Origin of the sequence: Streptomyces sp. A1136 (assembly GCF_004795055.1) — a bacterium.
GTDB lineage: Bacteria > Actinomycetota > Actinomycetes > Streptomycetales > Streptomycetaceae > Streptomyces.
In genome coordinates this window covers 112,558-226,509 of record NZ_SSBJ01000007.1, presented here as the reverse complement: position 1 = coordinate 226,509, position 113,952 = coordinate 112,558, and the positions used below count along the sequence as shown (strand labels likewise).

Sequence of the window (113,952 nt, the reverse complement as noted above, 5' to 3'; positions counted from 1 at the left end):
GTACTTTCAGCCCTGGAGTCGGTACTCCTCGAGCAGGCGTCGCCCGATGATCATTTTCTGGATCTCGGCGGTACCTTCACCGATCAGCAGCATCGGGGCTTCCCGGTACAGGCGCTCGATCTCGTACTCCTTCGAGAACCCGTAGCCGCCGTGGATGCGGAAGGCGTCTTCCACCACCTCCTTGCAGTACTCGGAGGCGAGGTACTTCGCCATCCCTGCTTCGAGGTCGTTTCGTTCCCCGGAGTCCTTTTTGCGTGCTGCGTTGACCATCATCGCATGGGCGGCTTCGACCTTGGTAGCCATCTCGGCCAGCTTGAACTGGATGGCCTGGTGCTCGGCGATCGCCTTGCCGAAAGTGTGACGTTGCTGGGCATAGGAGACACCGAGCTCGAACGCACGCTGAGCGACGCCGCAGCCACGGGCGGCCACGTTGACGCGACCGACCTCGACGCCGTCCATCATTTGGTAAAACCCTCGGCCGGTCTGGCCGCCGAGGACGCGATTGGCCGGAATGCGCAGTCCGTCCATGATGAGCTCGGTCGTGTCGACGCCCTTGTAGCCCATCTTGTCGATCTTGCCCGGGATGGTCAGGCCCGGACGGACCTCCCCGAAGCCGGGCTCCTTCTCGACCAGGAAGGTCGTCATCGACTTGTGGGGCGCGGTGCCCTCCGGGTGTCCTTCGTCACTCCGGACGAGGACGGCCACCAGCGTGGAGGTGCCTCCGTTGGTCAGCCACATCTTCTGGCCGTTCAGGACGTACTCGTCGCCGTCCTTCACCGCCTTCGAGGTGATGGCCGACACGTCCGACCCCAGGCCCGGCTCGGACATCGAGAACGCGCCGCGCACCTCGCCCAGCGCCATGCGCGGGAGGAAGTGGTCCTTCTGCTCCTGCGTGCCGTGCTGCTTGAGCATGTACGCCACGATGAAGTGGGTGTTGATGATGCCCGAGACGGACATCCAGCCGCGCGCTATCTCCTCGACGCACAGCGCGTAGGTGAGCAGCGACTCACCCAGACCGCCGTACTCCTCCGGGATCATCAGCCCGAACAGGCCGAGCTCCTTGAGACCGTCGACGATCTGCTGCGGGTACTCGTCGCGGTGCTCCAGCTCGGTCGCGACCGGGATGATCTCCTTGTCGACGAACTCGCGGACCGTCTTGAGGATCTCGCGCTGGACCTCGTTGAGGCCGGCGGTCTGGGCAAGTCGGGTCATGGCTCTTACTTCCCCTGTTCCTTGAGCTGCGGGCGCCCGGGCTGCTCGCCGCCGCGCTCCTTGATGTACGTCTCGGTCGGGACCATCACCTTGCGGCGGAAGACGCAGACGAGGGTGCCGTCCTGCTTGTAGCCCTTGGTCTCCACGTAGACGATCCCGCGGTCGTTCTTCGACTTCGAGGGGGTCTTGTCGAGGACCGTGGTCTCGCCGTAGATGGTGTCGCCGTGGAAGGTCGGCGCCACGTGCCGCAGGGACTCGATCTCCAGGTTGGCGATGGCCTTCCCCGAGACGTCGGGGACCGACATGCCGAGCAGCAGCGAGTAGATGTAGTTGCCGACGACCACGTTCTTGCCGAAGTCGGTGGTGTTCTCGGCGTAATTGGCGTCCATGTGGAGCGGGTGGTGGTTCATGGTCAGCAGGCAGAAGAGGTGGTCGTCGTACTCCGTGACCGTCTTCCCGGGCCAGTGCTTGTAGACCGCCCCGACCTCGAACTCCTCGTACGTACGTCCGAACTGCATGGTCCTACGCCTCCGGGATCTCGAACTTGCTGGTGCGCTGCATGCCCGCCGCGCGGCCCTTGCCCGCGATGACCAGGGCCATCTTGCGGCTGGCCTCGTCGATCATCTCGTCGCCGAGCATGGCCGAGCCCTTCTTGCCGCCGGCCTCGGAGGTGCACCAGTCGTACGCGTCGAGGATCAGCTCGGCGTGGTCGTAGTCCTCCTGCGAGGGCGAGAAGACCTCGTTCGCCGCGTCGACCTGTCCGGGGTGCAGCACCCACTTGCCGTCGAAGCCGAGGGCCGCGGCCCGCCCGGCGACCTCGCGGTACGCGTCCACGTCGCGGATCTGCAGGAAGGGGCCGTCGATGGCCTGGAGGTTGTGCGTACGGGCCGCCATCAGGATGCGCATCAGGATGTAGTGGTAGGCGTCCGCCGGGTAGCCGGGCGGCTGCATGCCCACGACCAGGGACTTCATGTTGATGGAGGCCATGAAGTCGGCCGGCCCGAAGATGATGGTCTCCAGCCGGGGCGAGGCGGCGGCGATCGCGTCGACGTTCACCAGGCCCTTGGCGTTCTCGATCTGCGCCTCGATGCCGATCTTGCCGACCTCGAAGCCCATGGTCTTCTCGATCTGCGTCAGCAGCAGGTCGAGCGCCACGACCTGCTGGGCGTCCTGCACCTTCGGCAGCATGATGCAGTCGAGGTTCTGGCCGGCGCCCTCGACGACCGTGATGACGTCGCGGTAGGTCCAGTGGGTGGTCCAGTCGTTGACGCGCACCACACGGGTCTTGCCGGTCCAGTCGCCGTTGTTCAGCGCGTCCACGATCGTGTGGCGCGCTCCCTCCTTGGCGAGCGGGGCGCAGGCGTCCTCCAGGTCGAGGAAGACCTGGTCGGCCGGCAGGCCCTGGGCCTTCTCCAGGAAACGCGGGTTCGAACCCGGCACCGCGAGGCAGGAGCGGCGCGGTCGCAGCCGGTTCACCGGGGAAGCGGGCGTGGTCATGCGGGAACCTCCATGGGGTCGAGCTTGTTCGCTTTGCGGATCTCGTCGACGATACGGCCGATGATCTCCGTGATGCCGAAGTCCTTGGGTGTGAACACGGCGGCGACTCCGGCCGCCTTCAGTGTCACCGCGTCGGCGTTCGGGATGATGCCGCCCACGATGACGGGTATGTCGCCCGCCCCCGCGAGGCGCAGGCGCTCCAGCACGTCGGGGACGAGCGCGCAGTGCGAGCCGGACAGGATGGACAGTCCCACGCAGTGCACGTCCTCGGCCAGCGCGGCGGAGGAGATCTCCTCGGGCGTCAGCCGGATGCCCTGGTAGACCACCTCGAAGCCCGCGTCACGGGCCCGAACCGCGATCTGCTCGGCGCCGTTGGAGTGCCCGTCCAGACCCGGCTTGCCCACCAGCAGGCGCAGCCGGCCGGAGCCGAGCTCCTCGGCCGTCCGGGCGACCTTCTCGCGGACGAGGGCCATCGGGGTGCCCTCCTCGGCGGTGACGGCCACCGGTGCCGAGGAGACCCCGGTCGGGGCGCGGAACTCGCCGAAGACCTCCCGGAGCGCGTTCGCCCACTCCCCGGTGGTGACACCGGCGCGGGCGCACTCCAAGGTGGCCTCCATCAGGTTCTCGGTACCGGCCGCAGCCTCCTTGAGGCGCTCCAGCGCCTGCCGGGTGGTGGGGAAGACGAACGGGTCGCCCTCGCCCTGGCGGATCGAGGACTCCTCGCGCTCGGCGCGCCAGCGGCCGATGCGCTCGACGATCTGCGCCTCCACCGCCCCGTCCACCGTCATGATGGCGCCGTCCAGGTCGGCGGTGAGCGGGTTCTCCTCGGTCTGCTGGAAGCAGTTGACCCCGACGATCTTGTCTTCGCCGGCCTCGATCCGGGCCCGTCGCTCGGCGTGCGAGGAGACGAGCCGGGACTTGAGGTAGCCGGACTCGACGGCGGCCATCGCGCCGCCCATCTCCTCGATCCGGTCGATCTCCTCCAGGCACTCCGCCACCAGGGACTCGACCTTGGCCTCGATGACGTGGGAGCCGGCGAAGATGTCCTCGTACTCCAGCAGGTCGCTCTCGTGCGCGAGGACCTGCTGGATGCGCAGCGACCACTGCTGGTCCCAGGGCCGGGGCAGGCCCAGCGCCTCGTTCCAGGCCGGCAACTGCACCGCGCGGGCGCGGGCGTCCTTGGAGAGGGTGACCGCGAGCATCTCCAGCACGATGCGCTGGACGTTGTTCTCCGGTTGCGCCTCGGTCAGTCCGAGGGAGTTGACCTGGACGCCGTACCGGAAGCGCCGCTGCTTGGCGTCCTCGATGCCGTAGCGCTCGCGGGTGACCTTGTCCCAGATCCGGCCGAAGGCGCGCATCTTGCACATCTCCTCGATGAAGCGGACGCCCGCGTTCACGAAGAAGGAGATACGGGCGACGACCTCACCGAAACGTTCCTCCGGGACCTGCCCGGAATCGCGCACCGAGTCCAGGACGGCGATCGCGGTCGACATCGCGTACGAGATCTCCTGGACCGGGGTCGCCCCCGCCTCCTGGAGGTGGTACGAGCAGATGTTGATCGGGTTCCACTTCGGTATGTGGTTGACCGTGTACGCGATCATGTCCGTCGTCAGGCGGAGCGAGGGTCCCGGCGGGAAGACGTGCGTCCCGCGCGAGAGGTACTCCTTGACGATGTCGTTCTGGGTGGTCCCCTGGAGCTTGGAGACGTCCGCGCCCTGCTCCTCGGCGGCCACCTGATAGAGCGCCAGCAGCCACATGGCCGTGGCGTTGATCGTCATCGAGGTGTTCATCTGCTCCAGGGGGATGTCCTGGAACAGTCGTCGCATGTCGCCCAGATGGGAGACCGGGACCCCGACCCGGCCCACCTCGCCGCGGGCGAGGATGTGGTCGGGGTCGTAACCGGTCTGCGTCGGAAGGTCGAACGCGACCGACAGGCCGGTCTGGCCCTTGGCGAGGTTGCGGCGGTACAGCTCGTTGGACGCCTCGGCCGTGGAGTGGCCGGCGTACGTCCGCATGAGCCACGGACGGTCTTTCTGGCGCTCTGTCATCTCAGGCTGTCCCTCTGGGCCCTCGGACGTCTCAGACGTTGCGGAAGCGGTTGATGGCGTCGAGGTGCTGGGCGCGCATCTCGTGGTCGCGGACGCCGAGGCCCTCCTCGGGGGCGAGGGCGAGGACGCCGACCTTGCCCTGGTGGAGGTTGCGGTGGACGTCGTAGGCGGCCTGGCCGGTCTCCTCCAGGGAGTAGACCTTCGACAGGGTGGGGTGGATCTTGCCCTTGGCGATCAGGCGGTTGGCCTCCCAGGCCTCGCGGTAGTTGGCGAAGTGGGAGCCGATGATGCGCTTCAGCGACATCCACAGGTACCGGTTGTCGTACTCGTGCATGTAGCCGGAGGTGGAGGCGCAGGTGGTGATGGTGCCGCCCTTGCGGGTGACGTACACGGAGGCGCCGAAGGTCTCGCGGCCCGGGTGCTCGAAGACGATGTCGATGTCCTCGCCGCCGGTCAGCTCGCGGATGCGCTTGCCGAAGCGCTTCCATTCCTTGGGGTCCTGGGTGTGCTCGTCCTTCCAGAATTTGTAGCCCTCGGCGTTGCGGTCGATGACGGCCTCGGCGCCCATGGAGCGGCAGATGTCGGCCTTCTCCGGGGAGGAGACCACGCAGATGGGGTTGGCGCCGCCGGCGAGGGCGAACTGGGTGGCGTAGGAGCCGAGGCCGCCGCTGGCGCCCCAGATAAGGACGTTGTCGCCCTGCTTCATCCCGGCGCCGTTGCGGGAGACCAGCTGGCGGTAGGCGGTGGAGTTGACCAGGCCGGGGGAGGCGGCCTCCTCCCAGCTGAGGTGCTCGGGCTTGGGCATCAGCTGGTTCGACTTGACCAGGGCGATCTCGGCGAGGCCGCCGAAGTTGGTCTCGAAGCCCCAGATCCGCTGCTCGGGGTCGAGCATCGTGTCGTTGTGGCCGTCGGAGGACTCCAGCTCCACCGACAGGCAGTGCGCGACGACCTCGTCGCCCGGCTTCCAGGCGTTGACGCCGGGGCCGGTGCGCAGCACGACGCCCGCGAGGTCGGAGCCGATGACGTGGTAGGGCAGGTCGTGGCGCTTGGTCAGCTCCGACAGGCGCCCGTAACGCTCCAGGAAGCTGAAGGTGGACACCGGCTCGAAGATCGAGGTCCACACGGAGTTGTAGTTGACCGAGGAGGCCATCACGGCCACCAGGGCCTCGCCCGGGCCGAGTTCGGGGACCGGGACCTGGTCGAGGTGCAGGGACTTGCGCGGGTCCTTCTCGCGGGTGGTGAGCCCGGCGAACATCTCCGCCTCGTCCTTGTGCACGGTGATCGCGCGGTACGAGTCGGGGAGCGGCAGGGCCGCGTAGTCGGCGGCAGTCGCGGCCTGCGACTGGATCGCGTCGAGGATGTCCTTCACGGTGTTGCCTCCGGCTAAGCGCTGATGAGGGTGCGCTGAGGGGATACGCGGCTGCGCGGTACGGGTGTGGTGTGGTGCCGTCGGTCCGGCGAAAGCGGTGGTGCGGGCGACGCCTGTGGTGGGGCGTACGGGGCCTGGTGACGCAGGCATCCGGGGCGCGATCCGTGCCGGGTGGACGTGGACCGCGGGGACATCCGGACCACTTCAACGTATGGCACCCCGTGTCACTCAGCAAGGCACCGCGTGCCAAAACTTTCTCTCATTTGCCATTTGACCTGCGCAGATGAGCGATGATCGATCAGAGTTACCGGTGAGTAGGGGCAAGTCGGACAAACGGAAGGGCCGCCCCCCGAATGGGAGGCGGCCCGTGTGACGAGAGTCGCTACTTGTTCTTCAGTGCCTCTTCGATGGTCCGCATGACCTCGTCGAGCGGGGCGTCCGTCCGGGCCACCGCCACCAGTACCTCGCCCTCCGTGCGCACCGCCGCCGGCGCGGCCGGCGGGCCCGTCAGGGTGCGGCCCGCGCCGATCCCCGAACCGAAGGTCTTGCGCACGATCGAGAAGGCGTGGTCCAACTGCGCCTCCACGTCCCCCTGGCCGCCCGCGCGCAGCCAGCGCCGCAGCACGTGGTTGTGGGCCGTGACCACCGCCGAGGCGGCGACCTCCGCCAGCAGCGGGTCGTCGTTGCCGTCGGCGTGGTCCTGCTCGTCGAAGTGGGCGAGCAGGTAGCGGGTGAAGAGCCGCTCGTACCGGGCCACGGAGGCGATCTCCCGCTCCCGCAGCGCCGGCACCTCACGGGTGAGCCGGTAGCGCTCCACCGACACCGCGGGCGAGGCGGCGTACATCTTCATGACTTCCTTGATCCCCCGGCACACCGTGTCGAGCGGGTGCTCGTGCGCCGGGGCCACGTCCAGGACGGCCTCGGCCCGGGTCAGGGTGTCGTCGTGGTCCGGGAAGATCGCCTCTTCCTTGGACCGGAAGTGCCGGAAGAAGGTCCGGCGGGCCACCCCGGCGGTCGCGGCGATCTCGTCGACCGTCGTGGCCTCGTACCCCTTCGTCGCGAACAGCTCCATGGCGGCCGCCGCCAGCTCGCGGCGCATCTTGAGCCGCTGAGCGGCCGCCTTGGTGCCGGCCGCGCTCTCCGGGGCGTCGGACGCCGTGGCGGCGCGGGGCGAGGTCTTGGCGGGCTGGGACATAGAGCGAAAGTACTTCATTCGCGCGGGGGAGCGCGCCTGAGGGTGGTGGGACGTGGGTGGATGCGGGGGAGGGCCGGCACTGGGCACACAGTGCTCGTCGGGAGGGTTCGTCCGCCGTGAGGGTCCGGCGGACCCGAGGAGCCCTCCCCACGCATCCGGCTCGCGGGCCCGGGCGTCGCCGCGACGCCCGGGCGGCGGATCACCGGCGGGCGTACTCACGGAATCCGCGGCCGGTCTTCCGGCCCAGGCAGCCCGCCGCGACCAGGTGCTCCAGCAGTGCCGAGGGCGCCAGGCCCGGGTCACGGAACTCCTGGTGGAGGACCTTCTCGATGGCCAGGGACACGTCCAGGCCGACCACGTCGAGGAGCTCGAACGGCCCCATCGGGTAGCCGCCGCCCAGCTTCATCGCGGCGTCGATGTCGTCGATGCCGGCGTAGTGCTGCTCGACCATCTTGATCGCGTTGTTCAGGTACGGGAACAGCAGCGCGTTCACGATGAAACCGGCCCGGTCCCCGCAGTCGACCGCGTGCTTGCGGACCTTCCCGCAGACCTCGCGGACCGTGGCGTGCACGTCGTCCGAGGTCAGGACGGTACGGACCACCTCGACCAGCTTCATCGCCGGCGCCGGGTTGAAGAAGTGCATGCCGATCACGTCCTGCGGACGCGAGGTCGCGCGTGCCACGGCGATCACCGGGAGCGAGGAGGTGGTCGTGGCCAGCACCGCGCCCGGCTTGCAGACCTTGTCCAGGCCCGCGAACAGCTCCTGCTTGACCGCGAGGTCCTCGGCGACCGCCTCCACGGCCAGGTCCACCTCGGCGAAGGCGTCCAGCGAGCCCGCCGGGGTGATCAGCGCCAGGGTCTTCGCCGCGCCGTCCTCGGTCAGTCGGCCCTTGGACACCGCACGGCCCAAGGACTTGCCGATCGCGGCCTTCGCGGCCTCCGCCTTCTCCTGGCTGCGGGCGGCCAGCACCACCGGGTAACCGGCCTGCGCGAAGACCTGCGCGATACCGCTCGCCATGGTGCCGGAGCCGGCCACGCCGACCGACGCGACCGCACGGCCCCCGCCGAGCAGCGACCCGTCCAGCGGGGTCTGCAGGTCCCGCACGATCACCGGGCTGCCCGGCGCCTCGTACGTGTAGAAACCACGGCCCGCCTTCTGTCCCGTCAGGCCCGCCTCGGCGAGGTGCCCGAGGATCGGGGCCGGGGCGTGCAGCCGGTCGCCGGAGGAGGCGTACATGGCCTCCAGGACGGTACGGGCGGTGTCCACGCCGATCAGGTCGAGAAGTGCGAGCGGGCCCATCGGCAGGCCGCAGCCGAGCCGCATCGCCGCGTCGATGTCCTCGCGGGAGGCGTACTTCGACTCGTACATGGCCGCGGCCTGGTTCAGGTAGCCGAAGAGCAGGCCGTCCGCGACGAATCCGGGACGGTCGCCGACCGCGACGGGCTCCTTGCCGAGCTCGCGGGCCAGCTCGGTGACCGCCTGGACGGCCGGCGGGGCCGTCAGCACGCAGGAGACCACCTCGACCAGCTTCATCGCCGGCGCCGGGTTGAAGAAGTGCAGGCCCAGGACCCGCTCGGGGCGCTGGGACTCGGCGGCCATCCGGGTCACCGACAGGGCGTTGGTGCCGGTGGCCAAGATGGTGTCCGGGCGGACGACCGCGTCGAGTTCGCGGAAGAGCCGCTGCTTGATCGCGTAGTCCTCGGGGACGACCTCGATGACCAGGTCCGCCTCGGCGGCGGCGCTCAGCTCGGTGAAGGTGCGGAACCGGGCGAGCACGCTGTCGCGCTCGGGCTCGGTGAGCCGCTCCCGGGCGACGGAACGGGCCGTCGAGGCGGCGAGCGCGGCGGTGGCCCGGCGGGCGGCGCCTTCGCTGACGTCGATGCCGATGACCTCCCGGCCGGCCCGGGCGAGGACCTCGGCGATGCCGGTGCCCATGGTGCCGAGACCGACGACGGCGATGGTCTGGAGGGTGGATTGACTGGACGTGGACGGACGGTCCATCGCGGGACTCCAGTGGAAGAGGGTGACGACTGAGGGCGCGGCGCGCGGCGCACAGCACGCGGCCGGGGATTCCGCACAGAGATGCCCGAGGGGCGGGAGAACGGCGGACCCTGTCCCGGGGCCACGCCGCGCGTGAAACTCGTAAGGCGCCGTACCCGAACCGCGGTACGGGGCACTCGGTACCTGGGGTACCGGACCGACTCGTACGGGACGGCTGCGTCACCAGGCCGGTCCCGTACGTATTGAGGGGAGCGTAACTCCTCGGTAACCCGTTGGCCAGAGCACGGGAACGGGTAACGGATGTGACGTACACCGCTGCGGACCTAGGGTGGCAGGGTGAACGACGTACTGGAGCGCCTGCGGGGCGAAGCGGGGGAGTCGGCGGAGTACGAGGCGTTGCTCGCGGCCGGCCCCGACGGGCTCGCGGCCGCGCTGACTTCGCCCGGGCTGCCGCTGTGGGCGCGTGAACTGGCCGCGTACCGACTGGGGATGGCGGGGGACCGGCGGGCCTTCGAGGCGTTGGTGCTGCTGCTCAACCACCGGGACCCGCCCCGGTGCGAGGCCGCCGCCCAGGCGCTGGCCGTCCTCGACGACCCCCGCACGGCCCGCGCGGCGGCCGCCCTGGCGACGAACGAACTTCGCACCGCCTACGCCCTGCACCCGGTCCGGCTGCTCACCGCCCTGCGGGCCCCGGAGTCGGCGCCCGCGCTGATCCGCACCCTCTCGCTACGCCTCGCGCCGCACGACCCGTACTGGCGCGTCGCCCTCGCGTGCGTGGAGGGCCTGGGCGCCCTCCGCGACCCCCGCGCGCGCGGGGTCCTGACCCGCGCCCAATCCCATCCCCGCCTCGCGCAGGCGGCGACGGCGTCCCTGCGGCTGCTGCCCGCCCCGGACGGGTCGGCCGGCTGACCCCGGGACGGGGTCAGCGGTCCGCCGGGACGATCGCGAAGGCCTCGACCTCCAGCAGGAGTTCCGGGTGGACGAGGGCGGCGACCTGGAACGCCGAGGAGGCGGGGAGCCGGTCCGCCGGGATCACGGCGGCGCGGGCTTCGCGCAGGGCCGGCAGGTGGGCCAGGTCGGTGACGAAGTAGGTCAGCTTCACCACGTCCTCGAAGCCGGCCCCGGCCGCCTCCAGACACCGGCGCAGGTTCTCGAACACCTGCCGGGCCTGGGCGGCGGCGTCGCCCACCCCCACCACCTCGCCCTTCTCGTCGAACGCGCACTGCCCGGAGACGGCGACGAACGTCCCCGTCCCCCGGACGACGTGGCTGTACTGGGGGCTCGGGGCGACGCCCTCGGGAGCGGCGATCCGGGTGAGGTGGCTGTCGCTCGATGTGGTCACGGCACGATCCTGCCCGGTGACGCTCAGCCGCGGAAGCCCAGCAGCCCGTGCAGGGCCGCGCCGCCCGCCGAGTGCGGGAGCGCGCGGGTGGCCGAGGCGGGCGTCGGGGCCGGACCGGCCGGGCAGGTGGCGTCCGCCGCCTTGCCCGTCCGCAGGTAGGACGCCAGCTTGTCGTCCAGGCACTTGTTGCCGCTCAGCGCGATCCCGTGGTTGCCGCCGCCCTCCTCGACCACCAGGGCCGCGCCCTTGAGCTTGTCCCGCATGCTCAGCGCGCCGCCGAACGGCGTCGCCGCGTCCTCCGTCGCCTGGAAGAGCAGCGCGGACGAGAGGTCGGTGTTCGTCACGTCCGGGGCGGCCAGGGGCTCCGTCTTCCAGAACGCGCACGGCGCGTTGTACCAGGCGTTGTTCCAGGTCATGAAGGGCGCCTCGGCGTGCGTGCGCCACATGTCGGCCCGCCAGGTGTCCCAGTCCTTCGGCCAGGCCGAGTCCCGGCACTGCACGGCCGTGTACACGCTGTACCCGTTGCCCGCCCCGGGCTCGACCGCACCGAACCGTTGGTAGGCCGCCACCAGCGGCTTCTCGTCCTTGCCCACGGAGTACGCGGAGAACGCCTCGGCCAGGTTGGGCCAGTAGCCGTCGTAGTAGCCGCCCGGCATGAAGGTGTCCTCCAGCTCGGACGCGCCGACCTTGCCGCCCGCCGGCGCCTCCCGCAGCGCCTCGCGCATCTCGTACCAGCGCCGTTCGACCTCCGCCGGATCGCCGCCCAGCCGGTACTTCTCGTCGTACCGGGCCACCCACGCCAGGAACGCCTTGTGGCGGGCGTCGAAGGCCCGGTCCTGGGCAAGGTTGTCCTCGTACCAGACCCCGCCCGGGTCGACGACGGAGTCGAGGACCAGGCGGTGCACCCGGTCCGGGTGCAGCTTGGCGTACACCGCGCCGAGGTAGGTCCCGTACGAGTAGCCGAAGTAGCTGAGCTTCGCCGCCCCCAGGGCCGTGCGCAGCGACTCCATGTCGCGGGCCGCCGAGACGGTGTCGATGTACGGGAGCACGTCCGCGTGCTTGGTCTGGCAGGACTCGGCGAAGGACCTGACGCGGTCGAGGTTGGCCTGCTCGGAGCGCCCGTCGGTGGGGACGGAATCAGGCCGTACCGGGGCGAAGTAACCGGCCGCGCAGTCCAGGGTCGGCTCGCTCTTGCCGACGCCCCGGGGGTCGAACCCGATCACGTCGTACGCGGCGGCCACGTCCTTCGGCAGCGCGGAGGCGATGAATCCGGCCAGCGCCCGGCCGCTGCCGCCCGGCCCGCCCGGGTTGACCAGCAGCGGACCCTGCGACTTCGCCGCGGTGTGCGGGACGCGGGTCAGGGCCAGGGCGATCTGCCGCCCCCGGGGGTTGTCGTGGTCGAGCGGGACCTTGAGGGAGGCGCACTGCAGCGAGGGGTAGCGGGTGGTCGCGCAGCCGGTCCAGCGCAGCGTCGCCGCCGCCGGGCCGGTCGAGCCCGCCGGGGCCACCGGGGCGGCGGTGACCGGCGTGGCGACGGCGACGACGGTCGCGATCGAGAGCAGGACGGCGGCGCGGTTCTTGACCTTCACGGAGCCGCGCGTCTTCAAGGGGTCGAGCATGGGGCCTCCCAGCCGAGGGTTCTGGGCGGAATCGTCCCGGAAATCACGCCCCGAAGCCCGGATTGCGCCGTCCATTGGCCCGATGTGATGAGCGTTCAGGGGCCGTACGGGGCGCACGGAGGCGGTCGGGGCCGATTTGGGCGCCCGCCCCCGAGGTGGTTGGCTTGCCGCGGACGAGCGGACACAACTGCTGGAGGAACAGCTATGGCGCAGGTCGAGGCCACCACGGAGCGGATCATCGCGGCCGACGCGGAGACCGTGTTCGACGCGCTGGCGGACTACACCGGGACCCGGGGCAAGCTGCTGCCCGAGCACTTCAGCGAGTACGAGGTGCGCGAGGGCGGCGACGGCGAGGGCACCCTCGTCCACTGGAAGCTCCAGGCCACCAGCAAGCGGGTACGGGACTGCCTGCTGGAGGTCGGCGAGCCGACCGACGGGCAGCTCGTGGAGAAGGACCGCAACTCCTCCATGGTCACCACCTGGACCGTGACCCCTGCCGGCGAGGGCAAGTCCAAGGTCGTCGTCTCCACCGTGTGGAACGGCGCCGGAGGCATCGGCGGCTTCTTCGAGCGCACCTTCGCACCCAAGGGCCTCGGTCGCATCTACGACACCGTGCTCGCCAACCTGGCAGCCGAAGTAGAGGGCTGAGCAAGGCAGTTGCCGGTGCGGGCCGTCGGGCGGCTCACCGGTTCGGGTGGACTTCCCGGCCCCGGTGGGCGCGCCCGGCGACCACCCCCCGGGCCCGGGCGTGGCCCCGGGCCCGGGGCGCCCCAGGCCGCTAGGGTGGATCGTCCGCGACCCGACCCACCGGGGGCCCGATGAAGATCCTCGTCTCCGCCGACATGGAAGGCGCCACCGGCGTCACCTGGCCCGCCGACGTGTTGCCCGGAACCCCGCAATGGGAACGCTGCCGGTCCTTGTTCACCTCCGACGTGAACGCGGCCGTCCTCGGCTTCTTCGACGGCGGCGCCGACGAGGTCCTCGTCAACGAGGCGCACTGGACCATGCGCAACCTGCTGCTGGAGCGGCTCGACGAGCGCACCGAGATGCTCACCGGCCGGCACAAGTCCCTCTCGATGGTCGAGGGCGTCCAGCACGGCGACGTCGACGGCATCGCGTTCGTCGGCTACCACACCGGCGCCGGCGCCGAGGGAGTCCTCGCCCACACCTACCTCGCCAACACCATCACGGGCGTCTGGCTCAACGGGGTCCGCGCGAGCGAGGGCCGGCTGAACGCCCATGTCGTCGCGGAGTACGGCGTCCCCGTCGTCCTCGTCACCGGAGACGACCTGACCTGCGCCGACGCCGCCGGTTACGCGCCCGGCGCGGAGAGCGTCGCCGTCAAGGACCACGTCTCGCGCTACGCGGCGGTCTGCCGCACCCCCGCCCGCACCGCCGCCGACATCCGCGCCGCCGCCCGGCGGGCGACCCGCCTGGCCGTCCGCCACGAGCCCCACGCGCGCGGGCCCTTCACCATCGAGGTGGAGTTCGACGCGGAGCACCTGCCGGCGGCCGCCACGGTGATCCCCGGTGTCGCCCGTTCGGGCGAGCGCAAGATCGCGTACACCAGCGAGACCATGTTCGAGGGCATCCGTACCTTCAAGGCGGTCACAACGGTCGTCTCGGCGGCCGTGGAGGAGCAGTATGGCTGACATGCGGCCCATGCATTCGACCGACGGCCCCGCGGACGAGACCGTGGACCGGACGGCGCTCGACGAAGCGGTCCGATTCACCTCCGACCTCATCCGCATCGACACCACCAACCGCGGCGGCGGCGACTGCCGGGAACGACCCGCCGCCGAATACGTCGCCGAACGGCTCGCCGCCGCAGGGCTGGAGCCGGTCCTGTCGGAGCGGACCCCGGGCCGGACCAACGTGGTCGCCCGCGTCGAGGGCGGCGACCCGTCCGCCGAGGCCCTCCTCGTCCACGGCCATCTCGACGTGGTCCCGGCCGAGGCCGCCGACTGGAGCGTCCACCCCTTCTCCGGCGAGATCCGCGACGGCGTGGTCTGGGGCCGCGGGGCGGTCGACATGAAGAACACAGACGCGATGGTGCTGGCCGTCGTTCGCGCCTGGGCGCGGGCCGGTGTCAAGCCCCGCCGGGACATCGTGCTCGCCTTCACGGCAGACGAGGAGGACAGTGCGATCGACGGCTCGGGTTTCCTCGCCGACCACCACCCGCACCTGTTCGACGGCTGCACGGAGGGGATCGGCGAATCCGGCGCCTTCACCCTGCACGCCGGCCGGGGCCGGCCCCTCTACCCGATCGCCGCCGGGGAACGCGGCACCGCCTGGCTGAAGCTGACGGCGCACGGCACCGCCGGCCACGGCTCCAAACCCAACCGGGCCAACGCCGTCACCCGCCTCGCCGCGGCCGTCGCCCGGATCGGCGCCCACGAATGGCCCGTGCGGCTCACCGACACCGTCACCGCCTGCCTCACCGAACTCGCCTCCCTCCAGGGCCTGTCCGTGAACCCGCGCGCCCGCGACACCGACCTCGACGCCCTCCTCGACAAGCTCGGTCCGGCCGCCGGACTGGTCGAGGCCACGCTCCGCAACAGCGCCAACCCCACCATGTTCGAGGCCGGTTACAAGCTGAACGTCATCCCGGGACACGCCACCGCGTACGTCGACGGACGGGTGCTGCCGGGCGGGGAGGCGGAGTTCATCGCCACCCTCGACGAACTCACCGGCCCCGACGTGCGCTGGGAGTTCCACCACCGGGAGGTGGCACTCGAAGCCCCCGTCACCGGACGGACCTACGGCATCCTGCGCGAGAGCGTCGAGCACTTCGACCCCGAGGGGCGCGCGGTTCCCTTCTGCATGGCCGGCGGGACCGACGCCAAGCAGTTCTCCCGGCTCGGCATCACCGGCTACGGCTTCTCCCCGCTCAAGCTGCCGCCCGGCTACGACTACTGGTCCCTCTTCCACGGCGTGGACGAGCGGGTCCCCGTGGACGCGCTGCACTTCGGGGTCCGGGTACTCGACCGCGCGCTGCGCACCCTGTGACGGGGGCAGCGCGATGACGACACCCTCCGCCGGGCCCTACGGGAGCTGGCCCTCGCCCATCGACGCCGCGCTGGCCGCGTCCCTCGACGGGCGGCCCGAGTACGTGGGCACCGTCGGCGCCGAGGTGTGGTGGACCGAGCCCCGGCCCGCCGAGGGCGGGCGTCGCACCCTGGTCCGCAGGCCCGCCGACGGGGGCCCAGAGCGGTCGGTGCTGGACGCGCCGTGGAACGTCCGCAGCCGGCACACCGAGTACGGGGGCCGCCCTTGGACCGGTACCGCACGCGCCACCGGCGGGCCGCTCGTGGTGTTCGTCCACCACGGCGACCAGCGGCTGTACGCGTACGAACCGGACGCGCCCGGCGCCCCGCCGCCCCGGCCGCTCACCCCCCTGTCCCCACTCCGCGTCGGTGGCGGGCTGCGCTGGGCCGACCCGGTGTTGCGCGGCGGCGAGGTGTGGTGCGTGCTGGAGGAGTTCACGGGGCCCGGGCCCACCGACGTACGCCGCGTGGTGGCGGCCGTACCGCTGGACGGCTCGGCCGCCGACGACCGGTCCGCGGTGCGGGAGCTGACCGACGACCGGCACCGGTTCACGACCGGCCCGCGGATCTCCCCGGACGGCCGGTTCGCGGCGCGGCTGGTGTGGGACCACCCCCGGATGCCGTGGGACGGCACCGAACTGCTGCTCGCCGAGGTCGTCGGGTCCGGCGGCGCCGGGTCCGACGTCCTCGCCGAGCCCCGTAGCGTGCTCGGCGGACCCGAGGAGGCCGTGGCCCAGGTGGAGTGGGCCGCGGACGGGGCCCTGTTGGCGGTCAGCGACCGCGGCGGCTGGTGGAACCCGTACCGCGTCGACCCGGACACCGGCGAGGCCGTCAACCTGTGCCCGCGCGAGGAGGAGTTCGGCGGCCCGCTGTGGAAGCCCGGCCTCGCCTGGATCGCCCCGCTGCCGGACCGGCTCCTCGCCGTCCTGCACGGCCAGGGCTCCTCGGTGCTCGGCGTGCTCGACCCCGACACCGGCGACCTGGTCGACGCGGCCGGCCCGTGGACGGCATGGCAGCCCACCCTCGCCGTCCACGGAACGCGGGTGTACGGGGTCGCCGCCAGCCCGCGCAGCGGCTACGAGGTGGTCGAACTGGACACGGCGTCCGGCCACGCCCGGGTCGTCGGCGCCCGTGCCGCCGCCCCCGTGGACCCCGCCTACTACCCCGAACCCCAGAGCCGGACCTTCCTCGGCCCGGGCGGCCGGGAGATCCACGCCCACGTCTACCCGCCCCACCACCCCGACCGGGCGGCGCCCGCCGACGAACTGCCCCCGTACGTGGTGTGGGCGCACGGCGGGCCGACCGACCACGTACCGCCGGTACTGGACCTGCACATCGCCTACTTCACCTCCCGGGGCATCGGCGTGGTCGAGGTGAACTACGGCGGCTCCTCCGGGTACGGCCGGCCCTACCGCGAGCGGCTGCGCGAGCAGTGGGGCGTGGTGGACGTGGAGGACTGCGCGGCCGTCGCCCGGGCCCTGGCCGCCGAGGGCACCGCCGACCCGGACCGGCTCGCGATCCGCGGGGCCAGCGCGGGCGGCTGGACGGCGGCCGCCTCCCTCGCCGCGACCGACCTCTACGCCTGCGCGGCGATCATCTACCCCGTGCTCGACCTGAGGGGCTTCGCTGAGGAGACCCACGACCTGGAGTCCCACTACGTCGACGGTCTGGCCGGCCCGCCGCGGACCCTGGCGGTGCGCTGCCGCGAACGCTCCCCGGTGGCCCGCGCCGACCGGATCACCGCCCCGTTCGTCCTGCTGCAGGGCCTCGACGACCCCGTCTGCCCGCCCGCGCAGGCGGAGCGCTTCCTGGCCGCGCTGCGCGGGCGCTCGGTGCCGCACGCGTACATCACCTTCGCGGGCGAGGGTCACGGATTTCGACGCGCGCAGACCATGGTCCGGGCCTTGGAAGCCGAACTCGGCCTCTACGTACAGGTGTTCGGTCTCGATCGGACTGACGTGCCGCGGCCGGCGCTCGAACCCTGACTCGGCCCCGGACGGCGGCGTGCCGGCGCCCGGTCCCGTGCATATGCTGAGGGCATGGCCGAACTCCACTACCTCCGCGAAGGGCCCCGGGTCGGCATCCGCGGCTACCGCGCCGCCGACGGGCCGGAGTTCACCGCCCGGGCGCGCGAGAGCCGGGACCTGCACCGGCCCTGGCTGTTCCCGCCCGACACCCTGGAGGCCTACGAGCCCTACGCGGCCCGACTCGACGGGGACGAGCGCGCCGGGTACCTGGTCTGCGAACGCGCCACCGGCGCACTGGCCGGGTTCGTCAACATCAACAACATCGTGCGCGGCGCGTTCCAGAGCGGCGCCCTCGGCTACGGGGCCTTCGCCCACGCCGCGGGGCGCGGACTGCTCGGTGAGGCGTTCGGCCTGGTCCTGGACCAGGCGTTCGCCCCGACCTCCGCGGGCGGCCTGGGCCTGCACCGGCTGGAGGCCAACATCCAGCCCGACAACGCCGCCTCCATCGCGCTCGTCCGCCGGCACGGCTTCCGGCTGGAGGGTCTCTCCCCCGACTTCCTGTACGTCGACGGCGCCTGGCGGGACCACGAGCGTTGGGCGCTCACCGCGGCGTAGGCCACCGCTTTGCGTAATCCTGACCGGTGGTGATCCGCGGAACCCCTGTGCACCGGTCGGTGCGGCGTGTTCCATTCCCTCATGGCCACCACCGTCCGACGTGCTCTGCTGAACCTCCCCGCCGCTCCGCTCGGCCCCGAGAACCCGCTGCCCGCCCTGCGCGCGCCCGCCGAGGTGCACGTACTGGACGAGCGGGCGCGGCAGGGGCTGCCGCGCGACATGGGCCGCCAGATCGGCTACGAACCGCTGCGTTCCCTGCTGCCCGTACGCCTGCGCGACGGGTACGAACGCACCCGTAACAAACGCGACTTCGAAGCGATCGTCATCGAGAACGCCCACCTGCGCGTCACGGTCCTGCCCGGGCTCGGCGGCCGGATCCACTCGCTCCTCCACCTGCCGACCGGCCGGGAACTCCTCTACCGCAACCCGGTGTTCCAGCCCGCGAACTTCGCCCTCAACGGCGCCTGGTTCTCGGGCGGTGTGGAATGGAACATCGGCGCCACCGGGCACACCACCTTGTCCTGCGCCCCACTGCACGCCGCGCTCGTCCCCGCGCCGGACGGCGGCGAGATGGTCCGGCTCTGGGAGTGGGAGCGGCTGCGCGACCTGCCGTTCCAGGTGGACCTGTGGCTGCCGGGGGACTCGGAGTTCCTCTACGCGGGCGTGCGCGTGCGCAACCCGCACGAGCGGCCCGCGCCCGTCTACTGGTGGTCCAACATCGCCGTCCCCGAGGACCCCGGGACCCGGGTGCTGGCCCCGGCGGACGAGGCCTGGCACTTCGGTTACGAACGCTCGCTGCGGCGCGTCCCCGTCCCGGAGTGGGAGGGCACGGACCGCACGTACCCACCGCGGTGCGAGCACCCCGCCGACTTCTTCTACGAGGTCCCGGAAGACACCCGGCCGTGGATCGCCTCCCTCGACGCCGAGGGTCGCGGACTGGTGCAGACCTCCACCGGACCGCTGCGCGGGCGCAAGCTGTTCACGTGGGGCTCGGGCGCCGGCGGCCGGCGGTGGCAGGAATGGCTGACCGAGCCGGGCACGGGGGGCTACGCGGAGATCCAGGCCGGACTGGCCCGGACCCAGCTGGAGCACGTACGACTGGAGGCGGGGGCGGAGTTCGCCTGGCTGGAGGCGTACGGGCCGCTCTCCGCCGAGCCCGCCGCCGTGCACGGCCCCGACTGGGCGGCGGCGCGGGGCGCGGCCTCGGCGGCGCTGGACGCGGCGCTGCCCGCCGAGCGGCTGGAGGCGGCGTACGCGGCGTGGCGCGGAGCGGCCGACGAGCAGCCCGGGGAGCGGCTGGCGACGGGCTCCGGCTGGGGCGCGCTGGAGGTGCTCTGCGGAGGCTTCAAGCTGCCCGGCACCCCCTTCCCCGAGTCGACGCTGGGTGAGGCCCAGGAGCCCTGGCTGGAACTGTGGCGAACCGGCGTCTTCCCCGCGCCGCGCCGGGTGGCCCCGCCGGGGGAGACCCTGGTGGCCCCGCACTGGCGGGACATGCTGGAGACGGCCCCCGCCGACCCGCTGACCGAGTACCACCTGGGCGTCGCACAGTGGCACGCAGGCGACGTGGCCCAAGCGGTGCGCAGCTGGGAGCGTGGCCTGGCGCTCGCGCCCTCGCGGTGGCCGCTGCTCAGGTGTCTGGCGGTGGCCGACGCGCTGGTCGGCGACGCCGAGCGGGCCGCCGACCGGTACACGGAGGCCTTCGAGGACCTGGCGCAGGAGAGCCGGGGCGGCCCGCCGTGGCTCGCGGCGGAATCCGCCCTGGGGCGCGAGGCGCTGACGGCCCTCCTGGCGGCCGGCCGGCTCGCGGCGGCGCGCTCGGTCTGGGACCGGCTGCGGCCCACCCTGCGCGAACACGGCCGCTTCCGGCTCCTCGCGGCGCGACTGCTGTCGGCGGAGGGCCACCTGGGCGCGGCCCGCAGGGTCTTCGAGGACGGTTTCGAGGTGCCGGACCTCCGCGAGGGCGAGGAGACCCTGGAGCACATCTGGTCCACCCTCACGGACCGGCCCCTCCCACCGGCCTACGACTTCCGCATGCGCCCCAAGACGCCCTGACCCTCACGCCCTGACCCCCGACGCCCGCACCCTCACGGCGTCCCGGCCCGCTTCACGCCCGGGCCAGGATCTCCCCGTTCAAGACCGAGAACCAGGCGTCCGGGGCGGCGCCCCAGGCGCGCCAGGCCTCGGCGATCGCGGTCAGCGCCTCCGGCGTGGCGTGGTGGCCGGAGGTCGCGATCGACGCGTACGCCGAGGCCGTCGTGCGGTCCGCCCACAGGGAGGACCACCAGGCGACCTCCTCCGGCGTGGCGAAGCACCAGGCCGTCGCGGAGGACGCCACCTCGGTGAACCCGGCCGCGCGGGCCCACGACAGCAGCCGTCGCCCCGCGTCCGGCTCGCCGCCGTTGGCCCGGGCCACCCGCCGGTACAGGCTCTGCCAGTCCTCCAGCCCGGGCGTAGGCGGGAACCAGGTCATCGCCGCGTAGTCGGCGTCGCGCGCCGCCACGATCCCGCCCGGCCGGCACACCCGGCGCATCTCGCGCAGCGCCCGCACCGGGTCCCCGACGTGCTGGAGCACCTGGTGGGCGTGGACCACGTCGAAGGAGTCGTCCGGGAAGTCCAGCGCGTGCACGTCCGCGGTGGCGAACTCGACGGGTGCGCCGGGCGCGCGCCGCGCCACGTAGGCCCGGGCCTGTTCCAGGACGTCGGCCGCCGCGTCGACCGCCGTGACCCGGCCGCCGGGGGCCACCAGTTCCGCCAGGTCCGCGGTGATGGTGCCGGGTCCGCAGCCCACGTCCAGCACCGACATGCCGGGTCGTAGTTCGCCGATCAGGTAGGCGGCCGAGTTCTCGGCGGTGCGCCAGCGGTGGGAACGCAGGACCGACTCGTGGTGGCCGTGCGTGTAGACGGCGGTCTCCTTCATGGCGGTGACTCCTCTTCGTCGAAGCGTGTGATCACGATAAAGGCTTGGCTCGATATTTGAGATGGGCGTATTGAAATATGGACACGACTCCTGTCGGGCACGGGAAGAGGACCGGCGGGTGGCGATGTCGGTCGCGGGCGGGGAGAGTGGGCCCAAGGGACGGACCGCGCCGGAGGGCGGTGCGGCCCCGTGCCCGGCACCCTGCTGCCCCAGCACGCCGAGGCACCGCGGCCGTTCGGCGGGCGACCACGACGGGCGCGGGCGGCGATAGCGGGTAAATAACCGTATAAAGGGCATGACCCGGCGGAGAGGGCGACCCGGGGACGGAACGAGGGAAGGCGGCGGCGCGATGTCGGGGAAGGCGGGGCCGGGGCGCACCACGGCGGAGGAGCGCGGCTACGTCCGCAACGGACCGCCCGCCCCCCAACCCGGCCTCCCGGTCCTGCCCGAACTCACCGCCGTCCTCGCCCGGGCCGCGGGACGCGCCGCCCCCGAGCCGCCCGGCGGCGGGGAGGCGGTACGCACGGCCGCCTGTGGGTACTGGGCCCGGCGCGGGCTGCCCACCCGGCCGGAGAACGTCGCCGCCGGCCCCGGCGCTCCAGGCCTGCTGCTCGCGCTGCTCGGCGCGTACGGGGGCGACGTGATGCTGCCCCGGCCCTGTCCCGCCTGGTGGACACCCCAGGTCCGGCTCCTGGGACGGCGGGCCTACCACGTCCCGACCCCCGCCGAGTGCGGCGGCGTACCGGACCCCTACGCCCTGCTGGAAACCGTCCGCCGGGTGCGGGCCGAAGGCGGCGATCCGCGCGTCCTGTTGTTGTCCGTCGCCGACGACCCGACCGCCACCGTGCCACCGCCCGAGATGCTGCGCGAGGCGTGCGAGGCCGCCGAAACCGCCGGACTGTTCGTGGTGAGCGACGAGAGCTGGCGCGACACCGTGCACCGCCCGCAGGAGACGCTGGTGCTGAGTCCGGCCGAGATGCTCCCCGACCAGGCCGCCGTGCTGGTGGACCTGTCCGGCTCCCTGCTGCCGGCGGGCTGGCCGGCGGCGGTGGTCCGCTTTCCCGGCACCGCCCGCGGCGCCCGCCTGTGGGCCCGCACCCTCGACGTCCTCACCGCCACGGGGGCCCTCGTCGCGGGCCCGGTCGCCGGTGCCGCCGCGTACGCGCTCGACGAACCCGACGCCGTCTGCGAACGCGCGTACACGGCCGCCGCCCTGCACGGCGCGGTGGCCGCCGCGGCACACCGCGAGCTGCTCGCCGCGGGCGCCTTCGCCCGACCCCCGCAGGCCGGACGCCACTTGTACGCGGACCTCACCTCGCTGCGCACCGGGCTGGCCCGGCACGGGGTGGGCGACGCGATGGAACTGGAGGACTGGCTCGGCGCCCGGCTCGGGGCGCCGACCCCCGGCGCCCAGCGGTTCGCCGACTCGCCCGACGCGCTGCGCGTACGCCTGTCGACGGGACCGCTGCTGGGAGCGGGTCCCCGGGAGCGGCTCGCCTCCCTCACCACCCGCGAGCCCCTGGAGCTGCCGCACGTAAAGGCCTCGCTGGACCGGCTCCGGTCGTTGCTGGCAGAGCTGGCCGACTGAACCGGGCGCCGAGCCCCGCCGACCCGACCACAGCGCAGGCGAACGGAGACTTCTCGTGACGGACCAGAGGGACGCCGTCGGACCCGACCGGACGGGCCGGGCCGTGCGCGAGGGCGCGGCGCGGCCCGTGCCCGTCCACCGCCATCCGGCCCCGGACACCATCCCGGGCGGCTTCCCCGACATGGCCCCCGACCCCGTCCCCGCCCTGACCGCGCCCCGGCCGCTCGGGGAACTCCGCTCCTGGCCCGGTTCGTTCGCCGACCGGCTGACCACCCCGCTGCCCGGCGTACGGGCCTTCGCGCGGCTCGCCCGCGAAGGCGCCCTGCGGCCCGACACCGAGGGACTCGGCGGCATCCCGGACCTCCCGTACCGGCCGGCCCCGCTGCCCCCTGCCGTGCCGGGGACGGTGTGCGTCACCTGGGCGGGACACGCCAGTTGGGTGCTGCGGACCGGCGGGCTGACCGTACTGACCGACCCCGTCTGGTCCCGGCGCATCCTCGGGACCCCGGCCCGGATGACCCCCGTCGGCGTGCCCTGGGCGCAACTGCCGCCCGTGGACGCGGTGGTGATCAGCCACAACCACTACGACCACCTCGACGCGCCCACCCTCAAACGGCTGCCCCGGCACACCGCCGTGTTCGCCCCGGCCGGCCTGGCCCGCTGGTTCCGTCGCCGGGGCTTCAGCCGGGTCACCGAACTCGACTGGTGGGAGGCGGCCGAACTGGACGGGGTGCGCTTCGACTTCGTACCGGCCCACCACTGGTCGAAGCGGTCCCTGCTGGACACCTGCCGGACGCTGTGGGGCGGCTGGGTGCTGACGGACACGGCCACGGGCAAGAAGGTCTACTTCGCGGGCGACACCGGCTACGGCCACTGGTTCGCGGAGATCGGCCGCCGGCACCCCGACATCGACCTGGCCCTCCTGCCGATCGGCGCCTACGCCCCCCGATGGTGGCTGCGCGACGTCCACGCCGACCCCGAGGAGGCGGTCCGCGCCTGCGTCGACCTCGGGGCCCGCCGGATGGCCCCGATGCACTGGGCCACCTTCGTCCTGTCGGCGGAGCCCGTGATGGAACCCCTGCACCGGGTGCGCGCCGCCTGGTCGCGGGCCGGGCTGCCGCGCGAATCCCTGTGGGACCTGCCCATCGGGGCCTCGCGCACCTTGTGACCCCGGTCGCCCTCGCGGACCCCCGCTGCCGTGACCCCGGCCCGCTCAGCGCAAGGGGCGCAGCCGCCGCCACAGTGCCGGGGCCGCGCTGATCAACAGGGTCACCCCCACCGCCACGGCCACCCCCTCCCAGGGTCGCGCGAACAGCGACCCGCCCAGGATGCCGATCAGCCCGTACGTCCCCGCCCACGCCAGGCACGCCGGCCCGTCGCCCCGCGCGAACCGCCGCATCGGCAATCCCGCCAGCAGGCACGCCAGCATCACCGGTATCCGCCCCGCCGGAACCAGCCGCGAGACGACCAGGACCAGCACCCCGTGCTCGTCGAGCCCGTGCCGCGCCCGCTCCAGCCGGTCGGGCGCGGCCCGGTCCCGCAGTCGCCCCAGCCACCGCGAGCCGCCCCGCGAGCGCACTCCGCTGAGACCGAGCCAGTACAGCGCCATGTCACCGAGGAACGCCGCGAGCGCGGACACCCCGAACACGAGCAACAGGTCGATAGCCGGGGTCGGCTGGTGGAAGGCCACGACCGCGGCCGAACTCACCAGGGCCCCCGTCGGGATCACCGGAACCAGCGCGCCCAGTGCCACCAGCACGAACAAGGCCGGGTAGCCCACCGCCTGTCGGGCGCCCTGCGTGGCCTCCAGCCACAGCGTCACGGGAGCCGTACCCGCTCGCCGTGCGCGAGGGCCCGTACCGTCACCTTGGGCGCCAGCCGGGCCGCGAGACGCGCGAACTCCTCGCCGGGGGAGTGGAACTCGTGCGGCCGGACCGCGTCCATCCCGATCGGCCAGTAGGTCCCGTAGTGCACCGGTACCGCGGCCGCCGGAGCCAGCTCCGCGAGCGCCCGCGCCGCACGGCCCGCGTCCAGGTGCCCCGGACCCAGGTACGGCCCCCAGCCGCCCACCGGCAGCAGCGCCACGTCCACCGGCCCGACCTCCTCGGCCATCGTGTCGAACAGGCCGGTGTCCCCCGCGAAGTACGTCCGCGCCGAGCCGTGCACCACGTAACCGAGCGCGGGAGCCCGGTGCGGGCCGAACGGCAGCCGGCGCCCGTCGTGCCGCGCGCTGACCGCCCGCACGCGCAACCCCCCGCCGACGGTGAGTTCCTCGCCCGGCGCGACCTCGGTCAGCGCGAGCCCACCCGCGGCCGCGACCCGCGCCAACCCCGGCACGGCACCCACCGCCCCGCGCGGCACCAACACAGCGGTGCCGGGGGCGAGACGGGCCAGCGACGGCAGGTGCAGGTGGTCGGCGTGCAGGTGCGACACCAGCGCCACGTCCGCCTCGGCGGCCTCCGCGGGCGGCACCGCCCCGCGCCGTCGGCGCAGGTGCGCGAGTCGTCGGGCGAACAACGGGTCCGTCAGCACCCGCACCCCGGAGTCCTCCACCGTGCAGGTGGCGTGCCCCCACCAGGTGATCTCCACTGCCACGCGGCTCTCCCTCCTCGTCCCCCGAGGGTAGGCCGAAGCGCGCACAACCGTGACCGATCGCCCCCTCCTCCCCGGACGGGGATCGGAGTAGGGTCTCGCGCCATGGATGCGCTGCGCGTGGCCGCGATCGCCAGCCTGGCCCCGCTGGAGGAACTCGACGTCGACCCCTTCGCCGTGGACACCCGCGGCCAGCACGCCATGTGCGCGCGCTGGGCCGCCGAACACGGGTACGTCGTCACACGACACCTGCTGGTCTACGGCCTGCGCGCCGACCACTGCGGGCTCTGGCGCGACATCGACGCCGGACAGGTCGACCTGTTCGTCGCCGCCAACCGTCGGGTCCTGGCCCGCGCCCTGCGCTCCGTCGAGGAGTTCACGGCCGAATGCGAGCGACGCGGCGTACGGCTGGAGACCGCGGGACAGGACGAACCCGCCTACACCTCGGCCATGAAGGCGGAAGTGCACCGCAGGCTCTCCATGCCGACCTCCGGCTACGACGGCACGTAGCGGCCCCGCACCCGCGCCCCCCGCCCGCGCGCCCCTTCCGCGCGCCCCTCCCGGACGAGCCGACCCGTGCGACGCTGGCGGGGGAGACCGGGAACGGGGGTACGGCGTGGGGCGAAGGCGGTGGTGGCGCACGGCGGGCAGTGCGCTGGTTCGGGTGATCCTGGTGTGGGCGGTATCGACGCTCACCATGCTCGTGCTCGCGGGCGTCCTGCCGGACTTCCGCCTCCAGGCGGAGGGCCCCGGCGGCGACAGCCTCACCCGGATCGGCCTCACGGCCGCCTGGGGCGCGGGCGCCTTCGGCCTGCTGAGCGCGCTGGTGTGGCCGTTGGTCGTCCGGGCCCTGCTGCTGGTGCCCGCGCTGCTCCTCGGCCTGCTCGTGTTCTTCCTCAACGGCTCGCTGCTGCTGATCGCGATCGGCCTGATCCCCGACGGCCACGGCCAAGTGGCCCCCGAGACGGCGGTCGTCGTCGCCGCGGCGATGTCGGCGGTGGCGTCGGCGACCTCCACCGCGCTCGCCGTACGCGACGACGATGCGTACCGCCGCAGGCTCTACCGCCTCGCCGACCGGCGCCGCCGACGCGGACGCGGGACCCGCGTGGGCGGCCCCGCTCGGGCGGCCCCCGGCCTGGTCTTCCTGCAACTGGACGGGGTGGGGTACGAGGAACTGCGCCGCGCGCTGGACCGCGGGCTGATGCCGACGGCCGCCGGCCTCCTGGAGCGGGGCCACCGCGTCACGCCCTGGCGCACGGACTGGTCCAGCCAGACCGGCGCCAGCCAGCTCGGCATCCTGCACGGCTCCACCTTCGACGTGCCGGCTTTCCGCTGGTACGAGAAGGACACCGGCGAGGTGATGGTCTGCAACCGCCCGGCGGGCGCCGCCGAACTGCAGCGGCGTGCCATCGCCCGCACCGGCGACGGGGGGCTGCTCACCCTCGACGGGGCCAGCCGCGGCAACCTGTTCAGCGGGGGCGCCGACCAGCTCGCGCTGGTGCTCTCCCTCTCCGCCCGGCGCGGCCGCGACAACCGCTCCCGCGCCGGCTACTTCGCGTACTTCTCGGACCCGGCCAACGCCGTCCGCACCGCCGTCTCCTTCGTCGCAGAGGTGGGCCGGGAGATCGGCCAGTCCCTGCGCGCACGGGTGCGCGGGGAGGGCCCCCGCGTCGGTCGCGGCGGCCTGTACCCGCTGATCCGGGCCTTCGCGACCGTCGTCGAACGGGACGTGGTGGTGGCCGCGGTGATCGGGGACATGCTCGCGGGCCGCGCCGCCGTCTACGCGGACCTGGTGGCCTACGACGAGGTCGCGCACCACTCCGGACCGCACGGCCGGGACACCGACCAGGTGTTGGCCCGCCTCGACCGCGGCCTCGCGTTGATCACCCGGGTCGCCGGGCACGCCCCCCGCTCCTACCGCGTGGTGCTGCTCTCGGACCACGGCCAGAGCCCGGGGGAGACCTTCCTCGGCCGGTACGGGCTCACCTTGCGGGACCTGGTCCGGGCGGGCTGCGGACTGCCGGTCCCCCGCCGGGCCCGGCGCACCCGCAGCGGCGCCGAGGCGCGGGCAGCGGTGCTGGCCGCCCTGCGGCGACCGGTGGAGGAGGGGGAGGAGGCACACCCGGCGACCGGTTCGGACCCGGTGGTCCTGGCGTCGGGGAACCTCGGGCTGATCTCCTTCCCGGACGTACCGGGGCGGGCGGACCGGGCCTGGATCGAGCGAACGCACCCGGCCCTGCTGCCCACCCTGGCCGACCACCCGGGCGTCGGCTTCCTGCTCGTGGACGGGGAGGTGCTGGGCCCGGACGGCGCGGTGGCCCGGCTGGACCGGCCCGGCGAGGCGGAGGCGCTGTTGGCGGCCTTCGGGCCCGGCGCCGCCGACGCCGTGCGCCGGACCGACTCCTTCCCGCACGTGGCGGACGTCATGGTGAACTCGGCGTACGACCCGCGAACCGGTGTCGTCCACGCCTTCGAGGAGCAGATCGGCTCGCACGGCGGTCTCGGCGGGGAGCAGGGCCGCCCGTTCCTGATGTGGCCGCCGGAGCTGTCCGATCCCGGAGGCGGCCTGGTGGGCGCGGAGGCCGTGCACCGGGTCCTGAGCCGCTGGCTGCGGGAGGCGGACGGGCCGCAGGTACCGGTGGAGCCGTCGGGGGAGGCGCCGGCGGAGGATTCGCGGTCGGAGGCCACGCCGAGCGGAATCCTTCCGTCCGCCAGGGTGACCGTACAGGACGAAAACCGCTGATTTGGCGCGGCTTTTGGTGTGCACGACGATATGTCGACCCGTCCAGCATATGAAACACCTGAGGCGCACCACCCGTGAGCACCACCCTGCACGCCCCGGACCCCGCCCCGCCCACCACCCCCGACCCGGCCCCGCCCACCGCTCCGGACCCGGCCCCGGCCGCCGCCCCCGCCGAGGCCGGGAGCGGTCCGCACGCCCGTCGCTTCGGTCTGCCGATCGCGACCTGCCTGGTCATGGGCAACATCATCGGCGGAGGCATCTTTCTGCTGCCCGCCTCCGTGGCCCCCTTCGGCACGATCAGCCTCGTCGCCTTCGGCGTGCTCACCCTCGGCGCGATCGCCCTCGCACTCGTCTTCGGCCGCCTCGCGGAGCGGCTCCCGCAGACCGGGGGCCCGTACGTCTACGCCCGCGCCGCGTTCGGCGACTTCGCCGGGTTCCTCGCCGCCTGGAGCTACTGGATCACCACCTGGGTCTCGAACGCGGCCCTCGCCGTGGCCGCCGTCGGCTACCTCCGCGTGCTCTTCCCGGCACTCGGCGCGCACACGTGGTCCATGTGCCTGGGCGCCCTCGCCGTGCAGTGGCTGCCGGCGCTCGCCAACCTGGCCGGCACCCGGTACGTGGGGGTCGTCCAACTCGTCTCGACCGTGCTCAAGTTCGCCCCGCTGCTGCTGGTGGCCGTCGGCGGCCTGTTCTCCTTCGACCCGGCGAACCTCGGCCCCTTCCAGGCGACCGGTCAAAGCCCCGCCGGCGCGGTCTCCGCCTCCGCCGCGATCCTGCTGTTCAGCTACCTCGGTGTCGAGTCCGCCGCCGTCAGCGCCGGCGAGGTCCGCGACCCGGCCCGCAACGTCGGTCGGGCCACCGTCCTCGGCACCACGGGCGCCGCCGCCGTCTACCTGCTGGGCACCCTCGCCGTCTTCGGACTGGTCGCACACGACAAGCTCGTCACCTCCCAGGCCCCCTTCTCCGACGCCGTCGACGCCATGTTCGGCGGCACCTGGGGCGGTACCCTCGTCGCCTGCGCCGCCGTGATCTCGATGGTCGGCGCCCTCAACGGCTGGACCCTGCTCAGCGCGCAGACCCCGTACGCGGCCGCCCGGGACGGGCTCTTCCCGAAGGTCTTCGAGACGAAGCGGCGCGGGGTCCCGGTGGCCGGCGTCCTCGTGACCGCCGCCTTGGCCTCCGCGCTGACCGTCTACAACTACACGGCCGGCGGTGACGGCGTCTTCGAGGTCCTGGTGCTGGTCACCACCTTCACGGCGACCGTCCCCTACCTGCTGTCCACCGCCGCGCAGATCTACTTCCTGGCCTCCGGGCGGCGAGGCCGGGTCCGCCGCGGCCGGCTGGTCCGCGACGCCGCCCTGGCCTGCCTCGCCTTCGCGTTCTCCCTGTGGCTGGTGGCGGGCTCCGGGTACGCCGCCGTCTACCAGGGCGTCCTGTTCCTCTTCGCGGGCGTCTTCTGCTACGCCGTGATGGCAGCACGACGGGACCGGCGGCCGGCGTCCTGACACACGAAGAACCGGCCCGGCCCCCGTACGCGCGGTACGGGGGCCGGGCCGGTTCCTGTTCCGGGCGGCTCAGTCCAGGTAGTCGCGCAGTACCTGGGAACGCGACGGGTGGCGCAGCTTGGACATGGTCTTGGACTCGATCTGGCGGATACGCTCACGGGTGACCCCGTACACGCGGCCGATCTCGTCCAGCGTCTTCGGCTGGCCGTCGTTGAGGCCGTACCGCATGGAGACGACACCCGCCTCACGCTCGGAGAGCGTGCCCAGGATGGACTGGAGCTGCTCCTGGAGGAAGGTGAACGACACCGCGTCGGCCGGGACCACGGCCTCGGAGTCCTCGATGAGGTCACCGAACTCGCTGTCGCCCTCCTCACCCAGCGGCGTGTGCAGGGAGATCGGCTCGCGGCCGTACTTCTGGACCTCGATGACCTTCTCCGGGGTCATGTCGAGTTCCTTGCCCAGCTCCTCCGGAGTGGGCTCCCGGCCCAGGTCCTGGAGCATCTGGCGCTGGACCCGGGCCAGCTTGTTGATGATCTCGACCATGTGCACGGGGATGCGGATGGTGCGGGACTGGTCCGCCATGGCGCGGGTGATCGCCTGGCGGATCCACCAGGTCGCGTACGTGGAGAACTTGAAGCCCTTGGTGTAGTCGAACTTCTCCACGGCGCGGATCAGACCGACGTTGCCCTCCTGGATCAGGTCCAGGAAGAGCATGCCTCGGCCGGTGTAGCGCTTGGCGAGCGAGACCACGAGACGGAGGTTGGCCTCCAGCAGGTGGTTCTTGGCACGGCGGCCGTCCTCGACGAGGATCTCCAGCTCGCGCTTGAACGCGGGCTTGTGGTCCTCCTCCTCTTCGAGCTTGTACTCGGAGAACAGGCCGGCCTCGATGCGCTTGGCGAGCTCGACCTCCTGCTCGGCGTTGAGGAGCGGCACCTTGCCGATCAGCTTGAGGTAGTCCTTGACGGGGTCGGCGGTGGCACCGGCCACCATGACCGTCTGCGCCGGGGCGTCGTCCTCGTCGTCGTCGGACAGGACGAAGCCCTGGGTACCGGCGGCCTTGGGAGCCTCTTCCTCGGCCTCGTCGGCGAGGTCCTCGACCGCCCAGTCCTCACCCTCGACGACCGGGGTCTCGGCCTCGTCGGAGTCCTTGGCGCCGGTCTTCTTCGCCGCGGCCGTCTTCTTCGTGGCCGTGGCCTTCTTGGCGGCGGTCTTCTTGACCACGCGCTTCTTGGGCTCGGCGGCGGCCTCGGCCGTCACCTCGTCCTCGGCGGCGGTGGTCGGCGAAGCGGATATCGCCGCAGCGGTGGCAGGGGTCGCGCCGGCCGAGGCCTTGCGCGCGCCGATGGGGCGCGGCGCGGCGGTCGCCTTCTTGGTCACGGTGCGGGCCGGCGCGGCCGCCGCCTTGCGGGGCTTCTTCACGGCGGCCTTCGTGGCGGGGGCAGCGCTGACGTGCAGCGCGACGCCCTCCTCGTCCAGGACCTGGTTCAGGCTGCGCAGGACCCGCTTCCACTGGTCCACCGGGATGCGGCCGGCCTCGAAGGCCTGACGCACATCGTCACCGTTGATGTGACCCTGCTCGCGGCCGCGCTCGACGAGCGCGACGAGGGCCTCCGATTCGGCGATCTCCGGAGGGAACGTACGGGACGGGCTGAGCGACACAAGGAGCCTCTCGTTGCGAACAATTAAGGGGTGGGCGGGACATCATCGCGCGAACTCGGGAAACAGACCCCGGGGGGCTCTGTATTCCGGGCCGCGCGAGGACACCTGTCGGTTCATCGCACGCCCGAGTCGATTCGTTACGCGCTGAATTGAGTGACCTGCGCCACGCTGTGTCCGCGCAACCCGATCCGGCCTTGATCCGTCCGCCCTCTTCCCGCCCTCTCCTCAGCCCGCTTTGCGGGCCTCGACGAGGAAACGGGCGGTGTGGGCGACGAACGGGCCTTCACGCTCGATCCGTTCGTGCAGCTCGCGCAGTCGGTCGCGGTAGTGCCCGACCGTGAAGCCCGGCACCATCCAGATCACCTTCCTCAGAAAGTAGATCACGGCTCCGATGTCGTGGAACTCAGTACGCAGCCGCTCCGAGCGCAGATCGACGATTTCCAGGCCGGCGGACGTCGCCCCGGCGACGGCGTCATCGGGGTGCCGGGCCCGCCGCACCCGGGGCGGCTGCGGCCCGAGGAAGTACTCCACGAGCTCGAAGACGCTGGCGGGACCGACCTGCTGCGAGAGCTGGCTGCCGCCCGGGGCCGGCACGCGGGCGATCTCCTCCCACCAGACAGTCACCGGGTGTCGGCTGACGACCAGCTCGAAGGCCTCGTCTCCGAAGGGCAGCGGCGGCTCGTCGGCGTCCGCGACCACGACCGCGCCGAGCGGATGCAGCAGCCGAGTGGCCTTGGCCACGTTCGGCGGCCAGGACTCCGTGGCCGCCGTCAGCCGGGGCAGCGGCCCGGCGCCCGCGAGCACCTCCCCGCCGCCGGTCTGGATGTCCAGGACCGAGCGGACGCCGGCCAGCCGCTCGCCCAGCAGCTTCTGGTACCCCCAGGAGGGCCGCTGCTCTGTGGCCCTGCCGTCGAGCCAGGAGAAGTCCCAGCCGTCCACGGAGACCGAATCCGCCTCGGCGACGAGATCGTCGAAAGTGCGCGTCATGTCGGAATCCTCCCAGCTCCCGTCCCGGTGATCCACCGGGTTGTCGCCCGGGCCGCCCGGGCCGCCCGGGTCGGGTACCCGGGGCTGCTCGCGGGGGCCCGTCCGCCGGGTCGACTAGAGTGGGCGGCGGGCCGTGACTGGCGTTCGGGTGGATCACCACCGGGGAGCGGCCCGGCGTACTCCCGTACGTCGACTGCCGCGCGCCTGGGCGAACCGCGATCCGCAGCGACGCCAGGAGACCCCATGACGACTGCCCAGACCGACACCCCGGACCGTACCGCCCGACTGATGGACGGCACCGCCCTCGCCCGCCGCATCTCCGAGCGGACCGCCGCGTACGCCGCCGCGCTCACCGAGCGCACCGGCACCGCGCCCTGCCTCGCGACCGTGTTGGTCGGTGAGGACCCGGCGTCCGTCACCTACGTCCGGATGAAGCAGAACCGTTGCGCCAAGGCCGGGATCACCTCCCGCCACGTCGAGCTGCCGGCCGCGACCACCACCGCGGAACTCGTCGCCAAGCTCACCGAGCTCTCCGAGGACCCGGAGATCAGCGGCATCCTGCTCCAGCACCCCGTGCCGCACCACATCGACGAGCGCGCCGCATTCGAGGCCATCGCCCCCGGCAAGGACGTCGACGGCGTCACCATGCACTCCTTCGCCGCCATGGGCTTCGGCCTGCCCGGCTTCGTCTCCTGCACGCCCGGCGGCATCATGCGGCTGCTGGAGGCCTACGACGTGGACCTCACCGGCAAGCACGCCGTGGTGGTGGGCCGCAGCGCGATCCTGGGCAAGCCCGCCGGGATGCTGCTGCTGGAGCGCAACGCCACGGTCACCTACTGTCACTCCCGCACCCGCGACCTGCCCTCGATCGTGCGCCAGGCCGATGTGCTGGTCGCCGCCGTCGGCAAGGCGGAGTTCATCCGGGGCGAGGACATCAAGCCGGGCGCGGTGGTGCTGGACGCCGGGTACAACGAGGGCAACGTCGGCGACGTCCACTTCGAGTCGGCCGCCGCCCGTGCCTCGCTGATCACCCCGGTTCCGGGCGGTGTCGGCCCGATGACCATCGCCGTCCTGCTGGAGCAGACCGTCCAGGCGGCCGCCGCCCAGGCCGGCCTCGACCTCGCGACGCTCTGACCCCCGCCCGGGGCGCCGTCGGGGTCGGCCCCGCGCGCCCCGGCGGCCGACCCCGCGCGGCCCGGCGGCCGGACCCCGCGCGGCCCGGTGGGTTCAGGGACCCAGCGAGCCCAGGTACTTCGCCGTCGCCGGGTCGGCCGGCAGGAAGGTCTCGATGGCCAACTCGGCGACGGTCACGTCCATGGGTGTGTTGAAGGTGGAGATGGACGACACGAAGGACAGGACGTGCCCCTCGTGTTCGATCACCAGCGGGAGCGCGATGGACGCGACCGCTTCCCCCCGCTCGCCGTCACCGGGCCGCCGCTCCGCCACCGGATACGCCGACACCTCCTCGTACAGCGCGCGCAGCGGCTCCGAGCGGGCGAGCGCGATCTGCCGTTCCATCTGCGCCAGCAGGTGCCCCCGCCACTCGCGCAGGTTGCGGATGCGCGGGGCGAGCCCCTCCGGGTGCAGGGTGAGCCTCATCGCGTTCAGCGGAGGCGCCAGCAGGTGCTCCGGCACCCCCTCCAGCAGCATCGCGATGCCCCGGTTCGCCGCCACCACCCGGTAGGTCGCGTCCACCACCAGCGCCGGATACGGCTCGTACCCGGTCAGCAGGCGTTCCAGTCCCTCGCGCAGGACGTCCAGCTCCGGCGCGTCCAGCGGGGTGCACGCGTACCGGGGCGCGAAACCGGCCGCCACCAGCAGGACGTTGCGTTCCCGCATCGGTACGTCGAGGTGCTCCGCGAGCCGTAGCACCATCTCCTCGCTCGGCCGGGACCGGCCGTTCTCCACGAAGCTGATGTGCCGGGAGGAGGAATCGGCGCGCCCCGCCAGCTCCAGCTGACTGATCCCGCGCCGTTCCCGCCACGCGCGCAGCAGCGCGCCCACACTCGCAGAGGTCATGGCCCGACGTTAGCCCACCCGGGTCGCCCGGCACCGGGGCCGTCGGGGACGGGGCAGGCGGCCCGAGCCGGGCGATCCGGAAGGAAACGGCACGCGCCGTGCGTGGGGCCTTCCCCGCGGCGCGTGGTGTGGGAACCTTGACACCACGTCAGGCCGTCGGCCGACCGGTCGTGAAGGAGCGTGTGGATGTCGGGCGAACCGCTTTCCCAGAAGGAGATCGAGGACCGGCTGCGGGAACTTCCCGGCTGGGCCTTCGAGGACGACCGCATCCGGCGCACGTACCGGCTGGGCAGCCACCTCGCGGCGAGCGCGCTCGTCGCCCACATCGCCGTCGTGCAGGACGAGTTGAACCACCACTCGGACCTCACGCTCGGCTACGACTCGGTCCGGGTGTCGGTGAACACCCACAGCGCGGGAGACGCGGTCACCGAGACCGACTTCGCCCTCGCCGAGCGCGTGGAGGCGCTGGCCCCCGCCCACGGCGCCCGCTGATGCCCGGCCCGGGGTCGGCGCCGCTGCTCGACTACGACGCCGAGGCCGAGGTCTACGACGCCACCCGCGGCGGCGTCCCCCGCGCCGAGGCCGCCGCCGCGGTCCTCGGCCTCCTCCCGCCCACCGCGGGCACGCTCCTGGACCTGGGCTGCGGCACGGGCATCGTCACCGCCCGGCTGACCCGCCCCGGCCTGTGGGTCCTGGGCGCCGACTCCTCCTTCGGGATGGTCGCGGCGGCGGCGCGGCGCGGAGTCCCGGTGGTACTGGCCGGCGCGGCCGGCTCCCCTTCCCGGCGGCCTCGCCGGACGCGGTCGGCGCGGTGTGGCTGCTGCACCTGCTGCGCGAACCGGGCGCCGTGGCGGCCGTGGTCGCCGAGGTCGCGCGAGTGCTGCGCCCGGGCGGGGTCTTCCTGACCACCGTCGACAAGGACGCCGCGCACGACGTGGGCAGCGACATCGACGAGGTGTTCGCCCCGCACCTGACGCACGCGCCGGCGGACGCGGCGGAGCAAGTCGCCGCCCACGCCGCCGAGGTGGGACTGCGGCCGTACAGGGACGCCCTCTTCGCCGGCCACGGGCAGGGCCGCACCCCGCGCGGCGCGGCGGGGGCCCTGTCGGCCGGGCGTTACGCCTCCCGGATCAGCCCCCGCGGCGTCACCGTGCGGGAACTGGCCGACCGGCTGGGGCTGTTGCCGGACCAGGACACCCCGCGCGCGGAGCCGACGTACCGCCTCCAGGGGTTCGTCAGCGGCTTCCGCGGCGGCTGACGGCGGACCGCGCGGCGGCCGACCGCCTCCCGTCCGCGGCCCGCCGCTCTCAGACGGGCTCCAGGCGCCACCACTGCGCCGGCGAGTCCGCGTCCTCGCCCTGGCGGGCCCGGCCCTGCTCGTCCACCTCCAGCGACAGCCCGCTGACGCAGGCGATCAGCGAGACCACGCCCGGAGCGTCGAGGTGCTCCTCGACGATCCACTCCTGCGCCCCGAACGCGTTCGGCTTCCACACCTGCACCCGGGCGCCGTTCTCCGTCGAGGCGTTCGCCACGTCGAGGCGGCGCTGGGCGCGGACGTTGACGACGTACACCACTCCGCCACCGCTGTGGACCGGCGAGATCTCCCACTCCCGCGAGGCGGCGGGACCCTCCGCCGCCTCCGGGGCCACCGCGACCCGGTTCCCGCCCTCCACCCGCAGCAGCAGACCGCCGCCCACGTTGCGGATGCGGTAGACCCCCCGCGGTACGCCCATGCCCGCGCCCCTCAGACGTCGAAGACGGCCGGGTCGGGCCCGATCCTGCGGCCGGCGGGGCCGGAGCCCAGCGCGTCCAGCGCGGCCGTGTCCTCGGCGTCGAGCTCGAACCCGAAGACGTCCAGGTTCTCCCGGATGCGGGCCGGGGTGACGGACTTGGGGATCACGACGTGCCCCGACCGCAGGTGCCAGCGCAGCACCACCTGCGCGGCGCTGCGCCCGTGCTTGGCGGCGATCGAGGCGACCACCGGCAGGGTCAGCAGTTCCTTGCCCTGCCCCAGCGGCGACCACGCCTCGGTGGTGATGCCCAGCCGGGAGTGCAGGGCGCGCAGTTCGGTCTGCGGGAAGAGCGGGTGCAACTCGATCTGGTTCACCGCCGGGACCAGGTCGGATGACTCGCCGAGCCGCTCCAGGTCCGCGGGACGGAAGTTCGATACGCCGACCGCCTTCGCGCGGCCGCTCGCGGCGATCTCCTCGAAGGTCTTCCAGATGGCGAGGAAGTCGTCGCGCATCGGACGCGGCCAGTGGATCAGGTAGAGGTCCACGTGATCGAGCGCCAGTTTGGCCAGCGAGTCGTCGAAAGCGCGCAGCACCTCGTCCCGACCCCAGCGCCGCGAGGGGCCGTTCCACAGCTTCGTGGTGACGAACAGATCCTCGCGCGGCAGGCCGGACGCGGCGAGCGCCTTGCCGGTGCCCTTCTCGTTGCCGTAGATCGCGGCCGTGTCGACGCTGCGGTAGCCCGCCTCCAGCGCCGTGCCCACCGCCCGCTCCGCCTCGTCGTCCGGGACCTGCCAGACGCCGTAGCCGAGCTGGGGCATGAGGGTGCCGTTGTTGAGCTTGATGCCGGGGACCTGGTTCACGTCGGGTCGTACCTCGCGATCGGAAGCGGGTGGGGGTGCGCCGGCAGCGGGGGCGACGACAGTCGTGACCGTGCGCCCGCGGCGCGCGTCGACGGCCACAACCGGCCGTACGAACGACGTATTCCCGCCATCCGGGTGGTCATCCGCCGACACTGCTCCTCGTCCGCGGAGCCTCGGCGGCGCCCCGCCGCGGACGCTCCCGCTGCGCCGTCAGCGTTCGTACATGGCGGCGACCTCCACCGCGTAGGCCTTCTCGATCGCCTTCCGCTTCAGCTTCAGCGAAGGGGTCAGCAGGCCGCCCTCCTCGGTGAACTGCCCGGCCAGCACCCGGAACGTGCGGATCGCCTCCGCCTGCGAGACCAGGGTGTTCGCGGCGACCACGGCCCGTCGCACCTCCGCCGTCAGATCCTTGTCGTGCACCAGCTCCGCCGCCGCCCGCTGGGGCAGGCCGCGCATCGACAACCAGTGCGCGACGCCCTCCCCGTCCAGGGTCAGCAGCGCCGCGATGTACGGCCGGTCGTTGCCGACCAGGACGCACTGCGACACCAGGGGGTGCGAACGCACCCGTTCCTCCAGGGCCGTGGGCGAGACGCTCTTGCCGTTGGAGGTCACCAGGATCTCCTTCTTGCGCCCGGTGATCGTCAGGTAGCCGTCCTCGTCCAGCCGGCCCAGGTCCCCGGTGGCCAGCCAGCCGCCGCGCAGCACCTCCTCCGTGCCGCGCGGGTCGTTCAGGTACCCGGAGAAGACGTGGGCGCCGTGCAACCAGACCTCCCCGTCGTCCGCGATGTGCACCGTCCCGCCCGGGATGGGAGGGCCCACCGTCCCGTACTTCGTGGCCCCCGGCGGGTTCGCCGCGGCCGCCGCGCACGACTCCGTCAGGCCGTAGCCCTCGTACACCGTGATGCCCGCCCCGTCGAAGAACAGCCCCAGCCGGCGCGACATCGCCGAGCCGCCCGACATCGCGTGGCGCACCCGACCGCCCATCGCCTCGCGGACCTTCCCGTACACCAGCTTCTCGAAGAGCTGGTGCTCCATGCGCAGCCCCGCGGACGGGCCCGGGCCGGTACCGAAGGCCTTCTGTTCGCGTGCCTCCGCGTACCGCACGGCCGTTTCCACCGCCCGGTCGAAGGCGCCGGTGCGCCCCTCGGCCTCCGCCTTGCGGCGGGCGGCGGCGAACACCTTCTCGAAGACGTACGGGACCCCCAGCACGAAGGTCGGCCGGAACGCGGCGAGGTCGGGCAGCAGCTCGGCCGCCGCCAGCACCGGCTGGTGGCCGAGCTTGACCCGGGCGCGGACGGCCGCCACTTCCACCATCCGCCCGAAGACGTGCGCCAGCGGCAGGAAGAGCAGAGTGGACGGTTGTTCGCCCGCACCGGCCTGGAACACCGACTCCCAGCGCGTCACCATCGTGTCGGCCTCGAACATGAAGTTCGCGTGCGTGAGGACACAGCCCTTGGGGCGGCCGGTGGTCCCGGATGTGTAGATCACGGTGGCGACCGCGTCCGGCGTGACGGCCCGGCGGTGCCGGTGCACCACGTCGGGCGCCACGGCGTCCCCGTCGGCGACGATCTCCGCCACGGCCCCCGCGTCGAGCTGCCACAGCCTGCGCAGGGCCGGGAGCCGCTCGATGACCGAGCCGACCGTCATGGCCTGGTCCTCGTTCTCCACGACGCAGCCCGTGCACGCGGAGTCGTACAGGATCCAGTGCACCTGCTCGGCGGAGGACGACGGGTACACCGGTACCGGCTGGGCGCCGATGGCCCACAGCGCGAAGTCGAACAGGGTCCACTCGTACCGGGTCCGCGACATCACCGCGACCCGGTCGCCGAAGCCGATGCCCTGGGCCAGCAGCCCCTTGGCGAGCGCCAGTACCTCCCCGGCCAGTTCGCCGGAGGTCACGTCGCCCCAGGCCCCGTCCGTCTTGCGGCCGAGCACCACCCGGTCCGGGTCCTCCCGGGCATGCTGGAACACGATGTCGGCCAGGCCGCCGGACGGCGTGCCCGCGACCACGGGTGGGACGGTGAACTCGCGCAACGACCCGCTCCTCTCCGTGTGGCGCCGCGACGCTATCCCACGTACCCGGCGGACCGGCACCCCCCGGGAAACCTCCACAAGATCCCCCCGGGCCGTTCGGGGCGCGCGTGACCTGCGCGCGGGCGACCGGTCGCCCGGCTCAGGCCGGTCGGCTCAGTCCGTCGCCGGCGGAGAGGACGGCGGCCGTCAGCGCGTCCGAGGCCGGCGTCGGACGCCGCCCCTGGAGCAGCGCGAACTCCACCGGCCCCAGCTCCGGCAGCCCGCCGACCCGGACCAGGCCCGGCGGGACCAGGCCCCGGGTGTGCGCCATCACGCCCAGCCCCGCGCGGGCCGCCGCGATCAGCCCGCTCAGGCTGCCGCTCGTGCACGCGATCCGCCAGGGCCGCCCGTCCCGCTCCAGCACCTCCAGGGCCCGCGCCCGGGTGATTCCCGGCGGTGGGAAGACGATCAGCGGAACGGGCCGCTCCGGGTCCACCCGCAGCCCCGGCGCCGCGATCCACACCATCCGGTCCCGCCACACCAGACGGCCGCGCCCGTCCTGCGGCCCACGCCGCTTGGCCAGCACCAGGTCCAGGCGTCCCGCGTCCAGCCGCTCGTGCAAGGTGCCCGACAGCTCGACCGACAGCTCCAGATCGACCTCCGGGTGCTCTTGCCGGAACGTCTTGAGGATCTCGGGAAGCCGGGTCAACACGAAGTCCTCCGACGCCCCGAAACGCAGCCGGCCGCGCAGCCGGGTGCTCGTGAAGAAGGCCGCGGCCCGCTCGTGCGCCTCCAGGATGGTCCGGGCGAAGCCGAGCAACGCCTCGCCGTCCTCGGTCAACTCGACGCTGTGCGTGTCACGGGCGAACAAGGGCCGGCCGGTCGCCTCCTCCAGTCGCCGCACGTGCTGGCTGACGGTGGACTGGCGCACCCCGAGCCGGCCGGCGGCCTGGGTGAAGCTGAGCGTCTGGGCGACGGTCAGGAAGGTGCGGAGCTGGGCGGGGTCGTACATGCCGGGTCCGTTCACCACACCAGCCTATTGCGATTCATGATGACAGTCAGTGTGGTGTACGGGTTTCCCGATGAGCGTCCGCCGGGCGAGCATGGGAAACCGGCTGCCCGGCGTCCGGGCCGGAGCGCCACACCGCCCGCCGTCCCGGCCGACCGCCACACCGCCGGCCGCCATCGCCACCCGCCCCGAGAGAGCACCGTATGCGCCGCCCCCGCCTCCCCGCCCGGTTCCCGCCGGACCCGTACGTCATGGCCCTCCTCGCCACGGTCGCCCTCGCCGCCCTGCTCCCCGCGCGGGGCGCGGCCGCGACCGCCGCCGACGCGGCCCAGACCTGCGCCGTCGCCCTCCTCTTCTTCCTCTACGGGGCCCGGCTCTCCACCCGCGAGACCCTGGACGGCCTGCGCCACTGGCGGCTCCACCTCACCGTGCTCACCGCCACCTTCGCCGTCTTCCCGCTGCTGGGCCTGGCCGCCGGCGTGCTCGTCCCGGGCGTCCTGACGCCGCAGCTCTACCACGGCCTGCTCTTCCTGTGCCTGGTGCCCTCGACCGTCCAGTCCTCGATCGCCTTCACCTCGATGGCCCGCGGCAACGTGCCCGCCGCCGTCTGCGCCGGCTCGTTCTCCAGCCTCGTCGGGGTCCTCCTCACACCATTGCTCGCGGCCGGGCTGCTCGGCGGGACGACCGGCGGCTTCTCGACCGACTCCCTGGCGGCCATCGTGCTCCACCTGCTGGTGCCGTTCCTCCTGGGTCAGACCCTGCGCCCCTGGGTCGGCCGCTTCCTGGTCCGTCGCAAGAAGGTGCTCGGATACGTGGACCGGGGCTCCATACTTCTCGTGGTCTACGCGGCGTTCAGCGCGGGCATGGCCGCCGGGATCTGGCACCGGGTCAGCCTCCCGCGCCTCGGGGCACTGCTGGCCGTGGAGGCCGTACTCCTCGCCGCGATGCTGTCGCTCACCTGGTACGGGGCGGGCCGCCTCGGGTTCGGCCGCGAGGACCGCGTCGCCATCCAGTTCGCGGGGTCGAAGAAGAGCCTCGCCGCCGGACTGCCCATGGCCGGCGTGCTGTTCGGCCCGCAGGCCGCGTTGGCGGCGCTGCCGTTGATGCTGTTCCACCAGATGCAACTGATGGTCTGCGCGGTGCCGGCCCGCCGCCGCGCCCGGGACCCAGAGCCCGCCGCCTGCGCCGAACTGCCCGCCCACCGTGTGGCGGAGGTCTCCCGCACGCTCCGACACCCCACCGCACGGGCCCGGTAACGTGCGTCGGTGACCTGGATACGCCCGCTCTCCGCCCACGCCGAACGCCCGTGCACCCTCGTGGTCTGTCGGGGCTGCTGCTGCGGGGACCCCCGCAAGAACCCCGGCACCGACCACGCCGGCCAACTGGCCCGGCTGCGCGAGGCCGCGGCCGCCTCCGGCGGACGCCTGGCGGTCCGTACGAGCGACTGCCTCGGCCCGTGCGCGCAGGCCAACGTCATCGTGGTCCAGCCCACCAGCGAGGCCCGGCGCCGGGGAGCCAAGGCGGCCTGGTTCGGCTGGGCCCTGGACGACACCGCGACCGACGAGATCGTCGCCTGGGCCGAAGCGGGCGGCCCCGGCGCGGGTCCCCTCCCCGCGACCTTGGAACTGCACCGCATCGATCCGCCGGCCCCCGAGCCCCGGCCGGAGCGCCGCGAGGGCCGGCGGGGGCGCGCCGGGAGATGAGGCGCGCCGGGCCTCAGAGCGTCACGCGCTCCTCGCCCGCGTAGATGTTCATGTCCTGCCCGCGAAGGAAGCCCACCAGGGTCAGCCCCGATTCCAGCGCGAGGTCCACGGCCAGGGAGGAGGGGGCCGACACGGCGGCCAGCACGGGTATCCCGGCCATCACCGCCTTCTGCGCCAGCTCGAAGGACGCCCGGCCCGACACCAGCAACACCGCGCCGCCCAGCGGGAGCCGCCCGGCCCGGAGCGCCCGGCCGACGATCTTGTCCACGGCGTTGTGCCGGCCCACGTCCTCCCGTACGTCCAGCAATTCGCCCTCCGCCGAGAACAACGCCGCCGCGTGCAGGCCGCCGGTGCGGTCGAACACCTTCTGCGCCGCACGCAGCCGGTCCGGCAGCCCGGCGAGGACCGCCGCGCTCACCCGCACCGGATCGGCGGCGAGCCCGGCAAAGCGGGTCGCGGTGCGGACCGCGTCCAGACTGGCCTTGCCGCACAGGCCGCAGGAGGAGGTGGTGTAGACGTTCCGCTCCAGCGAGATGTCCGGCAGCGCGACCCCGGCCGCGAGGTGCACGTTCACCACGTTGTAGGTGTTCGTCCCGTCCTCCGTCGCCCCCTCGCAGTAGGTGACGGCCTGGACGTCCGAGGCGTGCGCGAGGACGCCCTCGCTCACCAGGAAGCCCACCGCCAGCGCGAAGTCGTCGCCCGGCGTGCGCATCGTGATCGCGAGAGGCTTGCCGTTCAGCCGGATCTCCAGCGGCTCCTCGGCCACGAGCGTGTCCGGTCGGGTCCCGGCCACCCCGCCGCGGATCCGGACGACGCGACGGCGTTCGGTGACCCGTCCCATGTGATCAGTCCACCGTTCCCTGTCGCTCTGACGTGCGCCCTGTCGGTCGCGCACCTGCCGCGCCCATTCTCGCGGATGTGCCGTTTCGGGTGCCCCCGGCAGGAAGATCCTCTGAATTCTCCAAATTACGGGCCCTTAATCCTGTCGGGTCACACGCACCCGTACCCGCCGGTAGCAGGCAAAGCTGGGTGAACCTGACAGTCGTACGAGAGGGAATCCCGCCCATGACCGGTTCACGCGTGGTGGCGCTAGGGCACTACCAGCCCGCGAGAGTGCTCACCAACGAGGACCTCGAGGCGATGGTCGACACCAACGACGCGTGGATCCGCTCGCGGGTCGGCATCAGGACCCGCCACATCGCAGGGCCCGAGGAGCCGGTCGACGAGCTGGCCTTCCAGGCCGCCGGCAAGGCCCTCGCGAACGCCGGGCTGCTTCCCGGCGACATCGACCTCGTCCTGGTGGCCACCTCCACCGCGATCGACCGCTCGCCCAACATGGCCGCCCGTGTCGCGGCCAAACTGGGCATGAGCGGCGGACCCGCCGTCATGGACATCAACGTCGTCTGCTCGGGCTTCACGCACGCCCTGGCCACCGCCGACCACGCGATCCGGGCGGGTTCCGCCACCCGGGCGCTGGTCATCGGCGCCGACAAGATGACCGAGATCACCGACTGGACGGACCGCACCACCTGTGTGCTGACCGGCGACGGCGCGGGCGCCGCCGTGGTCGAGGCCTGCGCCGAGCCCGGCATCGGACCCGTCCTGTGGGGCTCGGTGCCCGAGATGGGCCACGCCGTCCGGATCGAGGGCACGCCCCCGGTCTTCGCCCAGGAGGGGCAGGCCGTCTACCGCTGGACCACCAGCCGGCTCCCCGCGCTGGCCCGCAAGGTCTGCGAGAAGGCCGGCATCACCCCGGAGGAGCTGGCGGGCGTCGTCCTGCACCAGGCCAACCTGCGCATCATCGAGCCGCTCGCCGCGAAGATCGGCGCCGTCAACGCGATCGTCGCCCGGGACGTCGTGGACTCCGGCAACACCTCCGCCGCGAGCATCCCGATGGCCCTGTCGAAACTGGTCGAGCGCCGCGAGATCCCCTCCGGTGCCCCCGTGCTGCTGTTCGGCTTCGGCGGGAACCTCTCCTACGCGGGACAGGTCATCCACTGCCCCTGACCCGCCGGCCGGGCCATGCCCGCAGGTCAGCGCGGTGCGCCGGAAGCGCTCCGGACCGAATACCTGGTCGGAACCACCTCGATCCCCTGCTATTGTTGTCCATGTCGCCGCGGGAAACCGGGGCCGACCACCTGGTCCGGGTGGCGGAATGGCAGACGCGCTAGCTTGAGGTGCTAGTGCCCTTTATCGGGCGTGGGGGTTCAAGTCCCCCCTCGGACACCAGCAGGAACCCCACTCCGGTGGGGTTCTTTTGCGTTTGCGCCCCCCGCGTCCGCTCCCCCCGGTCGACCCCCGGTGCGGCATCATGGCCAGGAACGGGTCTAGGGGGAGAACGTGTCGCAGGGCGAGCCACGCAACAGTGTTGTGATCGGCGGTCGTTACCGCCTGGACAAGCGGCTGGGCCGGGGTGGGATGGGCACAGTGTGGCGGGCCGAGGACGAGCTGCTCGGCCGGTCCGTCGCCGTGAAGGAGCTCCACCTCGACGGCGGCCGCGAGACCAGCGGCGCGCTGCGCGAGGCCCGGACCGTCGCACAGGTCAGGCATCCGCACGTCGTCGTGGTCCATGACGTCGTGGACCACGAGGGCAGTGCCCACATCGTGATGGAGCTCGTCGACGGCGGTTCGCTCGCCGACCGGCTCTCCACCGCGGGCCCCCTGGGCGTCGAGGAGACGGCGCGGACCGGCCTCGCCCTGCTCGGCGCGCTGGGCGCGGCGCACGCGCGGGGGGTGCTGCACCGCGACGTCAAACCGGCGAACGTCCTGATGGAGGCCGGGACGGGGCGGGTGGTGCTCACGGACTTCGGTATCGCCCACCTCGCCGGGGTCACCACGATCAGCGAGACCGGTGCGTTCGTCGGCTCGCCCGAGTACACCTCTCCCGAGCGGATGCGGGGCGCGGCGGCCGGTCCGGCCTCCGACCTGTGGTCGCTCGGCGTGCTGTTGTGCGCCGCGTTGACCGGGGAGTCGCCCTTCCGCCGTGATTCGCTCGGCGGGGTCCTGCACGCCGTCGTCTACGCCGAGATCGAACCGCCGGCGCAGGCGGGTCCGCTGCGGCCGGTCATCCGGGGGCTCCTGGAGCGTGACCCCGAGCGCCGACTGGGAGCGGACGAGGCGGAGCGGCTGCTGTCGGCGTACGTGGCCACGGGCCGGGTCCCGCTGGTCGGCCCGGTCGCGTCACCGGCGGTTCCGGCGGCCCGGGGCCCCGAGCCCGTCGACGCCGTACCGCCCACGCCCCCGTCCGTCCCCGCCCCGGTGGCCGCCCCCGTCCCCGCCCCGGCGCCCGCGACCGCCGCCGTGGTGACGCCGCGGCCGATGCGGCCGGGGCTGCGTGCCGGGTTGACGGCCGCTCTGGTCGTGGTGGCCGTGGTGGCCACCTTGGCCGTGACCTCGCTGCTCAGGGACCGTACCGAGGACCCGGCCGGGCGGGCGGCGCCCGGCCCGACCGCCGGCAGGGTGGCCCCCGAGGCACCCGCTTCCGCCGCCCCGGGCTCCCCCCGGGCCCCGGCTCCGACCTCTGCCCCCGTCTCGTCCACACCGTCCCCGCCGCCGCCGCCGTCGTCCCGGCCGGCCGCCGCGACCGCCAAGCGGGCCCCCGCCGGCTACGGCATCACGGCCGACCCGCAGGGTTTCAGCATCGCGGTGCCCCAGGGCTACCAACGCAGTACCGACTCCGAGCGGGTCTTCTACGTCTCCCCGGACGGGGCCTTCCGCATCGGCGTCAAGACGAAGCCGGCGTCCTTCGGCGGTCCGCTCGGCGTCATGCGGGCCTCCGACGCGGCCGGCCCCGACACCAACCCGGGCTACCGCGACGCCTCGGTCGTCGCCACCACCCACAACGGACTGCCCGCCGCCCTTTGGGAGTTCACCTGGAACGGCTTCACCGCGGCCGAGGGCGCCCGGCACACCTTCGACGTGTGCTGGGACGAGAACGGCCGCATGTACGACGTCTGGGTCTCCGCGCCCGTCGGCCGGGGGGCGGAGGCGCGCAGCCACTTCGACGCCGCGCTGGACTCCTTCACCCCGGGCGGCTGACGCCTCAGTCCCACGCCCGCAGCACCACCAGCCCCCCGGGCGTCGACAGGCTGCCCGGGCCGAGGGGGCCGAAGGTGCGTGGCAGGGCCAGGCGCGGTTGTCCGCCGTCGAAGGCGGCGTCGAAGAGGTAGGCCGACGCCGACGCCGAGTCGCTGACCAGGTGCGGGCCCTCCGGCGTGGCCGCGGTCGTCGAACCGGTGAGTGGCGTGCGGAACATGTTCCGCAGGTGGCGCAGGACCTCCGGGGTGATCCCCGCGGCACCGGCGGGTGGTGGCACCGGGCCGCCCGCCGGCAGGGTCGGGTCCCCGGCGTCCGGGAAGTCCGGGTCCGGGGCGTCCGGCGGGATCGCCCCCGTCAGGAGCAGCGCGAGGAGCACCGGGACGGCCTTGCGGCGCAGTGCCCCGGTGGCTTGCCTCAGCCGGTGCGCGTGGGTCGCCGGGAGCGAGAGGGCGAGGCTTCCGGCGGCGTCGCCGGCCGCGATCGGGACGGCCGCGCAGACGACCCCGGGGGAGTACTCGCGCAGGTCGAACACGGGTGCGCCGGGCGCCACCGCGTCCAGGGCGTTGAACAGGACCCGGCTGTCGGTGATGGTCTGCCGGGTGAGCCGGGCCGGGCGGTGCCGGGCCACGTGATCGGCCCGCCGGTCGTGGTCGAGCTGGGTCAGCAGGCACTTGCCGACGGCGCTGGCGTGCGCGGCGGCCCGGAAGTCCACCCACTCGCGCACCGGCGGGGTCCCGGGCCCGTCCGCCATCTGCGTGATCCGGACCTCGCCCTCGGCGTACCGGCTGAGGTAGACCGCGGCGCCCGCGCTGTCCCGCGCCAGCGCCAGCGTCCGCTGCAACTGTTTCGCCAAGCCGGCGCGGCCCGGTGCGGCCAGCCGGTCCAGCGCCGGCCCCCGGCCGTAGACCCCCGCGCCCGGGCGGTACGCGTACTCCTCCTCGCACAGCATCGTCAGGAGCGGGCGCAGCTCCGCCTCGGCCAGCCCCGCCTCGTGTGCGAGCCGGCCGGCCCGTACGCCCAGCGGGTGCCGTTCGAGGACGCGTACGACCGCCAGGGCGCGGTGGGCCTCCGCCAGGGCTTCCCCCGGGCCCGCAGGGGAGCCGCTGACCTGGGCCGCAGCCGTCAGGGACGGGTGGCGCAGCGGGCCGGCGCCCAGCCGGGTGGGAGCCGAGGGCCGCACCGGGGAACGGAACGCGGCGACCACCGACGCGAGCCCCGGCTTGGGCAGCGGTACCGGTCCCAGGTCGGGGTCGTCGAGTTGGTCGACGTAGCGCAGGACGGCCGCCTGGGCGCACAGCCGCACCTCCCGCAGGTCGCGGCGGCCCCCCGGTCGGAAGCCGCGACGGCCGAGTTCGACCGCCCAGACCCGGGCGTCGTGGTGTTCGCCGCGCCGGGAGTGGTCGAGGAAGAGGCAGTAGGCGGCCGGCGCGGTCCGTGCCCGGCCGGAACCGGCCGCGTACTGCCACCAGAAGCGGGCCCCCTCCCGCATCCCCGCCAGGTGCAGCAGACAGCCGAAGACCACGGCTCCGACGAGGTCGGTGTGGCCGCGGTCGGTGAAGGAGCGCAGCCGCGTCTCGGCCTTCGGTTCGCACACGACGGCGAGGCACACGGCCTTGAGGTCGCGCCGGGCCCGTTCGGCGTCGAGCGGGACGTCGCGCGCCGGATCGCTCCAGCCGTAGCCGGAACGGCGCCGGGTCCGGCCGTGCGCGTGCCCCAGGCCGGGGTGCGGGATGCGCAGCAGCCGGGCCTCCGCCGCCCCGAGGTCGTAGTGCGGATAGCGGTCGCGCACGCTCGCCCGGTCCAGGAACTCGGCCAGGGAGCGCGGGGTGCCGTCGCAGTCACGGCCCTCTCGCGGCCTCATGATTCGGCGGAGGCGTCGAGCAGGCGGGCGAGGCGACGGTGGGCCTGCCCGAGCTGCGAACGGACCGTGGCCTCGTCGACGCCCATCACGGCGGCGGCCTCGCCGGGGCTGCACCGGAGCCCGTAGCGCAGGAGCACCGCGTCCCGCTGGCGCTCGGCGAGCCGGGAGACGGCCGAGTAGAAGCGGATGGTGTCGGTCAGCACCGCGTACTGGTCGGTGTGGACCTCCTTGAGGGCCGCCTCGAAGGCGCTGATGTCCATCGGTTCGGGGCAGGGCGTACGGCGGTGCTGGCGGTCGACGATCCGTTGCTTGAGGACTGTCCAGGCGTAGGCGTCGAGGCGGTCCATGTGAAGCATCCGGAGCCACTCGTTCATGATCGAGTCGAAGGTGGCGTCCACCGCGTCCTCGGCGGCCGCGTCGGAGCCGAGCTGAAGGTACGCGAAACGCATGTACGCGGGCCGCCGATTGGTGTGGAAAGCCCAATAGGACAGTCGTGCGGGCGGGTCCCACTGGGTCATGGGAGTCGGCTGCCGTCGCCGGCTCGGCAGCCCCACGGCACCGCCGGACTCCTCCGGTCCGCCATCGCTCACCGCTCCACCTCGTCCCCCTGAATCCGCCGGATGCCCTGAACCCTCGTCGTCGAGCCGGGCCCTCGTACGCCCGTCGCGCTCTCGTGCTCCGGCCGCTTTCCTGCTCCGGGTGCTCCGCGTCCCGCCTGCCCGGCGTTCTCGCCCTCAGCCTGTCAGCGCGGGCGCATTCGAAGGGCGCAGAGAGGAAACCTGGAAGCAAAGCGTTCGGTGACGATCGACTCGTGATCTCCTTCGATCGGGTGACGGCTCAACCGGCGCGTACGCATATGCCCCCCGGCAGGCGCTCCCACCCGGCAATACGGCGGCGGGGCCGCGCGACGGGTTCCTCCCTCCCCCTCTCGTCCACGCTGCGGTCAGGGGTCGGGGGCCTCGTCGCCGCGCCTGTAACATGACCCCAGCGCGAGGGCCGTGACGGAGAGGTCACTGCCCTCGCTTTTGCGTATGTCCACCCGCGGAAAACGCGGCGCGGGGCCTTTCGACGGTTCGATACGATGAACAGCATCACAATCCGTCACGGCCCTTTCGCCGCCGCACGTACCGCACATATGAAATGGAGCATCCGAGGATGGCTCGACACCTGATCACCAGCGCGCTTCCCTACATCAACGGGATCAAGCACCTGGGCAACATGGTCGGGTCGATGCTTCCGGCGGATGTGTACTCCCGGTACCTCCGCCGGCGCGGCCACGACGTCCTCTACATCTGCGCCACCGACGAGCACGGCACCCCGGCCGAACTCGCCGCCAAGGCGGCCGGCCTGTCCGTCGCCGAATTCTGCGCGCAGGCGCACGACGCCCAGAAGGCGGTCTACGACGGCTTCGAGCTGTCCTTCGACTACTTCGGCCGCAGCTCCTCGAAGCAGAACGCCGAGATCACCCAGCACTTCGCGCGCCGCCTCCAGGAGAACGGCTTCATCGAGGAGCGCGCGATCCGCCAGGTGTACTCGCCGGTCGACGGACGCTTCCTGCCGGACCGCTACGTCGAGGGCACCTGCCCGCACTGCGGCTACGACAAGGCCCGCGGCGACCAGTGCGAGAACTGCACCCGCGTCCTGGACCCCACCGACCTGATCGAGCCGCGTTCGGCGATCTCCGGTTCCACGGACCTGGAGGTCCGCGAGACCAAGCACCTCTTCCTCCTCCAGTCCAAGCTCCAGCACGAGGTCGAGGCCTGGGTCGCGGAGCACGAGGAGGAGTGGCCGCAGCTGGCCTCCTCCATCGCCCGCAAGTGGCTGACCGAGGGCCTGCACGACCGCGCGATCACCCGTGACCTCGACTGGGGCGTCCCCGTCCCGGCCGACACCTGGCCCGAGCTGGCCGCCGAGGGCAAGGTCTTCTACGTCTGGTTCGACGCCCCGATCGAGTACATCGCCGCCACCAAGGAGTGGGCGGACGCCGAGCCGGCGGACCGCGACTACAAGTCCTGGTGGTACGAGGCCGAGGACGTGCGCTACACCCAGTTCATGGCCAAGGACAACGTCCCGTTCCACACGGTGATGTTCCCCGCCACCGAGCTCGGCACCCGCGAGCCGTGGAAGAAGGTCGACTACGTCAAGGCCTTCAACTGGCTGACGTACTACGGCGGCAAGTTCTCCACCTCGCAGAAGCGCGGCGTCTTCACCGACCACGCGCTGGAGATCCTCCCGGCCGACTACTGGCGCTACTTCCTCATCGCGAACGCGCCCGAGTCCGACGACTCGTCGTTCACGTGGGAGCACTTCGCCGCCACGGTCAACAAGGACCTCGGCGGCACCCTCGGCAACTTCGTCAACCGGGTACTGACCTTCTCCCGCAAGAAGTTCGGCGACGAGGTCCCGGCCGGCAGCCCCGCGGGCGAGGCGGAGGCCAGGCTGGGCGCCCAGATCGCCGAGCTGCTGGCCGAGTACGAGGGCCACATGGAGGCGCTCCAGTACCGCAAGGCCGCCGCCGCGCTGCGCGCCCTGTGGTCCGCCGGCAACGCCTACCTCGACGAGAAGGCCCCCTGGCTGGAGGTCAAGACCGACCTGGAGGGCGCCGCGCTCACCCTGCGCACCGCCATGAACCTGATCCACCTCTACTCGGTGGTCTCCGAGCCGATCATCCCGGCCTCGGCCCGCACGATGCGCTCCGCGTTCGCGCTCGCCGACGACACGGCGACCTGGGTGACCCCCGAGCAGGCCGCCTCCCTGGACGCGGTCCCGGCGGGTACGCCGTTCATGGTGCCGCCGGTGCTCTTCGCGAAGATCACCGAGGAGGACCTGGAGTCCTACCGCGAGCGCTTCGGCGGCTCCCCGGAGGCCTGAGCCCCCGGAACCGGCCGGGCGAGGGGCGCGACCCAGGGGGGTCGTGCCCCTTCGTCGTACCCCTTCGAGCCGCCCCGTTCGCCGTGACGGGGCTCGCGCCGCGGGAGACGCCGGGTGCGGTGCGGGGGTGTGCCCCGGCTGCCCGCCGCCGCGGCCGCGCGGGCCGTAGGCTGACCGGATGTCCCGAACGTCCGACCGCCCGACCGTGCTCGCGGAGGCGGCCACCGAACCGCCCGTCGCCGTCTGGCGGGCGCTGCGGCGCCCGGTGCGGTTCCTGCTCTCGTGGTGGCCCTGGCGCTGCTGGGCGTACTTGGGCAGCGGCTGCGTCCTCGGGTACGCGGTGCTTCTCACGCTGGCGGTGTGCCTCGGGCTCGGGCTGCTGCTGGCCCCGGCCGGCGTCGGGCTGCTCCTGCTCACGGCCGCGGTGGCCGGCGCGGTGCCACTGGGACGGTTGGAGCGCCGCCGGCTGCGGTTCGCCGAACCGGCCCCGGTGGGCGACCCGCACACCTCGCTCGGCGGCGCCGGCGCCGGCGCGTGGCTGCGGACCCGGCTAAGGGAGCGGGCGACCTGGCGGGAGCTGGGGTACGCGGCCTTGCTCGGCACGGTGTTCGGGCCGGCCGGCTTCGGCGTCATCGCGTTGCTGGCCTTCTCGCTGATCCTCCTCTCCACCCCCGTCATCGTCTGGGCCATCGCACCGGACACGGTGATGCTGATCCCCGGCAACCCCGTCGACGGCCTACCCGAGGCGCTGGGCGGCACGGCGGTCGGCGCGGCCGGGCTGGTGGTGACGGCCTACGCCGGGGCGCTGGTGGCCGGGGCCCAGGTCAAGGCCGTCCGGCTGCTGCTGGGACCCCGCGAGGACGACGACCGGGTGCTGGAGCTGACCCGGTCGCGGGTGCGTCTGGTCGACGCCTTCGAGGCCGAGCGCCGCCGCATCGAGCGGGACCTGCACGACGGCGCCCAGCAGCAGTTGGTCGCCCTCAGCATGACGCTGGGGCTCGCCGAGCTGGAGCTGCGCCAGGTCCCGCAGGCCGCCGGAGGCGCGGCGCTCGTGGGCCGCGCGAGGGCGGAGGCCAAGCGGGCCCTCGCCCAACTGCGCGACCTGGTCAGGGGAATCCACCCTCAGGTCCTGACGGACCACGGCCTCGCGGCCGCCGTGGCGGAGCTCGTGGAGCGCCATCCGGTGCCGGTGCAAGTGGACTTGGACGTGCCCCGGCTGCCCGAACCGGTCGAGATCGCGGCCTATTTCACCGTCACCGAGGCCCTGACGAACGCCGCGAAACACAGCGGCGCCACCCGTATCGAGGTCACCGGTAGGGTCGAGCGGGGCCGGCTCGCCCTCACCGTCACCGACGACGGCCGCGGCGGGGCCGATCCCGCCGCGGGCGCGGGCCTGGCGGGTCTCGCGGACAGGGTGGCGATGCTGGAAGGCAGGCTGGTGGTCTCCAGTCCGGTGGGCGGGCCGACGGAACTTCGGGTGGTGGTCCCGTGCTCCGGCTGATACTCGCGGAGGACTCCGTACTCCTGCGGGCGGGACTGGGCGAGCTGCTGGACCGCGGCGGCCACCGGGTGCTCGCCGCGGTCGGCGACGCGACGGAGCTGGTGCGGGCCGTTGAGACGGAGCGGCCCGACATCGTCGTCACCGACGTGCGGATGCCACCCGGCTTCCGGGACGAGGGGCTGCGGGCGGCGCTCGAACTGCGCGCCCGGGACCCCTCGTTGCCCGTTCTCGTGCTCTCCCAATACGTGGCCACGGCCTACGCGACGCAGTTGCTGACCGTCGGGGCGGGCGCCGGTGGCCCCGCCGGGCTGGGCTATCTGCTCAAGGACCGGGTGGGCGACGTGGCCGAGTTCCTCTACGCGCTCCGCAGGGTGGCGGCGGGCCATACGGTCATCGACCCGGAGGTGGTGCGCGTCCTGCTGAGCCGTCGCAGCGCGGACCAGCCGCTGGGCCGGCTCACCCCGCGCGAGCGCGAGGTGTTGGCCCTGATGGCCGAGGGGCTCAACAACCAGACGCTGGCCGCACGGCTGTTCATCACGGAGGCGGCGGTCGTCAAGCACGCCGGCAGCATCTTCATGAAGCTCGGCCTGGACCCGACGGAGGGCAACCGGCGCGTCCTGGCGGTCCTGGCCCACTTGCGCGGCTCGGCCCCCGCCTGAGGACCGCGCCTCACCGCACGGTGACAGCGGGACTGCGCCGGTCCGGGCGGGCGCCGACCACCACGCGCCCCCGGCGGGCGCCGGGGTCCACCGACCGCGCCCATACGACCAGCAGCACGGGCAGTGCCAGGTAGCCGAAGCGGCTCGCCGGGGCCAGGGCGAAGGCCAGGGTAAGTCCGAGGGCGAGCCGGTCGGCCGCGGCTACCAGGGCGCGGGGCGGCCGCACCAGGAGGGAGAGCGCCACCCCCAGACCGGCCAGCGCCAACAGACCGACCGTCAGGTACCAGCCCCACGTGCCGAGTTCCGCCAGCAGGTGTCCCGGCAGCGGACTGCTCGCCGGGGTCGCCACCGGCGCCCGGCCGGTCGGGAAGGCGAACACCTGCCGCCACAGCTCCCCGGGCTGCGACACGGCACTCGGCAGGATCAACGGGATCGTCCCGGCCACCGCCACCACCGCGCAACGAACCGCCGCCCGCCGGCCCCGGCAGCAGGCGAGCACGGCGAGCGCCACCGCCACCGCGGGCAGCGCCGTCCACTTCAGCGCACAGGCGCCCGCCAGGGCCGCCCCGGTGACCACCGGCCGCCCGGCCGAGGCGGCGGCGAGCGCGAGGCAGCACAGCCCGGCCAACGGCAGGTCGACCCCGCTCACCACGAGCGGCAGGGCCACCACCGGCGAGGCCACCAGGACGGGAAGCGCCCCGCCGGGGCGTCCGCCCACCAGCCGCCGCCCCACCCACATCCCGCCGAACAGGGCGCCGGCGCACCAGAGCCGGGCGTCGCCGAGCCGGCCCAGGACGGTGTGCGGGATGCCGAAGAGGGCCATGCCCGGCAGGTACGGCGTGTACTCCTCGGCCCCGGCCGGCCGGTCCAGGTAGAGCCGGCCGGTCTCCAGCAGCAGCCGGCCGGAGCGCTCTATGACGATGACCTCCGACTGGCCCCGGCCGTTCAGCACCAGCCAGATCAGCGGGACGGCCACCGCCCCGACGAGGGCGACGGCCGTCGCGACCCTCGGCCGCCACGGGGTGACGGCCGCCGCGCCCAGATATCCGGCCGCGGCGCAGCAGCCCCACAGCCGGTGGGGGCCCAGCGGGGAGAACAGGGGGAAGGACAGCGCCCAGACGGCGGCGAGCAGCCAGCCGGCGGCCCACCGGGAAGGACGGGCCGGCAACCGGGACGGAGAGGCGTAGGGGGTCATGCGCCCATTGCAGCCGGGCGGGCCGGGCCCGGTCTGCACGCCCAGGTCGATGCTTCACGGTGGGGTTTTCCCTACCTCGCCCAGCGGCTCGCGGGACGGGCGTCCGCGGGCCGGACGCGGCGCCCGGCGTTCCGTGCGTGTCGAAGCAGGGCCGTGATCGTTTCTTCAGCGGGGACCCTCGTCTCCGCCGCGGAACCGATCGGGAGGACCAGTCGCGTGGTGACCGCTTGGCAGTACGTCGCCGGGGCCGGGCTGGTGGGCGCGTTGTGCCCGCTGCACGGTCATGTGGCGGTCGCCGAGGACGGCGCGGGCCACGGCGCCCGAGTCGACATCTGCGTACCCGCCGGGCATCCGCGGCCGCCGTCCGTGCGGCTCCCGGCCGTCACGCCGCCGGCGGAGCCGTCCCCGCGGGTGACCGCGCCCGGTGACCGGCGGCCGACCGTGTACCACCCCGGGCGGGCCCCCGACCTCCCGGCCCGACCGGGGACGCCGGGGGAGGGGGCGCAGCCTCCGCCGGTCGGGGCGGCTGCCGCACCGGTCGCGGAGGCGGCGCCGGCCAAGGCTTCCGCTCCGTCCCCGCCCAAGGCCGCCGCCGCGCCCGTGACCGCCTTCCACGTGCCGACGTACCACCCGTCGGCCCTTGAGCGCAGGGGCCCGCACGGCATGTCCACCATGATGCTGATGGTCGTCGTCACGACCCCGGCCGTGCTCGCCGCCGCCGCGCTGCGCCCCCGCTCCAAGAGCGCCCGGTAGCCCTTCCACTTCTGACCCTCGAACGGGAGAACCCTCGTGTCCGAATGGCTGGTCCTGGCCATCGCCATGGCGCTCGTCTGCGCCCTCGTCCTCGCATGCACCATGCTCCGGCACCGCCGGGTCGCGGAGGACGAGGACACCAGCGAAACCCCCGACGTCATCGAGTACATGACGATGATGGTCGGCGTGGTCTACGCGATCGTGCTCGGCCTGGCCATCGCGGGCGTTTGGGAGGCGCGCGGCTCCGCCGAGGACAGCGTGCGGCGCGAGGCCCAGTCGCTGTACGAGGTCACCCAGCGCGCCGACGTCTACCCGACGCCGGTGCGCGACCGCATCCGCGGGGAGGTGGACGCCTACGTCTCCCACACCGTCAACGTCGACTGGCCGCGGCTGACCTCCGGCCAGGCCGCGTCCACGGAGGGCGCGAACCTGCTCGGCAAGCTGCGCACCGACGTCACCCACCAGAGCCCGGCCACCGAACTCCAGGCGCAGGCCTACCAGCCGCTCCTCGACCACATCGCGGCCGCCGACGACGCGAGGCACTCGCGGATGCAGAGCGACGAGTCGACGTTGCCGGGGGTGGTGTGGTTCGGTCTGCTGGTGGGCGGAGTGGTCACCGTCGGGCTGATCTTCACCCTCCAGATCCGCCGTTCCGGCCGCGAGTTGCTGCTGGCGGGGCTGTTCAGCGCGCTGATCGTGTTCCTGCTGTTCATGGTGTGGAGCTTCGACGCGCCGTACGGCCGGGACGGAACGGATTCCGCGGGGCCGTTCGAGGACCTCTTCCCGAAGGTCACGATCGCCGCGGCGCGCTAGGCGCGGTGCAACCACCGGACAGGGCGGCGGCCTGTCGTCGTGCCGCCGCCACCAGGGGCGAGTGGCGCAGGGCGTGGGAGATCCGCACGAGGTCGCGCGGCCCGTCGGCGGCGACGTGCACCCGATCGGCCCCCTCGTCGGCACCGTCCCCGCCCCGGGTCCCCTCCGGGTCGCCGGCGCTCCTGCGCACTGCGGCGGCGACCATCGCGGCGTCGGCCACGGCGCGGGCGGTGGCCTCGTCGGAGCCGTCCGCCCGGGCCCGTTCGTAGGCGAGGTCCCGGCAGCGGGTGTCGAAGCAGGGGCCCAGGCGCAGGAAGCCGTCATGGATGTCCGACTCCCGCTGGATCACCCTGATCTCGGCCGGGGACCACCAGGACATCCGGACCGAGGGAGTGCCGGCGGGCGCGGTGCTCTGCATCTCGTACCACAGGGCGCCCAGGCGCCGGTACGTCGACCAGGTGCGCCAGTTGTCGGAGAGGCGCTGGCACAGCAGTGGCAGCACGAAGCCGATGGCGCTGACGAGCGCCCCCATGGAGGCCAGCGGCGGGGCGACGAGGGTGCTCAGGTCGTCCAGGTCGTGCCCGGTCCAGCGGGCGACGACGGCCGACATCTTCGCGGCGTCGTAGGCGAGGCTGAACGAATAGCCGCCGACGATGATGAACAGGCCGGCGCGCAGCCAGCCGCGGACCTGTAGGGCCCAGCGCCAGCACATGGCCGTCATGGTGATGGCGGCGACGTTGTGGGCCAGCAGGTAGGCGGCGATCATCAGCCGGATGTACGGGGTGTTGGCGTAGTAGGTGTCGAAGTCGCGCAGTCGCTCCACGGGGGCCGAACCGAGCGCGTACACGACGATGATGGTGCAGATGACCACGGAGTAGCCGGTGATCCAGCGCCGGGAGGTGCGCCGGATCTCCTCGGGCTCGCCGCCGCGCCAGTTGAAGATCAGCACCAGGCAGGCGGCACTGAACGCGGTCATCAGGCAGTAGACCAGAGGGGCCGAGACGTTGGGGACCCCGGTCCAGCGGTTGACCGCCGCGATGGTCGGCGGGGCGGCGAAGGTGAACACCGCTCCGGCCAGGGTCAGCAGGGCACAGACGGAACGCAGCAGCGGATCGCGCCAGTCGGCCCGCAGGGCCGGCACCTTGAAGGCGAGGGAGACGGCCATCGCCACGGCGGGGATGTAGTAGTCCTGTCCGTTCAAAGCTCGTTCCTGTGCCCCCGGTACCCGAGGGAGGTTTCGATCCTGCCCGCGAGTTGGTCGCGCTGGGCGGGGGCGCGGTGGCCGCCGGAACCGGCCAGCCAGTTGCGACACCGGCTGCCGAGCAGCAGCCCGAAGGTCTCCGCCTCAGTCTCCTCCCGGACGTCCGCGCGGGTGCGCGCGGCGACGCGGCGGACGGTCTCGCCGATGTCGGCCTCGCCGGCCAGCAGCCGCGCGGCGACGGCGGCGCCGTCGACGTGGTGGCTACAGTGCCCTGCCTTCATGTGCCACAGTTCGTGACCCAGGATCACCAGTTGGTGGTCGGGGGCCGTGCGTTCCTCGATGACGATCAGGTCGCGATCCGCGATGTCGAGCCACAGTCCGCTGGCCGTTCCAGGGGGGAACGCGGCCATCCGGAACTCCACCGGTCGGCCCCGCTGTCTGCTCATGCCCTCGCAGAGGGCGGCGTAGAGGTCCACAGGCTCCACGGGCGCGGTCGGCTTGATGCCGGCCACCAGTTCCCCGCAGAACCGCCGCTGCTCTCTGCCTATGCTCACCGTTCTCCCCGTCGGCGCGGATCCGGATCAGGACTCAAGGATCAGATCCAGACTTTCGACTGGGTCATGATTCGTTCGGTTTGACGCTTTCGAGCAGCATGTCCAGCCATTCGGTCACCTTGTCCCGGTGCTTGTCGCTGGGCAGTTGGGCGGCGCGCCAGGCGATGCCCCGGACGCCGTGGTTCTGGAGGAGTCTTGCCAGCGGATCGCCGTCCGACGCGGCCTCGGCGGGTACGGTTTCGCGCTCGCGTCCGGCGAAGTCCTGGAGCAGCTGCTGCTCGGTGCGCTGGAGGGCGTCGGTGAGGGCGTCTGCGTCGTGGGCGGTGAGGAAGCCGGCGTGTACCCCGAAGAAGCGCTGGATGGCGTCACAGTGCTCCATCGTGGGGCGGCGGTCGCCGTTGATCAGGGCGCCCGCCTGCTGCCGGGACATGCCGGCTCCGTCCGCGATCTCCTGCTGGGTGTAGCGGCGGCCGTTGGGTTTCACACGGGTCCGCCGGAGCAGGTCCAGACGCTGGAGGAAGCGGGTCTGCAGATCGGGTTCGCCGGCCCGCCGGCCGTCGAGCAGGGTTTTGATCACGTCCGTCGGGACACCCGAGGCCTCGGAGAGTCGACGGAGGTCGAATACCTGGTTCAGGTCGCGGCCCATCTTGCCCGCGAGTTCGGCGACCCGCGTGACGGTGGCCGCCAGAGACGCGTTGGCCACCGCGACGGGAGCCGGGAAGCCGTCTGTCACCAGTGGTTCTCCTAGATCGCGCGGGGTCAATTCGGGCACGGGGTCGGCCCCAGGGAATCTATCCGGTCTCCCCCCGGAGGGCCAGAACTTGCCACAGCTGTGGCGGGAATGAGCTGTCGTCAGGCCGGAATTGCCACAATAGTTGACACTCGAATGAAGTCGGTAGCAGGATCGCCACACGGAAATGAAGATCCAGACCGTGAGGAGGGGGAGCTCTCGGTGCCACATCTCGCAGCGGTGGGCCCGTCCGATGGCCTCGCCCGAGCCGGCGAGGAACGCCTGACGGGCGACGAGTCGGCCCGTGGCGCAGTGCGGTCGGAGCGACGCAAGGAGCTTTTGCGCCAGCGCCGCGAGGAGCTGGGCCTGAGCCAGGAAGATCTCGCCGCGCGGTTGCGCATCAGTGTGCGGGCGTACGGGAATTGGGAACGCGGCCTGGTGAAGGAATGGACGGACCGCAAACTGCTTGCCCTGGCCGAGGCCTTGGAGATGAGCGAGCGGCAGTGCTTCTGGCTGTTCCGCGTCATGGTCGACCGGGACCCGCCGCCCACCTGGCGGGCCGCCGAGGAGAACCGGCTGCCCGACGACCCCGCCCAGCGCGACTACCTGTGTGACTACGCGGCCCTCATGGAGGCGGTTCCCTACCCGAGCTTCCTGGTGGACCACCGCTGGGACGTGGCCCTGACCAACTCGGCCTTCGACAAGCTCTTCCAGTCGGTGCGCCCGCACCCCACCGCCCTGCCGGACGACAACTTCCTGCGCTTCGTGCTGTTCCACCCGGACGCCGCCGCGGTGCTGGAGGACCACGAACCGGCCTGGTGCGTCCCGCTGCTGGCCCGGTTCGCGACCGCGCTGGCCGGCGCCCCGGACGACGAGGGGCTGCGGAGCATCCGCCAGGAGGTGGCCCGCGACCCCTTCATGGAGGCCGCCTACCGCTACGGCGTCCCGCACTGGCTCAGCACCCACGGCGCGGACGCCGCCGAGCAGGACGGGGCCGTACGGACGGTGCGCCACCCGGACCCCGGCTGGGGCCTGGTGCGCTGCCGGATGGTGGCGGAATCCAGCCGGATGCTGGACGCGATGGGGCTCACCCGGATGACCCTGATCCTCTCGGCGCCGCAGGGCCTGCCGGCCGGACCGGTCCGTCCGGGCCAGGGGTACCCGCACCAGCAGGGCGCGCGGCTGCGCGCCGTGCCGTCGCTGGGGGACTGACCGCGCGAGGGGGCCGGCCTTCGGTGCCGGCCTTCGGTGCCGGCCTCGGGTGCCGGCCGAATCCCGGCGGATCACCGGCCGGGGCCGCCCCCGCGGGCACTCCCGGCGGTGGACACTGGAGACCTTGATCGTGTGCCGCGCCGCGTCGACCCGGCCGGGGCGCCCCAGCCGGGTCGCGCCGCCGTGTCACCGATCGTGGCACTGGGGCGAAGGGCGGTAGGGACGTGCGGCTGACCATCCTCGGCGGGGGCGGCTTCCGCGTACCGCTCGTCTACGGCGCACTCCTCGGCGACCGTGCCGGGGGCAGGGTGACGCACGTGACCCTCTACGACGAGGACCCGGCCCGGCTCACCGCCATGGCCCGCGTCCTCGCCGACCAGGCCGCGGACGTATCGGACGCCCCGACCGTCACCGCCACCGAAGACCTCGACGAGGCCCTGCGCGGCGCCGACTTCGTCTTCTCCGCCATCCGGGTCGGCGGTCTGGAAGGACGCGCCGCGGACGAGCGGATCGCCTTGGCGGAGGGCGTCCTGGGCCAGGAGACGGTGGGCGCGGGCGGGGTGGCGTACGGCCTGCGCACCGTGCCGGTGGTCCGGGAGATCGCCCGCAGGATCGCCCGTACCGCCCCCGAGGCCTGGGTCATCAACTTCACCAACCCCGCCGGCCTGGTCACCGAGGCGATGGCGGAGGTCCTCGGATACCGGGTCATCGGCATCTGCGACTCCCCGGTGGGCCTCGGCCGGCGCATCGCGCGCCTGCTGGGCGTCCGGCCCGAGGAGGCGTGGATCGACTACGTCGGCCTCAACCACCTGGGCTGGGTCCGGGGGCTGCGCGTGGCGGGCCGCGACGTACTGCCCCGGCTGCTGGCCGACGGCAAGGCGCTGGAGTCCTTCGAGGAGGGCCGGCTCTTCGGGGCCCAGTGGCTGCGCTCGCTCGGCGCGATCCCCAACGAATACCTGCACTACTACTACTTCAACCGGGACACCGTACGCGGCTACCGAGAGGCCGCGCAGACCCGCGGCGCCTTCCTGCGCGACCAGCAGCGCGATTTCTACGCCCGGGCGGGGCGCGAGGGACAGCCGCCCGGGTCGGCGCTGGCGGCCTGGGACCGGACCCGGGCCGAGCGGGAAGCCACCTACATGGCCGAGAACCGGGAGGCGGCGGGCGTCGGCGAGCGCGACGAGAGCGATCTGGAGTCCGGCGGCTACGAGAAGGTCGCCCTCGCGCTGATGCGGGCCATCGCCCGGGACGAGCGGGCCACCCTGATCCTCAACGTGCCCAACGGCTCCACCCTCTCGGTGCTCGACGCGCGGGCGGTCATCGAGGTGCCCTGCCTGGTGGACGCCAACGGCGCCCACCCGGTGGCCGTCGACCCGCTGCCCCTGCACGCGGTGGGTCTGGTGACCTCGGTCAAGGCGGTCGAGCGGGAGGTCCTGGCCGCCGCGGCGAGCGGCTCGCGCGCGGACGCGGTCAAGGCCTTCGCCCTCCACCCCCTCGTGGACTCGGTGACCGTGGCCGGGCGGCTCTTGGACGGGTACGCGGCGCAGCACCCGGGCCTCGCCTACCTGCGCTGACCCCCCGGACGGCTCCCTGCGGGAGGGGCCCTCCCGCGGCGAGCCATCGGGGGCCCTCACGAGGGGCGTCCGTCACCCCTACGGCCCCGCGCCGCATGCGGCGGGACGGGGGCGCTGTGAGAGTGCGAGATGTGACCACAGCCCCCGCCACGGCCGCCGCGCCACCCGTGCTCGACCGGCGGCGGCGCAACGTCGTCTTCGGCACGATCATGCTGGGCGTCCTGCTGGCGGCTCTGGACCAGACCATCGTCGGCACCGCCCTGCCGACGATCGTGGCGGACCTCGGCGGCGCGGCCCACATGTCGTGGGTGGTGACCGCCTACCTGCTGGCGGAGACCGTGGCGACGGTCCTGGTCGGCAAGTTCGGCGACCTCTTCGGCCGCAAACTCGTCTTCCAGGTCTCCGCGGTCGTCTTCATCACCGGATCGTTCCTGTGCGGACTGTCCGTCGACATGACGATGCTGATCCTGTGGCGGGGACTGCAGGGCATCGGCGCGGGCGGCCTGATGGTCACCTCCATGGCGCTGATCGCCGACGTGGTGCCGCTGCGCGAACGAGGCAAGTACCAGGGGGCGATCGGCGCCGTGTTCGGCGTCGCCACCGTCATCGGACCGCTGCTCGGCGGGCTGTTCACCGACCATCTGAGCTGGCGGTGGGCCTTCTACGTCAACGTCCCGATCGCGATCCTGGTGGTGATCGCCGCCGCCCGGACGATCCCCTCGGTACGGGCGGCGGGCAGGCCCGTCATCGACTACCCGGGCATCGCGCTGGTCACGGTCGGGGCGAGCGCGCTCATCCTCGCCACCAGTTGGGGCGGGAACGAGTACGCCTGGGCCTCGCCCGTGATCGTCGGCCTCTTCGCTGGCGGCGCCGCGGCCCTCGCGTTGTTCTGCGTGGTCGAGACGCGGGCCGTCGAACCGATGCTGCCGATGCGGCTGTTCGGCAACCCCGTCTTCAGCGTGTGCTCGGTGCTCAGCTTCGTCGTGGGGTTCGCGATGCTCGGCGCCATGACCTTCCTGCCCACGTACCTGCAGTACGTGGACGGCGATTCCGCCACGGTCTCCGGCGTGCGGACCCTGCCGCTGGTCGTCGGGCTGCTGATCGCCTCCGTCTTCAGCGGCAACGTCACCTCCAAGACCGGCCACTACCGGACCTTCCCCATCGTGGGGTGCGCGGTCATGGGCGCCGGGCTGTACCTGCTGTCCCTGATGGGGCCGGGCACCGGGGCCTGGCTGGAGTCGCTGTACATGTTCGTCCTCGGCGCCGGCATCGGACTGTGCATGCAGGTCCTGACGATCGCCGTGCAGAACACCGTCGACTACTCCGATCTCGGCACCGCCACGTCCGGTGTGACGTTCTTCCGCACGCTCGGCAGCGCCTTCGGCACCGCGGTCTTCGGCACGATCTACGCGAACACCCTCGCGCCCCACCTCGCGGCGGGCGTCGCGGAGGCGGCACGCGCCACCGGCCGGGACCCGAGACTGCTGGGTCTGGCCGCGCGGAGCCCGCAAGGGGTGCACGCCCTCGATCCGGCCGCCGCCGGGCCGATCATCGACGCGTACGCGCGCACCCTGCACACGGTCTTCCTGTGGACGGTGCCGGTGGCGGGGCTGGGCTTCGTCGTCGCGCTGTTCCTGAAGCAGGTCCGGCTGCGCGACAGCGCCCGGGCGTCCTCGACGGACATGGGCGAGGGCTTCGCCTCGCCCGTCACCGCCTCGGGGGACTCCGCGAAGCTGTTGGAGCTGGCGGTCGGCAAACTCGTACGGGGCATGGGTCCCGAGACGGCGCGCGCGATCGTGAACGGCTCCGACACCCGACTCGACATCGCGGGGGCCTGGACGGTGATGCAGGTGGACCTGCTGACGCGGACGGTCGGGCACGCCAGTATCGGACTGGTCGCGGCCCGCCGGTCGGTGCCGCCCGAGGTGCTGCTGCCGGTCTTCGACCGGATGGTGGAGGAGGGCTACCTGAGCCGGGAGGGCGTCTTCTTCTCGCTCACCCCGGCCGGGGAACGGGAGGCCCGGGTGATCTCCCTGGCGTGGGGCGACTGGCTGGGCGACCGATTGGAGCGGGACGGGGGCCGCCCCCGCAGCGCCGCGCTGCGTGCGGCGGCGGACGCCATCGCGAAACGGCTCCTCGCGGAGGACCTGGCGGAGGGCAACTTCGCCCCCCGTCCCGCCCCGGCCTGAGCCGCCCGACCGGTCGCCTCCGTGGACAGCCGGTGACGGGCGTCGGGCGGGGCGGCCGGCCGGCGTCCCGCGCGGCGGCGCGACCGGCGCCCTACGGGGTGGCCCGACGGGCGTCCCGCGGGGCGGCGAGGTAGTCGTGCGAGGGGACGTGTGGGAGGGCGGGGGTGAGGTCGGGGCGCCAGGTGCGCAGGACCGCCGCCGAGGGCGCGTAGAGGGCCGTGGGGATGTCGGCCGGGGCGAACCAGGACCAGCGGGCGATCTTGTGCGGCTCCGTCACGGCGGGGTCGCCCTCGGCGGAGCGGGTGACGGCGGCGGCCGTCAGGCGGGTCAGGCCGGAGCGCGCGTCGATCTGGACGCCGAGCACCTCGATATCCCGCGCGTCCGCCCGCAGTGCCGTCTCCTCCTCCAGTTCCCGCGCCGCGGCCTGCTCGAAGCCCTCGCCGGGATCGACCTTGCCGCCGGGCAGTTCCCAGCGGCCGTCGTGCGCCTGGCCGAGCAGGATCCGGCCGTCCGCGGCGACGACGACGAGGCCGACGCCGACCACCGCGTTGGGCTGCGGGACGGCGCGTTCGGGACGTTCGGTGCTCATGGGCGTCCTTCCGAGGAGGCGGTGGTGGGGCGGGCGCGGACGTGGATGCGCTCGCCCTGGGGGCCGAACAGGCTGAGGAACTCGGCGGGTTGCGCGCCCGCGTTGAAGAACGCGTGCGGCGTGTGCGTGTCGAACTCGGCGGCCTCGCCCGCCGTGAGGACCAGGTCGTGCTCGCCGAGCAGTAGTCGTACCCGGCCCGAGAGCACGTACAGCCACTCGTAGCCCTCGTGGACCCTCGGCTCGGGCACGGGCTGGGACGGGTCGCGGGGCGGCAGGATCTGCTTGAACGCGTGCACTCCGGCGAACTCGCGGGAGAGCGGTACGTAGGTGCAGCCGTGCCGGACGAAGGGGCGTGGACGGACGCGGGGATCGCCGGTGTCCGGTGCGCCGACGAGGTCGTCCAGCGCCACCCGGTGTGCCTTGGCGAGCGGGAGCAGCAGTTCCAGCGTGGGCCGGCGCTGCCCCGACTCCAGCCGGGACAGCGTGGACAGCGAGATGCCGGTGGCCTCGCTCAGCTGCGCCAGGGTCGTGCCGCGCCGGCGGCGCAGCGCGCGCAGTCGGGGGCCGACGGCGGTGATGACGTCGGCGAGGTCGGCGCCGGGGTCCCGCTCGGCGGCGGGCACCCGCTCGTCGGGCCACTCGTGATCGCGGGTGGGCATGGCTCCATTTGCCGCTTCGGCAACCTCGTTTGTCAAGCGGACCGGTCCGGCTTCCGGTGCGGACGGGCGAAGGACCGCGACGGCTCCGCGCGAACCGGCTCCGCGCTAACCGGCTCCGCGTGAACCGCCGACGAGCCCGTTCGGACAGCCGTGCGGGTTTCGGCCAGGGGTGGCCCGCGCAGGCTCTGGGCGGTCCGATCGTCATACGGTTCGTCGGGCCAGAGCCGGCTCAGGGGGGGGGGCGCAATGGCACACGTACTGGTCATCGGCGGAGGGATCGGCGGGCAGGCGACCGCCCTGCTCGCCGCCCGGCGGGGGCACACCGTCGAACTCTTCGAGCGCGACTCCCGCGCTCCCGGCACCGCCCTCGACCGCGACTTCTTCGGGTGGCGCCGCCCCACCGTGCCCCAGGCCACCCAGCCGCACGCGCTGCTCGGCGCCGCACGCGCCGTACTGCGCGGGGAACTGCCCGACGTCCACTCCGAGATGCTCCGGCTGGGGGCGCGCGAGCGGCACGAGTTCGACTGGTTCGACGAACGGCCGCCCGCCCGTCCGGGCGACGAAGACCTCGTCATGATCCAGGCGCGGCGCATCGTTCTGGAGAGCGCCCTGGCCGGCGCCCTGCGCGCCCAGCCGGGCGTCGTCGCCCGCTACGGGGAGCCGGTCGAGGGCCTGCGGTTCGAGGGGAACCGGGTCACGGGCGTGACCTCCCCGACCGGCGCGTACGAGGGCGACCTGGTCGTCGACGCGGGCGGGCGGCGCGGCGCCACCGAACGCTGGTTGGCGGCGGCCGGTTGCCGGCCGCCCCTGGTCGAGCGACACCGCACCGGACTGGCCTACTTCTGCCGTTGGTACCGGTTGCCCGAGGGTCTGGACCAGGGGCCGCGCCGCCCGTGGGCGATCGCCGGCGGCACTTTCGCCGGGTGCGCCGTCTTCCCCGCCGACAACCGGGTCTTCGCCGTCACCCTGTTCGTCCACGCCGGGGACACCACCCGCTCGGCGCTGCGGGATCCGACCGTCTTCGAGGCCGCCGCGCGCGCCTTCCCGCCGGGGGAGGCATGGCTGCGGCTGGGCGCCGAGCCGCTGTCCGACGTACTGGCCACCGCGAGCCTCGACAACCGGTGGAGCCCGCTGAGCGACGGGCGGGGGCCGGTGGTGAGCGGGCTGGTGCCGGTCGGGGACGCGATCACCCACACCAACCCGACCCTGGGGCAGGGCACCTCGCTCACCCTGTGGGCCGCGAACCGGGTGGCGCGTACGGCGCACCGGGACCCGGGGTCGGACGGGTACGCCGCCGGATACCACGCGTGGGCGGTGCGCACCTTGAAGCCCTGGTTCGACTACCAGGTGGTCGCGGACACGGCCATCGGGGAACGCTTCGCCACCAGGGCCGGTCGCACGGGGACGGCGCTGGAGGTGGCCGCTCTGTTCGACTGCGCGCTGGAGGACCCGGAGGTGATGCGCGCCCGGGCGAGGGTCCGCCATCTGGTCGAACCGCCGGAACGCGCGTACGCGGACCCGGCGATCCGCGCGCGGGTGGCCCGCTGGCTGGCGCACCGCCCGGACTACGTCCCGAACCCGGTGGGACCGGACCGGGGGCGGTGGGAGGAGCTCACCTCGGGCTGAGGGGGGCGCAGCCGCCCCGCCGGCCGCGGTCGGACCCGTCGGGTCTCCGGTCAGGTCTCCGGTCAGGCCTCCGGTCGGCCCCCGGGTGTGCCGAGGACTTCGGCCAGGTCGTAGCGGACGACCTCCTCCAGTTGGGCGTACGTACAGCTTTCGGGCAGGCGGTCGGGGCGCCAGCGGCGGAACTGGGCGGTGTGGCGGAAGCGGTCGCCCTCCATGTGGTCGTAGGCGACCTCGCAGACCCGATCGGGGCGCAGCGGCACCCAGGAGAGGTCCTTCTTGCCCGTCCAGCGGCTCTGCGCGCCGGGCAGGCGGGCGCTCTCGTGGGCCGCCTCCTCCGCCCAGGCGGCCCAGGGGTGGTCTTGCGGGTCGGGCATCCGCAGCGGGTCGAGTTCGGTCACCAGCTCGGCGCGGCGCTTCATGGGGAAGGCGGCGCAGACGCCGACGTGCTGGAGGGTGCCGTGGGCGTCGTGGAGGCCCAGGAGGAGCGATCCGATGATCGGACCGCTCTTGTGGAAACGGAATCCGGCGACGACGACATCGGCCGTACGCTCGTGCTTGATTTTGAACATCAGGCGGGCATCGGGCCGGTAGGGGAGATCGAGGGGCTTGGCGATCACCCCGTCCAGTCCGGCGCCCTCGAACCGTTCGAACCAATCGTGCGCGAGCGCGGGGTCGGTGGTGGCGGGCGCGAGGTGAACGGGGGGCCGAGCGGTGGAAAGGGCACTAGTCAGGGCGCTGCGGCGGGTGGCCAGCGGGGTGTCGAGGAGCGACTCGTCGCCGAGCGCGAGGAGGTCGAAGGCCACGAAACTGGCCGGGGTCGTCTCGGCGAGCATCTTCACCCGGGAGGCGGCGGGGTGGATCCGCTCGGTGAGTCGGTCGAAGTCCAGCCGGCGGTCGTGGACGATCACGATCTCGCCGTCCACGACGCAGCGGTCGGGAAGATTCTCCTTGAGGGCCGTCACGAGCTCGGGAAAGTACCGGTTCAGGGGCTTGCCGGTGCGACTGCCGATCTCGATCTCGGCGCCGTCGCGGTGGACGATGGCGCGGAAGCCGTCCCACTTGGCCTCGTACTGCATGCCCGGCGGAATGGCCGTCACGGACTTGGCGAGCATCGGTTTCACAGGGGGCATCACCGGCAGATCCATGCCTCCGATTCTGCTGCGGCCCGGCGGGAGCCGCGCGGTGTGCGGGCCCGGGCGGAGCCGTCCGGTGTGCGGGTGGGCCCGTGGCCGCCTACCGTGGCGGGCATGGGTGCTGCGCGTGATGCGATCGAGCTGGACGCGGGCGGGCGGACGGTTCGGCTGTCCAGCCCGGACAAGGTGTACTTCCCCGAGCGCGGCCTCACCAAGAGGGACGTCGCCGAGTACTACCTGGCGGTCGCCCCCGGCATCCTCCGAGCGCTGCGCGACCGTCCGACAACCCTGGAGCGGTATCCGGAAGGCGTGGAGGGCGAGTCCTTCTTCCAGAAGCGGGCCCCGAAGAACCTGCCCGACTGGATCCCGACCGCGCACATCGCCTTTCCCAGCGGGCGGACGGCCGACGAGATCTGCCCGACCGAGCCGGCCGCCGTCCTGTGGGCCGCCAATCTGGGCTGCCTCACCTTCCACCCCTGGCCGGTGCGCCGCGAGGACACCGACCGCCCGGACGAGCTGCGGATCGACCTGGACCCGCAGCCGGGCACCGACTACCACCACGCGGTCGCCGCCGCCCACGAACTGCGCGGGCTGCTGGACGAGTTGGGACTGCGCGGCTGGCCGAAGACCTCAGGCGGGCGCGGGCTGCACGTCTTCGTGCCGATCGCTCCGCGCTGGACGTTCACCGAGGTCCGGCGGTGTGCGATCGCCCTGGGCCGGGAGCTGGAGCGGCGGATGCCCGGCAAGGTCACGACGGCCTGGTGGAAGGAGGAGCGCGGCGAGCGGATCTTCGTGGACTACAACCAGACGGCGCGCGACCGGACCATCGCCTCCGCCTACTCCGTCCGGCCCCGCCCGCACGCCCCGGTGTCCGCGCCGCTGCGCTGGGAGGAGGTGGACGACGCGGAGCCGCGGGACTTCGACATAGTGACGATGCCGGGGCGTTTCGCCGAACTCGGCGACGTGCACGCCGAGATGGACGAGCACGCCTTCACGCTGGACACCGTCCTGGAACTCGCGGACCGCCAGGAGCACGAGCACGGTCAGGGCGACATGCCGTACCCGCCGGACTACCCGAAGATGCCCGGCGAACCCAAACGCGTCCAGCCGAGCCGGGCCAAGCCGGCGGACCACTGAGACACCCCGGGTGCTGAAAACCCGTGTCGCGCGGGGCCGCGGGTACGTAGGGTGCGCAGGTGACGCGCTCCGACCCGTACCCCCTGCTCTTCCTCGACATCGACGGCCCGCTCATCCCGTTCGGCGGCACCGGGTACCCGACCTACCCCCTCGCGGGCGACACCGGCGGCAACCCCCTGCTGGACCGGCTCGATCCCGCGCTCGGACCGAGGTTGGCGGCACTGCCGTGTGAGCTGGTGTGGGCGACGACATGGGGGGCGGACGCCAACCCGCTCGTGGGACGGCGGCTCGGCCTGCCCGAGCTGCTCGTGACGGACCTGCCGGACGACTCCCCGGGGCCGGTGGAGGACCTCCCGGGCCCCCCGGACCTCCCGGGCCCCGGGCCCGGCCGGCTCCACTGGAAGACCCGGTGCCTCGTGGCCCGGGCGGCCGGGCGTGCCTTCGCCTGGGTCGATGACGAGATCACCCTGAAGACCGCGCGTGGGTGGCCGCGAACCACCCCACCCCGGCGCTTTTGCACCGCGTCGACCCGGTGACGGGCCTGACCGACCGGGACTTCACCGTCCTGGAGGAATGGCTGCGCCGTCACGGGTCGTGAACCGCCGTGTTGATGAGGCGTTGATCGGACGTCCATCGGCGACGGTGAGGATCTCCGTCATGTCGATGAACACGAGCGAGCGCACGACGATCACAGCCGCACCCGCCTGGTACGACCTCGCCCTGTGCGCCCAGACCGGCCCCGCCTTCTTCTTCCCGGAGCCCGGCTCCTCGCTGCGCGACGCGAAGCGGCTGTGCGGGGCGTGCGAGGGCAGGGCGGCGTGCCTGGAGTACGCCCTGGCGAACGACGAGCGTTTCGGGGTGTGGGGCGGCCTGTCGGAGTCCGAGCGCCTCGCCCTGCGCCCCCGCGCCTGACCGCGATCGCCGGGGGCCGGGACACGGCGAAGCCCCGGCGGGCCGAGCGGCCCTGCCGGGGCTTGTCGAGGCTTGTCGGTCCGGTGGAGGTCAGGCCTGGCGAGCCGCGATACGCGCCGCGCGGGCGGCCAGGCGCTCGTCGAACTTGCGGGCCTCGGAGTCGAGGCCGCCCATGAACAGGCCGAGCTCCTCCTGGGCCTTCTGCCCCTCCGGGCCGAGACCGTCGATGTCCATGATCTTCAGGAACCGGATCACCGGGCTCAGTACGTCGTCGTGGTGGATCCGCAGGTTGTACACCCCGCCGATCGCCATCTGCGCGGCCATCCGCTCGAAGCCCGGCATGCCGTGTCCGGGCATCCGGAAGTTGACCACGACGTCCCGCACGGCCTGCATCGTCAGGTCGGGGGCCAGCTCGAAGGCGGCGCCCAGCAGGTTGCGGTAGAAGATCATGTGCAGGTTCTCGTCCTGCGCGATGCGGGCCAGCATCCGGTCGCAGACCGGGTCACCGGACTGGTGGCCGGTGTTGCGGTGCGAGATGCGGGTCGCGAGCTCCTGGAAGGCCACGTAGGCCACCGAGTGCAGCATCGAGTGCCGGTTGTCGGACTCGAAGCCCTCCGACATGTGCTGCATGCGGAACGCTTCCAGCTTGTCCGGGTCCACGGCGCGCGAGGCCAGCAGGTAGTCGCGCATCACGATGCCGTGGCGGCCCTCCTCGGCGGTCCAGCGGTGCACCCAGGTGCCCCAAGCGCCGTTGCGGCCGAAGAGCGACGCGATCTCGTGGTGGTAGCTGGGCAGGTTGTCCTCGGTCAGCAGGTTGACGACGAGGGCGATCTTGCCGATGTCGGTGACCTTGGACTGCTTCGGGTCCCAGGCCTCACCGTCCTCGAAGAACCCGGGGAAGTTCCGGCCGTCGCTCCACGGGACGTACTCGTGGGGCATCCAGTCCTTGGTGACCTGAAGATGGCGGTTGAGTTCCTTTTCGACCACCTCTTCCAGCGCGAACAGCAACTTGGCGTCGGTCCACGCCTCCGGGCTGCCGAGGTGGGGGGAGGTGAGCGTCACGGGTACTCCAGGGGGGACAATCGATTACCTACGGTTCCGTAGCCTACGGAGTCGTAGGTTAAGCACGGCATCAAGGACCAGCCAAGCCCCACCCATGCCTATGGGTGGTTACGTCCGGTTATCTCCGCAGTTTGAGGGCGTGGGGGAGCATGCACGCAGGGATAAATCGGTAGCGAAATCACGCCCGCTTCGGTGGTTCCCGGCCGTCAAGGGCGCCGTGCTCAGCCGTGCCAGAGCGACTCGCGGACCTCCTCGGCCGTCGTCGGGCGAAGGCCCGCCTCCGCGTCCAGCAGCAGCCAGCGCGTGATCCCCAGCGTCTCCAGGAACGGCACGTCGTGGCTCGCCACCAGCAGCGCCCCCTCGTACGAGTCCAGCGCCCCGGTCAGCTGCCGCACGCTCGCCAGGTCCAGGTTGTTCGTCGGTTCGTCCAGCATCAGCAGTTGCGGCGCCGGCTCCGCCAGCAGCAGCGCGGCCAGCGCCGCCCGGAACCGCTCGCCGCCCGACAGGGTGCCGGCCGGCCGGTCCGCCCGGGCGCCCCGGAACAGGAAGTGCGCGAGCCGCGCCCGGATCAGGTTGTTCGTGGCGTGCGGGGCGAACCGCGCCACGTTCTCCACGACCGAGCGGTCGTCGTCCAGGACGTCGGCGTCCAGTCGCTGCGGCAGGAACCGCGTCGGCACGTGCGTCGACGCCTCACCCGAGACCGGGGCGATCAGGCCCGCGATCGTCCGCAGCAGGGTCGTCTTGCCCGAGCCGTTGCGGCCCACCAGGGCGATCCGCTCCGGCCCGCGCAGTTCCCACTCGCCCGCGATCACCGGCCCGTGCGCCGGGCGGAGGTCGTCGAGCGTCACCACCCGCCGCCCCGGGGGGACCCGGGTCGCGGGAAGGTCGATGCGGATCTCGTCGTCGTCGCGCACCGCCTCCACCGCCTGGTCGAGCCGCTCGCGGGCGTCCGCCAGTTTCTCGCTGTGCATGATGCGGTGCTTGCCGGCCGACTCCTGGGCGGCGCGCTTGCGTGCCCCCATGACGATCTTCGGCTCCCGTTTGGAGTCCCACATCTTCTGGCCGTAGCGCTTGCGCCGGGCCAATTTGACCTGGGCGTCGGCGAGTTCGCGCTTCTGTCGCTGTACGTCGGCCTCGGCGACCCGGACCATGCGCTCGGCGGCGTCCTGCTCGGCCGCCAGCGCCTCCTCGTAGTCGGTGAAGTTCCCTCCGTACCAGCGCACTTCGCCGTCGCGCAGGTCGGCGATCTGATCCACCCGCTCCAGCAGCTCCCGGTCGTGACTGACCACCACCAGCACGCCGGACCAGGAGTCGACGGCCGCGTAGAGCCGGCGCCGGGCCCGCAGGTCCAGGTTGTTGGTGGGTTCGTCCAAGAGCAGGACGTCGGGGCGGGCGAGCAGCAGGGCCGCCAGGCGCAGCAGCACGCATTCGCCGCCCGACAGCTCGCCGACCGTGCGGTCCAGGCCGATCGCGGCGAGGCCGAGCGCGTCGAGGGTGGCCGAGGCGCGTTCCTCCACGTCCCAGTCGTCGCCCACCGCGGTGAAGTTCTCCTCGGTGGCCTCGCCCGCCTCGATGGCGTGCAGCGCGGCGCGGGTGGCGTGGATGCCGAGTGCCTCGTCGACCCGCAGCGCGGTGTCGAGGATGAGGTTCTGCGGGAGGTACCCGACCGTCCCGGCGACGGAGATCTGTCCGTCGGACGGGGTCAGTTCGCCCGCGATGAGCTCCAACAGGGTCGACTTACCGGACCCGTTGAGGCCGACCAGACCGGTACGGCCCGGTCCGACGGTCAGTTGGAAGTCGTCCAGGACGGGGGTTCCGTCAGGCCAGTCGAAGGAGAGGGAGGAGCAGGTGATGAAAGTGGCGGCAAGACTCATGGAGGCCTCCAGGTTGCGTGAAGTGGTGCGAGCAACGTGGGGAGACAGCCGACGGGTGGGGGAAGGTGACCGTGGTCGGTGTCTCGAACCTCAGACGAGCAATGTCCTGCTCCGTTTCGACGGCTATGGGGCGTCTACGAAGCTACGGGCGACCGAAGTCGCCCGCAACGGATTAAACGCGTGGGCCGGGCGGGAACGGGGAGCGCGTCCACGCGGTCGGCGTGACCGGGCGCCGAGCGCGGGCTCAGCGGGGGCCGCGCAGCAACTCCGCGAGGCCGTGGTCCAGGTCGAGATACAGGTGCTCCAGCCCCGGTGGCGTGACCGTCGCGGCCCGCTCCAGGAACCGGTGGAGATCAAGGGTTGCCATGAGCACGATGGCCACGCCCTCCGGCGCGTGGAACTCGATGCTGGTCCGCTCGGCGTCGTAGGGACGCACGCGCACGTCGCCCGAGCCGGCGGGACGGCGCAACCCGGACTCCAGCAGCTCGCGCGCGAAGGTCCAGGAGACCTCGACCCCTTCCAGCGTCGCGGGCCCGGGAAACGCCATCCGCACGGCGAAGGGCTCCGAACGGTCGTAGCAGAGGGTGACGGGTACGGTCTCGACCTTCGGTGCGGTGGCGACCAGTCGGGCCTGCACGGCCTGCTCGATGACAGTGATCAAGGCTCGCTCCCTTGCGGCGGATCTCCTGCCGGGCCTGGGGTGGGCCCGACAACCGGATAGACGCCCGAAAGCACACATCCGTGCAGGCGCATGGGAGTGAGCTGCGTCACCGATTGGCCTGATCGCTACCGTTCGATCGCACAGAGTGACCGCAGAGGGTGGGCGGGGCGGGGTGTTCAGCCGTCGCCGCAGGCCCCGGAATGGTCGCAGTACGGCTGATTACCGCTCACTCCACAGGCGCACAGCACGGCCCTCGTCTCCCTTCGGACGGTCCCGTCCGGCCCGGTCACGCCCAGTTCCCCGCGCAGGACCAACTGGCCGGCCGGGGACCGTACGACGCTCGTCGGCCGGTCCGGTTCCTCGGCCGGCCCCTCGGCCAGTCGGTACTGGAGGGCACCCGAAGGGCAGCGGCGGACCACCTCCGCCACCCGCTCCGGGGCGGCCCCGTCGGGCCGCACCCAGGGGCGCCGCCCCGAGTCGAAGACCTCGGGAAGCCCGCCGACGCATTCGGCGGCGTGCAGGCAGCGGGCGGTCTCGTACGTGACGGTGATGTGCTCGCCCGCGTAGGGCTTCGGGTCCTGCGCCGGGTGCTGCGGATGGTGGTCCTCAAGAGGCATGGCGCCAGCCTAGGAACCGGGCCCCGCCGACGCACCCCGGACGCGGAATCCGGCGTGCGTCGGCCTCCCGCGCCATGAGACTTCCGGGAGTCGGCGTGTGCGGGGCGGCGCCGGCGGAGACCCTCGCCCCCGCGCCGGCGGACACGGGTGGTCCGGGCGACGACTCGCGCGCCCGCGCGACACCGACTGGGCGTTCGAGGCCACGGGTAGGGACGCGGTCCGCTTCCGCGGGCTCGCCGCGGTCGGCCGCTCCGCGGCCCGGGTCGCGCGCTCCAAGGGGACGGTGCCGCGCCCCGCCGACGGCGGCCGGAGCCGGCGCGACGTATCGCCGCCGGGGGCTGTGGCGCAGGGGTCGGAGCCGCGCGACATCGAGGCCTTCGCGAGCGGCGGGCGGTCGCCCTGTCCATCGGCGAGGGCGAGGCCTCGCGGGTCCCGCGGACAAAGGACTGCGGTGCGACCTGGACCGAGAGCTTCCGCAACACCGCCCCACGGGCCTTCTACCACTGCCTGACCTTCTCGACGCCCGCACGGGCCGGCGCTGAGCGACCCGGTGGACGGCCGGTTCAGGCTCCTCGCCATCGACGACGGGGGACGGAGCCGGCAGGGGTGGTCCCGGCCGACGGGATGCCGCGGGCGCTGCGGGCTTCGCCGCGAGCGGACAGTGCCTGGTCGCCGCCGGGCCGCGGGACGTGCTGATCGTCACCGGAGGAGGCGCGGAGTCCCGGGTGTCGCGCTCCGGGGACCGCGGCCGCACCCGGAGCGCCGCCCCCTGGCCCGTCCCGGCGGGAGCCCGGCCAAGGGTGTCTTCGCGCTCGCGTCCCGCGACCGTACGACGGGACTCGCCGTCGGCGGCGACCACCGCGCCGACCAGGCCTCCCCGAGGGCCGCGGCCCGTGGCCTCGGACGGGGGCCGCACCTGGCGGGCGACCGCCGCGCCGCCGCCGGCCCACCGGTCGGGCGCGGCCCGGTACCCGCGCTCACGCGGCGCGGCGCCGGCCGTGGGCCCCACGGGTTCGGCTCGCGCTGGACGGCGGCTCGTAAGACACCGTCGACTGCGCGCCCCGACGGCGGTTGTCGGGCGGCGGGGGAGTGGGGGGGGCGGGTGGGCGGGCCGGAGCGGCGCCGAGGCGCGGCCGACCGTGACGACCCGCACCCCGGGGACGAGCGCCGGTCCCGCGGTCGGGCCGCGGGACGGGCCACCGGGCCGTCCGGTCAGGCAGTGGGCAGTTCCTCGCGTACCGCGGCCAGGTCGGCGGACGTCTTCGTGGCGACGAACTCGGTGACGCGGTAGGAGCAGACCCCCGCCACGACGAAGGGGTCCCCTGCCGTGATCTCCTCGACGTCCGCGCGGGAGACGCCGGCGGCCAGGATGACGCCGCCTTCCCGCGGCACCTTGCGTCCCGAGGCGAGGAAGACGCCGGACGCGTAGTAACGGTCCAACCACGCGATGTGCGCCTCCATCCGCTCGTCCACGGCTTCGATGGGCGCGGTGTAGGTGAGCTCCAGTACGAACATGATCGCCAGGCTACCCTCGCACCTCATGACGACTGCCAAGACCCCCGCCGACGAGACCGAAGCCCGGGCCGTACAGGACGAACTGCGCCGGAGCGTGGTGCTGGACGAGCCGGGCCCACCGCCCGGGACGGGGCTCGTCGCCGGAGTGGACGTCGCCTACGACGACGAACGCGACCTGGTCGCCGCGGCGGCGGTGGTCCTCGACGCGGCCACCTTGGAGGTGGTCGAGGAACGCACCGCCGTCGGCCGCGTCAGCTTCCCCTACGTGCCGGGACTGCTCGCCTTCCGGGAACTGCCCACGGTGCTGGCCGCGCTCGACGCCCTGACCGTCACGCCCGATCTCGTCGTCTGCGACGGCTACGGGCTCGCACACCCGCGCGGCTTCGGTCTCGCCTGCCACCTCGGGGTGGTGACCGGGCTGGCGACCACAGGCGTCGCGAAGAATCCGTTCACCTTCACCTACGAGGAACCCGGCGCCCGGCGCGGCGACGCCGCCCCGCTCCTCGCGGCGGACGGCGGCGTCGTCGGGCGGGCGCTGCGCACCCAGGACGGGATCAAGCCGGTCTACGTCTCCGTCGGCCACCGCGTCTCGCTCGACAACGCCTGCGCCCACACGCTGGCGCTCAGCCCCCGCTACCGGCTCCCCGAGACCACCCGGCGCGCCGACTCGCTGTGCCGCCGCGCCCTGCGCGAGGCGTCGGAGACGCCCTGACCGGCAGCCCCCTGACCGCCCCGGACCGACGGACCCCCGGACCAGCCGGCCTCTGGACGATGGACGGCCGACAACCGTGGGCGGCCGGACGCGCTACACCGCCCGGTCGGCCGCCACGCGGAAGCGGATGCCGGCCTTCTGGAGCCGGTCGAGCAGGGCGTCGCCCATCGCCACCGCCGTGGTGAGCTGCCCGGAGGTCTCCGGGAGGGCGTCGTAGGCCAGGCACAGGGCCGACTCCGCCAGCATCTTCGCCGTCTCGCCGTAGCCGGGGTCGCCGCCCGAGACCTCCGTGAAGATCCGTCGGCCGCCCCCCGTCCCCACGAAGCGGACGGTGAACCAGCTGCGCGCCCGCCGCTCCGCGTCCGGTCCCCGCCCCGGCTCCCAGCGGCTCATCAACCACCGTCGGGCGGCCGGCACCTGGGCCAGCGCCACCGTCGCCCCGACGGCGGCCGTGGCCCCCACCGCGAACGGCAGGTGGCGCACGCCCGCGTAGTGCCGGTAGCGGAAGTCCGGGCCGTAGCGCTCCAGGGCGGCAGCCGAGCGGGCCACGACACGCGGGTCCAGCGTCGGCAGCGGCAGGGCCCAGTCGCCGGTCTCCCGGCTGAACCGGGGCAGGCCCCCGGAGCCCCGCACCCGCCGCCCCGGCAGCCGCGGCTCGTATAGTCGGCGCTCCCGGGCGGCGGCCAGGGTCTGCGGGCCCCGGCCCAGTGCGGTGAGGCCAGACGCCAGGGTCCCGCCGGAGAGCAGGGCGTCGGAGCGCATGAAGCCGTCGACCCGCAGGGGCACCCCCTCGGGCAGCCGGCTCACCGTGAAGTACGCCCCGAGGTCGGCCGGGATCGAGTCGAAGCCGCACGCGTGCACCAGCCGCGCGCCGGTTTCCCGGGCCCGGGCGTCATGGGCGATGTACATCCGGTCCACGAACTCCGGCTCGCCCGTGAGGTCCACGTAGTCGGTGCCCGCCCCGGCGCAGGCCGCGACCAGTTCCGCGCCGTACCAGACGTAGGGTCCGACGGTGGTGGCCAGCACCCGGGTGGAGGCGGCGAGTTCCCGTACGGCCCGCGCGTCGGAGGCGTCCGCGCGGATCAGGGGCAGGGTCGCGCAGGCCGGGTCCAGTGCGGCCAGCCGCTCGCGCAGCCGTTCCAACTTGGCCCGGTCCCGGCCCGCCAGGGCCCACCGGCAAGCGGCCGGGGCGTGAGCGGCGAGGTACTCGGCGGTCAGGGTCCCCACGAATCCCGTCGCGCCGAAAAGCACGAGGTCGTAGGCGCGTTGCCGTTCTGTGCGGCGTACCCGCTCGTTCATGACGCTCCTCCCGGCTGGTGTCGGTCGCTGAGGCTAGCGTGAGTTCCGACTGTCCGTGCGAGCAGGTGTGACCTGCGGTAAGTGGAGGCGTCGATGAAGGCCGCGGTGCGCAAGTGGCAGAAGGTGCGGGAGTTCGCTCTGGGGCTGCCCGAGGCGATCGAGGAGTTCCCGTGGGGACCCGAGGACCGCGTCGTCAAGGTCAACAAGAAGATCTTCGTCTTCCTGGGCAATGCCGACGGCCCGCAGTCGCCCGGCCTCTCGGTGAAGCTCAAGGACGAGGCGCTGCACGGCCACGCGATGACCTACCCCGGCGCCGAGCCCACGGGGTACGGCCTCGGTCGGGCCGGGTGGGTCTCCCTGCCGCTGGACGGGAAGGACGCTCCGGCCGCGGACGTGCTGTGCGAGTGGGTGGAGGAGAGTTACCGCACCGTCGCGCTCAAACGCCACATCAGGGAACTCGACGCGCGGACCGGGTCAGATGGCTAAGCGCCCGCTCTTGTGCTGAGTGGAACACGTTCCTAGCATCACTGGTGTTACATCAGTTGTGTCACACACTTCACCCACCTCACACGGGGAAACGCTGGGGGCTCGATGGCAGTGTCCGGTACCGGCCCGCTCGCCGGGGTACGCGTCGTCGAACTGGCCGGCATCGGCCCGGGCCCGTTCGCGGCGATGCTCCTCGCCGACCTCGGCGCGGACGTGGTGCGCGTGGACCGTCCCGGCGGTGGCGGCCTCGCCGTCGATCCGGCGTACGACCTCACCAACCGCAACAAGCGCTCGGTGCTGATCGACCTCAAGGCCCCCGATGGTCCCGACCGGGTACTGGACCTCGTCGGGCGGGCCGACGTGCTGATCGAGGGGTTCCGTCCGGGGGTGGCCGAGCGGCTCGGCGTCGGTCCGGCCGACTGTCACGCCCGCAACCCGAAGCTCGTCTACGGCCGCATGACCGGCTGGGGCCAGGACGGCCCGCTCGCCCACACCGCCGGGCACGACATCGCGTACATCGCCGTCACCGGCGCCCTCGGCATGATCGGCAACCCGGGCGAGCCGCCCGCCGTTCCCGCCAACCTGGTCGGCGACTACGCGGGCGGATCGCTCTACCTCGTCATCGGCGTCCTCGCGGCCCTGCGACACGCCGGCGCCCCCGGCGGCAGCGGACAGGTCGTGGACGCCGCGATCGTCGACGGGACGGCCCACCTCACGGCCATGATCCACGGCATGATGGCGGCCGGCGGTTGGCAGGACCGGCGCGGCGCCAATCTGCTCGACGGCGGCTGCCCCTTCTACGGCACCTACGAGACCTCCGACGGCGGTTACATGGCGGTCGGAGCGCTGGAGCAGCAGTTCTACGACACCTTCGTGGAACTGCTCGGCATCGAGGAGCAGGCGCCGGCCCGCAAGGACCTCGCCCGGTGGGGCGAGCTGCGCGAGGCCGTGGCCGCACGCTTCGCGTCCCGGACCCGGGACGAGTGGACGGCCGTGTTCGAGGGCTCCGATGCCTGCGTGGCGCCCGTGCTCTCCCTGGGCGAGGCGCCGCACCACCCCCACCTCGCGGCCCGGGGCACCTTCACCGACTTCGCCGGGATCACCCAGCCGGCCCCCGCGCCCCGCTTCTCGGCCACCCCGACCGTCATCACCGGCGGCCCCGCGCGACCGGGCGCGCACACGGAATCCGTGGCGCGGGACTGGGGCGTACCGGGCCTGCTCCGAAAGGACGCCTGATGGAACTCTCCATGATGCTCGACTACGCGGGCGATCCGCGCCGGGCCGCGGACGAGGCGGCCGCGCTGGAGACGGCCGGGCTCGACGCGGTGTGGGTCGCCGAGGCCTGGGGCTTCGACTCCCCGACGATCATGGGGTACCTGGCGGCCCGGACCGAGCGCATGCGGATCGGCTCCGCCATCTTGAACGTGTACTCCCGCACCCCCGCCCTGATCGCCCAGACCGCCGCCGGCCTCGACGCGGTGTCCGGCGGCCGGGCCATGCTCGGCCTCGGGGCGTCCGGCCCGCAGGTGGTCGAGGGCTGGCACGGCAGGCCGTACGACAAGCCCGTCGGCCGCACCCGCGAGACGGTGGAGCTGTGCCGCCGGATCTGGCGCCGCGAGACCATCGACCACCACGGCATCACCGACATGCCGTTGCCGCCCGCCAAGGGCGGCCGGCACGGCAAACCGCTGAAGATGCTGACCCGACCGGTGCGTCCGGCCGTCCCGGTCTACGTGGCCTCCCTGGGTCCGGCGAACGTGGCGATGACCGCCGAGATCGCCGACGGTTGGCTGCCCACCCTGTTCCTCCCGGAGAAGGCGGACGCCGTGTGGGGCCGCGCCCTCGCGGAGGGCGGCGACCGCCGGGCCCCCGAACTCGGCCCGCTCCAGGTCGTCGCGGGCGGCCTGCTCGCGATCGGCGAGGACGCGGCGGCCGTACGGGACCTCGCGCGCCCGCAGATCGCCTTGTACGTCGGCGGCATGGGCGCGGTCGGCAAGAACTTCTACAACGACCTCGCCGTCGCCTACGGCTACGAGGAAGAGGCCCGGAAGATCCAGGAGCTCTACCTCTCCGGCCGCAAGCGCGACGCCGCGGCGGCGGTACCGGACGAGTTCTGCGAGCTGATGACGCTGTGCGGGCCCGCCGGCTACGTACGCGAGCGCGTCGAGGCGTTCCGGGCGGCGGGCGTCACCATGCTCAACGTCACGCCCGTCGGACCCCAGCCGGCCCGGCTGATCGAAACCGTCAAGAGCTGGCTTTAGGGAGCCCCGATGCAACGCCGCATCTTCGACGCCGACCACGAGGCGTTCCGCGAGACCGTACGCACCTTCCTCGCCAAGGAGGTGCTGCCGCACTACGAGCAGTGGGAGAAGGACGGCATCGTCAGCCGCGACGCCTGGCGGGCCGCCGGACGGCAGGGCCTGCTGGGGCTCGCGGTGCCCGAGGAGTACGGAGGCGGCGGGAACACAGACTTCCGCTACGCCGCCGTGATCGCCGAGGAGTTCACCCGCGCGGGCGCGCCGGGCCTCGCGATCGGCCTGCACAACGACATCATCGGGCCCTACCTGACCTCGCTGGCCACCGAGGAGCAAAAGCGCCGCTGGCTGCCCGGGTTCTGCTCCGGTGAGACCATCACCGCGATCGCGATGACCGAACCCGGCGCCGGCTCGGACCTCCAGGGCATCCGCACGAGCGCCGAGGACCGGGGCGACCACTGGCTGCTCAACGGCTCCAAGACCTTCATCTCCAACGGCATCCTGGCCGACCTGGTCGTCGTGGTGGCGAAGACGACCCCCGAGGGTGGCGCGCACGGCCTGTCCCTGCTGGTCGTCGAGCGCGGCGCGGAGGGCTTCGAGCGCGGCCGCAACCTGGACAAGATCGGCCAGAAGGCCCAGGACACCGCCGAGTTGTTCTTTCACGACGTACGGGTCCCCAAGGAGAACCTGCTCGGCGAGCGCAACGGTGCCTTCCTCCACCTCATGACGAACCTGGCCCAGGAGCGCATGGGCATCGCGATGGCCGGCATCGCCGCCGCCGAGCACCTGCTGGAGATCACGACCGCGTACGTCAAGGAGCGCGAGGCCTTCGGCCGCCCGCTCTCCAAGCTCCAGCACATCCGGTTCGAGATAGCGGAGATGGCCACCGAGTGCGCCGTCACCCGGGCGTTCCTGGACCGCTGCATCGTGGACCACTCCAACGGCGAACTGGACCACGTCCACGCCTCGATGGCCAAGTGGTGGGCCACCGAGCTCCAGAAGCGGGTCGCGGACCGCTGCCTGCAACTGCACGGCGGCTACGGGTACATGAGCGAGTACCGGGTCGCGCGGGCCTTCACCGACGGACGCATCCAGACCATCTACGGCGGCACGACCGAGATCATGAAAGAGATCATCGGTCGTTCCCTGCTCGGCTAACCTCCCCTCGAAAGGCTTGACCAGTGAGCACCGAAGCGTACGTATACGACGCGATCCGCACGCCGCGCGGGCGCGGCAAGGCCAACGGCGCCCTGCACGGCACCAAACCGATCGACCTGGTCGTCGGCCTCATCCACGCCCTTCGTGAGCGCAACCCCGGCCTCGACCCGGGCACCATCGACGACATCGTGCTCGGCGTCGTCGGCCCGGTCGGCGACCAGGGCTCCGACATCGCCCGCATCGCGGCGATCGCCGCCGGCCTCCCGGACACGGTGGCCGGGGTCCAGGAGAACCGCTTCTGTGCCTCCGGCCTGGAAGCCGTCAACCTGGCCGCCGCCAAGGTCCGTTCCGGCTGGGAGGACCTGGTCCTCGCGGGCGGCGTCGAGTCCATGTCACGGGTGCCGATGGCCTCCGACGGCGGCGCCTGGTTCGCCGACCCGATGACCAACTGGGACACCGGCTTCGTCCCGCAGGGCATCGGCGCCGACCTGATCGCCACGATCGAGGGATTCTCCCGGCGCGACGTCGACGAGTACGCGGCCCTGTCCCAGGAGCGCGCCGCGACGGCCGTCAAGGACGGCCGCTTCGCGAAGTCCGTCGTCCCCGTCACCGACCGCAACGGCCTGGTGGTCCTGGACCACGACGAGTTCATCCGCCCCGGCACCACCGCCGACACCCTCGCCAGGCTCAAGCCGTCCTTCGCGGACATCGGCGACCTCGGCGGTTTCGACGCCGTCGCGCTCCAGAAGTACCACTGGATCGAGAAGATCGACCACGTCCACCACGCGGGCAACTCCTCCGGTATCGTCGACGGGGCCTCGCTCGTCGCCATCGGCTCTCGCGAGGCGGGGGAGCGGAACGGCCTGACGCCGCGCGCCCGGATCGTCTCGGCGGCCGTTTCCGGCTCCGAGCCCACCATCATGCTCACCGGCCCCGCCCCGGCCACCCGCAAGGCCCTCGCCAAGGCCGGTCTGACCATCGACGACATCGACCTGGTCGAGATCAACGAGGCGTTCGCGGGCGTCGTGCTCCGCTTCGTCAAGGACATGGGACTCTCCCTCGACAAGGTCAACGTCAACGGCGGCGCCATCGCGCTCGGCCACCCGCTCGGGGCCACCGGCGCGATGATCCTCGGCACCGTCATCGACGAGCTGGAGCGCCAGGACAAGCGCTACGGACTCGTCACGCTCTGCGTCGGCGGCGGCATGGGCGTCGCGACCGTCGTCGAGCGTCTCTGAATCGTCCTGTGACCACCGAACCCTCCGACACGGAAGTAGCGAACATGAGCGAGTCCACCACGATCCGCTGGGAACAGGACGAGACCGGCGTCGTCACCCTCGTCCTCGACGACCCCGACCAGTCCGCCAACACGATGAACCAGGCCTTCAAGGACTCCATCGCGGCGATCGCCGACCGCGCGGAGGCGGAGCGGGACTCGATCCGGGGCATCATCTACACCTCCGCCAAGAAGACCTTCTTCGCCGGCGGCGACCTCAAGGACATGATCCGCCTGCGTCCCGAGGACGCCTCGCTCGCCTTCGAGACCGGGACCGCGATCAAGCGCTCGCTGCGCCGCATCGAGACCCTGGGCAAGCCCGTCGTCGCCGCCATCAACGGCGCGGCCCTCGGCGGCGGCTACGAGATCTGCCTCGCCTCCCACCACCGGATCGCCCTCGACGTGCCCGGCTCCAAGATCGGCCTGCCGGAGGTCACGCTGGGCCTGCTCCCGGCCGGCGGCGGCGTGACCCGTACCGTGCGCCTGATGGGCATCGCCGACGCGCTGCTGAAGGTCCTGCTCCAGGGCACCCAGTACGACCCGCGGCGCGCCCTGGACAACGGCCTGGTCCACGAACTGGCGGCGACGCCCGAGGAGATGCTGGCCAAGGCCCGCGCCTTCATCGACGCCAACCCCGAGTCGAAGCAGCCGTGGGACGTCCCCGGCTACAAGATCCCGGGCGGCACGCCGTCCACCCCGCGCTTCGCCGCGAACCTGCCGGCCTTCCCCGCCAACCTCAAGAAGCAGCTGAACGGGGCCCCCTACCCGGCGCCGCGCAACATCCTGGCCTGCGCGGTCGAGGGCTCCCAGGTGGACTTCGAGACCGCGCTGACCATCGAGGCCCGGTACTTCACCGAGCTGGTCACGGGCCAGACCGCCAAGAACATGATCCAGGCGTTCTTCTTCGACCTCCAGGCCGTCAACGCCGGCCGTAGCCGCCCCAAGGGGATCGAGCCCCGCCGGGTGCGCAAGGTCGCGGTGCTCGGCGCCGGGATGATGGGCGCGGGCATCGCCTACTCCTGCGCCCGCGCGGGCATCGAGGTGGTGCTCAAGGACGTCACGCCCGAAGCGGCGGCGAAGGGCAAGGCGTACTCCGAGAAGCTGCTCGACAAGGCCCTCTCGCGCGGCCGCACCACCGAGGCCAAGCGCGCCGAACTGCTCGCCCGGATCACGCCCACCGCCGACGCCGCCGACCTGGCGGGCTGTGACGCCGTCATCGAGGCCGTGTTCGAGGACACCGCCCTCAAGCACAGGGTGTTCCAGGAGATCCAGGACGTCGTCGCCCCCGACGCCCTGCTCTGCTCCAACACCTCCACGCTCCCCATCACGGGGCTGGCGGAGGGCGTCTCACGTCCGGTCGACTTCATCGGTCTGCACTTCTTCTCGCCCGTCGACAAGATGCCGCTGGTGGAGATCATCAAGGGCGAGCGCACCGGGGACGAGGCCATCGCCCGCGCCTTCGACCTGGTCCGCCAGATCAACAAGACCCCGATCGTGGTCAACGACTCGCGCGGCTTCTTCACCTCGCGGGTCATCGGCCAGTTCATCAACGAGGGCGTGGCCATGGTCGGCGAGGGCATCGAGCCCGCCTCGATCGAACAGGCCGCGGCGCAGGCCGGATACCCGGCCAAGGTGCTGTCCTTGATGGACGAGCTGACGCTCACCCTGCCGCGCAAGATCCGCAACGAGACCCGCAAGGCCTTCGAGGCCGAGGGCCGCCCGTGGACCGAGCACCCAGCCGACGCGGTCATCGACCGGATGGTGGACGACTTCGACCGCCCGGGCCGCAGCGGCGGCGCCGGGTTCTACGAGTACGACGAGACGGGCAAGCGCGTCCGCATCTGGCCGGGTCTGCGCGAGCACTTCGCCAAGCCGGACGCCGAGATCCCCTTCGAGGACATGAAGGAGCGGATGCTCTTCTCCGAGGCGCTGGACACCGTCCGTTGCCTTGACGAGGGCGTGCTGACCTCGATCGCCGACGCCAACATCGGCTCGATCATGGGAATCGGCTTCCCGGCCTGGACGGGCGGCGTGATCCAGTACATCAACGGCTACGGGGGCGGCCTGCCGGGCTTCGTCGCCCGCGCCCGCGAGCTGGCCGCCCAGTACGGCGAGCGGTTTACCCCGCCCGCCTCCCTGGTGGCCAAGGCGGAACGCGGCGAGACGTACGCGGACTGACCGCCGGGTACGGCTCCGGGGGCCGCGCCCCCGGAGCCGTGCGCTCAGCCCGCGTAGAGCGCGGCGAACAGGGCCCGGGAAGTGGTGCCGTCCGGGGCGGTCCAGCCCGCCGTGACGCCGCCGATCGCGCCGGACGGGACACCGGTCGCCTCGTGCGGGCGCAGCACGCGCGCCACGGTGAGCCGCGAGCCGTCGCCGAGGGCGATCTCCGAGTCCCGCGCGGTGTGCGCGACCTCCGGCCGTAGCGGGGGGAGCAGCGGGACCAACAGGGACCGGCCGTCGAACTCGGTGGTGACCGACGGGTCCGGTGTGTCCGACTCGGTCTGCGCCTGGGCGACGGTCCGCCCCTGGAGCAGCGACAGCAACTGCCCGACGAGCACCGGGTCACGGGTGCCGTCGTACACCCAGCGCCGGCCTAGGACGCCGTGCTCCGAGGTGCCGATGAGAGCCGCCTCGGCGTCCTCCAGCGGCGACCCGCGGTAGGTGAGCGGCACGTGGTACGCGACCGGGCGCCCGCCAGAGTCGTCGGTGAGCACCATGAATTCCATGCCCACCTCGCCCTCCGGGTCGTCGAGCCGGAAGCCGCCCGCGCGGACCGGCTCGGCGGCGCGTCCCGCGGACGCGTACCACGGTTGCGTCGGAAGCCAGGAGGCGAGCAGCTCCAGTTTGCCGGGGGTCATCGAGGTCTTGTGAATGATCGCCATGCCCACGAACCTACTCCTCGGGGGTGAAGGCCGCCCGCAGCTCCTCTCGCAGCGATCGCTGAAAGGCCGTCACCAAGGCCTGTACGACCATGGGTTGCATGTGTGCGGACAGCGCCTTCATGGACTCCACCCGCTCCGGATCGCTCTCGCCCTCGGTGAACGGTCCCCACACCTCGTCCCTGAACAGGGCCGTCAGTTCGTGCGCCGCCGACCGGGTGTGCTCGATCAACACCCGCCGGGCCGCCAGGATCGTCTCGTGCGCGATCGGCACGTCCAGCAGCGCCACCCCCAGCCGCAGCAGGCCCACGTCCACCCGGAACCCGTTCCCCGAGACGGCGACCACGTTCATCGCGGTCAACCGGCGGATGTCGGCCTCCTTCAGCGCCCGCCCGGCCCGCTTCTCCAGCTCCTCCCGCGAGGACTCCAGCGCCGAGTCCGGGGCCCAGGACGACACCAGGGCCCGGTGGATCGCCAGGTCGTGCGCGCTGAGGTCGTCGGGCAGCGCGTCCAGGTAGCGCTCGATGGCCGACAGCGTCATGCCGTGGTGCTGCAACTCCTCGATCAGCGCGAGGCGGGAGAGGTGCTCGGGCCCGTAACGGCCCACCCGGCGCGGGCCGATCACGGGAGGGGGCAAAAGCCCGCGCGTGCTGTAGAACCGTACGGTGCGGACGGTGACACCCGCCCGGGCGGCCAGTTCGTCGACGGTGAGCGTCGGCTCGGGTGCCCGGTCGGCCATCGTCTGCGCCTCGCTCTCTGCTCCACAGCTTGGGTTCAACAGTATTGCTGTCGCACCAACGATGTGAAACGGCCAGGAGCTGCCCATGACCACGACACTCCCCCTGCCCGCACCGCCCGAGGAGCTCACCCTCCCCGCCCTGCTCGCCCGCAACGCCCTGGAGCACGGGGACCTGCCCGCGCTCTCCTGGCGCGAGGGCGCCGGCTGGAGGACCCTGGGCTGGCGCGAGGTGCGCCGGGAGGTCGCCGCCCTCGCCTCCGGCTACGCGGCCCTCGGCGTCGAGCGCGGCGAACACGTGCTGCTGATGATGGGCAACCGCCCCGAGCACTGGCTCAGCGACCTCGCCCTCGTCCACCTCGGCGCCGTCCCCGTCACCGTGTACGGAACCTCCGCCCCCGAGCAGGTCGCCCACATCGCCCGCCACAGCAGGGCCCGGCTCGCCGTCGTCGAGGGCGCCGGCGAGCTCCCCCGGTGGGAGCCGCTGCTGGACGATCCCGGTGTGGCACTGGAACGCCTCGTCGTCGTCGAGGAGGCCGACGCCGGCCCGCACCGCGCCTACGGCTCCCTGCGCGCGGCCGACCTCCCGCCGCGGCACGCCGAGGCCTTCGAGAAGGCCTGGCGCGAGACGCTGCCCGAGGACCCGCTGACCGTCGTCTACACCTCGGGTACCACCGGCGACCCCAAGGGCGTACGGCTCACCCACCGCAACATCATGCTCCAGGCGGTCCGCCTCGACCGGCGCACCGACCTGCCCGAGCACGCCGAGCACATCTGCTACCTGCCCTTCGCGCACATCGCGGAGCGCATCCTCGGGATCTACCTGCCGCTGCTGCGGGCCGCGCACGTGCGGCTCGTCGCCGACCCCGCCGCCGTCGCGCACGCCGTCCGCGAGCTGCGCCCCGTCCAGTTCTTCGGCGTGCCCCGGGTCTGGGAGAAGCTGGCGGCGGCGGTACGGGCCGTCCTCGCGGGGCTGCCCGAGGAGCAGCGGGCCGCCATCGAGCAGGCCAACGACGTGGCCCGCGCCGTGGCCGGGCACCGGGAGCGCGGCGAGCCGGTGCCGGCCCCCCTCGAAGCCTCCTACGCCCGGGCCAAGGAGCGGGTGCTGGACCCGCTGCTGGGCCGGGCCGGGATGGACCGGCTGGTCTGGACGGCCAGTGCCACCGCGCCGATGCCTATCGACGTGGTGCGGTTCTGGGCCGGCTGGGGCATCACGATCATGGACGCCTGGGGGCTGACCGAGACGTCCGGGGTCTGCACGGTCAACAGCCCGGACGGCTTCCGGCTGGGTTCGGTGGGCCGTCCCATCGAGGGTGTCGAGCTCGCGATCGCCGGCGACGGGGAGATCCTCACCCGCGGCGCGACCGTCTTCGGCGGCTATCTGCGGCCCGACGGCTCCGTGGAGTCCGCGAGCGACGCGCGGGGTTGGTTCCCCACCGGGGACATCGGCCGGCTCGACGAGGACGGCTTCCTCTGGCTGACCGACCGCAAGAAGGAGCTGATCGTCACCTCGAACGGCAAGAACGTCTCGCCCGCCCTGGTGGAGAACACGGTCAAGGAACACCCGCTGATCGGCCAGGCCCTCGTCCACGGCGACGGCCGCTCCTATCTCGTCGCCCTGCTCGTCCTGGATCCGGAGGTGGCCCCCGCCTGGGCGGCGGCCCGCGGCATCGAGGCCGCCTCGCCCGACGAGCTGGTCCGGCACCCGGAGGTCCGGGCGGAGGTGGCCCGCGCGGTGGAGGCCGCCAACGCCCGGCTCAACCGCACCGAGCGGATCAAGAGGTACCGGCTGCTGAGCGAGGAGTGGGGCCCGCGGTCGGGCGAGCTCACACCGTCCCTGAAACTGCGCCGCAGGGTCGTCCGGGAGAAGTACGCGGACCTGATCGAGGGACTGTACGAGGCGTAGCGCGCCGCGCGGGGGCCCGCCGATCGGGCGGGTCCCCGCGCCGGGTCAGTGGCCGATCAGCGGGTAGTGGTCCGAGAGGTTGGTGTACGTGTAGGAAGAGCCCCAACCGGAGACCGTCCAGGGGGCGCTCTCCTCCTTGACCACCGTGTTCTCCCAGGCCGCGGGGCGGGCGTTGCCCTTGCGGTAGAGGACGTAGTCCAGGTCCTCGCGCGGGTCCGTCGGGTAGCGGTAGTGCGCGATGGAGTTGAGTGCGGTGTCGAAGGAGTAGGGGTGCCCCGTACGGGAGTCGGCGGCGGCCAGGTCGGCGTCGACCAGCATGGAGCCGTACTCCGCGCTGCGCGAGTCGACGTTCATGTCACCCGCCACGATGACCTCTTCGTCGGCCGGGATGTTCTTGGCGTCCAGGAAGGCGTCGATCGCGCGGAACTGGCGGGCGCGCATGTCCGCGGCCTCTCCCGTGCCGCAGCCGGAGTCGGTGGACTGGGCGTGGGTGCCGACCACGTGCACCTTGGTGCCGTTCACGTTCAGCACCACGTACGCGAAGCCCTTGTTGGACCACCAGTCCGAGCCGCAGGCGTCCTTGTAGATCACCTGCTCCTTGCGGAGGATCGGCCACTTGCTCAGGACCGTGACCCCGCCGTCCTCCGGGGTGGTGGAGGAGAACGAGCCGCCCGTGGCGTCCCAGCCGCTCTTGGAGCGACCGACGACCGGCGTCTGGTAGGGGTACTGGGCCGAGGCGTTGGACTTCAGGGCGTCGGAGGCACTGTTGTCGAAGGCCTCCTGGAGCACCACCACGTCCTGCCCCTGGAAGAAGGGCGCCTTGGGGATGGCCGAAGCCCGGTACCCCTGACCCCAGTTGGGGTAGAGGTTCGTGGACATCAGGAACGTGTTGTACGTCAGGACGCGCAGGCGCGGAGCGTCGGCGCTCTGCGCGGCCGTGGCGGCCGGGGCGGTGGTGAGCGTCAGCGCGGCGGCGGCGAGCGCCGCGACGGCGGTGGCGGCGGCGCGTCCTCGGCGGTTCGAACTGTGCGTCATGGGGGCTCCGTCATTCCTGCGGGGGACGATCGACGCCGTCATCCAAGCAGCCGCGGTTACCTCTGGGTAACACCCGTGCGGCGACTTTCTGTCCGCAGCACGGCCGTCTGGACTCGCATACTTGGACCATGAGCAACACGGAGCCCGCCGCCGGGCCGCTCGCCCACCGCCGCGAGCCCGAGCCGCCCCCGCCCGGCGGTGTGCTGTGGACCATCGCCGGGGACGTCCGCGCCCTGCTGATGCTCCCCGCCGCCTTCACCATGCAGGTGGCCCACCCCGCGATCGGCGCCGGCGTCGACGAGCACTCCGTCTTCCGCACCGACCCCTGGGGGCGCGGCGAGCGCTCGCTGCGCTCCGTCCAGCTGTGGGTCTACGGCGGTCGGGAGGCGGCCGAGGAGGGCCGCCGGGTACGCCGCCTGCACAAGGAGATCCAGGGCACCGACACCCGAGGGCGCCGCTACCACTCCCTGGACCCCACCTGCTACGCCTGGGTGCACGCCACCGGCTTCCCGGTCTACCTGTACGCCGGCCGGTACCTGCTGCGCCGCTTCACCCCCGCCCAGGAACGGCAGCTGTACCGGGAATGGCTCCAGGTCGGCCGGGTCCTCGGCATCCACGACCGGGACATGCCGCAGACCATCGAGGAGTACTGGGTCTACTACCGCCGGATGCTGGCCGAGGAGATCGAGCCCACCGCGGTCGCCCGCGAACTGGTCGCCACCGATGTGGCGCTGCCCCGCCCCGGGGGCGGGTCCCCGCCGGTGCGCCTGCTGCTGCGGCTCACCTGGCCGGTGCTGCGGTCCGCGTTCCTGCGGCTGCGGGCGTTCGTCACGGTCGGCTACATGCCGCCCGACGCGCGCGCGGCCATCGGATTGGAGTGGAGCCCCGCCCAGGAGCGCCGGCTGCGGCGGTTCAGCGCGGTCGTGCGGGTTCTCGTGCCGCTGCTGCCCGAGCGGCTGCGCTACCTGCCCGTCGCCCGCGCGGCGCGGGCACGCCGGCGCGCCGCCGCCCGCTGAGGGGCGACGGCGCGCGGGGCTCCGGCGGTGGGGAGGCGAGTGCCGGGGCACCCGCCGTCGGCCGGGCGTCGGGTCGTGGGCAGAGGCCGTCAGTGCCCGTGGATCGAGTTCGTGTGGATCGAGTTCGTCTCGGCGATCTTCTTCCAGGACTTCGGCTCCACCGGCTCGGCGGCGGGGGCCTTCGAGGAGCGCGCGACCGGGGACCGGCCGTCGGCCGGCGGGCCGAAGGCCGGCTTGCCCGGGGTGTAGAGCCAGGTCTCGAAGAGTTGGCCCAGCGGCTTGCCGGAGACCTTCTCCGCGTACCGGACGAAGTCCCCGACCTTGGCGTTGCCGTAGGCGTGCTCCGTCGGCCAACCCTTGAGGATCGTGAAGAACTTCTCGTCGCCGACCTCGTTGCGCAGCGCCTGGATGGCGATCGCGCCCCGGTCGTAGACGGCGCCGTGGAACTGGTTGTCCGCACCCGGGTCACCCGGCTTGACCTGCCAGAACGGGTCCTCCGTCGCGTACGACCGGTACGTCCAGTCGGCGAGTTCCTGCGCCGTGCCCTCGCCCTCCTTCTCCGACCACAGCCACTGGCTGTAGCGCGCGAACCCCTCGTTGATCCAGATGTCCTTCCAGTTGTCGACGGACACGCTGTCGCCGTACCACTGGTGCGCCAGCTCGTGGACGATCACCGACACGTTCGCGCCGTTGGAGAACTGGCGCGGACTGTAGAACGGCCGGCTCTGGGTCTCCAAGGCGAAGCCGGACGGCACGTTCGGCACGTATCCGCCCAGCGCGTTGAAGGGATACGGACCGAAGACGCTCTCCAGCCACTCCGCGACCTCGCCGGTCCGCTCCACGCTCGCGCGCGCCGCGCCGGCGTTGTCGCCCAGGTCCTTGCTGTACGCGTTGAGGATCGGCAGCCCGCTCGCCGTCTTGCCGGTGGTGATGTCGAACTTGCCGATGGCGAGGGTGGCGAGGTAGGTGGCCTGCGGCTTGTTGGACCGCCAGTTGTAGCGGGTCCAGCCGAGCTTCGAACTCTGCGACTGGAGAACGCCGTTGCTGATCGCCTGGGTACCGTCGGGGACGTTGATCGAGATGTCGAAGGTGGCCTTGTCGAGCGGGTGGTCGTTGCTCGGGAACCACCAGACGGCCGAGTCGGGCTCCTGCGCCGCGACGCCGCCGTCCGGGGTGCGCTGCCAGGCCGACCAGCCGTCCACCTTGAACTCGGAGGGCTTGCCCGCGTACTTGACGACGACCGAGGCCTGCTTGCCCTTCTCCAGCGTCTGGGCCGGGGTCACTTCCAACTCGTGCACCCCGGAGGTGGCGAACTTCGCCTTGGCGCCGTTGACGCGGACCTCGCTGACCTTGAGGCCGAAGTCCAGGTTGAAGCGGGACAGGTCCTGCGTGGCGGTGGTCAGAAGGGTGGCGGTGCCTTCCAGCAGGTCCGTCTTCGGCTCGTACTTCAGCCGCAGGTCGTAGTGCGAGACGTCGTATCCGCCGTTGCCGCTGGTCGGGTAGTAGGAGTCGCCCAGGCCCGGGGCGCCCTGGACGGCACTGGCCGCCGATGCCGGGATCACCAGCAGCAGGGAGGCGGCGAGCACGCTCGGGGCGATGACTTTGCGGTGCACGAAGAGCTCCAAGGGGTAGGGGAGACAGTTCCGTTTCGCGGATGCGTGGTGCGACCGTATTCACGCGTGACGGCCCGCGTCATGTCCATGGCGCCTGCTGTCACATGATCGCCATTCGGCCGTCACAGGGCGCGGCGCAGCGCCGCGAACAGCCGGGTCCGGGCGCCGGGCGGTCAGAAGTTCGGCCGGATATGGCGGGTCCGCGCGACCCGGGGACGCCATGCGCCGGCCGGACATGACATGGGCGCGAGCGCGGTCTGGTCCGCATACTAAGCAGTCGCTAATCTGCGCGGTATGACTCTTCCCCCGCGCGCCGCCCGTCGCTGTTGGCATGCAGCCATCAACCCGCTGCACGCCACCGTCTACTTCTCGCCGGACCTCGGCAAGGAGTACGCCGCCCTCGGCGTCACCCACCGCGCCGCCGTGAACCTCGCCTCCCGGTCCGCCGCCATGGGCGCCGTCGGCGCGGGTGCGGTGACCGCCGCGTTCTACAACTACCGCCACGACCTGATCGCCGAACACCTGCCCGCGGTGTGGGAGATCACCACGCCCGAGCAGGCGGTCGCCGCCCGGCTGCGCGCCGTCGACAGCACCCTGCGGCGCCTCCTCGGCGAAGAGACCATCGCCTCGCCCGAGGTCGCCGAGGCCGCGGACCTCGCGATGCGCGCCACCGAGGCGTGCACCCGCCACGCCCGCACCCTCTACTCCGCCCACGCCGACCTGCCCGTACCCGAGGAGCCGCACCTGCGGCTGTGGCACGCCACCACCCTGCTGCGCGAGCACCGCGGCGACGGTCACCTCGCCGCACTCCTCCTCGCCGACCTCGACCCGGTGGAGGCCCTGCTCAGTCACACCGCCACCGGCCGCGGCATGACACCCGAGTGGATCAAGTCGATCCGCGGCTGGGAGCAGTCCGACCTCGACGCCGCCACCGAACGGCTCCGCCGGCGCGGCATCCTCGACGAGGCCGGCGAGCTCACCGAGGAAGGCGCCGCCGTACGGGAGCGCCTGGAGACGGACACCGACCGCCTCGACGCCGCCCCCTACGAGCACCTCGGCGCGGACGGTCTGGCCCGCCTCGCGGAACTCGGCGGCGCGCTCGTCGCGAAGGCCATCGGCGCCGGGGCCTTCCCCCGGGGCCTCTTCGCCAAGGCCTGAGCCGGGTCTTTCGGGCGTCCGTCACCACCACCTGCCACAATTGGCAGCCTTCCGCGCATCCCACGCACACGTACGAAGGCAGGCAGGACCGCACAGTGACGATGTCCATCGAAGGCAGGATCGCCGAGGAGCTCGGCGTACGTGAACGGCAGGTCAAGGCCGCCGTCGAGCTGCTCGACGGCGGCTCCACCGTGCCGTTCATCGCTCGCTACCGCAAGGAAGCGACCGAGATGCTCGACGACGCCCAGCTGCGCACCCTGGAAGAGCGGCTGCGCTACCTGCGCGAGCTGGAGGACCGGCGCACTGCGATCCTCGACTCCGTACGCGAACAGGGCAAGCTCGACGCGGAGCTGGAGGCGCGCATCCGGGAGGCCGACACCAAGGCGCGCCTGGAGGACATCTACCTGCCCTTCAAGCCCAAGCGGCGCACCAAGGCGCAGATCGCCCGCGAGGCGGGCCTCGAACCGCTCGCGGAAGGCCTGCTGGCCGACCCGTCCGTGGAACCGACCGCCGCCGCGGCCGCGTTCGTGGACCCGGACAAGGGCGTCGCCGACGCGGCGACCGCCCTGGAGGGCGCCCGGGCCATCCTCACCGAGAAGTTCGCCGAGGACGCCGACCTGATCGGCGAACTGCGCGAGCGGATGTGGAGCCGCGGCCGGCTCGCCTCCAAGGTGCGCGAGGGCAAGGAAGAGGCGGGCGCCAAGTTCGCCGACTACTTCGACTTCGCCGAGCCCTTCACCGCGCTGCCCTCCCACCGCGTCCTCGCCATGCTCCGCGGCGAGAAGGAGGAGGTGCTCTCCCTGGAACTGCAGCCCGACGAACCGGACGAGCGCGCGGAGACGGCCGCGCCCGGCCCCTCCGCGTACGAGGGCCTGATCGCCCGCCGCTTCGGCGTGACGGCCCCCTCGGGGCAGAGCCGTCCCGGCGACAAGTGGCTCGCCGACACCGTCCGCTGGGCCTGGCGCACGAAGATCCAGGTGCACCTGGGCATCGACCTGCGGACCAGGTTGCGCGCGGCCGCCGAGGACGAGGCCGTCCGCGTCTTCGCGGCCAACCTCCGAGACCTGCTCCTGGCCGCCCCCGCCGGTACCCGCGCCACGCTCGGCCTGGACCCCGGCTTCCGCACCGGTGTGAAGGTGGCCGTCGTCGACGCCACCGGCAAGGTCGTGGCCACCGACGTGATCTACCCCCACGTCCCCGCCAACAAGTGGGACGAGTCCATCGCCAAGCTGGCCCGGCTGGCGAGGGAACACGCGGTGGAACTCGTCGCGATCGGCAACGGCACGGCGTCCCGCGAGACGGACAAGCTCGCCGGCGACCTCATCTCCCGCCACCCGGAGCTCGCCTTGACCAAGGTGATGGTCTCCGAGGCGGGCGCCTCGGTGTACTCGGCCTCCGCCTTCGCCTCGCAGGAACTTCCGGGCATGGACGTCTCGTTGCGCGGCGCCGTCTCCATCGCCCGCCGCCTCCAGGACCCGCTCGCCGAGTTGGTGAAGATCGACCCCAAGTCCATCGGGGTCGGCCAGTACCAGCACGACCTGTCCGAGGTGAAGCTCTCCCGGTCGCTGGACGCGGTCGTCGAGGACTGCGTGAACGGCGTCGGCGTCGACGTCAACACCGCTTCCGCACCGCTGCTCTCGCGAGTGTCGGGGATCAGCGGCGGGCTCGCCGAGAACATCGTGGCCCACCGCGACGCCAACGGCCCCTTCCGCAGCCGCAAGGGGCTCAAGGACGTGGCCCGACTGGGCCCCAAGGCGTACGAGCAGTGCGCCGGCTTCCTGCGCATCCGCGGCGGGGACGACCCGCTGGACGCCTCCAGCGTGCACCCCGAGGCCTACCCCGTCGTGCGGGGCATGGCCAAGACGGTCGGCAGCGAGGTGGCTGCCCTGATCGGCAACAGCGGCGTGCTGCGCTCCCTGCGCCCGGAGCAGTTCGTCACGGAGGCCTTCGGCCTGCCGACGGTCACCGACATCCTGCGTGAGCTGGAGAAGCCGGGCCGCGACCCGCGCCCCGCCTTCAAGACGGCCACCTTCAAGGAGGGCGTGGAGAAGATCGGCGACCTCACCCCCGGCATGATCCTCGAAGGGGTGGTCACCAACGTGGCCGCCTTCGGCGCCTTCATCGACATCGGCGTCCACCAGGACGGCCTCGCACACGTCTCGGCCCTGTCCAAGAACTTCGTCAAGGACCCGCGCGACGTGGTCAAGCCCGGCGACATCGTCCGGGTGAAGGTCATGGACGTGGACATCCCGCGCAAGCGGATCTCCCTGACGCTGCGGATCGACGACGAGGCGACGAAGGACGGTTCCTCCGGCGCCCCGAGGCAGCGCGAGGAACGGCGGAGCGGCGGCCGGCCCCCGCAGCAGCGCGGCCAGGGCGGCCGACGCGACGGGGCCGGCCAGGGCGGCCAGGGCGGAAGCGGCGGTGGCCAGGGCAGGGCCGGCGGCCAGAGCGGCGCCAACGCCCCGGCACCCGCCAACAGCGCGATGGCGGACGCCCTGCGCCGGGCCGGCCTCACCGGCAAGGAGGAGCGCCGCAAGCGGTGACGGAGCGCGTGCGTGTGATCACGTACGGGTTGGCCGAATAGGTTCCCCACCTGGGCGCACCGCCTTGCCAACTCCCTTACAAGATCTGTAGGCATGGGTGGAACGCCCGTTCGTCCTGACGCGGACGGGCTTCCGCATTCCCCTTCGGGCCCGCACTCCGAAGGCCGCCTCAAGGCACAGGATGTTCACCCATGCCCACGCACGCCTATCGACGCTGCCCGAGAAAGGGTCCGAAGAGGGAACACATGCCCTATCGGAATCTCAGCCTGCGTAAACGGTGCGAGATGATTCTCGGCCATCTGGACCTGACCCACCCGTTCTCGCTCGAACACCTGTGCACGAACATCGCCGAACAACGCGGACGCCCCATCCGGCTCCACCCGCTTCCCAAGGAAGCCGCCGAATCGGGCGTCTGCGGACTGTGGGTCGGCACCGCAGGTGTCGACTACGTCTTCTACGAGGCCCAGACCACCCGCCTGCACCGGGAGCACATCGTGCTCCACGAGATCGGCCACATCCTGTTCGGCCACCACTCGCTGGAGGGCGAGGAGACCGACGGCAAGGCCCCCGTCGTCCTGGGGCGCACCAACTACACCACCCGTCAGGAGCAGGAGGCGGAGATGCTCGCGAGCATGATCCGCATGCGGACCGCCGGCACCGGCGCGCAGCCTCGGACCGCGCCGCGCGGCGCCCTCGCCCGGCTGGAGTCCGCCATGGGGTACGGACGGGGCGCGCACGATGGCGGCTGACCTGACCGCGTTCGGCGACTGGCTCGCCGTCCCCAGCGTGGTGTGCCTGTGGATCGCGGTCCTGCTGCGGGCGCCCGGGGCCCTGCGTTCCCCGCAGCAGCGCGGCCTGTGGCTCGCCGTCGCGACCGCCGCGGCCGCGATGACCCTGAACCTGCCCGACGTCGTCGCCTACGCGACCGGCCGCGACGCCGGCTGGGCGCACGCGATCGGCCTGGTCCGCAACCTCATCGGCGTCCTCTCGGCGGGCGCCGTGCTCTACTTCGTGGCCGCCGCCACCCGGGGCCGCCGGCTCCAACTGGCCGCCTGGACCGGCACGGTGCTCTGGCTGACCACCCTGATCGCGCTGGACGCCCTGGCGCCCGACCACGGGACGCACACCATCCCGCCCGTCGGCGATCCGGTGCCCTCGCTCGCGTACTGGCTGGTGCTGATCTCGGCGCACCTCGTCGCCAACACCACCTGCGTGTACGTCTGCGCGCGCTACAGCCGGCGCACCGAGAGCCGGGGACTTGCCTTCGGGCTGCGGCTGTTCGGCCTCGGCACGGCCCTCGCCGGCGTGTTCTGGTTCGTCTACCTGCTCAAGGCCCTGTTCGGCAGCACCTGGGCCATGCCCGCCCTGCCGCTGATGATGAACCTGCACGGGCTGCTGCGGGCGGCGGCGATCGTCGTCCCGACCCTTTTCACGCTGCGCCGTACGACGACCGACATCGCCACCGCGTGGCGGCTGTGGCCGCTGTGGCGCGACCTGGTGCAGGCCGTACCGCACGTCGTCCTGTCGAAGCCCCGTGCCGGGCGGCTCGTCGAACTGCTGTGGCCGCCCCTGCCGCGCAACCTGCTGGTGTACCGCAAGGTCATCGAGACCCGGGACGCCATCTTGATCCTGGGCGAGTACGTCGCCCCGGGCCTCGCGGAGCTGGCGCGCGGCCATGTGGCCGGAAGCGGGGTGCCCGAACAACGGCGGTCCGCCGCCGCGTTGGCCTGCCTGCTCAAGGAGGCCCGGCAGGCCAAACTGGCCGGGCTGCCCGGGCAGCAGGCGGGGGAGGCCTCCGCCCTGGAGCTGCCCGCCGCGCTCCACGGCTCCGCCGAAGGCGGAGACCTGGACGAGGAGGCCCGCTTCCTGGTGCACGTCGCGGAGGCGTACGCGTCGCCCGCCACCACCGCGTTCACCCCGCGGCCCGTGTGAACCGCCGCCCGCCCGCACCATGAAGGAGTGACCACCTCGTGACCACCGCCTTGATCACCGGGGCCAGCGCCGGCCTCGGCGCGGCCTTCGCCCGGGGCCTGGCCGCCAAGGGCTGTGACCTCGTGATCGTCGCCCGTGACGAGAAGCGACTCGCCGCCCTCGCCGACGAACTCCGCGGCGGACGGGGGGTGTCCGTCGAGGTGCTGCCCGCGGACCTGCTCGACCCCGCGGAGTGCGAGAAGGTCGCCGGACGGCTCGCCGACCGGGCGCGGCCCGTCGACATCCTGGTCAACAACGCGGGTTTCGGACTGCCCGCGCCCTTCCCGTACAACCCGGTCGACGACGAGGAGCGGATGCTCGATCTGCTGGTCAAGGTCCCGCTGCGGCTGACGCACGCGGTACTGCCCGGCCTGCGCGAACGCCGCCGGGGTGCGGTGCTCAACGTCTCGTCGGTGGCCGGTCTGCTGCCGACCGGCACGTACGGGGCCGCCAAGGCCTGGGTCACCGCGTTCACCGAATCCGTGCGGATCGACATGGAGCCGTACGGGGTGCGCGCGCTGGCGGTGGTACCCGGCTTCACCCGCACCGAGTTCCAGCAGCGGGCCGGGACGGACGTCAGCGCCTTGCGCGACGCGGTGTGGCTGGAGCCGGAAGCGGTGGTGGCCAAGGCCCTGAAGGACCTCGCCCGACGCCGCCCGCTCAGCATCACCAGCCGCCGCTACCAGGCGTACGCCCTCACGGCCCGCCACCTCCCGCGCGACTTCGTGGCCCGCCGGATGGCCCGGACCCGGCGGGCGCCCGAGATCCCGTAGGGGGTTCGGCGGCCTGTCGGGACGTACGGCTCAGAGCTCGGTGACCTTGCCGTCCGCGACTTCCAGACGGCGGGTCACGTGCACGGCGTCGAGCATCCGACGGTCGTGGGTGACCAACAACAAGGTGCCCTCGTACGCGTCCAGTGCCGACTCCAACTGCTCGATCGCCGGCAGGTCGAGGTGGTTGGTGGGCTCGTCCAGCACCAGCAGGTTGACCCCCCGGCCCTGGAGCAGCGCCAAGGCCGCGCGGGTGCGCTCGCCGGGCGAGAGGGTGGCCGCCGGGCGGAGCACGTGCGCGGCCTTGAGGCCGAACTTGGCCAGCAGCGTACGTACTTCCGCGGGTTCGGTGTCCGGGACGGCCGCGCAGAACGCTTCCAGCAGCGGCTCGTCGCCGAGGAACAACCCGCGCGCCTGGTCCACCTCGCCGACCAGCACGCCCGAACCGAGGGTCGCCGCACCGGAGTCGGGGGTGAGACGGCCCAGGAGCACGGCCAACAGGGTGGACTTCCCGGCCCCGTTGGCCCCGGTGATCGCGACCCGGTCCGCCCAGTCGATCTGCAGGCCGACCGGGCCGAAGTGGAAATCGCCCCGGGTGACGGATGCATCGCGCAGCGTGGCCACCACCGAGCCCGAGCGGGGAGCCGCCGCGATCTCCATCCGCAGCTCCCACTCCTTGCGGGGCTCGTCGACCACGTCGAGCCGCTCGATGGCGCGTTGCGTCTGGCGGGCCTTCGCGGCCTGCTTCTCGCTCGCCTCGCTGCGGAACTTCTTGCCGATCTTGTCGTTGTCGGTGGCCTTGCGCCGGGCGTTCTTGACGCCCTTGTCCATCCACCCGCGCTGCATCGCGGCCCGGCCTTCGAGCGCCGAACGCTTGTCCGCGTACTCGTCGTACTCCTCGCGGGCGTGTGCCCGGGCCCGCTCGCGCTCCTCCAGGTACGCCTCGTAGCCACCGCCGTAGAGGTTGATCTCCTGCTGCGCCAGGTCGAGTTCGAGGACCTTGGTCACGGTGCGCGCCAGGAACTCGCGGTCGTGGCTGATGACGACGGTGCCCGCGCGCAGCCCCTTGACGAACCGCTCCAGCCGCTCCAGACCGTCGAGGTCGAGGTCGTTGGTCGGCTCGTCGAGCAGGAACACGTCGTAGCGGGAAAGTAGGAGGGAGGCGAGGCCGGCGCGGGCCGCCTGACCGCCCGAGAGGGCCGTCATCGGAAGGTCGAGGCCCACGGACAGACCGAGGTCGTCGGCGACCTCCTGGGCCCGCTCGTCCAGGTCCGCGCCGCCCAGGTTCAGCCAGCGGTCGAGAGCCTCGCCGTAGGCGTCGTCGGCGCCGGCGGTGCCGTCCACCAGGCCCTGCGTGGCCTCGTCGAGCGCGGCCTGCGCGGCCGCCACCCCGGTGCGACGGGCCAGGAAGGCGCGCACCGACTCACCGGGCCGGCGCTCGGGCTCCTGCGGAAGGTGCCCGACCGCGGCGCCGGGCGGCGAGAGCCGCAGTTCACCGGTCTCGGGGGCGTCCAGCCCGGCCAGGAGGCGCAGCAGGGTGGACTTCCCGGCGCCGTTGACGCCGACGAGTCCGATGACGTCGCCGGGTGCGACGACGATGTCGAGATCGGCGAACAGCGTGCGCTCACCGTGCGCGGCGGTGAGGTTCTTGGCGACGAGAGTGGCAGTCATGGTCCGTCGATCCTATCCGCGCGGACCACGGGGCCCGGACGGTGGCCGGATAGGTGGGAAGTACGTCATTGCGGCCATCACGGCGGCGTCACAGGATGGACGCATGTCATCGCGAAGCGTGCTCGTCCTCGTCTACGACGGGGTGCAGAGCCTGGACGTGACCGGCCCGGTGGAGGTGTTCGCCGGCGTCGGCCGGTTCCCGGAGCACGAGGGGTACCGGATCACGACGGTCTCCCCGGGGGGTGTGCCCGTGCGCACCACCAGCGGGCTGACCCTCGTCCCCGACGGGGACCTGGAGAGCGCGCGGCCCGGACCGGGCACGACCCTGCTCGTGCCCGGCGGTCGGTACCGGGGCGATTTCGAACCGAGGCTCACCGACTGGCTCCGCGCGTACGGGGGGCGCGCGGATCGGGTGGTGTCCGTGTGCACGGGCGGACTGCTGCTGGCGGAGGCGGGGCTGTTGGACGGCCACCGCGTCACGACGCGCTGGGACGCCTGTGAACGGATGGCGCGGAAGTACCCGGCCGTCACGGTCGACCCCGACCCGATCTACGTGCGGGACGGGCGGGTGGCGACCTCGGCCGGGGTGACGGCCGGGATCGACCTCGCGCTGGCGCTGGTGGAGGAGGACGTCGGCCGGGACGTGGCGTCGCTGATCGCCCGGCACCTGGTGGTGTTCCTGCGCAGGCCGGGGAACCAGGCGCAGTTCAGCGCGCAGCTCGCGGCGCAGACGGCGCGGCGGGAACCGCTGCGGGACGTGCAGCAGTGGATCACCGAGCACCCGGGGGAGGACCTGGGCGTGGAGGCGCTCGCGGCCCGGGCCGCGCTGTCGCCGCGCCACTTCGCCCGGGCGTTCCGGGCGGAGACCGGGGTGACACCGGGGCGGTACGTCGAGCGGGTACGGGTGGAGCACGCGCGGCGGCTGCTGGAGGAGGGCGGCGAGGGCGTGGCCCGGATCGCCCGCGCGTCCGGTTACCGCACCCCGGAGGCCCTCCGCCGCGCCTTCCTGCGCACCCTGGGCCAACCCCCGTCCGAATACCGCCGCCGTTTCGGCGACCCCTGACCCCGGACGCGCCGGACCACCGGAGCCCTGGCCGCGCCGGGGCTCCGCCCGGAGCCCTCGCCCCACCCGACCGCTGCGCCGCCCGCTTACCGGGCGGTGCGGGGCTGTGCCCGCCCAGGGGGCTGCGCCCGTCGACGGGGCTGTGCCCGCCCAGGGGGCTGCGCTCGCCGACGGGGCTGTGCCCGCTCACGGGGCTGCGCTCGCCGACGGGGCTGTGCCCGCTCACGGGGCTGCGCTCGCCGACGGGGCTGTGCCCGCCCAGGGGGCTGTGCCCGCCCAGGGGGCTGCGCCCGTCGACCGGGCTGCGCCCCATGCCGCTCCGGCTGCGGGGCGCCGGGTTGCCGGGTGGAGCGTCGGGGCTGCCGGGCCGGCGCCGCCCGGCCCACGGGCGAGTCGGCCACCCCGGGCCCGGCCCGACCAGCAGGCTTTGGCCGAGCACCGAGCACCGAGCACCGAGCACCGAGCACCGAGCACCGAGCACCGGGCACCGGGCACCGAGCACCGGGCACCGGGCACCGAGCACCGGGCACCGAGCACCGAGCACCGGGCACCGCGTACCGCGCGCCGGGCAGCCCGGGCGTCGCCCACGGGGGGCGGCGTTCGGGCAGCGCGGCCGTACCCGTCCTGACCGTCGACCACTACCGCTCCGGAGGAGCCATGCAGATCGCCGTACTGCTCTACGACCGCTTCACCTCGCTCGACGCCATCGGACCCTACGACACCCTGGGGCGGCTCCCGGGCGCCGAGGTCGTCTTCGTCTCGGAGCGGCCGGGGCCCGTGCGGACCGACGCCGGCAGCCTCGCCCTCGTCGCCGACCGGGGGCTCGACGAGGTGACCCGGCCCGACATCGTCATCGTGCCCGGCGGCCCGCACCCCGACATCGAGATGGCGAACCCCGTCGTCCTCGACTGGCTGCGTACCGTCGACGCGACCACGACCTGGACCACCTCCGTCTGCACCGGTTCGCTCCTGCTCGCCGCCGCCGGCCTGCTCCACGGGCGTCGCGCCACGAGCCACTGGCTGTTCCTCGACCGGCTGCCCGAGTTCGGGGCGGAGCCGACCGGCGAGCGGGTGGTCTTCGACGGCAAGTACGTGACCGCCGCCGGGGTGTCGGCCGGCATCGACATGGGCCTCACCCTCCTCGGCCGCGCGGCGGGCGACGACGTCGCCCGCGCCGTGCAGTTGATGACCGAGTACGACCCCCAGCCTCCGTACGACGCCGGGTCGCCCGCGAAGGCCCCGGCCGAACTCGTCGCGCGGCTGCGAGGGTTCAGCCCGCCGGCGGAGTCCAGGTAAAGGCGGGCGCCCGGCGCTCCAGGAACGCGGCGACACCCTCGGCGGTGTCGCCGCTCCCGGCCGCCTGGGCTGCCCAGTACGCGTCCCGGTCCGTCCGGCCGTCCGCGAACTCCTTCGCGGCGGCCTGCGTCAGCCGCGAACGGGCGGTCAGCGTACGGGCGAAGTCCGCGACGCGCTTGTCGAGTTCCCCGGCCGGCAGCAGCTCGTTCAGGAACCCGGCCCGCAAGGCGTGCTCCGCATCGATCAACTCGGCGGAAAAAAGCAGGTACTTGGCGGTTGCGGGACCGACCAGCGCGGCCAATCGCCGCGTCGACGAGGCGGGGTAGACGATGCCCAGCTTCGCCGGGGTCACCCCGAACTCGGCACCCGCCTCCGCGAAGCGCAGGTCGCACGCCGCGGCGAGCTGGCTCCCGCCGCCCACGCAGTACCCCCGGATCGCGGCGATCGTGGGCTTGGGGAAGGCGGCCAGGGCCTCCTCCGCCGCCACGGACAACGCCTGCGGGTCGTCGTCACCGGTCAGCGACGTGATGTCCGCTCCCGCGCAGAAGGTCGGCCCGGCCCCCGTCAGGACGACCACCCGTACGGACGCGTCGTCCGCCAGCGCGGACAGCAGCCCGGGCAATGCCCGCCACATGTCGGCGGTCATGGCGTTGCGCTTCGCCGGGTGCGAGATGACGACGGTGGCGACCCCGTCGGCCACCGTGTGAAGGAGGGCTGCGTCCATGCGCCGGATGCTATCCGGGTCGGCCGAACCTATGATCGGTGGAGTCGGTCGGGGCACTGAGAGGTGGCATCCCCAGGGGCGCAGACCGGAGCCGCACCGAGCCCCGGCGGGAGAAGCGGAAGCTCAGCCGCAGCTTCGGCGTGCCGGCCTTCCTCGGGTCGTTGCTGGTGGTGGCCGGGCTCGTGGGCCTCGTCTACACGAACGTGGCCACCCTCACGTCCGTGTTCCTCTTCGGCCGGCTCCTCCTGGCCGGCGGTGTGATCGGCCTCGCGCAGGCGGTGCAGGCCCGCAAGAGCAACGACTTCTGGCTCGTGGTCATCGTCGCCGCCGTCGACATCGCCGCCGGTTTCGTGATCCTGCGCCGCCCCGAGGCGCGCGCGGAGGCCCTGACCTTGTTCGCCGCCCTGCTCTTCCTCACCGGCGGTGTGTTCCGGCTGGCCGGCGCCCTCGTGGCGCGCGGGTCGAACTTCGGGCCGACGCTCGTCCAGGGTGCCTTCGGCATCCTGCCGGGCCTGCTGATACCGGCCGGCCGGCCGGGCAACAGCCTCTACGTGATCGGCGCCTTCTTCTCGCTCGCGCTGCTCTTCGACGGGCCGAGCCTGCTCGCCATGGGTCTGGCGGCCCGCCGGATACTCCGTCAGGTCAAGGAGGACCAAGTGGCCCCGGAGCAGGTGGAGGCCGGCCGGGGCCTGCCGGCCGACCGGAGGGACGGGGCGGACGGGAGCGGCAGGACAGCCGGGAACGGCCGGCCGGTGGGTCAGGAACGGTCGAACAACTGACGCTGTCATACGCCAATGGTCAGAAAGTGCACGGTTGGCGCTGACTTCTGGTCAGCCACGCGGTCCCGACCTGCCGGTTGTCCACCCTTGAACCGTGGAGACGATCGAGCGCGAAGACGGGGGCGTGAAGATGGACGACAGCGGGAGTGTCCCGCAGGCCAGGGGAGGTGAGCCGGAGGCTCCGGCGGACCCTCTCGCTTACGAAGGAGTGTGGAGGTTCACCGCGCCCGCGGTTGAAGAATCCGTTCCGCAGGCCCGCCGCGCGGTCCGCGACCTCCTAGGCCGCCAGGGGGTGCCCGCCCACCAGGACCTGGTCCACTCCCTGCTGCTGATCGTCTCCGAACTGGTGACGAACTCCGTCCGGCACGCCGCCCTGCTCTCTCCCGAGGTCGCCGTCGAGGTGGCGGTGGGCCGCGCGTGGGTGCGGGTGGCCGTCGAGGACGACCACCCCTACCGCCCCAAGGCGCTGGAGGCCGACTTCGGCCAGACCGGAGGTCGGGGACTGCTGCTCGTCCGGGAGATCACCCGGGAGGCCGGCGGGGTGTGCGACGTCGAGCACACCTCGACCGGCGGCAAGGTCATCTGGGCGGCCCTGCCCCTCAGCGCTCCGGTGCCCGCCCCCGTCCCGGGGGCGTGACGGCCACCACCGCGCCCCCGGGCACGACCCGCGGCGTGACGCCTACCAGCCCGCCGCCTCGCCGGTCAGCTCCCGGATCGCGGGCCGGGCCGCGTCCAGCACGGTCATGAACCAGGCGGAGAACGGAGCCTGCGCGTGCCGCTTCGCCAGCTCGTCGGCGGTGACGAACGCGGTGTCCCCGACCTCTTCCGCATCCGGCCGCACCGCGGCCTGCGCCAATCCCACGAACAGGTGGTTGTACTCCTGCTCGACCAGCCCCGACGCGGGGTCCGGGTGGTTGTAGCGCACCGTCCCCGCCTCCGCGAGCAGTGACGGCGAGAGCCCCAGCTCCTCGTGGGTCCGCCGGGCGGCCGCCGCGAACGGGGACTCGCCGGGATAGGGGTGACCGCAACAGGTGTTCGACCAGACGCCGGGGGAGTGGTACTTCCCGAGGGCCCGCCGCTGGAGCAGCAGGCGGCCCTGCTCGTCGAAGAGGAACACGGAGAACGCCCGGTGCAGCTGACCGGGCGCCTGATGCGCGGAGAGCTTCTCCGCCGTGCCGATGGTGTTGCCGGACTCGTCGACCAGTTCGAGCATGATCGGTTCCCGGGTCCCGGTGCCGGCGGACGCGGTGTTCCCGGCGGTGGCTGGTGTGATCGGCATACCCATCCTTCGCTTCGGACTTCGGCTTGCAAGTCTGCCGTACAAAAGCGGCTTGTCCCCACTTCGTCGATCCGCGCATGTCTGCCCCCCGACGCGTGGTACGCGGCATCGGTCGAGCGGAGGAGAGCGGTGGACTCTGTGGGGGAACACACACGCGGTTTGTGGTCCCTCGGCGTGATCGTCAATGATGGCGGGGCCGGGGCCGCCGCCCGGGACATTCGGCTTGTACGGGCGCAAACGGCTGGTGAACCCCGGCTTCCGTTCATCCGATAGCCTCTGCCGTCGTGCCGCCGCCCCCGCGCGGCGGCCGTCCAGTGTTCGCTGCAAGGAGTGGGTTCGTCTGCCGACCGTCATCCTCACCGGCCTGCCGGTCCCCGGATCTCCCCTCGCCGACGAACTGCGGTCGCTCGGCTTCGACGTGCACCCGGTCGCCGGGCCCGAAGAGACCGCGACCGCCCTGGCCGGCGTACCGGCCGACCAGCGGGTCGCCGTCGTCGACAGCGCCTTCGTCGGCCACCGGCACGCACTGCGCCTCGCCCTCACCGACCCGCGCTTCGACGCCTGCGCGGTGACCGGCGCCTTCGCCGTCAAGCCCGGAGCGCGCGCCGCGCTCGACGCCGCCGCGGCCGGCCCGCCCGACGGCGCGGCCCCGTACGCGGACCACCTCGCGGCCGCGGTCGAGGCCGCCGGCACCCCGGTGCAGCGCCCCGACCTCGGGACCCTGGTCGCCACCGTACCCGCCACCGTCGCCGAGCGCGACGCGGCCGAGGCCGCCGTCGCCGCCGTGGACGAGGAGGCCGTGCGGCTGCGTACCGCCGTCAAGTCCCGCGACGGGTTCTTCACCACCTTCTTCATCAGCCCGTACTCGCGTTACATCGCCCGCTGGTGCGCGCGCCGGGGCCTCACCCCGAACCAGGTGACCACCGCCTCCCTCGTCACCGCGCTCATAGCGGCGGCCTGCGCCGCCACGGGTGAGCGGGGCGGCTACATCGCCGCCGGGGTGCTGCTCCTCGTCTCCTTCGTCCTGGACTGCACGGACGGGCAGCTCGCCCGGTACTCGCTCCAGTACTCGACGATGGGCGCCTGGCTCGACGCGACCTTCGACCGCGCGAAGGAGTACTCCTTCTACGCGGGCCTGGCCCTCGGCGCCGCCCGCCACGGCGATGACGTCTGGGCCCTCGCGCTCGGCGCGATGATCCTCATGACCTGCCGGCACGTCGTGGACTTCGCCTTCAACGAGGCCAACCACGACGCCGCCGCCAACACCAGTCCGACGGCCGCGCTCTCCGACCGCCTCGACAGCGTCGGCTGGACGGTCTGGGTCCGACGGATGATCATCCTCCCGATCGGCGAGCGGTGGGCGATGATCGCCGTGCTGACCGCGGCGACCAGCCCCCGGGTCGTCTTCTACGCGCTCCTCGTCGGCTGCGCGTTCGGCGCGCTCTACACCACCGCCGGCCGCGTCCTGCGCTCGCTGACCCGCAAGGCCCGCAGGACCGACCGCGCCGCCCGGGCCCTGGCCGACCTCGCGGACTCCGGTCCGCTCGCCGAACTCGTGGCCCGCGCCGTCGGCCGGACGGTCCCGGGCGTCGGACTCGCCGCCGCCGTGATCGCCGCGGTCGCGCTGCTGTGGACGGCCTGGGCCCAGCCCTTCGGAGCCCGCCAGACCGTGATCGCCGCCGTCGTCTACGCGGTGCTCGCCGGAGTGGCCGTCGCCCGCCCCCTCAAGGGCGCCCTCGACTGGCTGGTCCCGCCCGTCTTCCGGGCCGCCGAGTACACGACCGTGCTGATCCTCGCCGCCAAGGCGGACGTCCCGGGAGCGCTTCCGGCGGCATTCGGACTGGTCGCGGCGGTCGCCTACCATCACTACGACACGGTGTACCGCATCCGCGGTGGCACCGGCGCGCCCCCGCACTGGCTGGTGCGGACGACCGGCGGTCACGAGGGCCGGGTGCTCCTCACCGCCGTCCTGGCCGCCGTACTGGCGACGCGCGCCGCGGACTTCCCCGCCGCGCTCACGGCCCTGGCCGTGGCCGTGGCACAGGTGGTGCTCGTGGAGAGCATCCGCTTCTGGGTCTCCTCCGGGGCACCCGCCGTACACGACGAAGGAGAACCAGCATGATCGGCCTTGTACTCGCTGCCGGTGCCGGACGCCGCCTGCGTCCCTACACCGACACCCTGCCCAAGGCCCTCGTGCCCGTCGGCCCCGAAGGCGACGAGGAGAGCCTCACGGTCCTCGACCTGACGCTCGGCAACTTCGCCGAGGTCGGGCTGACCGAAGTCGCCATCGTGGTCGGCTACCGCAAGGAAGCCGTGTACGAACGCCGCGAGGCCCTGGAGGCCAAGTACGGCGTGAAGATCACGCTGATCGACAACGACAAGGCCGAGGAGTGGAACAACGCCTACTCCCTGTGGTGCGCCCGAGACGTCCTCAAGCGGGGCGTGATCCTCGCCAACGGCGACACCGTCCACCCGGTCTCCGTCGAGCGCACCCTGCTGGCCGCCCGCGGCGACGGCCAGAAGATCATCCTCGCCCTCGACACGGTCAAGAACCTGGCCGACGAGGAGATGAAGGTCATCACGGCCGACGGCGAGGGCGTCCGGAAGATCACCAAGTTGATGGACCCGGCCACGGCGACGGGCGAGTACATCGGGGTCACCCTCATCGAGCCCGAGGCCGCCGAGGCGCTGGCCGAAGCCCTGAAGACCACCTTCGAGCGCGACCCCGACCTCTACTACGAGGACGGGTACCAGCAGCTCGTCAACGACGGTTTCACCATCGACGTGGCCCCCATCGGTGACGTCAAGTGGGTCGAGATCGACAACCACGACGACCTCGCCAAGGGTCGGACGATCGCATGCCAGTACTGACGCGGCTGATCCCCTCGCCTGTTGTCGTCGACATCAGCCGCGGGGCGATGGACGATCTGGCCGGCCTCCTGGCCGACCAGCGCATCTCCGCGTCCGGCAAGCTCGCCATCGCGCTCAGCGGCGGTTCCGGCGTGGCACTGCGCGCCCGCCTGGAACCCGTCCTGCCGCATGCCGACTGGTACCCGGTCGTGGACGGAACCATCGACTCCGCGGTCAAGCTGGCCGACGACATAAAGGGCCGCCGCTACGACGCCGTCGTGGGCCTGGGCGGCGGCAAGATCATCGACGTCGCGAAGTACGCCGCGGCGCGGGTCGGGCTGCCCATGGTGGCCGTCGCCACCAACCTCTCCCACGACGGCATCTGCTCCCCGGTGTCCATCCTGGACAACGACAACGGCCGCGGCTCCTACGGCGTGCCCACCCCGATCGCGATGGTCATCGACCTCGACGTGATCAAGGAAGCGCCCGTACGGTTCATCCGCGCCGGCGTCGGCGACGTGATCTCCAACATCTCCGCCATCGCCGACTGGGAGCTGTCGCACCGGATCACCGGCGAGGCCGTGGACGGCCTGGCGGCCGCCATGGCGCGCACCGCGGGCGAGTCCGTGCTGCGCCACCCCGGGGACTGCGGCGACGACGAGTTCCTCACCGTGCTCTCCGAGGCCCTCGTCCTGTCCGGCATCGCCATGTCGATCAGCGGCGACAGCCGCCCGTCCTCCGGTGCCTGCCACGAGATCAGCCACGCCTTCGACCTCCTCTACCCGGGCCGCTCCGCGCTCCACGGCGAGCAGGTCGGCATCGGCGCCGCCTTCGCGATGCACCTGCGCGGAGCGGGGGAGCAGGCCGGACTCTTCGTCGAGGTACTGCGCCGCCACGGCCTGCCGACCGCGCCCGAGGAGATCGGGTTCAGCGAGGACGAGTTCGTCGCGGCCGTCGAGTACGCCCCCCAGACCCGCCCGGGACGCTTCACCATCCTGGAGCACCTCAACCTGTCCGCAGCCGAGATCAGGGACGCTTACGCCGACTATGCCAAGACCATCCGTAGCTGAACTCCGGCCCGTCGTGCACCCGGCGGGCGTCAAGGACCGGCGCAGTGGCGAGCACTGGGGCGGTCGCCTGTACATGCGCGAGATCTCCCTGCGCATCACCCGCGTCCTGGTCACCACCAAGGTCACGCCGAACCAGCTGACCTACGTGATGACCCTCGCCGGTGTCCTCGCCGCGCCCGCCCTGCTGGTGCCGGGCGTGTGGGGCGCCGTCCTCGGTGTCGTCGCCGTGCAGCTCTACCTGCTCCTCGACTGCGTCGACGGGGAGGTGGCGCGCTGGAAGCAGCAGTTCTCGCTCTCCGGGGTCTACCTGGACCGCGTCGGCGCCTACCTCTGTGACGCCGCGGTCCTGGTCGGTTTCGGCCTGCGCGCCGCCGACCTGTGGGGCAGCGGCCGGATCGACTGGCTGTGGGCGTTCCTGGGCACCCTCGCGGCGCTCGGCGCGATCCTGATCAAGGCCGAGACCGATCTGGTCGGGGTCGCCCGGCACCAGGGCGGGCTGCCGCCGGTGAAGGAGGCGGCCGCAGAGCCGCGCTCGTCCGGCATGGCCCTCGCCCGCCGGGCCGCCGCGGCGCTGAAGTTCCACCGGCTCGTCCTCGGCATCGAGGCGTCCCTGCTGATCCTGCTGCTGGCCGTCCTGGACCAGATCCGCGGCGACCTGTTCTTCACCCGGCTCGGCGTCGCGGTCCTGGCCGGCATCGCCCTGCTGCAGACCGTGCTGCACCTGGTGTCGGTCCTCGCGTCCAGCAGGCTCCGGTGAGTGCCCCGATGCGGCTCGGCGCCGTGATCATCACCATGGGCAACCGGCCCGACGAGCTGAAGGCGCTCCTGGACTCCGTCGCCCGGCAGGAGGGCGACCCCGTCGAGGTCGTCGTCGTCGGCCAGGGCGTCGGGCTCCCCGGCATCGCCGACCCGTCGGCGGGCATCCGTACCGTCGAGCTGCCCGAGAACCTCGGCATCCCCGGCGGTCGCAACGTCGGCATCGAGGCCTTCCGCACCGCCGGCCGCGACGGCTTCGACGTGGACGCGCTGCTCTTCCTGGACGACGACGGACTGCTGGAGCGGACCGACACCGCCGAGCTGTGCCGTCAGGCCTTCGCCGAGGACCCCCGGCTCGGGATCGTCAGCTTCCGGATCGCCGATCCGGACACCGGCGAGACGCAGCGCCGCCACGTACCGCGGCTGCGCGCCTCGGACCCGCTGCGCTCGTCCCGCGTGACGACCTTCCTGGGCGGCGCCAACGCAGTCCGCACCGCGGTCTTCGAGCAGGTCGGAGCCCTGCCGGCCGAGTTCTTCTACGCCCACGAGGAGACCGATCTGGCCTGGCGGGCGCTCGACGCCGGGTGGCTGATCGACTACCGGGCGGACATGGTGCTGCTGCACCCGAAGACGGCCCCCTCCCGGCACGCGGTCTACCACCGTATGGTGGCCCGTAACCGGGTGTGGCTCGCCCGCCGCAACCTGCCCGCCCCGCTGGTGCCGGTGTACCTGGGCGTCTGGATGGCCCTCACCCTCGTGCGCAAGCCCTCCGCTCCGGCGCTCAAAGCCTGGTTCGGCGGGTTCAGAGAGGGTTGGACCGTCCCCTGCGGTCCGCGTCGCCCCATGAAGTGGCGTACGGTCTGGCGGTTGACCCGGCTGGGCCGACCACCTGTCATCTGACAAGCTCGGGTCTGGGAGCATGGGCCCGATCACCGGGCCCGCGCCCCAGGGTCCGATGCCCCCTTCTGCCGCATCTTGAAGACGGAAAGTTTCAACTTGTGAGTGACACAACCCACGACGGCGCCCTCGCCACGAGCAAGCCGCCGTCCGAAGACGCGGGGCTCACCCCCGCCGAGCTCGCCAGGAAGTACGGCCTGTCCGTCAGCGGCGCCCGGCCCAGCCTGGGCGGGTACGTGCGCGAGCTCTGGGGGCGGCGCCACTTCATCATGGCTTTCTCCCGGGCGAAGCTGGTCGCGCAGTACAGCGAGGCGAAGCTCGGCCAGATCTGGCAGGTGGCGACCCCCCTGCTGAACGCGCTGGTCTACTACCTGATCTTCGGCCTCATCCTGAACGCGGGACGCGGCATGCCGAAGGGCGCGTACATCCCCTTCCTGGTGATCGGGATCTTCGTCTTCTCCTTCACCCAGAGCTCGCTGATGGCGGGCGTCAGGGCGATCCCGGGCAACCTCGGCCTGGTCCGCGCGCTGCACTTCCCGCGTGCCTCCCTGCCGATCTCCTTCTCGTTGCAGCAGCTCGGGCAGCTGCTGTACTCGATGATCGTGGTGCTCGTCATCGTGGTCGCCTTCGGGAACTACCCGCGCCCGGCCTGGCTGCTGGTCATCCCGACGCTGGCCCTGCAGTTCGTCTTCAACACCGGCCTCGCGCTGATCTTCGGGCGGATGGGGTCCAAGACCCCCGACCTCGCGCAGCTGATGCCCTTCATCACCCGCACGTGGATGTACGCCTCGGGCGTCATGTTCTCCATCAGCGAGATGCTCAAGGGCAGGCCGCACTGGATCGCGGAGGTGCTCCAGTGGAACCCCGCGGCGATCTACATGGACCTGATCCGCTTCGCGCTGATCGACAGCTACGGCCCGCACCACCTGCCGCCGCACGTCTGGGCCTTCGCGGTCGGCTGGGCCGTCGTCATCGGTATCGGCGGGTTCGTCTACTTCTGGAAGGCTGAGGAGCGTTACGGCCGTGGCTGAGAACAACAGGGGACGCGTCCCCACCGTCATCGCCGACGACGTCCACATCGTCTACCGGGTCAACACCGGCAGCGCCGGCAAGGGCAGCGCCACCGCGGCGCTCAGCAAGATCATGCGGCGCGGCAACGGCGACTCCCCGGGCGTCCGCAAGGTGCACGCCGTGCGCGGAGTCTCCTTCACCGCCTACCGGGGCGAGGCCATCGGCCTCATCGGCTCCAACGGATCGGGCAAGTCGACGCTGTTGCGTGCCATCGCGGGTCTGCTGCCCTGCGAGTCCGGCCGGGTCTACACCGACGGTCAGCCCTCGCTGCTGGGCGTCAACGCGGCGCTGATGAACGACCTGACCGGCGAGCGCAACGTCGTACTCGGCGGACTCGCGATGGGCATGACGCGCGAGCAGATCCACGAGCGCTACGACGACATCGTCGACTTCTCCGGCATCAACGAGAAGGGCGACTTCATCTCCCTGCCGATGCGCACCTACTCCTCCGGTATGGCCGCGCGCCTGCGTTTCTCCATCGCCGCCGCCAAGGACCACGACGTCCTGATGATCGACGAGGCGTTGGCGACCGGTGACCGGAAGTTCCAGGTCCGTTCCGAGGCCCGCATCCGCGAGCTGCGCGAGAAGGCCGGCACCGTCTTCCTGGTGAGCCACAACAACAAGTCCATCCGCGATACCTGTGACCGGGTGCTGTGGCTGGAGAAGGGCGAACTCCTGATGGACGGGCCCACCGAGGAAGTCGTCTCGGCGTACGAGAAGGCCACCAGCCACTGACGGCGACGCCACGTATGACGACTGCGGGCCCCTGCCGTTCCGTACGGCGGGGGCCTCGGCGTGACGGGTGTATTGCGGTCCTCGACATTGCCTCTCGGACGAATACCCGATAGGCCCTCGCGGCGTTGTACAGCGTAAGCTGGACCGGTTCTCCAATCGCGCCAAGAGGGGATGTTTCCCCGCAGTCGAAAAAGGCCGGGGTACCCCGGGTAAAGTCCGGCGGCGTGTCCGAAATAGGATGACTTGGGTCGGCAGTGTAGAACGGGAGATGTGACGGCAATGGCTATGGGAATTCTCCGGCCCACAGGGACGGCGGCCGTCCCCGCCCCGGGCGGCGGGCGGTGACCCCGGGGCACGGCACCCGACCCGGGCGGCACACGGCCCAAACAGCCTCCGACGCCCACGCGCACGCCACCCTCGGCAAGGCCCGGACGGAGAACTTCCCCGTCGCCCCCGTCTTCCTCCCCCGCGCGTGGCGGACGGGACTGATGGCGGTCTACGGGTACGCCCGACTGGTCGACGACATCGGCGACGGCGATCTCGCCCCCGGCGGGCACGACGCCGAACTGCTGGGCCTCGACGCGGCCGCCACCGACGACCGGCCGGCCATGCTGGACGCCTTCGAGACCGACCTCAAGCGCGTCTTCGGCGCCGCCGACGGCCCTCCGCGCCACCCGCTCCTGCGGAACCTGGTGCCCGTGGTCCGCGCCCACGACCTGACCCCCGAACCCTTCCTCGGGCTCATCGAGGCCAACCGCCAGGACCAGCGGGTCTCCCGCTACGAGAGCTACGCCGACCTGGTCTCCTACTGCGAGCTGTCCGCCAACACCGTGGGCCGGCTGGTGCTCTCCCTCACCGGGACCAGCACCCCCCAGCGGGTCCGCCACTCCGACGCCATCTGCACCGCCCTGCAGATCGCCGAGCACCTCCAGGACGTCACCGAGGACCTCGGCCGCGACCGGATCTACCTCCCCGGTCAGGACATGCGCCGCTTCCACGTCACCGAGACCGACCTGAAAGCGCCCACCGCCGGAGCATCCGTACGCTCCCTGATCGCATTCGAAACCGAACGTGCCCGCGCGCTGCTCGACGAGGGAACCCCCCTCGTGGGCAGCGTGCACGGCAGGCTCCGGCTGCTGCTCGCGGGTTTCGTGGGAGGGGGCCGGGCCGCCCTGAACGCCATCGCGGCCGCCGGCTTCGACGTGGCCCCCGGCCCGCCCAAGCCCACCAGGAGCGGCCTGCTCCGCGAGGTGGCCGCCGTCCTGCGCACAGCGCCGAGAAAGGGGTGAGCCCGAACGTGGAGGGCCCCACACACGCGTCCGCACCGTCCGCACCGTCCGTGCCGAACGCACCTGTTTCCGCGGCCTACAGCTACTGCGAGGCCGTCACCGGCGCCCAGGCGCGCAACTTCGCGTACGGCATCCGTCTGCTGCCCACGGACAAGCGACAGGCGATGTCCGCCCTGTACGCCTTCTCCCGCCGCGTCGACGACATCGGCGACGGCACCCTGCCCGCTGACGCCAAGCTCGCGCGGCTGGAGGAGACCCGCGCCCTGCTCGGGCGGATCCGCGCCGAGAAGATCGACGAGGACGACACCGACCCCGTCGCCGTCGCGCTCGCCCACGCCGCCCGGCGGTTCCCGATCCCCCTCGGCGGCCTCGACGAACTCATCGACGGGGTCCTGATGGACGTCCGCGGCGAGACCTACGAGACCTGGGACGACCTCAAGGTCTACTGCCGCTGCGTGGCGGGCGCCATCGGGCGACTCTCCCTCGGCGTGTTCGGCACGGCCCCCGGCGCCGCCGACGCCGCCCGGGCCCCCGAGTACGCCGACACCCTCGGTCTCGCGCTGCAACTCACCAACATCCTCCGGGACGTTCGCGAGGACGCCGGGAACGGACGCACCTACCTTCCGGCCGAGGACCTCGTCAAGTTCGGCTGCTCCGAGGGCTTCCACGGCGACCGGGCAGCGGAAGGCGCCGACTTCGCCGGACTCGTCCACCACGAAGTCCGCCGCGCCCGCGCCCTGTTCGCCGAGGGATACCGACTGCTGCCGATGCTCGACCGGCGCAGCGGCGCCTGCGTGGCCGCGATGGCCGGCATCTACCGGCGCCTCCTCGACCGCATCGAACGCGAACCCGAGGCCGTCCTGCGCGGGCGCGTCTCGCTGCCGACCCACGAGAAGGCGTACGTCGCCGTCCGGGGCCTGTCCGGCCTCGACGCCCGGACCATCTCCCGCCAGAGCACCAGGAGGCGGAGCTGATGGCCGCCGGAGCAACCTCCCGTGACGCCCCGGCGTCCCCCGGGGAGAGGAGGGAGGGCGCATGACCGCTCAGCACGCGGTGGTCGTCGGCGGCGGCCTCGCCGGGGTCACCGCCGCCCTTGAACTCGCCGACGCCGGACTGCGGGTGACCCTCCTGGAGAGCCGGCCCCGCCTCGGCGGCCTCGCCTTCTCCTTCAAACGCGGCGACCTCACCGTCGACAACGGCCAGCACGTCTACCTCCGCTGCTGCACCGCCTACCGCTGGTTCCTCGACCGCGTCGGCGGTGCCGCCCTGGCGCCGCTGCAGGAGCGGCTCGACGTCCCCGTGCTCGACGTCGCCCGCCCGGGGGGACCGCGGCTGGGCCGACTGCGCCGCAGCGCCCTGCCCGTGCCCCTGCACCTGGCGTCCTCCCTTGCGCGCTACCCGCACCTGTCCCTCGCCGAACGCGCGGGCGTGGGGCGCGCCGCCCTCGCCCTGCGCCGCCTCGACCCCGCCGACCCGGCG

At 72.8% G+C, this 113,952-nt stretch carries 100 protein-coding genes, 1 tRNA gene, 3 pseudogenes and 1 riboswitch (1 of these 105 only partly in view); of the genes and pseudogenes, 62 read left to right on the top strand and 42 right to left on the bottom strand.

Going from position 1 to position 113,952, the window contains the following annotated elements:
• Positions 1–6: 6 nt before the first annotated feature.
• The 7 genes from E6R62_RS09600 to E6R62_RS09570 form a co-directional block, all read right to left on the bottom strand.
• The gene (locus tag E6R62_RS09600; protein WP_136212901.1) at positions 7–1,212 is read right to left on the bottom strand and encodes an acyl-CoA dehydrogenase family protein; all 1,206 of its coding nucleotides are present in this window, start codon (positions 1,210–1,212) and stop codon (positions 7–9) included.
• Between the two features lie 5 nt (positions 1,213–1,217).
• On the bottom strand, positions 1,218–1,730 hold the full coding sequence (locus tag E6R62_RS09595; protein ID WP_136212900.1) for a MaoC family dehydratase: 513 nt from the start codon (positions 1,728–1,730) through the stop codon (positions 1,218–1,220).
• Between the two features lie 4 nt (positions 1,731–1,734).
• The gene (locus E6R62_RS09590; protein WP_136212899.1) at positions 1,735–2,709 is read right to left on the bottom strand and encodes a CoA ester lyase; all 975 of its coding nucleotides are present in this window, start codon (positions 2,707–2,709) and stop codon (positions 1,735–1,737) included.
• Entirely contained in the window at positions 2,706–4,757 is a 2,052-nt protein-coding gene (locus E6R62_RS09585; protein ID WP_136212898.1) for a protein meaA, read from the bottom strand. Before E6R62_RS09585 ends, E6R62_RS09590 begins: the two co-directional genes overlap by 4 nt.
• A gap of 31 nt (positions 4,758–4,788) precedes the next feature.
• Positions 4,789–6,126: a crotonyl-CoA carboxylase/reductase gene (gene ccrA / locus E6R62_RS09580; protein WP_136212897.1), complete on the bottom strand. Its 1,338-nt coding sequence runs from the start codon at positions 6,124–6,126 to the stop codon at positions 4,789–4,791.
• 382 nt (positions 6,127–6,508) lie between these two features.
• Positions 6,509–7,321 (bottom strand): TetR family transcriptional regulator, encoded by an 813-nt coding sequence (locus E6R62_RS09575; RefSeq protein ID WP_206308694.1) that lies wholly within the window; start codon positions 7,319–7,321, stop codon positions 6,509–6,511.
• Positions 7,322–7,520: 199 nt separating this feature from the next.
• Positions 7,521–9,323: a 3-hydroxyacyl-CoA dehydrogenase family protein gene (locus E6R62_RS09570; RefSeq protein WP_136212895.1), complete on the bottom strand. Its 1,803-nt coding sequence runs from the start codon at positions 9,321–9,323 to the stop codon at positions 7,521–7,523.
• Between the two features lie 336 nt (positions 9,324–9,659).
• On the opposite strand from E6R62_RS09570, the gene E6R62_RS09565 reads away from it, so the two are divergent.
• Positions 9,660–10,232: a HEAT repeat domain-containing protein gene (locus tag E6R62_RS09565; protein ID WP_136212894.1), complete on the top strand. Its 573-nt coding sequence runs from the start codon at positions 9,660–9,662 to the stop codon at positions 10,230–10,232.
• Positions 10,233–10,245: 13 nt separating this feature from the next.
• On the opposite strand, the gene E6R62_RS09560 is transcribed toward E6R62_RS09565, so the two are convergent.
• A complete protein-coding gene (locus E6R62_RS09560; protein WP_136212893.1) occupies positions 10,246–10,665 on the bottom strand; it encodes a RidA family protein in 420 nt (139 codons plus the stop codon).
• Positions 10,666–10,688: 23 nt separating this feature from the next.
• Positions 10,689–12,284 carry an alpha/beta hydrolase gene (locus E6R62_RS09555; protein ID WP_136212892.1) on the bottom strand — a complete coding sequence of 532 codons (1,596 nt, stop codon included), beginning with the start codon at positions 12,282–12,284 and terminating at the stop codon, positions 10,689–10,691.
• Between the two features lie 204 nt (positions 12,285–12,488).
• Here E6R62_RS09555 and E6R62_RS09550 point away from each other — a divergent pair, with 204 nt between their 5' ends.
• The 6 genes from E6R62_RS09550 (at position 12,489) to E6R62_RS09525 (ending at position 19,965) form a co-directional block, all read left to right on the top strand.
• On the top strand, positions 12,489–12,932 hold the full coding sequence (locus E6R62_RS09550; protein ID WP_136212891.1) for an SRPBCC family protein: 444 nt from the start codon (positions 12,489–12,491) through the stop codon (positions 12,930–12,932).
• 170 nt (positions 12,933–13,102) lie between these two features.
• Positions 13,103–13,936: a M55 family metallopeptidase gene (locus E6R62_RS09545; RefSeq protein WP_136212890.1), complete on the top strand. Its 834-nt coding sequence runs from the start codon at positions 13,103–13,105 to the stop codon at positions 13,934–13,936.
• 10 nt (positions 13,937–13,946) lie between these two features.
• Complete coding sequence (locus tag E6R62_RS09540) at positions 13,947–15,293, top strand: M20/M25/M40 family metallo-hydrolase (protein ID WP_136212889.1); 1,347 nt, start codon at positions 13,947–13,949, stop codon at positions 15,291–15,293.
• 13 nt (positions 15,294–15,306) lie between these two features.
• Positions 15,307–17,316 carry a prolyl oligopeptidase family serine peptidase gene (locus E6R62_RS09535; RefSeq protein WP_136212888.1) on the top strand — a complete coding sequence of 670 codons (2,010 nt, stop codon included), beginning with the start codon at positions 15,307–15,309 and terminating at the stop codon, positions 17,314–17,316.
• Positions 17,317–17,370: 54 nt separating this feature from the next.
• Entirely contained in the window at positions 17,371–17,913 is a 543-nt protein-coding gene (locus E6R62_RS09530) for a GNAT family N-acetyltransferase (RefSeq protein WP_136212887.1), read from the top strand.
• 81 nt (positions 17,914–17,994) lie between these two features.
• Positions 17,995–19,965, top strand: a complete 1,971-nt coding sequence (locus tag E6R62_RS09525) for a DUF5107 domain-containing protein (RefSeq protein WP_136212886.1) — start codon at positions 17,995–17,997, stop codon at positions 19,963–19,965.
• Positions 19,966–20,017: 52 nt separating this feature from the next.
• On the opposite strand, the gene E6R62_RS09520 is transcribed toward E6R62_RS09525, so the two are convergent.
• A complete protein-coding gene (locus E6R62_RS09520) occupies positions 20,018–20,830 on the bottom strand; it encodes a methyltransferase domain-containing protein (protein WP_136212885.1) in 813 nt (270 codons plus the stop codon).
• Positions 20,831–21,179: 349 nt separating this feature from the next.
• On the opposite strand from E6R62_RS09520, the gene E6R62_RS09515 reads away from it, so the two are divergent.
• Together E6R62_RS09515 and E6R62_RS09510 are read left to right on the top strand one after the other, a co-directional pair.
• Positions 21,180–22,418: an aminotransferase class I/II-fold pyridoxal phosphate-dependent enzyme gene (locus tag E6R62_RS09515; RefSeq protein WP_136212884.1), complete on the top strand. Its 1,239-nt coding sequence runs from the start codon at positions 21,180–21,182 to the stop codon at positions 22,416–22,418.
• 181 nt (positions 22,419–22,599) lie between these two features.
• Complete coding sequence (locus E6R62_RS09510; protein WP_136212962.1) at positions 22,600–23,586, top strand: MBL fold metallo-hydrolase; 987 nt, start codon at positions 22,600–22,602, stop codon at positions 23,584–23,586.
• 45 nt (positions 23,587–23,631) lie between these two features.
• On the opposite strand, the gene E6R62_RS09505 is transcribed toward E6R62_RS09510, so the two are convergent.
• Both E6R62_RS09505 and E6R62_RS09500 read right to left on the bottom strand, forming a co-directional pair.
• A complete protein-coding gene (locus E6R62_RS09505; protein ID WP_136212883.1) occupies positions 23,632–24,240 on the bottom strand; it encodes a DedA family protein in 609 nt (202 codons plus the stop codon).
• Positions 24,237–25,013, bottom strand: coding sequence for an MBL fold metallo-hydrolase (locus E6R62_RS09500; RefSeq protein ID WP_168714008.1), 777 nt, complete (start codon positions 25,011–25,013; stop codon positions 24,237–24,239). The genes E6R62_RS09505 and E6R62_RS09500 overlap by 4 nt, the downstream gene beginning before the upstream one ends.
• Before the next feature lie 102 nt (positions 25,014–25,115).
• Between E6R62_RS09500 and E6R62_RS09495 the strand changes: the two genes are divergently transcribed.
• The 3 genes from E6R62_RS09495 (at position 25,116) to E6R62_RS09485 (ending at position 29,258) form a co-directional block, all read left to right on the top strand.
• Positions 25,116–25,520 (top strand): hypothetical protein, encoded by a 405-nt coding sequence (locus tag E6R62_RS09495; protein WP_136212882.1) that lies wholly within the window; start codon positions 25,116–25,118, stop codon positions 25,518–25,520.
• Between the two features lie 154 nt (positions 25,521–25,674).
• Positions 25,675–27,753, top strand: coding sequence for a phage holin family protein (locus E6R62_RS09490; RefSeq protein WP_206308693.1), 2,079 nt, complete (start codon positions 25,675–25,677; stop codon positions 27,751–27,753).
• A gap of 209 nt (positions 27,754–27,962) precedes the next feature.
• A complete protein-coding gene (locus E6R62_RS09485; protein WP_240801573.1) occupies positions 27,963–29,258 on the top strand; it encodes an amino acid permease in 1,296 nt (431 codons plus the stop codon).
• A 69-nt stretch (positions 29,259–29,327) separates the two neighbouring features.
• Here E6R62_RS09485 and E6R62_RS09480 read toward each other — a convergent pair whose 3' ends face one another.
• Together E6R62_RS09480 and E6R62_RS09475 are read right to left on the bottom strand one after the other, a co-directional pair.
• Positions 29,328–30,917: an RNA polymerase sigma factor gene (locus E6R62_RS09480; RefSeq protein ID WP_136212880.1), complete on the bottom strand. Its 1,590-nt coding sequence runs from the start codon at positions 30,915–30,917 to the stop codon at positions 29,328–29,330.
• Between the two features lie 225 nt (positions 30,918–31,142).
• On the bottom strand, positions 31,143–31,904 hold the full coding sequence (locus E6R62_RS09475; RefSeq protein ID WP_136212879.1) for a class I SAM-dependent methyltransferase: 762 nt from the start codon (positions 31,902–31,904) through the stop codon (positions 31,143–31,145).
• A gap of 123 nt (positions 31,905–32,027) precedes the next feature.
• Positions 32,028–32,121: riboswitch (ZMP/ZTP riboswitch) on the top strand.
• Positions 32,122–32,147: 26 nt separating this feature from the next.
• On the opposite strand from E6R62_RS09475, the gene E6R62_RS09470 reads away from it, so the two are divergent.
• Positions 32,148–33,038 (top strand): bifunctional 5,10-methylenetetrahydrofolate dehydrogenase/5,10-methenyltetrahydrofolate cyclohydrolase, encoded by an 891-nt coding sequence (locus tag E6R62_RS09470; protein WP_136212878.1) that lies wholly within the window; start codon positions 32,148–32,150, stop codon positions 33,036–33,038.
• A gap of 93 nt (positions 33,039–33,131) precedes the next feature.
• On the opposite strand, the gene E6R62_RS09465 is transcribed toward E6R62_RS09470, so the two are convergent.
• Positions 33,132–33,923, bottom strand: a complete 792-nt coding sequence (locus E6R62_RS09465) for a helix-turn-helix domain-containing protein (RefSeq protein ID WP_136212877.1) — start codon at positions 33,921–33,923, stop codon at positions 33,132–33,134.
• A 186-nt stretch (positions 33,924–34,109) separates the two neighbouring features.
• Here E6R62_RS09465 and E6R62_RS09460 point away from each other — a divergent pair, with 186 nt between their 5' ends.
• From E6R62_RS09460 to E6R62_RS42035, 3 genes are read left to right on the top strand one after another with little or no spacing between them, the layout of a single operon-like run.
• The gene (locus E6R62_RS09460) at positions 34,110–34,415 is read left to right on the top strand and encodes a 4a-hydroxytetrahydrobiopterin dehydratase (protein WP_136212876.1); all 306 of its coding nucleotides are present in this window, start codon (positions 34,110–34,112) and stop codon (positions 34,413–34,415) included.
• Positions 34,415–34,828, top strand: a complete 414-nt coding sequence (locus E6R62_RS42040; protein WP_306432418.1) for a methyltransferase domain-containing protein — start codon at positions 34,415–34,417, stop codon at positions 34,826–34,828. The genes E6R62_RS09460 and E6R62_RS42040 overlap by 1 nt, the downstream gene beginning before the upstream one ends.
• Positions 34,735–35,181, top strand: a complete 447-nt coding sequence (locus E6R62_RS42035; RefSeq protein ID WP_306432417.1) for a hypothetical protein — start codon at positions 34,735–34,737, stop codon at positions 35,179–35,181. The genes E6R62_RS42040 and E6R62_RS42035 overlap by 94 nt, the downstream gene beginning before the upstream one ends.
• A 49-nt stretch (positions 35,182–35,230) precedes the next feature.
• Here the strand turns inward: E6R62_RS42035 and E6R62_RS09450 are convergent, their stop codons facing one another.
• The 4 genes from E6R62_RS09450 to E6R62_RS09435 form a co-directional block, all read right to left on the bottom strand.
• Positions 35,231–35,656 (bottom strand): RICIN domain-containing protein, encoded by a 426-nt coding sequence (locus tag E6R62_RS09450; RefSeq protein WP_136212875.1) that lies wholly within the window; start codon positions 35,654–35,656, stop codon positions 35,231–35,233.
• Between the two features lie 11 nt (positions 35,657–35,667).
• Entirely contained in the window at positions 35,668–36,516 is an 849-nt protein-coding gene (locus E6R62_RS09445; RefSeq protein WP_136212874.1) for an aldo/keto reductase, read from the bottom strand.
• Between the two features lie 210 nt (positions 36,517–36,726).
• Positions 36,727–38,550 carry a long-chain fatty acid--CoA ligase gene (locus E6R62_RS09440; RefSeq protein WP_136212873.1) on the bottom strand — a complete coding sequence of 608 codons (1,824 nt, stop codon included), beginning with the start codon at positions 38,548–38,550 and terminating at the stop codon, positions 36,727–36,729.
• A 139-nt stretch (positions 38,551–38,689) separates the two neighbouring features.
• On the bottom strand, positions 38,690–39,541 hold the full coding sequence (locus E6R62_RS09435; protein WP_136212959.1) for a LysR substrate-binding domain-containing protein: 852 nt from the start codon (positions 39,539–39,541) through the stop codon (positions 38,690–38,692).
• Between the two features lie 200 nt (positions 39,542–39,741).
• Between E6R62_RS09435 and E6R62_RS09430 the strand changes: the two genes are divergently transcribed.
• The gene (locus E6R62_RS09430) at positions 39,742–40,794 is read left to right on the top strand and encodes a bile acid:sodium symporter family protein (protein WP_136212872.1); all 1,053 of its coding nucleotides are present in this window, start codon (positions 39,742–39,744) and stop codon (positions 40,792–40,794) included.
• A gap of 9 nt (positions 40,795–40,803) precedes the next feature.
• Positions 40,804–41,241, top strand: a complete 438-nt coding sequence (locus tag E6R62_RS09425) for a (2Fe-2S) ferredoxin domain-containing protein (RefSeq protein ID WP_206308692.1) — start codon at positions 40,804–40,806, stop codon at positions 41,239–41,241.
• 13 nt (positions 41,242–41,254) lie between these two features.
• On the opposite strand, the gene fdhD is transcribed toward E6R62_RS09425, so the two are convergent.
• Positions 41,255–42,082, bottom strand: coding sequence for a formate dehydrogenase accessory sulfurtransferase FdhD (gene fdhD, locus E6R62_RS09420; RefSeq protein WP_136212871.1), 828 nt, complete (start codon positions 42,080–42,082; stop codon positions 41,255–41,257).
• 224 nt (positions 42,083–42,306) lie between these two features.
• Here fdhD and E6R62_RS09415 point away from each other — a divergent pair, with 224 nt between their 5' ends.
• The 3 genes from E6R62_RS09415 (at position 42,307) to E6R62_RS09405 (ending at position 45,279) form a co-directional block, all read left to right on the top strand.
• Positions 42,307–43,248, top strand: coding sequence for a beta-ketoacyl-ACP synthase III (locus tag E6R62_RS09415; protein WP_136212870.1), 942 nt, complete (start codon positions 42,307–42,309; stop codon positions 43,246–43,248).
• Between the two features lie 134 nt (positions 43,249–43,382).
• Positions 43,383–43,470, top strand: a tRNA-Leu gene (locus tag E6R62_RS09410).
• A 111-nt stretch (positions 43,471–43,581) separates the two neighbouring features.
• Positions 43,582–45,279: a serine/threonine-protein kinase gene (locus E6R62_RS09405; protein ID WP_276615552.1), complete on the top strand. Its 1,698-nt coding sequence runs from the start codon at positions 43,582–43,584 to the stop codon at positions 45,277–45,279.
• A 355-nt stretch (positions 45,280–45,634) separates the two neighbouring features.
• Here E6R62_RS09405 and E6R62_RS40755 read toward each other — a convergent pair.
• Positions 45,635–46,354 (bottom strand): annotated as a pseudogene (locus tag E6R62_RS40755) (IclR family transcriptional regulator C-terminal domain-containing protein); the annotation flags it as partial.
• Positions 46,355–47,136: 782 nt separating this feature from the next.
• The gene (locus tag E6R62_RS09395; RefSeq protein WP_240801564.1) at positions 47,137–47,730 is read right to left on the bottom strand and encodes an RNA polymerase sigma factor; all 594 of its coding nucleotides are present in this window, start codon (positions 47,728–47,730) and stop codon (positions 47,137–47,139) included.
• Positions 47,731–48,295: 565 nt separating this feature from the next.
• On the opposite strand from E6R62_RS09395, the gene metG reads away from it, so the two are divergent.
• The 3 genes from metG to E6R62_RS09380 all read left to right on the top strand — a co-directional run bounded on the left by metG (position 48,296) and on the right by E6R62_RS09380 (position 52,171).
• Positions 48,296–50,011: a methionine--tRNA ligase gene (metG, locus tag E6R62_RS09390; RefSeq protein WP_136212868.1), complete on the top strand. Its 1,716-nt coding sequence runs from the start codon at positions 48,296–48,298 to the stop codon at positions 50,009–50,011.
• 178 nt (positions 50,012–50,189) lie between these two features.
• A complete protein-coding gene (locus E6R62_RS09385) occupies positions 50,190–51,512 on the top strand; it encodes a sensor domain-containing protein (protein WP_136212867.1) in 1,323 nt (440 codons plus the stop codon).
• Positions 51,500–52,171, top strand: a complete 672-nt coding sequence (locus tag E6R62_RS09380; protein ID WP_136212866.1) for a response regulator transcription factor — start codon at positions 51,500–51,502, stop codon at positions 52,169–52,171. The genes E6R62_RS09385 and E6R62_RS09380 overlap by 13 nt, the downstream gene beginning before the upstream one ends.
• Positions 52,172–52,181: 10 nt before the next feature.
• Here E6R62_RS09380 and E6R62_RS09375 read toward each other — a convergent pair whose 3' ends face one another.
• Positions 52,182–53,366 carry a glycosyltransferase 87 family protein gene (locus E6R62_RS09375; RefSeq protein WP_136212865.1) on the bottom strand — a complete coding sequence of 395 codons (1,185 nt, stop codon included), beginning with the start codon at positions 53,364–53,366 and terminating at the stop codon, positions 52,182–52,184.
• Between the two features lie 216 nt (positions 53,367–53,582).
• Between E6R62_RS09375 and E6R62_RS09370 the strand changes: the two genes are divergently transcribed.
• Both E6R62_RS09370 and E6R62_RS09365 read left to right on the top strand, forming a co-directional pair.
• A complete protein-coding gene (locus E6R62_RS09370) occupies positions 53,583–54,119 on the top strand; it encodes a hypothetical protein (protein WP_136212864.1) in 537 nt (178 codons plus the stop codon).
• A gap of 36 nt (positions 54,120–54,155) precedes the next feature.
• The gene (locus E6R62_RS09365) at positions 54,156–54,932 is read left to right on the top strand and encodes a DUF4239 domain-containing protein (RefSeq protein ID WP_136212863.1); all 777 of its coding nucleotides are present in this window, start codon (positions 54,156–54,158) and stop codon (positions 54,930–54,932) included.
• Here E6R62_RS09365 and E6R62_RS09360 read toward each other — a convergent pair.
• The 3 genes from E6R62_RS09360 to E6R62_RS09350 all read right to left on the bottom strand — a co-directional run bounded on the left by E6R62_RS09360 (position 54,910) and on the right by E6R62_RS09350 (position 57,420).
• Complete coding sequence (locus tag E6R62_RS09360; RefSeq protein ID WP_136212862.1) at positions 54,910–56,133, bottom strand: MAB_1171c family putative transporter; 1,224 nt, start codon at positions 56,131–56,133, stop codon at positions 54,910–54,912. The genes E6R62_RS09365 and E6R62_RS09360 overlap by 23 nt on opposite strands.
• Entirely contained in the window at positions 56,130–56,687 is a 558-nt protein-coding gene (locus tag E6R62_RS09355) for a toxin-antitoxin system, toxin component (protein ID WP_168714007.1), read from the bottom strand. The genes E6R62_RS09360 and E6R62_RS09355 overlap by 4 nt, the downstream gene beginning before the upstream one ends.
• 64 nt (positions 56,688–56,751) lie before the next feature.
• Positions 56,752–57,420, bottom strand: coding sequence for a helix-turn-helix transcriptional regulator (locus tag E6R62_RS09350; RefSeq protein ID WP_136212861.1), 669 nt, complete (start codon positions 57,418–57,420; stop codon positions 56,752–56,754).
• Positions 57,421–57,639: 219 nt separating this feature from the next.
• On the opposite strand from E6R62_RS09350, the gene E6R62_RS09345 reads away from it, so the two are divergent.
• The 3 genes from E6R62_RS09345 (at position 57,640) to E6R62_RS09335 (ending at position 62,392) form a co-directional block, all read left to right on the top strand.
• Positions 57,640–58,629, top strand: a complete 990-nt coding sequence (locus E6R62_RS09345; protein ID WP_240801563.1) for a helix-turn-helix domain-containing protein — start codon at positions 57,640–57,642, stop codon at positions 58,627–58,629.
• Positions 58,630–58,853: 224 nt separating this feature from the next.
• Entirely contained in the window at positions 58,854–60,203 is a 1,350-nt protein-coding gene (locus tag E6R62_RS09340; protein ID WP_136212860.1) for a 6-phospho-beta-glucosidase, read from the top strand.
• Positions 60,204–60,298: 95 nt separating this feature from the next.
• A complete protein-coding gene (locus tag E6R62_RS09335; RefSeq protein ID WP_136212859.1) occupies positions 60,299–62,392 on the top strand; it encodes an MDR family MFS transporter in 2,094 nt (697 codons plus the stop codon).
• 91 nt (positions 62,393–62,483) lie between these two features.
• Here E6R62_RS09335 and E6R62_RS09330 read toward each other — a convergent pair whose 3' ends face one another.
• Both E6R62_RS09330 and E6R62_RS09325 read right to left on the bottom strand, forming a co-directional pair.
• Entirely contained in the window at positions 62,484–62,981 is a 498-nt protein-coding gene (locus tag E6R62_RS09330) for an NUDIX hydrolase (RefSeq protein WP_136212858.1), read from the bottom strand.
• On the bottom strand, positions 62,978–63,640 hold the full coding sequence (locus tag E6R62_RS09325; RefSeq protein WP_136212857.1) for a helix-turn-helix domain-containing protein: 663 nt from the start codon (positions 63,638–63,640) through the stop codon (positions 62,978–62,980). Before E6R62_RS09325 ends, E6R62_RS09330 begins: the two co-directional genes overlap by 4 nt.
• A gap of 246 nt (positions 63,641–63,886) precedes the next feature.
• On the opposite strand from E6R62_RS09325, the gene E6R62_RS09320 reads away from it, so the two are divergent.
• Complete coding sequence (locus E6R62_RS09320) at positions 63,887–65,266, top strand: NAD(P)/FAD-dependent oxidoreductase (protein ID WP_136212856.1); 1,380 nt, start codon at positions 63,887–63,889, stop codon at positions 65,264–65,266.
• A gap of 62 nt (positions 65,267–65,328) precedes the next feature.
• On the opposite strand, the gene E6R62_RS09315 is transcribed toward E6R62_RS09320, so the two are convergent.
• Complete coding sequence (locus E6R62_RS09315) at positions 65,329–66,411, bottom strand: ATP-dependent DNA ligase (RefSeq protein ID WP_136212855.1); 1,083 nt, start codon at positions 66,409–66,411, stop codon at positions 65,329–65,331.
• Between the two features lie 102 nt (positions 66,412–66,513).
• On the opposite strand from E6R62_RS09315, the gene ligD reads away from it, so the two are divergent.
• The 3 genes and pseudogenes from ligD (at position 66,514) to E6R62_RS09300 (ending at position 68,448) form a co-directional block, all read left to right on the top strand.
• Positions 66,514–67,536 carry a non-homologous end-joining DNA ligase gene (gene ligD / locus E6R62_RS09310; RefSeq protein ID WP_136212854.1) on the top strand — a complete coding sequence of 341 codons (1,023 nt, stop codon included), beginning with the start codon at positions 66,514–66,516 and terminating at the stop codon, positions 67,534–67,536.
• Between the two features lie 59 nt (positions 67,537–67,595).
• Positions 67,596–68,134, top strand: a pseudogene (locus E6R62_RS09305) (HAD domain-containing protein).
• A gap of 59 nt (positions 68,135–68,193) precedes the next feature.
• Entirely contained in the window at positions 68,194–68,448 is a 255-nt protein-coding gene (locus tag E6R62_RS09300) for a WhiB family transcriptional regulator (protein ID WP_136212853.1), read from the top strand.
• Positions 68,449–68,538: 90 nt separating this feature from the next.
• Here E6R62_RS09300 and E6R62_RS09295 read toward each other — a convergent pair whose 3' ends face one another.
• The 4 genes from E6R62_RS09295 to E6R62_RS09280 form a co-directional block, all read right to left on the bottom strand.
• Positions 68,539–69,510 carry an acyl-ACP desaturase gene (locus E6R62_RS09295; protein WP_136212852.1) on the bottom strand — a complete coding sequence of 324 codons (972 nt, stop codon included), beginning with the start codon at positions 69,508–69,510 and terminating at the stop codon, positions 68,539–68,541.
• 221 nt (positions 69,511–69,731) lie between these two features.
• Positions 69,732–71,384: an ABC-F family ATP-binding cassette domain-containing protein gene (locus E6R62_RS09290; protein WP_136212851.1), complete on the bottom strand. Its 1,653-nt coding sequence runs from the start codon at positions 71,382–71,384 to the stop codon at positions 69,732–69,734.
• Positions 71,385–71,628: 244 nt separating this feature from the next.
• Complete coding sequence (locus E6R62_RS09285) at positions 71,629–72,045, bottom strand: SsgA family sporulation/cell division regulator (protein WP_136212850.1); 417 nt, start codon at positions 72,043–72,045, stop codon at positions 71,629–71,631.
• Between the two features lie 176 nt (positions 72,046–72,221).
• A complete protein-coding gene (locus E6R62_RS09280) occupies positions 72,222–72,662 on the bottom strand; it encodes a (4Fe-4S)-binding protein (RefSeq protein ID WP_136212849.1) in 441 nt (146 codons plus the stop codon).
• A 74-nt stretch (positions 72,663–72,736) separates the two neighbouring features.
• Between E6R62_RS09280 and E6R62_RS40750 the strand changes: the two are divergent.
• Positions 72,737–73,779 (top strand): annotated as a pseudogene (locus E6R62_RS40750) (oxidoreductase); the annotation flags it as partial.
• A gap of 95 nt (positions 73,780–73,874) precedes the next feature.
• Here the strand turns inward: E6R62_RS40750 and E6R62_RS09270 are convergent.
• Positions 73,875–74,177, bottom strand: a complete 303-nt coding sequence (locus E6R62_RS09270; RefSeq protein ID WP_136212848.1) for a YciI family protein — start codon at positions 74,175–74,177, stop codon at positions 73,875–73,877.
• A 25-nt stretch (positions 74,178–74,202) separates the two neighbouring features.
• Here E6R62_RS09270 and E6R62_RS09265 point away from each other — a divergent pair, with 25 nt between their 5' ends.
• Positions 74,203–74,889 carry an endonuclease V gene (locus E6R62_RS09265; RefSeq protein WP_136212847.1) on the top strand — a complete coding sequence of 229 codons (687 nt, stop codon included), beginning with the start codon at positions 74,203–74,205 and terminating at the stop codon, positions 74,887–74,889.
• A gap of 93 nt (positions 74,890–74,982) precedes the next feature.
• Here E6R62_RS09265 and E6R62_RS09260 read toward each other — a convergent pair whose 3' ends face one another.
• The gene (locus E6R62_RS09260; RefSeq protein ID WP_136212846.1) at positions 74,983–76,188 is read right to left on the bottom strand and encodes a trans-acting enoyl reductase family protein; all 1,206 of its coding nucleotides are present in this window, start codon (positions 76,186–76,188) and stop codon (positions 74,983–74,985) included.
• A gap of 93 nt (positions 76,189–76,281) precedes the next feature.
• Between E6R62_RS09260 and E6R62_RS09255 the strand changes: the two genes are divergently transcribed.
• From E6R62_RS09255 to E6R62_RS09230, 6 genes are all read left to right on the top strand, one after another.
• Entirely contained in the window at positions 76,282–76,674 is a 393-nt protein-coding gene (locus tag E6R62_RS09255) for an MmcQ/YjbR family DNA-binding protein (protein WP_136212845.1), read from the top strand.
• A 105-nt stretch (positions 76,675–76,779) separates the two neighbouring features.
• Positions 76,780–77,910, top strand: coding sequence for a CaiB/BaiF CoA-transferase family protein (locus E6R62_RS09250; RefSeq protein ID WP_136212844.1), 1,131 nt, complete (start codon positions 76,780–76,782; stop codon positions 77,908–77,910).
• Complete coding sequence (locus tag E6R62_RS09245) at positions 77,910–78,935, top strand: LLM class F420-dependent oxidoreductase (protein ID WP_136212843.1); 1,026 nt, start codon at positions 77,910–77,912, stop codon at positions 78,933–78,935. Before E6R62_RS09250 ends, E6R62_RS09245 begins: the two co-directional genes overlap by 1 nt.
• 9 nt (positions 78,936–78,944) lie before the next feature.
• Positions 78,945–80,087 carry an acyl-CoA dehydrogenase family protein gene (locus tag E6R62_RS09240; RefSeq protein WP_136212842.1) on the top strand — a complete coding sequence of 381 codons (1,143 nt, stop codon included), beginning with the start codon at positions 78,945–78,947 and terminating at the stop codon, positions 80,085–80,087.
• A gap of 23 nt (positions 80,088–80,110) precedes the next feature.
• Positions 80,111–81,325, top strand: a complete 1,215-nt coding sequence (locus E6R62_RS09235) for an acetyl-CoA C-acetyltransferase (RefSeq protein WP_136212841.1) — start codon at positions 80,111–80,113, stop codon at positions 81,323–81,325.
• Positions 81,326–81,369: 44 nt separating this feature from the next.
• Complete coding sequence (locus E6R62_RS09230; protein WP_136212840.1) at positions 81,370–83,541, top strand: 3-hydroxyacyl-CoA dehydrogenase NAD-binding domain-containing protein; 2,172 nt, start codon at positions 81,370–81,372, stop codon at positions 83,539–83,541.
• 44 nt (positions 83,542–83,585) lie between these two features.
• On the opposite strand, the gene E6R62_RS09225 is transcribed toward E6R62_RS09230, so the two are convergent.
• Together E6R62_RS09225 and E6R62_RS09220 are read right to left on the bottom strand one after the other, a co-directional pair.
• A complete protein-coding gene (locus tag E6R62_RS09225; protein ID WP_136212839.1) occupies positions 83,586–84,245 on the bottom strand; it encodes a 1,4-alpha-glucan branching protein in 660 nt (219 codons plus the stop codon).
• A gap of 10 nt (positions 84,246–84,255) precedes the next feature.
• Complete coding sequence (locus E6R62_RS09220) at positions 84,256–84,981, bottom strand: MerR family transcriptional regulator (RefSeq protein WP_136212838.1); 726 nt, start codon at positions 84,979–84,981, stop codon at positions 84,256–84,258.
• An 85-nt stretch (positions 84,982–85,066) separates the two neighbouring features.
• Between E6R62_RS09220 and E6R62_RS09215 the strand changes: the two genes are divergently transcribed.
• Positions 85,067–86,884, top strand: coding sequence for a long-chain fatty acid--CoA ligase (locus E6R62_RS09215; protein ID WP_136212837.1), 1,818 nt, complete (start codon positions 85,067–85,069; stop codon positions 86,882–86,884).
• Between the two features lie 45 nt (positions 86,885–86,929).
• Here the strand turns inward: E6R62_RS09215 and sph are convergent, their stop codons facing one another.
• Entirely contained in the window at positions 86,930–87,919 is a 990-nt protein-coding gene (sph, locus tag E6R62_RS09210) for a sphingomyelin phosphodiesterase (protein WP_136212836.1), read from the bottom strand.
• A 128-nt stretch (positions 87,920–88,047) separates the two neighbouring features.
• Between sph and E6R62_RS09205 the strand changes: the two genes are divergently transcribed.
• On the top strand, positions 88,048–88,935 hold the full coding sequence (locus E6R62_RS09205) for an oxygenase MpaB family protein (RefSeq protein ID WP_136212835.1): 888 nt from the start codon (positions 88,048–88,050) through the stop codon (positions 88,933–88,935).
• An 89-nt stretch (positions 88,936–89,024) separates the two neighbouring features.
• Here E6R62_RS09205 and E6R62_RS09200 read toward each other — a convergent pair whose 3' ends face one another.
• The gene (locus E6R62_RS09200; RefSeq protein WP_136212834.1) at positions 89,025–90,548 is read right to left on the bottom strand and encodes a M1 family metallopeptidase; all 1,524 of its coding nucleotides are present in this window, start codon (positions 90,546–90,548) and stop codon (positions 89,025–89,027) included.
• Between the two features lie 294 nt (positions 90,549–90,842).
• On the opposite strand from E6R62_RS09200, the gene E6R62_RS09195 reads away from it, so the two are divergent.
• From E6R62_RS09195 to E6R62_RS09175, 5 genes are all read left to right on the top strand, one after another.
• Positions 90,843–91,706: a hypothetical protein gene (locus tag E6R62_RS09195; protein ID WP_136212833.1), complete on the top strand. Its 864-nt coding sequence runs from the start codon at positions 90,843–90,845 to the stop codon at positions 91,704–91,706.
• A 95-nt stretch (positions 91,707–91,801) separates the two neighbouring features.
• The gene (locus E6R62_RS09190) at positions 91,802–94,252 is read left to right on the top strand and encodes a Tex family protein (protein ID WP_136212832.1); all 2,451 of its coding nucleotides are present in this window, start codon (positions 91,802–91,804) and stop codon (positions 94,250–94,252) included.
• Between the two features lie 284 nt (positions 94,253–94,536).
• Positions 94,537–95,001, top strand: coding sequence for a hypothetical protein (locus E6R62_RS09185; protein WP_136212831.1), 465 nt, complete (start codon positions 94,537–94,539; stop codon positions 94,999–95,001).
• Positions 94,991–96,184 (top strand): MAB_1171c family putative transporter, encoded by a 1,194-nt coding sequence (locus E6R62_RS09180; protein WP_136212830.1) that lies wholly within the window; start codon positions 94,991–94,993, stop codon positions 96,182–96,184. Before E6R62_RS09185 ends, E6R62_RS09180 begins: the two co-directional genes overlap by 11 nt.
• A 38-nt stretch (positions 96,185–96,222) precedes the next feature.
• Positions 96,223–96,996 (top strand): SDR family oxidoreductase, encoded by a 774-nt coding sequence (locus E6R62_RS09175; protein ID WP_136212829.1) that lies wholly within the window; start codon positions 96,223–96,225, stop codon positions 96,994–96,996.
• Between the two features lie 30 nt (positions 96,997–97,026).
• Here E6R62_RS09175 and E6R62_RS09170 read toward each other — a convergent pair whose 3' ends face one another.
• Positions 97,027–98,664, bottom strand: a complete 1,638-nt coding sequence (locus E6R62_RS09170; RefSeq protein WP_136212828.1) for an ABC-F family ATP-binding cassette domain-containing protein — start codon at positions 98,662–98,664, stop codon at positions 97,027–97,029.
• A 103-nt stretch (positions 98,665–98,767) separates the two neighbouring features.
• On the opposite strand from E6R62_RS09170, the gene E6R62_RS09165 reads away from it, so the two are divergent.
• Both E6R62_RS09165 and E6R62_RS09160 read left to right on the top strand, forming a co-directional pair.
• Positions 98,768–99,727, top strand: a complete 960-nt coding sequence (locus E6R62_RS09165; protein ID WP_136212827.1) for a GlxA family transcriptional regulator — start codon at positions 98,768–98,770, stop codon at positions 99,725–99,727.
• 657 nt (positions 99,728–100,384) lie between these two features.
• Positions 100,385–101,023, top strand: coding sequence for a DJ-1/PfpI family protein (locus E6R62_RS09160; RefSeq protein ID WP_136212826.1), 639 nt, complete (start codon positions 100,385–100,387; stop codon positions 101,021–101,023).
• Here the strand turns inward: E6R62_RS09160 and E6R62_RS09155 are convergent.
• A complete protein-coding gene (locus E6R62_RS09155; RefSeq protein ID WP_136212825.1) occupies positions 100,998–101,747 on the bottom strand; it encodes an enoyl-CoA hydratase/isomerase family protein in 750 nt (249 codons plus the stop codon). The genes E6R62_RS09160 and E6R62_RS09155 overlap by 26 nt on opposite strands.
• A 68-nt stretch (positions 101,748–101,815) precedes the next feature.
• Here E6R62_RS09155 and E6R62_RS09150 point away from each other — a divergent pair, with 68 nt between their 5' ends.
• A complete protein-coding gene (locus E6R62_RS09150; protein ID WP_136212953.1) occupies positions 101,816–102,526 on the top strand; it encodes an HdeD family acid-resistance protein in 711 nt (236 codons plus the stop codon).
• A gap of 94 nt (positions 102,527–102,620) precedes the next feature.
• Positions 102,621–103,163 carry an ATP-binding protein gene (locus tag E6R62_RS09145; RefSeq protein WP_136212824.1) on the top strand — a complete coding sequence of 181 codons (543 nt, stop codon included), beginning with the start codon at positions 102,621–102,623 and terminating at the stop codon, positions 103,161–103,163.
• Between the two features lie 42 nt (positions 103,164–103,205).
• On the opposite strand, the gene idi is transcribed toward E6R62_RS09145, so the two are convergent.
• Positions 103,206–103,805: an isopentenyl-diphosphate Delta-isomerase gene (gene idi, locus E6R62_RS09140; protein ID WP_136212823.1), complete on the bottom strand. Its 600-nt coding sequence runs from the start codon at positions 103,803–103,805 to the stop codon at positions 103,206–103,208.
• A 340-nt stretch (positions 103,806–104,145) separates the two neighbouring features.
• Here idi and E6R62_RS09135 point away from each other — a divergent pair, with 340 nt between their 5' ends.
• The 10 genes from E6R62_RS09135 to hpnE all read left to right on the top strand — a co-directional run.
• A complete protein-coding gene (locus tag E6R62_RS09135; protein ID WP_136212952.1) occupies positions 104,146–105,927 on the top strand; it encodes a DUF5941 domain-containing protein in 1,782 nt (593 codons plus the stop codon).
• Positions 105,924–106,676, top strand: coding sequence for a sugar phosphate nucleotidyltransferase (locus E6R62_RS09130; RefSeq protein ID WP_136212822.1), 753 nt, complete (start codon positions 105,924–105,926; stop codon positions 106,674–106,676). The genes E6R62_RS09135 and E6R62_RS09130 overlap by 4 nt, the downstream gene beginning before the upstream one ends.
• The gene (locus E6R62_RS09125; protein ID WP_136212821.1) at positions 106,664–107,725 is read left to right on the top strand and encodes an iron-containing alcohol dehydrogenase family protein; all 1,062 of its coding nucleotides are present in this window, start codon (positions 106,664–106,666) and stop codon (positions 107,723–107,725) included. Before E6R62_RS09130 ends, E6R62_RS09125 begins: the two co-directional genes overlap by 13 nt.
• Positions 107,703–108,482, top strand: coding sequence for a CDP-alcohol phosphatidyltransferase family protein (locus E6R62_RS09120; RefSeq protein ID WP_136212820.1), 780 nt, complete (start codon positions 107,703–107,705; stop codon positions 108,480–108,482). Before E6R62_RS09125 ends, E6R62_RS09120 begins: the two co-directional genes overlap by 23 nt.
• A complete protein-coding gene (locus E6R62_RS09115; RefSeq protein WP_136212819.1) occupies positions 108,479–109,381 on the top strand; it encodes a glycosyltransferase family 2 protein in 903 nt (300 codons plus the stop codon). Before E6R62_RS09120 ends, E6R62_RS09115 begins: the two co-directional genes overlap by 4 nt.
• Positions 109,382–109,479: 98 nt before the next feature.
• Positions 109,480–110,409, top strand: a complete 930-nt coding sequence (locus tag E6R62_RS09110; RefSeq protein WP_136212818.1) for an ABC transporter permease — start codon at positions 109,480–109,482, stop codon at positions 110,407–110,409.
• Positions 110,402–111,184 carry an ABC transporter ATP-binding protein gene (locus tag E6R62_RS09105; protein WP_136212817.1) on the top strand — a complete coding sequence of 261 codons (783 nt, stop codon included), beginning with the start codon at positions 110,402–110,404 and terminating at the stop codon, positions 111,182–111,184. The genes E6R62_RS09110 and E6R62_RS09105 overlap by 8 nt, the downstream gene beginning before the upstream one ends.
• 341 nt (positions 111,185–111,525) lie before the next feature.
• Positions 111,526–112,473: a squalene synthase HpnC gene (hpnC, locus tag E6R62_RS09100; protein WP_136212816.1), complete on the top strand. Its 948-nt coding sequence runs from the start codon at positions 111,526–111,528 to the stop codon at positions 112,471–112,473.
• Between the two features lie 50 nt (positions 112,474–112,523).
• On the top strand, positions 112,524–113,447 hold the full coding sequence (gene hpnD / locus E6R62_RS09095) for a presqualene diphosphate synthase HpnD (RefSeq protein WP_136212815.1): 924 nt from the start codon (positions 112,524–112,526) through the stop codon (positions 113,445–113,447).
• A gap of 61 nt (positions 113,448–113,508) precedes the next feature.
• Positions 113,509–113,952: the start of a hydroxysqualene dehydroxylase HpnE gene (gene hpnE, locus E6R62_RS09090; protein WP_136212814.1), read on the top strand. The gene runs 930 nt beyond the window's last position; only the first 444 of its 1,374 coding nucleotides appear in the window; its start codon is at positions 113,509–113,511; its stop codon lies off the right edge, out of view.

Coding starts and splice junctions, on each gene's coding strand:
- E6R62_RS09600 (WP_136212901.1), bottom strand. CDS start 1,212: ATGACCCGACTTGCCCAGACCGCCGGCCTCAACGAGGTCCAGCGCGAG.
- E6R62_RS09595 (WP_136212900.1), bottom strand. CDS start 1,730: ATGCAGTTCGGACGTACGTACGAGGAGTTCGAGGTCGGGGCGGTCTAC.
- E6R62_RS09590 (WP_136212899.1), bottom strand. CDS start 2,709: ATGACCACGCCCGCTTCCCCGGTGAACCGGCTGCGACCGCGCCGCTCC.
- E6R62_RS09585 (WP_136212898.1), bottom strand. CDS start 4,757: ATGACAGAGCGCCAGAAAGACCGTCCGTGGCTCATGCGGACGTACGCC.
- E6R62_RS09575 (WP_206308694.1), bottom strand. CDS start 7,321: ATGTCCCAGCCCGCCAAGACCTCGCCCCGCGCCGCCACGGCGTCCGAC.
- E6R62_RS09570 (WP_136212895.1), bottom strand. CDS start 9,323: ATGGACCGTCCGTCCACGTCCAGTCAATCCACCCTCCAGACCATCGCC.
- E6R62_RS09555 (WP_136212892.1), bottom strand. CDS start 12,284: ATGCTCGACCCCTTGAAGACGCGCGGCTCCGTGAAGGTCAAGAACCGC.
- E6R62_RS09550 (WP_136212891.1), top strand. CDS start 12,489: ATGGCGCAGGTCGAGGCCACCACGGAGCGGATCATCGCGGCCGACGCG.
- E6R62_RS09545 (WP_136212890.1), top strand. CDS start 13,103: ATGAAGATCCTCGTCTCCGCCGACATGGAAGGCGCCACCGGCGTCACC.
- E6R62_RS09540 (WP_136212889.1), top strand. CDS start 13,947: ATGCATTCGACCGACGGCCCCGCGGACGAGACCGTGGACCGGACGGCG.
- E6R62_RS09535 (WP_136212888.1), top strand. CDS start 15,307: ATGACGACACCCTCCGCCGGGCCCTACGGGAGCTGGCCCTCGCCCATC.
- E6R62_RS09530 (WP_136212887.1), top strand. CDS start 17,371: ATGGCCGAACTCCACTACCTCCGCGAAGGGCCCCGGGTCGGCATCCGC.
- E6R62_RS09525 (WP_136212886.1), top strand. CDS start 17,995: ATGGCCACCACCGTCCGACGTGCTCTGCTGAACCTCCCCGCCGCTCCG.
- E6R62_RS09520 (WP_136212885.1), bottom strand. CDS start 20,830: ATGAAGGAGACCGCCGTCTACACGCACGGCCACCACGAGTCGGTCCTG.
- E6R62_RS09515 (WP_136212884.1), top strand. CDS start 21,180: ATGTCGGGGAAGGCGGGGCCGGGGCGCACCACGGCGGAGGAGCGCGGC.
- E6R62_RS09510 (WP_136212962.1), top strand. CDS start 22,600: ATGGCCCCCGACCCCGTCCCCGCCCTGACCGCGCCCCGGCCGCTCGGG.
- E6R62_RS09495 (WP_136212882.1), top strand. CDS start 25,116: ATGGATGCGCTGCGCGTGGCCGCGATCGCCAGCCTGGCCCCGCTGGAG.
- E6R62_RS09475 (WP_136212879.1), bottom strand. CDS start 31,904: ATGACGCGCACTTTCGACGATCTCGTCGCCGAGGCGGATTCGGTCTCC.
- E6R62_RS09470 (WP_136212878.1), top strand. CDS start 32,148: ATGACGACTGCCCAGACCGACACCCCGGACCGTACCGCCCGACTGATG.
- E6R62_RS09465 (WP_136212877.1), bottom strand. CDS start 33,923: ATGACCTCTGCGAGTGTGGGCGCGCTGCTGCGCGCGTGGCGGGAACGG.
- E6R62_RS09460 (WP_136212876.1), top strand. CDS start 34,110: ATGTCGGGCGAACCGCTTTCCCAGAAGGAGATCGAGGACCGGCTGCGG.
- E6R62_RS42040 (WP_306432418.1), top strand. CDS start 34,415: ATGCCCGGCCCGGGGTCGGCGCCGCTGCTCGACTACGACGCCGAGGCC.
- E6R62_RS09450 (WP_136212875.1), bottom strand. CDS start 35,656: ATGGGCGTACCGCGGGGGGTCTACCGCATCCGCAACGTGGGCGGCGGT.
- E6R62_RS09435 (WP_136212959.1), bottom strand. CDS start 39,541: ATGTACGACCCCGCCCAGCTCCGCACCTTCCTGACCGTCGCCCAGACG.
- E6R62_RS09430 (WP_136212872.1), top strand. CDS start 39,742: ATGCGCCGCCCCCGCCTCCCCGCCCGGTTCCCGCCGGACCCGTACGTC.
- fdhD (WP_136212871.1), bottom strand. CDS start 42,082: ATGGGACGGGTCACCGAACGCCGTCGCGTCGTCCGGATCCGCGGCGGG.
- E6R62_RS09415 (WP_136212870.1), top strand. CDS start 42,307: ATGACCGGTTCACGCGTGGTGGCGCTAGGGCACTACCAGCCCGCGAGA.
- metG (WP_136212868.1), top strand. CDS start 48,296: ATGGCTCGACACCTGATCACCAGCGCGCTTCCCTACATCAACGGGATC.
- E6R62_RS09385 (WP_136212867.1), top strand. CDS start 50,190: ATGTCCCGAACGTCCGACCGCCCGACCGTGCTCGCGGAGGCGGCCACC.
- E6R62_RS09375 (WP_136212865.1), bottom strand. CDS start 53,366: ATGACCCCCTACGCCTCTCCGTCCCGGTTGCCGGCCCGTCCTTCCCGG.
- E6R62_RS09335 (WP_136212859.1), top strand. CDS start 60,299: ATGCGGCGGGACGGGGGCGCTGTGAGAGTGCGAGATGTGACCACAGCC.
- E6R62_RS09330 (WP_136212858.1), bottom strand. CDS start 62,981: ATGAGCACCGAACGTCCCGAACGCGCCGTCCCGCAGCCCAACGCGGTG.
- E6R62_RS09325 (WP_136212857.1), bottom strand. CDS start 63,640: ATGCCCACCCGCGATCACGAGTGGCCCGACGAGCGGGTGCCCGCCGCC.
- E6R62_RS09320 (WP_136212856.1), top strand. CDS start 63,887: ATGGCACACGTACTGGTCATCGGCGGAGGGATCGGCGGGCAGGCGACC.
- E6R62_RS09315 (WP_136212855.1), bottom strand. CDS start 66,411: ATGGATCTGCCGGTGATGCCCCCTGTGAAACCGATGCTCGCCAAGTCC.
- ligD (WP_136212854.1), top strand. CDS start 66,514: ATGGGTGCTGCGCGTGATGCGATCGAGCTGGACGCGGGCGGGCGGACG.
- E6R62_RS09300 (WP_136212853.1), top strand. CDS start 68,194: ATGTCGATGAACACGAGCGAGCGCACGACGATCACAGCCGCACCCGCC.
- E6R62_RS09290 (WP_136212851.1), bottom strand. CDS start 71,384: ATGAGTCTTGCCGCCACTTTCATCACCTGCTCCTCCCTCTCCTTCGAC.
- E6R62_RS09280 (WP_136212849.1), bottom strand. CDS start 72,662: ATGCCTCTTGAGGACCACCATCCGCAGCACCCGGCGCAGGACCCGAAG.
- E6R62_RS09270 (WP_136212848.1), bottom strand. CDS start 74,177: ATGTTCGTACTGGAGCTCACCTACACCGCGCCCATCGAAGCCGTGGAC.
- E6R62_RS09265 (WP_136212847.1), top strand. CDS start 74,203: ATGACGACTGCCAAGACCCCCGCCGACGAGACCGAAGCCCGGGCCGTA.
- E6R62_RS09260 (WP_136212846.1), bottom strand. CDS start 76,188: ATGAACGAGCGGGTACGCCGCACAGAACGGCAACGCGCCTACGACCTC.
- E6R62_RS09255 (WP_136212845.1), top strand. CDS start 76,282: ATGAAGGCCGCGGTGCGCAAGTGGCAGAAGGTGCGGGAGTTCGCTCTG.
- E6R62_RS09250 (WP_136212844.1), top strand. CDS start 76,780: ATGGCAGTGTCCGGTACCGGCCCGCTCGCCGGGGTACGCGTCGTCGAA.
- E6R62_RS09245 (WP_136212843.1), top strand. CDS start 77,910: ATGGAACTCTCCATGATGCTCGACTACGCGGGCGATCCGCGCCGGGCC.
- E6R62_RS09240 (WP_136212842.1), top strand. CDS start 78,945: ATGCAACGCCGCATCTTCGACGCCGACCACGAGGCGTTCCGCGAGACC.
- E6R62_RS09230 (WP_136212840.1), top strand. CDS start 81,370: ATGAGCGAGTCCACCACGATCCGCTGGGAACAGGACGAGACCGGCGTC.
- E6R62_RS09225 (WP_136212839.1), bottom strand. CDS start 84,245: ATGGCGATCATTCACAAGACCTCGATGACCCCCGGCAAACTGGAGCTG.
- E6R62_RS09220 (WP_136212838.1), bottom strand. CDS start 84,981: ATGGCCGACCGGGCACCCGAGCCGACGCTCACCGTCGACGAACTGGCC.
- E6R62_RS09215 (WP_136212837.1), top strand. CDS start 85,067: ATGACCACGACACTCCCCCTGCCCGCACCGCCCGAGGAGCTCACCCTC.
- sph (WP_136212836.1), bottom strand. CDS start 87,919: ATGACGCACAGTTCGAACCGCCGAGGACGCGCCGCCGCCACCGCCGTC.
- E6R62_RS09205 (WP_136212835.1), top strand. CDS start 88,048: ATGAGCAACACGGAGCCCGCCGCCGGGCCGCTCGCCCACCGCCGCGAG.
- E6R62_RS09195 (WP_136212833.1), top strand. CDS start 90,843: ATGACTCTTCCCCCGCGCGCCGCCCGTCGCTGTTGGCATGCAGCCATC.
- E6R62_RS09185 (WP_136212831.1), top strand. CDS start 94,537: ATGATTCTCGGCCATCTGGACCTGACCCACCCGTTCTCGCTCGAACAC.
- E6R62_RS09180 (WP_136212830.1), top strand. CDS start 94,991: ATGGCGGCTGACCTGACCGCGTTCGGCGACTGGCTCGCCGTCCCCAGC.
- E6R62_RS09170 (WP_136212828.1), bottom strand. CDS start 98,664: ATGACTGCCACTCTCGTCGCCAAGAACCTCACCGCCGCGCACGGTGAG.
- E6R62_RS09165 (WP_136212827.1), top strand. CDS start 98,768: ATGTCATCGCGAAGCGTGCTCGTCCTCGTCTACGACGGGGTGCAGAGC.
- E6R62_RS09160 (WP_136212826.1), top strand. CDS start 100,385: ATGCAGATCGCCGTACTGCTCTACGACCGCTTCACCTCGCTCGACGCC.
- E6R62_RS09155 (WP_136212825.1), bottom strand. CDS start 101,747: ATGGACGCAGCCCTCCTTCACACGGTGGCCGACGGGGTCGCCACCGTC.
- idi (WP_136212823.1), bottom strand. CDS start 103,805: ATGCCGATCACACCAGCCACCGCCGGGAACACCGCGTCCGCCGGCACC.
- E6R62_RS09130 (WP_136212822.1), top strand. CDS start 105,924: ATGATCGGCCTTGTACTCGCTGCCGGTGCCGGACGCCGCCTGCGTCCC.
- E6R62_RS09125 (WP_136212821.1), top strand. CDS start 106,664: ATGCCAGTACTGACGCGGCTGATCCCCTCGCCTGTTGTCGTCGACATC.
- E6R62_RS09120 (WP_136212820.1), top strand. CDS start 107,703: ATGCCAAGACCATCCGTAGCTGAACTCCGGCCCGTCGTGCACCCGGCG.